The organism is Guptibacillus spartinae (assembly GCF_028610625.1).
GTDB lineage: Bacteria > Bacillota > Bacilli > Bacillales > Guptibacillaceae > Guptibacillus > Guptibacillus spartinae.
The window spans coordinates 57672-173014 of the sequence record NZ_JAQQWU010000008.1; the positions used below are offsets into that span (position 1 = coordinate 57672).

Here is a 115343-nt window from a genome sequence, read left to right on the forward strand (position 1 = left end):
AATGGGAATTGAAAGATATGTCGTCCAGTTAAAGACCAATAAGAGACTGGTAAAATTAGCTCTATTCCCTGGTTTTCGAGTAAACAGGAAATGAACTTCTGAGCTGATAAATCTCGTAAAGCTTCAGGTTTTTCTATTTCAGTAAAATGGCTAGTTTCGCGTAAATAACAATTTAGGAAGCTCTGCATCGTAGCTTGTTCTGCATAGTCTTTAGCAAATTTCACGTGTGGTCCCTCCATTTCCATCCTAGTGTTTGAATTTCTTCTACAATTTCATAAATGTGCTCGATTTTTGTTCTAGGATTAAGCATGGTGAATTTCAAATAGGTTCGGCCATCCACCGATGTTTTAGCAATGGCTGCTTTGCTCTCATATAGCATTTCTTGCTGTATTTTTCGATTAAGCTTGCACACATCTCCGGATGGATTCTGTGGTTCAAATCGAAAAATGACTGTGTTGAGTTCTGGGTTTTTGTTTTCAACTTTAATATTAGGTTGTTGAGATAAGTAATTCGCTGTTTCTTGGGCCAGATAAAAGGTAGCGTCAATCATTTCAGAAAAAAGACTGATTCCAACGTTTTTCAACGAGAGGAAAAGTTTAAAAGCATCAAATCTTCTGGACGTAACAATTGATTTGTTTACTAGGTTTGGAATTCCTTCCTCTTCATCCTCCATTGGATTTAAGTAATCAGCGTGATGATTCAGAAAACGAAAGGAATGGCTGTTTTTTACAAGGAAAGCGCCACATGAAATTGGTTGGTAGAAAAGCTTATGAAAATCAACTGTAATGGAGTCCGCTGCTGTAATTCCTTCTAGCTTCCAAATGTGAGATTCAGAGAGGATAAGTGCTCCACCATACGCCGCATCGACATGGAACCATAATTCTTCCTCCTGTGCGATAGTGGCTAATTCTACTAAAGGATCGATGCTCCCAAAATCAGTCGTGCCGCACGTTCCGACAAGTGCAAAAGGTAAAAGTTCTCTTTCCTTCAAATCTATCAATTGTTTTTTTAAGTGTATCGGTGACATTCGGTGGTTCTCATCAACTTTCACTTTTATTACAGCGCTCTCCCCTAGCCCTAGCTGGGCAGCTGATTTTTGCACGGTGAAATGTGCATCCTCAGAGCAAAGAATCCTTAATTTATGAAATTGAGGTGGTAACCCATCACGCTTGACATCACGTCCCCACTTGCGATGACAAAATTCATCCCTTGCTAACAAAAGTCCAGTATAATTTGATTGGGTTCCACCAGTGGTAAATGTGCCATCAGAATTAGAAGGATAGCCGAATTGCTGTGTCAGCCACTTGATCATTTCCTGTTCTACATAGGTGGCAGCGGTACTTTGATCCCATGAATCAAGAGATTGATTAAACGAACTAATCATAAGCTCTGCCGCAATTGCTGGTATGAGCGGTGGACAGTGCAAATGGGCGATGCTTTTTTCGTGAGAAACATGAAGGCTATTTTTGAGTATCGGTTCGGCTATTTCTTGCAAGATATTGGTGAAATTTTGAGTTTCATTAGGAAACTTAAAAAGTGTAGCAATTTCATCTTGAACCACCGTTGGTTGTTTCCCAATGTAGGGATGGGTTGCTTCCTGAAAGGTTCGACTAATCAATTCGATCATCTCAGACATTTGTTCTTGAAAAGAAGCTTGTCCATTTTCTCCATTAGAAAGAAAGAGTTGCTCCATCCAATCTGTTTTCATTTCTTTATACGTTAAATTCATTCCATAGACTCCACAGCAACTTTTACGGCTTCTTCAATGATTCTTAGAACATCTGTCACTTGCTCCTCCGTTATAATCAGCGGAGGTAAAAGTCTAATGACACTCCCGTTTCTCCCTCCAACTTCTAAAATCAAACCTCGATTAAAACATTCTCTCTGAATGCGACTGGCTAATGCAGGGTGAGATGGATAACTTCCTGAAGCAGATTGGCCTTGTGTGGGGTCTACTATTTCTACCCCAATCATTAACCCTCTCCCTCTAACGTCACCAATTTCACCGAATTGGTGTTGCATCTCTTTTAGTGCAACAATCATTTTTTTCCCCATTGCAGCTGCATGATTGTGAAGTTCATGCTCTTTAATAAATTTCAACAAAGCAGTCCCAGCAGCCATTGCCATTTGGTTTCCTCGAAAAGTACCAATGTGCGCACCTGGATTCCACTTATCAAGATCTTGATCATAAATCATAACGGAAAGAGGTAAACTTCCTCCAATTGCTTTTGAAAGCACAATAACATCCGGAACAATCCCTGCATGTTCAAATGCGAACATTTCACCCGTTCGACCGATTCCTGTTTGAATTTCATCAATAATGAGTGGGATGCCTCTCTCCTTCGTGATTCTTCTCATTTCTTGAAGCCATTCGATCGGTGCTGGAATTGATCCTCCTTCTCCCTGTACAACTTCAAGAATCATAGCAGCTGGATGTAGAATGCCACTTTCTGGATCATCGAGAAGATTTTCGATATAAGTACTTGAAACCCTATGCCCCTCTTCATCCTTCATTCCAAATGGACAGCGGTAGGCGTAAGGATATGGCATGAAGTGAGTATCAGGCATCAAGCCTTGAACATATTGTTTAGGAGCATGATTCCCGCTGATCGCCATCGTCCCATGTGTAGAACCATGATACCCACCCTGGAAAGTAAGAATGGTGCTTCTTCCAGTTGCTGTTTTTACTAATTTTAATGCAGCCTCAATGGCGTCCCCACCAGTAGGACCACAAAACTGAATTTTAGCCCGATCAGCAAATTGTTCTGGTAAGTTCGAATATATTTCATTCACAAACTCTTCTTTGACTGGCGTTGTAATGTCTAATGTATGTAAAGGTCGTTTATCGCGAAGAATTTTCTCGATTGCTTCTATCACAACTGGATGGTTATGACCCAGTGCAAGTGTTCCTGCACCTGCCAAACAGTCATAGTATCGCTTGCCGTCCATGTCTGTAACAAAAATACCCTCTGCTTCAGAAATGGCGATCGGTATCCTTCTTGGGTAAGATCTTGCATTCGATTCTCTTTTCTCTTGCTGTGCAAGTAGTGTCTGGTTATTGGCTAAATCTTTAACAGTCATATACAACCACCCTTTTTAATTGATAATCATTTTCAACGTGCTGCAACTAACATTATAAATGAGAATGATTATCATATTCAATAATACTTGAGAACTATTCTCAATAAATGGTTTTGTGGGTCATTTGAAGGTGTAATTATCCATTAAACGGAAAGAGGTACATGTTTTTTAATGATTTTATTTTCTCATTCCTTTTTCTTTCATTTGATATAAACATTCTTTGGTTTAGAAGAATACGATGAAGAAAGGTTAAGGAAGGTGAGTTAAATTGGAGGTGTATGGAGATCTAATCGTCCTTACAGGAGCATGGATTCAAGCGCTCGGAGCAGGTGTGGCTTCAATTGGGGATACTATCGTAGCGATAGAAGAAAAAGGAACAGTTGCAGAGGATGTAGGTGGAGATCTTTATGTTATTGGGAATGCAATTGAAGCAACAGGAAACGCCTTACAAGCTGTTGGAAGAGAAAGCTTGGCAGAAAATACATTGGAGCAGAGTTTAGGAGTTCTTGGTTCTTGGCTTCAAGCAGCTGGAAATCTTTCGAATGTCATAGGAGGGGCTCAAGCCCTTAGTTTAGACGAAGAAGAAGGGCTAACTATTGATATCATTGGGGACGTTATCCAAACAATTGGTGCCGGTTTTGAAGCACAGGGATCAAGTTTAAGCGATTCTCCCTATGCAGTAACTATCACAACAGGACAAACAATTCAAACGTATGCCCTTGCGATTGAGACAATCGGTCTTCTATATATTAAAAAGAAGCGAATAAGACTTGGTGAACAAATTTTAGCATTAGGCAGTTACGGTCAAACTGCTGGTTCATTATTAGAAGCTATTGCATACACGAAGGAATTTCAAATGAAGTATTTATCATAACCTGCATGTAAAATCAATGTTTTCCCTTCTTTAATAGAGCTATCATTATGAGAGTCTACTTTAATATTTTTGACATCAAGAAATTTATCATAGGAACTCCATCAATTACTATTGTTTGATCCTTAACAACATTAAATTGATGTCTTTCAAAAAAAGGACGAGCCGTTATGCTTGCTTCGGTTGAAAGTTTCATTATGTTATGTTCTTTTGCAGTTTTTTCAACTTTTGAAAGAAGTTCGGTCGCAATGCCTTGTCGCTGAAATTTGTGATGAATATACAAACGCTCAAGGTGCCCGGTTGCAGTTAAATCAATAAACCCCAGAATATCTCCTTCTCTTTCAGCTACGTATGTGAAATTTCGTTTGAATTCTTCTTTCCATATTGAAGTTCTCGTTAACGTTGGTTTTGAATTTGTCCATGCAGCTATTTGTATTAAAGAATAATCTTTACGATTAACATACTGAATGGTTTGTAAAAATAATTCGATGATTTGATTGAGATCATTATGATGATAGTTTCTAATTTTCATCGGGAACCTCCGGATTTATTTACCGTTTTATTTCCAACTAAAGAAGACGGAATTCCGTCTTCTTTAGTTAAACATATTTTCAACCATTATTGCCATTCCTTGTCCACCGCCAACACATAGTGTGGCGATGCCGAAACGCTCATTTTTTCTTTTCATTTCATACATTAATGAAGTTAAGATACGTGCGCCAGTAGCTCCAAGTGGATGCCCAAGAGCAATTGCTCCACCATTTACATTTACTTTATCCGCCTGGAGACCAAGTTCACGGATAACGGCGAGCGCTTGTGCAGCGAATGCTTCATTTAATTCAAACAAACCGATGTCTTTCAACTGCATTTCAGTTCGTTCTAGCAGTTTTTTAACAGCAGGAACAGGACCGATTCCCATAATTTCTGGTGAAACGCCTGAAGTGGACCAGTCAACGACACGAGCAAGAGGTTGTAGATTTAGTTCACGAGCTTTCTCTTCCCTCATAACAAGCATCGCTACAGCGCCATCGTTTCTTCCACATGAGTTTCCTGCAGTAACGGTTCCACCTTCCTTGAATACAGGCTTTAACATAGAAAGCTTTTCTACCGTTGTACCTGGCCGCGGATGTTCATCATGTTTTACCAGGTTGGTTTGGCGTCTAGACTTTGTTTCAACTGGAATGATCTCTTCATCAAATACCTTTTTCTCGATCGCTTCTGCCGCACGACGCTGACTCTCAGCAGCAAAAGCATCCTGATCTTCACGTGTAATCTGGTATTTTTCCGCAACGTTTTCTGCCGTAATACCCATACCTAATTGATTACCGTATATCTCATTTGGCTGTTGACCAGCTTCTAGATTAGAATCAACTAATGTGGTTTTATCGCCACCAAAACGACTGTTACGTAAGTAAATCGGAGCGTGACTTAAACTTTCTGTCCCACCAGCTACAAGGATTTCTGCCTGTCCGGACTGGATTTGTTGAACAGCTGAAGCGATTGCCTGCATACCAGAAGCGCAAAGTCGATTAATTGTAAAAGCGGGTGAGGTGGCAGGAATTCCTGCTCTTAAAGCTGCAACTCTTGCTACATTTGAAGATTCCGTCGTTTGACGTACTTCACCCAGGATCACTTCATCGATAAGTTCAGGCGTAATCCCTGCTCTAGCGATCGTTTCTTTAATGGCAATAGCGGCTAACTCACCGGAATTTAAGTTTTTTAGCACGCCACCGTAGCGTCCCACTGGTGTTCTAACTGCTTCAACAATGACGATATTTTCTTTCATTCCTTATCCTCCTTTAGCTATATTCTTTTCGGAGCTGACTCGCAATAATGTTTTTTTGTATCTCAGAAGTTCCTTCATAGATGCGTGTAATTCGTGCATCTCGGAAATATCGCTCAATTGGATAATCCGAAATGTAGCCAATTCCCCCATGCACCTGAAGTGCTTTGTCTGCCACTCTGTTGTAAACTTCTGATCCATACAATTTAAGCATAGCCGCTTCTTTAATGACTTTTTCACCCTGGTCGACCATCCACGCTACACGGTATGTAAATGATCGAAGAGCTTCAATTTCTACACCCATTTCTGCAACCATGTGCGCAACAGCCTGATGTTCAATAATTGGTACGCCAAACTGAATGCGTTCTTGTACATAATCCATGCTCAAATCCAGGAGCTTTTGAGAGGATCCTAGATTTCGTGCAGCGAGCCCAGCTCGTCCGTTTGCTAAAATTTTTAATGCATTGACATAACCTTTTCCTACCTCACCAAGTACGTTTTCCTCTGGTACTTCACAGTTATCAAAAATAAGCTCAGCGGAGTGAGAGCCTTTCAAGCCCATTTTTTCTTCAACTGCACCGACATGAAAGCCTTGAAAATCTTTTTCAACGATAAATGATGTAATCCCCTTTGCTCCTTTTGATGGATCAGTTGCTGCCATTACAGTAAAAACATCTGCTTCAGTGGCATTGGTAATGTAGTGCTTTGTTCCATTCAAAATATATTTATTTCCTTCTTTCACTGCTGTTGTTTTTAAGTTCGACGCGTTTGATCCCGCAGAAGGTTCGGTTAAAGCAAAAGCGCCAATTTTCTTTCCGCTTGCCATATCTGGTAGGTATTTTTGCTTTTGTTCTTCATTGCCGAGTTCAACAATCCCGACAGAACCAATCCCTGTGTGAGCACCTATCAGAGTAGTAAAACCATTGTGGGTTTTACCTAACTCTTCATAGAGGGCGCATTTTCCAACCATGCCTATCCCAAGACCGCCATATTCTTCAGGGATACTTAAGCCAAATAACCCCATTTCTTTTGAAAGCTCAATGATCCGTTCTGGAATACGATCTTCACGCTCAATGGTCATGGCAACCTTCTCGACCTCATTTTCAACAAAATTTCGGATGTTGGTTTTAAGAAACTGAATGTCCTGATCGAATTGAAAATCCATTGGTATCTCTCCCTTTTAATCGTATGTATAAAATCCTCTTCCACTTTTTCTGCCGAGTCTACCGGCTTTCACGTATTTTGTTAAAATTGGGCATGGGCGATATTTTTCTCCGAGCGTTTCGTACAAATATTCCATGTTTCTTAGTCTCGTATCGAGTCCAACAAGATCGGCGAGTTCAAGTGGGCCCATTGGATGATTTAGCCCCAGTTTCATTGCTTTATCGATGTCTTCCGGTGAACCAACACCTTCCATGACCATGTTCATCGCTTCATTGCCGATCAGACAATTCATTCGGCTAACTGCAAAGCCGGGAAATTCATTAATTCTAACGCATTCCTTATTAATCGCTTTACCAAATGCCATGGCCTTGCTAATGGTTTCTTCTGATGTTTCTAGACCACAAATCACTTCAATTAGTTTCATTTTTGGGACTGGATTAAAAAAGTGAAGGGCTAGACATTGATCAGGTCTCTTTGTTTGGGCAGCTATTTCAGTTGGGCTCATGGTGGATGTGTTGGTAGCCAGAATCGCATGGTCTGGTGTAAGGTCATCTAGCTGTTGAAAAATACTTGTTTTCAGTTCCATTATTTCTAGAACTGCTTCAATGACTAGATCACGGTCCCTTGCTGCTACAGGAAGTTCTGTTGTATATTCAATTTCTTTAAATCGTTTTCCAGCTAATTCTTTTGAAAGAAGCTCTTTACTGACGGATCGATCAAATTGGGTTTTTAGATAAGATTTGGACTTATCTAATGAAGCCTCGCTGACATCTTGGAGGATGACCGACATCCCTGCTGCTGCAGCAGAATAGGCGATTCCCCTTCCCATAGTTCCTGCACCGATCACTGCTATTTTTTGAATTGACAATTACAACGCCTCTTTTCTATAACGATGGAAATTATTTCTGTTTGATCACTTTAAACGTTCCACTACCTTTTGCAAGAAGCTTTCCATTCTCATCCATCACAATACCTTCACCCATTTTTATGCGTTTTCCTTCTCCATAGATGCAGGCTTTTGCAATGATTTTCCCACTGGTAATTGGTGCAATATAATTGATAGTTAAATTAATCGTAATAACAGGGTTACCGATCATAGAACGCATTTTTAAGCTAATGATATTATCAATCATCGTCGCATAGACACCGCCATGCAAGCTTCCGTGCGTGTTTAATAGTTTTGTTTCTACTGGTAGTTCAAGGATGACTTCATCTTCAGTAATGGATACTAATTCAAAACCTAATAAGTTAAAAAAAGGGCTTGTTTCAAAGTCATTTCTTACACTGCCATAGAGATTGCTTGTATTTGTCTCCATTTATTTACCTTGAAAAACTGGCTTTCTTTTTTCAAGAAAAGCTCTTGTTCCTTCATTTTTGTCTTCTGAAGCGAAAAGAATTGCTTGTGACAGCTTCTCAATGAGTAAGGCAGTTTTCATATCTGTATCTGCTCCCATATTCACGGCGAGCTTTGCCATCATGACGGCCATAGGACCTTTACTTATAATTTGGTTGGCAATTTCGACTGTTTTTTCTTTTAACTGCGAGCTTTCAGCCATTTCAGTAATTAAGCCAATCGCAACGGCTTCTTCACTTGAAATCAATTTGCCGGTCAAAATCATTTCTAATGCTTTCCCTCGACCGACGAGTCTCGTAAGTCGTTGAGTTCCACCTGCTCCTGGGATGATGGAGAGATTTAATTCAGGTAAGCCAAATTTTGCATGAGAAGCTGCAATCCTTATGTCACATGCCATCGCAAGCTCGCATCCTCCACCAAGTGCATAACCGTTTACCATCGCTATGGTTGGTTTCGGATAGCCTTCAATATAGTCATAGATTTCTTGCATGCTGCCCGATTGAAATGCATCATACATCGTTTTCTTTTCCAGTTGTGAAATATCCGCCCCAGCTGCAAAAGATTTCTCACCTTCTCCTGTGATGACGACACATTTCACCTCCTCCATTTTTTCAATTTTCTCAAGGGCATATTTTAATTCCATTAATGTTTCTTTGTTCAGTGCGTTTCTTACTTCTGGTCTCGAGATCGTTACATAGGCAAGTTGGTCTTCTTGAGTAAAAACGATATTTTCCATAGTGGATTGACTCCCATCCTTTAAGATTGATAGCTATAAAAACCTTTACCGGTCTTTCTTCCAAGCTCCCCTTTGCTTACTTTCTCTTCTACAATTCGTGCTGGCCGGTCTGCTTCATTTCCGGATTCTTCATAGCGCTGTTGTCGTACATAGTAGTTTACATCGATACCCGTAAGGTCCATGAGAACAAAAGGTCCAATCGGATGATTTAATGCTTTCGTGCACACGAGATCGATCTCTTCGTGCGTTGCGTAGCCATTCTCAAGTAAGAAAACCGCTTCGTCCACCAGTTTTCCTAGAATCCTGTTTGCGACAAAGCCTGAAATTTCTTTTTGCAGTAAAACTGGCGTTTTGTGTATAGATTCTACAAATTGATAAGCTGTATCTACAGTTAGATCAGACGTATGCGGTCCTTTTACAACTTCTACCAAATCCATAACGAGCGCAGGATTAAAGAAATGGATGTTGCATACAGCTTCAGGACGATCCGTTACATCAGCTATTTTTGAACTAACGATTGTTGAGCTATTTGTTGCAAGGATGCAATGCTTCGGGCAAATTTGATCGAGCTGAGCAAACAGTTCTCTTTTGACTCCTAGCTTTTCAATGATTGCCTCGATAACAAGGTCGACTTCTTTGAAGTCATTTAGAGAAGTACTAAAGTGAAGCAATTGAAAAGCTTCTTCCACTTGTGCTTCTGTCAATTTTCCTTTCTTAATCCTGCGATCCATATGGCCTTTAAGGGATTTTCTAGCTTTATCAAGACTACTTTCTTCGATATCGTGCAAAACAACAGGATACCCAGCAAGAGCGCAAACCATCGCAATCTGTGATCCCATTGTTCCTGAACCTATCACACCAACTCTATTAATACGTCCTATATTCATATACGTGACCTCCCTGTTTCGATCGATTCTTCTTTAAGTAGAAGCCGTTTAAGTAACTTTCCAACTGTATTCCTGGGCAATGAATCTCTTATCTCAATTTGCTTGGGTACTTTGTATCTTGTTAAATGCTCATAACAATAGGCGATGAGCTCGTCTTCAGAAATGGAAGAGTCTTCAACAACAACGAATGCTTTTACTCTTTCTCCACTGTGCTCATGAGGGACACCAATTACAGCGGCTTCTTTCACTGAAGCATGCTTATAAAGTACGCCTTCAATTTCCTGTGGATAGACATTAAAACCACCTGTAATAATCATTTCTTTTTTTCTACCTACAATATAAAAATATCCATCTTTATCCATCGTTGCAAGATCCCCAGTGAGTAACCATCCATTCTTTAAGCTCTCACTCGTTTCCTCTGGTTTGTTCCAATAACCTTTCATTACCTGAGGTCCTTTAATGGCGAGTTCACCAACACTTTTAGGTGGAAGTTCATTTCCGTCTTCATCAACAATTTGACAATCTGTTTCTGGGAAAGGGATTCCAATACTACCAATCTTTCTTTCTCCGAACGGTGGATTTCGATGTGTTGAAGGGGAGGTTTCTGACATGCCAAAACCCTCTCCGATGACTGCACCTGTTATTTCTTCAAAACGATTGATCACTTCGATGGGAAGGGGTGCGGACCCACTGGAACAAAATTTAAAGCAATGAAGTCCGAACTCATTTACATCTGGGTGATTAACAAAAGCGTTGTACATCGTTGGGACACCTGGGAAAAATGTAGGCTGCTCTTCCCTAATGATTCGTAACACTTCGTTGACTTCGAACTTTGGTACGATAATATTAGTTGCCCCAATATAGATACTTAAATTCATCCCGCTGGTCATGGCGTAAACATGATAAAGAGGGGTTGCTGTCAATGTGATTTCCTCACCCAGCTTCATCTCACTTCCATACATCAAATAACTCTGAATCACATTCGATACAAGGTTATAATGTGTTAACATCGCCCCTTTCATTTTTCCGGTTGTCCCACCTGTAAACTGGATGACAGCAATATCATCTTTCGCTTGGATTTCTATGGCTCCTTGATCAGGTGCGCTGTTTTCAATAAGTCGCTCAATGAAGTGAGTATTTGGTAATAGTACAGAAGGGTTTTCGTCTGCAAGAAATATCTGTTCAAACGTGTATGATTTCGTGACAATTTCAAGTTTGTCCATGTATTTGCTCTCTGTCACGAGGTAAGAGAGACCTACCTCGTGTGATATCTCTTCAATTTCCCTGGGCATATACATCGGATTCATCTGTACCACCGTAGCTCCTAACTTCTGAGCTGCATAATAGGCATAGACATACATAGGCTGATTCGATAACATTAAGCCGATTCGTTCCCCTTTTCTTATTCCCATCTCATACCAGGATGAGGCGAGGCGATCGACTGTGTCTTTCAATTCTCTATAAGAGATTCTTTGATCTTGAAAACGAAGCGCTACTTTGTCTCCGTATTTCTTTTCACTATCATGAAGCAATTGGTAGACTGAACACTCCGGTAGTGATGGGGAATTGTTCATGACTTCCGGGTAAAATCGGTACCATGGTCGATCGATCAGTTTATCCAATGCCATTCCCACCTTTGAAAATTTCTTTTACTATTTTTATTCAATGATCCCTTCTTCTTCATAATATTTCTTTGCTCCTGGATGAAGCGTAGCTGGGTCGATCCCATCCAAAGCCGTTTCCAACGTGAAGTTCTTTGCTCGTTGTGGAATTTGTTCCTCAAATGGCTCCTGATTTTCCCAGAATACTTTTGTTAGGTTATAGACATAATCTTCTGGTAGCTCTGATCGAACACTGAACATGGCTACCAATGTGTAGGTTGGAATCTCATCTTCCAGTCCCTTATACGTGCCTCCGGGAAGGCTATCATGAGAAATTCCCAATCCTTTGTCGCTGATTCCTTTAAGCTTTTCTTCATCGATTGGAATAACCTTTATTGGTTTTGTTACCTCGATCTCTTGGAGTGACGTTACTTGAGGGGCACCACCACCGACAAAGACATCTACAATACCATCCTTTAACATAGATGCTCCATCCGAATAATTACCATATGAAATCTTGCCGCCAGCTTCTTCTATCGAACCTTCGTCAATATCGTATTCTTCCATCATTCTCCAAAAAGCCACTGGTCCTCCCCCTCCTTTTGGACCAAGGAAGATGTGCTTATCGACAATATCTTCGACTTTATTAATGTCTTCATTATCGGCTAGAGTCGCGATGGTTTGATAAACCGGATAAAGTGAAGTAAGTCCTGCTACTTGATCTAACTTTTCATCGAAGCTTCCAGTTCCTTTGACTGCGTCCGCAAAATCAGAAGTATAGTGAATGCCAAACTGAATATCGCCAATTTGAAGTGATTTAAGGTTCGATGTACTGCCCCCTTCAATCTGCGAGACATTCAGTCCTGAAAACTGATCCATATAGAGTTCTGACAATGCAGTCGTAATTGGGTACCAACCCGAACCCATAGGTCCTGAACCAACCTTCAAGAACTTATCAGGTGCCTCAAGTCCTTCGCCATCACTGGACGCACTATTTCCACAACCTGTTATAACAATCATTGAAAGCGCTACCAATAAACTAATTAATGATCTGCGCATTAAAATCCTCCTTTTATCCACTTATTTCTTGTGGTGAGCTTTTACCGACACGCTGAGAACGTTGCCAGATGAAAGTGAACACGACAAGGATGAGTCCGATTAGGTCTCCGATTAAGCCAGGCATAACGAGTAAAATAGCACTGATAAATAAAATCGTTCTTTTCAATGCAGTGACTTGTCCAAACCAGTAACCTTCCACTGCACCTGCAAAAAGAATACAGCTAACGGCAGCAGATATCAGGGCAGTTATGATGGCAGAAAGATCACCACCTTGTAATAACAACTCGGGGTTGTATACAAACACAAATGGAACAAAAAATCCGCCAAGAGCAATACGAATCGCGTAAATCGCGGTTGATGATGGATTAGATCCAGCAATTCCTGCCGTCGTATAAGCGGTTATGGCAACAGGGGGAGTCAGTCCTGACATTACACCAAAATAAAACACAAACATGTGGGCAGCTACAACGTTAACATTCATCTCCACTAGCGCTGGTACGCCTAAGACAGCAAGAATGACGTATGCCGATACGGTTGGCATTCCCATACCAAGGATGATCGAAGCGATGGCTAACATGATGAGGAGCAAGAATAAATGTCCTCCTGCTGTATCAATCATAAATCTCGAGAACGTAAGACCAAGCCCAGTTAACGATACTGCACCAACAATAATACCGGCAGTTGCACAGGCGGATATTACGGCTAGTGCACTTCTAGCCCCACTTTCAAGTGAAGCGAGAATATCTAATACATTCATACGAGTCATCTTTCTAATCCAGCTTAAAAGAATCGTGGCGATGATACCGTAAAAACCTGCTTTCATTGGGCTAAATCCATCGATCATTAAATAAATGATCATCAGGATAGGAAGAAATAGATAGCCTTGCGTGAGTAGCACTCTTTTTGGATTAGGAAGCTGTTCTTTTGGGATGCCTTCCATGTGCAACCGTTTCGCATGGTAATAGACGATAAATCCTGCAATTAAGAAGTAGATCATTGCGGGAATTAATGCATATAAGGCGAGCGTAATATAAGGAATACCCGTAGTCTCAGCCATGATAAAAACAGATGCTCCCATAATGGGTGGCATAATTTGTCCACCTTGTGAAGCAACTGCTTCAACCGCTGCAGCGAATCGTTTACTATATCCGAGTTTTTTCATTAAAGGAATTGTAAATGAGCCTGTTACAGCTGCATTGGCAGCTCCATTTCCAGTAATGGTTGCAACCATTGCACTTGCCCCAACAGCTGATAATGCAGGTCCACCTGCACGATTACCAAGTGCACCAAAAGCAAAATTCGTGAAAAATTGCCCTCCTCCAGAACGCATCAAAAACGCTCCAAAAATCACAAATAGTATTAAGACGGTTGAACTAATATAGATGGGAGCACTGAAAATTCCAAGTGTGCCATTAAACATCTGATCGACCATTTTTCCATACCTTACTCCTGGGTGAGCTAGCGCACCGGGAAAATAGGGACCCAAAAAGATATAGCCCATGAAAAACAGCCCAATACAAGACATGAGAAAACCATTTGTTCTGCGTGTTGCTTCAAGAACCAATCCTATGAAAACACTACCGAGAATGATATCGGTCATGTTTGGGTTGCCTTGTCTACTTTGGATCGCATCACCTTGAAAAAGAATAAAACCAGTCTCTACTAAAGTTACGAATACGAATAGCAAATCAATAAGTCCAAATTTCTTACCTTTTCGAAATGGAAAGATAAGAAAGATTAACAGCAGTGCCCAGACAACATGTATGCTTCTCTGCTGCCAAGAGGACAGCGTTCCAAAACCAGCTGTATAAATGTGGAATATCGATAATCCAATTGCTATAACGGATGTTAGTAAAACGAGAATTCTGGATAGATTCCAATTTGCTTTTCTCGTTGACCATAGTTCCTCGATATAGGCTGGTTTATCTTTAATAGTCGTATCAATTTTCTGAACGGTGGTTTCAGAATAACTTTGACTCAAACAATCCAGCTCCTTCCTTTGCTGTATCCATCGTTCGAGTAGATCAATGGATTAATTCTCATCTAAAATATGTCTTGAAATAATCATGCGCTGAATTTCGCTTGTTCCTTCATAAATCTTTGTAATTCGTGCATCTCTGTAAAAGCGTTCCACTGGATAATCAGAAACATAGCCCATCCCACCATGGATCTGTACAGCTTTATCAGCAACTCTGTTGAACACTTCAGAAGCATAGAGTTTTGCCATCGAAGCTTCTTTGATTACTTTCTTTCCTTCATCAACTTTCTTAGCTGCCATGGTCGTTAGGGACCTAGCCGCTTCCGTTTCAGTTGCCATATCAGCAAGCATCCACTGAATCGCTTGATTGGAGGCAATTGGTTTTCCGAACTGAATACGTTCTTTAGCGTAGCTTGCAGACATCTCGATCAATTTTTCACAGGAACCCACCGCTCGGGCAGCTAGTCCAATTCGTCCCTCACCAAGAATTTTCAGTGCGGATATGTATCCCATTCCTACTTCACCAATCACATTTTCCTCAGGTACTTCACAATCTTCAAAAATAATTTGGCAAGTATAGGATCCTTTTAATCCCATCTTTTTATCGCGTTTCCCTACAATAAGTCCTGGGAAATTCTTTTCTACTAAAAATGCGGTAATGCCACCTTTCGCTCCTTTTGATTTATCAGTAGATGCAATAACTGTAAAGACATCTGCAACAGGGCCATTCGTAATAAAATGTTTCATACCATTAATGATCCATTTCCCCCCATTTTTTACTGCTGTGGTTGATAAATTCGTTGCATCTGATCCTGCACCTGGTTCAGATAGAGCAAAAGCAGCAATCTTGTTTCCTGCAGCCATATCAGGTAAGTACTTTTGTTTAAGAGATTCAGAAGCTAATTTCACTAGACCAGTACTACCAATTCCTGTATGTGCACTAATTAAAGAAACGTATCCATTGTGTGTCCTTCCCAGTTGCTCTAATACGACAGCTTTCCCTTCTGTATTTAATCCAATTCCTCCATATTCCTCTGGGATACTCATTCCAAAGAGACCAAGTTCTTTTGCTTTTTCAATCAAATGCTCTGGAATTGCATCCTCTTCTTCAATTTGCTGAGCATATGGTTCAATCTCATTCTCAACAAAGTTTCGAATCATCGTTTTCATCTGTTGTAGTTCACTCGTAATAGTTGCAGTCATAATCAGTTCCCCCTTACTTTGGTTACTTTTATTAGATTGCAAGTTTTATGCCACTTTAATAAAAGCCTAAAAAACAACTTATTTAGCCCATTACATTCGATCCAATAATAAAAACGCTTAGAAAAAATCAAAAAAAGTGATACAAAAATGAATTAATCATTCACTTTTGTATCACTTTTGATTATTTTTGGTAAAAACTATGTGCAATACAAACGATGAGTGCTATGACTATGATAATGCTCCTGGTTAATTTTCGATACTAAGCTTCGAAAGGAGTAATAAATCAAAATAGCTACCAATAAAAAAGCAACGGTTAAATAATATAATCATGCCTTGATTCAAAAATGAATCAGTTCTCAATATGAAGTGGATTTTTAGGGGGAGCTTCCTTCTCCAATGCTGCTAAATTTTGATAAAGTGATTGAATTACTGGTATTGAAACACCTAGCTTTGTCGCTTCTTTCAAAAAGTACCCGCATATCGCTTCAATCTCGAGTTGTTTTCCGTTTAGTCGATCTTGAAGCATGCTTGTATAATGAGTATCTGCTTTTCTTGCTCCTTTGAAAATTTGATGGATCAGCTCATTCTGAAATATGAACCCTTTATAGCTCGCTATTTGCATCCCTTCTACAAGAGCGCTCTCAGCTGTTTCACGCAGTTTTGGATGATCGACAATTTGTCCTACTGTGACACCTGCGTACGCAGAAAGTGGATTAAATGTTACATTCCATAATAGCTTCTTCCATTTAGCCCTCATTATATTTGATGACGTTTTTGATTGAATACCTGCTTCATTAAACAAATGAGTAAGTAACTTTGCTTCTTCTCTATTTCCAGAGTCTAATGATCCAATAGTTAATCTTGGTTTACCTGACGTCTCAATAATCCCTGGCTCAGTCATTCTGGCTGTTAAATATACTGCAGCTGTATATAAGCAAGATTGATTGAGATACTTCATTGCAATTTCTTCATTACTTACTCCGTTTTGCATAAGTAGAATGGGAGTATCAGGTGAGACACATTTGCGCAACTGTCTGGCCATAGTAATTGTATCGTTTGATTTGACACTTAGTATGATGAGATCAACGTCGTCAAATGTATCCGTTAAATGTGTAAACTCCTTATGAATTACCTTTTCTTCTCCAGAGTATCTAATTTTCAGTCCTCTTTCTTGCATCCTGAGTAAGTTCGTTCCTCTGGATAAAAATACAACCTCATGATTTGAAAGGGCTAGCTTACCACCAATAAATCCACCCACTGCTCCTGTTCCAGCAATACCTACTTTCACTATCTTAACCTCCTTTTCCTTTCTATCTGCAAGTTTAATGCCAAAGAAAAAACTCGCTGTAGGCGAGTAGTCAAGGAAAGTTGATTATGTTCCGATTTGGTATTTCTTTAGTTTGCGGACAATTGTAGGTTGGCTTGTATTTAAAATACGAGAAATTTCATATGTACTATTGTATTTTAAGTAAGCATCTTCCAATACGCTTCGTTCAGTATTTTCGACTGCTTCTTTAAGACTTTGAACCTGAGGAGTTGAACTTTTCTTTTTGTATTCAGCCGGAAGGTGGTCATGAGAAATTGCTCGCTCGGATGTAGTTAACACTATTCGTTCAATTAAATTAGCCATTTCTCTTACGTTCCCTTTCCAATTCAATTCATATAGAGAATTTTTAAGGTCACTTTTTAAGTACTTATCAAGGTTATACTTGATATTTGTTCGATTAAGAAAGAACTGGATTAGTGGCAGAATATCATCTCTTCTCTCTCTTAATGGTGGAATGGAGAACGGAATGACATTAAGACGATAAAATAAATCCTCTCTGAATTCATGATTTGTTACCATTTGGAGGAGGTTACGATTGGTTGCAGCTATGATCCGTACATTGACCTTTTTATGTTTTGTGGCGCCTACTCGCTGAATTGTATTATCTTGAATGACCTGAAGTAATTTCACTTGAGTTTTTAGTGGGAGTTCGCCTACTTCATCAAGGAACAAAACACCATCATCAGCCAATTCAAACATTCCAGGTTTACCATTGCGGTTAGCTCCTGTAAATGCACCGCCTTCATAACCGAAGAGCTCTGATTCAATAAGTTCTTGCGGTATAGCACCGCAATTTATTTTAATAAAATCACCGTTTGAAGCCCTCTTGCTTTTTGAATAAATAAATCGAGCAAGAACATCTTTTCCTACGCCCGTTTCCCCTAAGATAAGAACAGTTGCATCAAAATTTGCGATTCTAGAAGCAGTTTCATAAAGTTCTTTCATGGCTTCACTCTCAATAATAATTCCTGAGTTTGAATATCCTTTTAACTGTTCAAGTTCTTTTGCGTATTCTGCGTTCTTCTTTTGGACACTATTTAATTCAAAGATAAGTTTGTTTAATTCAGAAAGATCCCGTATGTTCGTGATTACCTTTTCAATGTCACCTTTTTTATTGTAGATTGGGCTACCGGTAATCAAGGTTTCTTTACCTTCAAAATTGTCCTGAACGACAGAAACTGTTTTGCGTTGTTTCAACACCTTTTTTGTTACTGAATCTCTAAGTATGCCTCGATTAACTAGTCGATCCACATTTTTACCAATATAATATTCTTTTGGAATACCAGTAAGTCGTTCAATCGCTGTATTGGTTTTTAAGGTAATCCCTTCGTTGTCAGTAATATAAATTCCATCATAAGAATTATCTATGATTGAATCCAATTCCCTGTTGAGATTTTCAAGTTCTGTTACCTGTTTTTCTAGATCAGAAAAATGACTGTTTTCAGTACCAATATAATAAACGTACGGGTGCTCCTGTTCTGTCAGGAATAACATTCGTTTGTCTTTAAACCGTGCTAGTGTATATGTTTCGTGTTCTTCTAAGTTGTCAAAAACCAATTCTATTGGTTCTCCTTCAGACTCTTTAATAATAGAGCGAAAAGAGTCATTCGTGCAAAAAATGATTCCTCTTTTTGAAATAAAAGCAGGAAAAGGCAGTTGAGAAATAATCGATGAATCCAAAGTGGTCACCTCAAAAATGATTAGATAATGGAGGACTGTTCTTTATCACTAGCAAAAATCTTACCAGGATTCATAATCCCATTCGGGTCAAGCGTTTGCTTCAATGCTAGCATGACATCTAGAGCAGCTCCGTGTTCTTTTAACTGATATTGCGCTTTTCCTGTTCCTACTCCATGCTCTCCCGTACACGTACCTCCTCGCTCGAGCGCATAGTGAACAAGGTGTTGATTTAGTTTTGTCGCTTTCTCAAGCTCAATCGGATCATTAGGATTGATCATAACGATAGCATGGTAGTTTCCATCCCCCACATGACCAAGCAGGGCGCCATCTAACCCATAAGTCTCGATCGCTTTTCTTGCGTCCGTTATCGCACCAGTAAGCTCTGAAATAGGAACACAGACGTCTGTCACCATCATTTTTTTGCCTGGAGATCCATGACTAAACGAGTATGCCAAGTTGTGGCGAGCTTCCCATAAAAGAGCGCGTTTCTTCGTATCATGTTCGAATATGAATTCCTCACACTCATTATCTTCCGCAATGCTTTTAGCAAAGGCTACATCTTGGTTCAGTCCAGCCTCATTCCCGTGAAACTCGATAAATAAAGTTGGCTTTTCAATGTAGTTCGTTTCATTTGTTTTGTTGACTTGTTGAACGGAACGAGCATCAACCAGTTCAATTCTTGCGACTGGTATCGCGGCATGAAGGATATTTGTAACGGTTGAAACCGCTTGTTCAATTGTTGGGAAAACAATCCTTCCTGCAAGAGTGGCTTCAGGGATCCCATAAACATTAAGTGTAAGCTCTGTAAAGGTTCCTAGCGTGCCTTCTGAACCAACAAAAAGGCCATTTAGATGATAGCCTGATGAAGACTTAGCCGTGTTGCTACCGGTATGTATGACTTTTCCATCAGCAAGGACAACTTCCATATCACGAACCTGATCTCTCATAACCCCGTAACGCACTGAAGTGGTTCCGCTTGCATTAGTAGATGCCATGCCGCCAAGTGTTGCGTCTGCACCAGGATCGACAGTGAAAAATAAGCCATGTTTTTTTAATTCTTTATTTAATTGGGAACGTGTAACGCCCGGTTGGACTCTAACAAGGAAATCCTCTGGTCTTACTTCAAGAACCTTATTCATTAACTGAAAATCAATTGAGATTCCGCCTTGATAAGGAATCACATGCCCTTCAAGGCTTGAACCTAGACCAAAGGGGATGATTGGTATTCGATTTTCATTTGCTGTCTTTAAGATTTTACTTACTTCTGCTGTCGTTTTTGGAAAAACGACCACGTCTGGGTCATGTGGCGTATGATAAGATTCGTCTTTACTGTGTTGCTCTAACACAGTAGCATTTACACTAATTTGATCATCGTCTAGGAAGGTACTAAGCAAAGATACAAGTTTCATGTTGCATTCCTCCGTTATTATGAAAAATTGACACTTTTCTGATAAATACATCATCACTTTACCACTTTTAACTAAAAATCGTCAATCAGCCTTAATGCCTCAAAAAAGCCTGGCTCTTGCCAGGCTTTTTTGAGCTTATTCTTTTGGTTGATCGACTTGATTATCAACAGGATCGTCTGCCTTTTCTTCTTCTACTTCTTCCAATTCTTCTTCATATGCACTCGCAACTTCACTTTCATACATGTCCTCTTGCTTTGCTACATTTGCTGTTTTCTCCTCTTCTTCTTCGGTGTCACCTTCTGAAGTAAAGGAATTGTGATGACCTCTAGAAACAAAACTCTCAAGCATGGCTTTTAAATCCATTCCAGTGGATTCTTTAAGGCTTGCCTGAAGTCCAGTCATTGTTTTTGTAACATTATCTGTAATCTGAGTGGTGCCCTTACCGCCACCCATATCGATGACTTTCATCTCGGAAATTTGAGACAATGGCTGAGCAATTTCATGTGCATATTTCGGTAACATGTCAACAAGCATTTCAATAATCGCAGCATCGCCATATTTCTCCATAGCTTGAGCCATTAGTTCTTTCGCTTCCGCTTCTGCCCGTCCACGTTCGCGAATGACTTCTGCTTCAGCTAACCCTTTTTGCTTTTCAATTTCGGCTTTAGTTTGTCCATCGATGCGATCGCGTTCCGCTTCCGCTTCTGCCTTAGCTCGAATATCATAGGCATTCGAATCAGCCTGCGTTTTTCTTCGCTTTTGTTCTTCAAGTTCTAATTCGACTTGACGCTGTCGTTCAATATATTGAACCTGCATCTCTTCTTCTTTTACTTTCTGATTAAGTCTCGCTTGCTCAAGGTTATATGACTGCTCAGAACGAGCTCTTCCTTGTTCAATTTCAGCTTTGTACTCTGCTTCCTTCACATCTTTGTCTTTTTGAGAACGGGCAATCTCAATCTGACGTCGTATTTCATCCTCTTCTGCTTCTTGATCCGTTTTTGCTTTGTGCATACGAGTCTCGCGTCTTGCATTTGCCTCAGCAATATCGGCGTCTTTTCTAGCTTCTGCAATTCGTGGACGTCCAAGAGCTTCTAAGTATCCGTTCTCTTCGTCATCATCCTTTAGTTCTTTTAGAGCAAAAGAAGTAATTTCAAATCCTAGATTTTTGAGGTCTTCTTCAGCAATATTTTTCACTTTTTTATTGACTGAATTAAAATCTTTGTAGATTTCATCGACAGTAAGCGATGATATGATGGCGCGAAGGTGTCCTTCCAGAACTTCTTTTAGTTCACGCTCTTTCTCTTTTTGTGGTTTGCCTAGAAATTTCTCTGCATAATTTGCCACAATTTCTAGCTTACTTCCTATGCTGATTTCTGCTACACTTGTTGCTCGAATTGGAACACCTTCTGATGTGTAGGCTTTTGGAGAGGCAATTTCTAATTGAAATGAGGTAAGATCGATCGGCGTACTTGTTTGAAACAATTTCAACCGAATACCGCCACCACGGACAATCTTCATACTACGACCATTGTCATCGACGAAAATACGGTTATCTTTTTCTGCGTCTCCTAGCTTTGGTCCTGTGATAATTAATGCCTGATTAGAGGAGGCGGTTTTATAGCGCCTTTTGAAAATGAAAAATCCGATTCCTCCTGCTACAAGTAGTAAAAACAAAATAATACCGGAAATAATTAATCCGATAAATTCCATCATTTGTTAATCATCCTTTCCCATTAGTGATAACTATGTAACTGCCTTCCTCTACTTCTACGATTTGGAATAAATTAAGTTTCAGAATTCATAGAATTCATTAAAAAAACGAACCTCTTGAGGTTCGTCTAAACAGGAGCGCAAATCTAATATCTTTTTAAAATGGCTGACCCCTTAACGACGGATTCGTTTTTTTGATTAACCGCAGCTACATCAAAATGATATCGGTCGTTTTGGATTGAAACGAGAGAAGCTTTAAGAGTAAGCACATCACCTAAAAAGACCATTCCTTTAAATGCAACAGAATAATCTTCGAGAAAGACCTCTTCATAATAAGGCGTAAACAATTTTGCTAAGTTACCCATTGTCCACATTCCGTGTGCAATGATCCCTGGTAGTCCTGCCTTTGAAGCTTCTTCATCAATCGTATGAATGGGATTGAAGTCTCCTGATGCACCTGCATATTTAATGAGATCTAACCTAGAAACCGGAGGAAGCGTTACCTCTATAGGTGTACCTACACTGAATTCTTTAACGATATTCAAGAACTCATCCCCTCTCTCACAGCTTCAGTAATAATGACGACTTGTTCTTCTGTAAAAATAAGTTTTCCTTCAGGCTCTTCTCCATACCGTTTTAATATAAGAAAGCCGAGTAAACCGCTTTTTCCATTTCGTTCGTAATAATCTTCAAGCGAAGTAGAGCACATGACAGTTTCCCCCACCAACAGCGGACGTTCATAGTGGAATGATTGCTTTCCGTGAATCAACCCAACATTTGGCAAATGAAAGCCTTGAATTTCACCATAATCAAACACCCGGGGATATGTAGGAGGCGCAATATTACATCCATACTTTGAGCGTTTTCCCACTGACTCATCAAGATAAATCGGTGATTCATCTCCAATCGCTTTTGAGAACGCTTTCAACGAACCGCGTTCCACGATATTCTTTACAGGAGTTGATCGTGTACCCATAAGTGATTCAAACATAAGCACCCTCCTAAGCGTATTGTCCTACTTTCACATGTCCCTTCAAGAGGTTACGAGCAATAATTAAGCGTTGAATTTCGTCTGTCCCATCATAAATCCTCCAAAGGCGAGCTTCACGGTACCACCGTTCGATTGGTAACTCTTTTGTATAGCCCATTCCTCCATGAATTTGCAGAACACGGTCAACAACACGATTGCCCATATTTGAGCCATATAGCTTAGCCATAGAAGCAAGCTGTCGATTGTCCTTTCCTTCATCGAGCGTATAAGCAGCGTTTAAAACGAGCCATTTAGCAGCTTCAATCTCAACAGCAGAATCTGCGATTTGCCATTGAATGGCCTGACGTTCTGCGATCGGTTTGCCAAACGTTTCTCTTTCATTGGCGTAGTCAATTGCCATTTTAAGCAAGCGTTCACTAGCACCGACAGCAGTTGCACCAACAATCCAACGAGCGAAACCAATCCATTCAAGACCGAGGTTATATCCGCCATCCACTTCACCTAATATATTTTCATGCGGTACCCGAACATTATCAAAAACTAAACCAGCCGGACCCCATTCCCCCATTGTGTGAATATATTCTGACTTCCAACCCATCTCGCGGTCTGCGATAAAGCACGTAACACCGTCTCTACCCGTTGCGGCATGCTTTTCCTTATCAGTAATGGCTATGACCATCACGAAATCAGCTTCATTTCCTCCCGTAATAAACGTTTTCTCCCCGTTAAGAATCCAATCATCCCCATCTCGAACCGCGGTCATCTTAATATTACGAGTATCTGATCCAGCGCCAGGCTCAGTCATGGCAAAACAGGATTTCTTCTCCCCGTTAATCGTTGGTAGTAGATACTTTTCTTTTTGTTCTTCATTTGCGTAATAAAGGATATTATCAGCTGATCCACCAAAGCGGAACGGTACAAAGGTTTTAGAAACTTCCATCATGACAATCGCAAGCATCATTTGGCCGAGATCTGCACCACCATATTCTTCTGGTGTATTAATTCCCCAAAAGCCGGCTTTTTTTGCTTTTTGCTGAAGCTCATCCATCTTTTCGGCAGAAATACCTGGTTTTCCTGCACGTTCATTGCGAAGCACATCATTTTCTAACGGAATTAATTGGTTCTCTACAAATTTCCGGATTGTTTTTTGCACCATCACTTGTTCGTCTGTTAATCGTAAATCCATGGGTAATCTCTCCTTGTAAATTTATTATAAAAAATCACACTTACTGACCGGTTAGTATCTTGTTTCGACAAATTGGTTTCACTTCCTTCTTCTTCCTGAAGAATTTAAGATTATTTCTTAAAAGGCGATGTTAATGAATGGTGTTAATTGTTGAATGCCCCAACCATGTAATCAACAATATTAGCTAACATAGCCTCATAAAAAAGAGAAAGAGCCACGAATGTGACCCTTTTTTCCTCTTCGTTATTTTCCAATAAACATTTGTGTCCAATAATGTCCATCTTGCGCAAGACCAACTCCGATATGAGTAAAACTGCTATTCATAATGTTTTTGCGATGACCTTCACTCTTCATCCATGCATCAACTACAGCTTCAGGAGTTTGTTGACCTTGAGCGATATTTTCACCAGCTGTATTAAAGTCAACTCCGAAATCCCTCATCATGTCAAATGGAGAACCGTAAGTTGGACTTGTATGAGAAAAATAATTTTTTTGCTGCATGTCGCGTGATTTTTCCTGAGCGACATCGCTTAAGGATGGCATCGCTTTTAATGGCGATAGACCTTGCTTTTTACGTTCAGCGTTCGTTAAATCAATCACCTGCTGAACTTCTTTCGTTATTTCACCTGATGGTTCTGAAGTAGGTGATTTTTCTTTGTTAGCATCTCCTTGTTTAGGAGCAGCGTTTTCATTCGGCTGAGCTTGACCAGTATTTTGATCTGGCCTCATTTTTTGTTGACGTTGTTGTTCTTCTTTTCCTCCAATGCCATATTGTTCAGGGAAACCTTCTGGTAAATATTCACGCGGATCTACCCCTGGAAGAACTTCGTTAAATTCAAATTGGCCGTCTTGAACCATTTCTCCATGAGGAAATTTTACACTTGGCGTCTCTGTACTATAGGAGTTAGGATCGATTGTTAATTGACCACTGTTAATACGCTGAATTCCCTCTGTAGGCGCGCTTGTTTTGTTTATATTTAACGCTTCTTCATCGTTATTATTTGCATTACATGCTCCGAGAAGCAGTAACCCTGGTAATAATAAAGGCATGATTTTTTTGTACATCTGTTGCCCTCCTTTAGTTAATTTTGTTACTATCTTAGTTTTTCTAAAGAAGGGAAAAGTATATGTGGTAAATAGCGAGAATCGAACAGATTGTTTACAGAAAAAATAACCCTCTCATGAGAGGGTTATTGGAATATCAGCCTGTATTTCTAAGTCCAGCGGCAATACCGTTTATGGTTAGCAGGATTTCCTTCAATAATTCTTCGTCCTCGCTCCCTTGTGATCGATACGTTGAGATTAGTTCAACTTGAAGCGAACTTAATGGATCAACATATGGGTTACGTAAGCGGATGGAATCTTTAATATTAGGGGTACCATCTAGAAGTTCTTCTTGACCTGTAATGGTTAAAATGACTTCTTTTGTACGATGGTATTCCTCGACAATCTTACCAAAAATTCGAGTTGCAAGCTGTTCATCATCAATCAGAGACATATATTTCTCCGCTGTTGCGAGATCTGCTTTCATTAAGCCCATTTGTAAGTTATCAATAAGTGAAGCGAAAAATGGCCAGTCTTGATACATTTCTTTTAGATTCTTTAATCCTTCTTCTGTGGTAGCAAGTTTCGTTAAACCAATTCCTGAAGCATACCATGCTGGCATAAGTTGACGACTTTGGGTCCATGCAAATACCCATGGAATTGCACGCAGATCATCGAAGTGATCTGTTCCTTTTCTGCTCATTGGCCGTGAACCAATGTTTAACGCGCCAAGTTCTGGTAGTGGTGTTCCTTGTTTAAAGTAAGCAAGGAATCCGTCATCTTCAAACACAAGTGACTGATAAGACTTAAGTGAAACTGATGACATTTCCTCCATCATTTTATGCCATTTTTCTTGACGCTGATCTTTTTCAATACCGGAAACCGCAGAAGTAAGTAACGTCGTAGTAGCTTGTTCTAAACTTCGATAGGCGATATCGTAAAGCAAATAGCGAGAAGAAAGCACTTCACCTTGCTCTGTAATCTTCACCCCGGCTGTATAGGTTTCTGGAGGTTGTGACAAAAGACTTCTGCGAAGTGGGCCACCACCTCGACCGAGTGCACCTCCACGTCCATGAAAGAATTTAAGACGAAGGTTACGGTCAGATGCTATGCTGCTAATTTCTTGTTGTGCCTGATAAAGCTTCCAGTTCGCTGTCAGTGTACCTCCATCCTTACTACCATCAGAGTACCCAAGCATAATTTCCTGACGATTGCCAACTTCGGCTAAGTGGTTTTTATAAACAGGAAGATCAAAAAGCTTCTTCATAATGGAAGGTCCAGCTTTAAGATCATCGATGGTTTCGAGAAGAGGCGCAATATTTAAATCGCTCTCGACACTTCCATCTGCATGTAGTCGGTAAATGTTCGCTTCTTTCGCAAGAACGAGTACCTCTAAAAGATCACTTGCCGAACGGGTCATACTGATCAAGTATACAGAAATTGATTTTGTGCCGAATTCTTGATGAGCTTTTTTTATCATTGTAAAAATATCAATGATTTTCCGTGTTTTTTCAGAGTAGTCCTCATAAGTCGATAAAACAGGACGTGGATCCTCTAAAATACTAGTAAGTAGCTGAACTTTTTCTTCTTCCTCAAGTGCTGCATAATCATTTGCCATATTGACGCGGCTTAAAATTTCTGCGATTGCTCCCTCGTGTTCACCACTATGGTTTCGAACATCTAACGTAGCGAGATGAAATCCGAAAAGGGATGCTTGTCGAATGAGTTTATTTAGTTCAGAAAAATGAGCACCTTCTGGAAAATGTTGACGTAAACTATTGCTAATAAGTTTTAAATCTGCGATAAATTGTTCCGTATTTTTGTATCCGTTCTCACGGTTCACTTGAGTTAGCTTTTCTAATACATATGCCAATTTAACACGATAAGCCTCGTGAGGAACGCCCCATTCTTTTACGTTTGGAAGTTGACGTTTATCTTCCTCAATGGACTCCATCAACTCACTACAGATAGAAATGCGGTTTGTGGATTGACTTAACTGTCTCATTAAATTTTTCACTGATTCTTTATATTTTGAAATGACCACTTCTCTCTGACGTTTGAGTGTACTCCAAGTAACCTCTGGAGTTACAAATGGATTTCCGTCACGGTCTCCGCCGATCCAAGAGCCAAATTTTAATATATTCGGCACTTCCCATTTGGCGTCAGGATAATGTTCTTGCAGACACTCTTCTAACTCCTGATGGATTTGAGGTAACACTTCAAATAAGGTTTCTTCAAAATAAAATAACCCCATGTTCACTTCATCCATAACGGAAGGCTTTTTATGGCGCAATTCATCTGTTTGCCAGAGGATGGTAATTTCATTAAGTAGATCCGCGCGTAGTGCTTTTTGTTCTCGCTTTGTTAATAGCGGATTATCTAATTGTTGTAATGATTTCGCAATACGTTTATGAATTTCTAGTACTGAGCGTCTGGTTGCCTCAGTTGGATGCGCGGTTAAAATCAGTTCAAGTGAGAGAGCGGACAATGTATCTTCAATCAGCTCACCTGGAACATTATTCTTCTTAAGTAAAGAAATTGCATGCGGAATTGAACCTGGCTGAGATTGCTCTTCTTCTAGCATTTGATAATCTCTCCGTCTTCTTATACGGTGATTTTGCTCCGCAATATTGACGAGATGAAAATAGAGAGCAAAAGCACGAATAACTTGTTTTCTCATTGGAGGCTGAAGCGTCTGAATGGTCTCTTTTAACTGTTGAGATGTTTCGAGGTCAGCTTCTGTTCTCAGAGATTTCGTTTTCTCACGAATTGATTCAACCATTTCAAGTAGTTCTTTGCCGCCATGCTGCACTAAAACGTCACCGAGAAGGCTTCCTAGCATGTTAATGTCACGCCTTAGGGCAACGTGGTGACTTTGTTGTGTTGAATGTGCCGTATCAATTGTCATGTCCGATCAACCTTTCTTCTAATAACTTAATACCAAATATTAAAAATATTTCAATAAACTTATTATAAACAAGAAATTTTATTCTTGTCATCTTTTATGACACCTGATTTCCATGTAAAAGTAAGCTACTTGTACTGAAAAGACAACAATGTAAACGCATTCAAATGTTTTTTTATTTTTTTGTATTTTCATGAAAAAATCCGCAAAACTATGCGGATTTCCATTTCCTATTGAGTTACTTATTCAGATTGAAAATTTGTGTTTAAAGCGCTCGATTTTTTTGTTTTCTCCAACCATTAAGATGACATCCCCTTTTTGGAAAGCGACTTCTGCATAGCGACTCAAAATAGGGGCTTCCTTCCGCAAGATTAGGGAGACATTCAGCTCATATTTTTTAGAAAAATCGAGTTCGAAAAGCGTTTTTCCGACCAGTTCTTCTGGGACCTCGACTTCAATTGCTGAGACGTTTTTGGTGATTTCGATATACTCAAGTACGTTTGGCATCATGATTTGTTTAGCTACTTTCATCCCTGCTTCTTCTTCAGGATAAATGACCTGATCTGCTCCTAAGTTAGATAAAATTTCCCCAATTTCACGACTAACAGCTTTTGTAATAATTTTTTTTGCCTTTCGATCACGCAGTCGGTTCGTAATTAAGATGGCTGAATAGGCGTCCGTACCAATTGCGACAAAAACGGCGTCATATTGCTCAACGTTTAAATCATCCATCACGCGGTTTTCACGTAAATCTCCCACAATGGAATGAGTCGTATAATCGTCAATATCTTCTAATGGGCCTTCATCTTTATCACATACGACAACATCACATTTTTGCTCATATAGCTCCCGGATGATGCCTTTTGCAAACCTTCCTGCACCGATTACTAAAAATTGCTTACGCATCGTTCCTCACTCCTTCTAGCCAACAGCCAGGTCTTCTTTGATGTAACGTGTTCTCGACTTTTCGATTTTAAATACAGCGTATATGAAGCTAAATACGCCAATCCGTCCAATAATCATAAGCATACATAATAATAGCTTTGATACCCCAGTCAGTTCTCCTGTGATACCCATCGATAATCCGGTATTTGTTAAAGCAGATATCACTTCAAAAGCCACAAAGAGGATATCCTGAGATTCAAAATAGGAAAGGACAATTGTTGAAAAAGCAAATAAAAAAATGAAACTTAAAAAGATTAAAAAGGATTTGTTAATGGAATCCTGAGAAATGGTTTTCTTAAAAAGTGTGGTATACTCTTCTGACTTTGCGACAGATACCATCTTAGCTAGAAGCACTGCAAAAGTAGTTAAGCGTAGTCCTCCCCCTGTACTTGAAGAAGATCCACCTATAAACATCAAAGTCATTAAAACAAGGACTGTGGTGATATTTAAGGTTGAAATATCGACAGTTGTTAGTCCTCCGTTTCGGGATGTGGCTGATAAAAAAACGACATTTACGAATTTTTCCCAAAGAGACAAATGGTTAAAGACGCCGCTATGTTCTAAAAAGAAATAGACACAAAGGCCAATGAGAAAAAGCGTACTATGAAGTCGGATATTCACTTTTGTAAATAAACTTTTCTTTTTACGAAAACCAAGTATGTATTCGACAATAGTGGGAAATCCTAGGCTGCCAAGGAAAATCATTGTAGCTGATGTCAAAAGCAATAACCAATTGTGCTGATAGGAAATTAAACTATCTCCAAACAAATCAAATCCTGCATTCGTAAAGCTTGCAACGCTATGAAAAACGGTCACAAAAACCGCTTCTTTAACTGAGCTGTATTGTTCACTAATGGCATTGAACATGAGACTAAAGCCAATTGCTTCGACTGTTAACGCAATCATTAATACTGACAAACTTAATGATCGAATGGTTTTTAGCTGCGATTGATTTTGGTCTTTAGAAATTAAAAGCATGCTAGACATCGTTAGCTTCTTTCCCATCATTAGAAAAAGGTAACTAACAAGAACCAGGATTCCAATACCACCTAGCTGCATTTCAATAATCAATAAGGCCTGACCTATCCGAGTAAAGTCTGTCGAAATATTCACTGAAGATAAACCGGTTACGCTGAGCGCACTTGTGGAAATAAAAAGCGAATCAACCGCTTGTAGTGTTCCGTAATGGGAAAAAGGCAGTAAATAAAGGAGCGCAAATAAGACGATGGCTCCTACATATGTAATGAAAATATATCGAAATGATTGAATCGTTGATTTGGTTTTTAACATAGCACCTCTCCACACGTTGATCTGTAGACTCATTCACTATATCATATACGCTTTTGTTTAGTATTCATAAAAAAACACTTAAGATCCCCCCTAAAAGGTTCGGATTAGAGGTGCGAAATCAAAGAAAGTGGTTATAATGACATACGTTTTGACCCTATAACTGGCTTAGATTATACAAAAAAGACTCGCTTATTTGAAGAGTCTTTTCCTTTACACTAGTGGTCATCTAACGCTCCGAAATAATGAAAGATATGATCTACAATGAAATACTCATAGAAATTGTTCTGTTCTTAAAGCCTAGATTTTCATATATCTTAATTGCATGATTTCCAGCAAAAACGCTTAAACGAATTTCGGAGTATCCTTCTTGTTTCAATTGTTCACTTCCAATTCTAATCAATTGTTTTGATATACCTTTACCTCTGTATTCCTCTATCACAAATAATTCATAAATAAATCCTAGTGTCCGATCTGAAAACGGGTCTTTACTTCCTCCTAAAAGAATCCAACCTGTTATGACATTATTTTCAGTTGATATTAAATAATAACAGCCCTTCTTTAAAAGAGATTTTACTAGCTGTTTCGCTTTTTCAATCGTTGGTTCAGTTTCACCTAAAGTTCCCTCAAATATAGCCCTTGGAGAAAGTGCTATTATCTTTTCAATTTCTACGTCATTTGGTTTTCTTATGTCCACTTATCTACTCAACCCTTCCAATATAGGACGTTTTTTTCAAATTCATTGCTCAACATACCGATTATTTCAAAAAAAAACCAATAAATCTATCCTTTTTTCAACAGAAAAAGCCTACCTTACTACAGATTGGCCCCGATTTTAACGAAACAATGCATTCTATTTAATATTCTTGAGTTGCCCCCTTAAACGAAAGACTTGACTTCAAAATATCTTTCACTAACATACCTGTTATTTAATCTTTTCTCTTAACAGTTCTATATTAAAATTCACTAGGAATCGCGAGTTGACAATAGTCTAATTAGACTATATGATAATGAGGTTTAATTAGACTATTCGGTAAAGGAATGAATTTATATGATAAAATCTTTTTTAATGTTAGGGCAATCAAATATGGCAGGTCGAGGGTTCTTGCATGATGTAGACGCTATCTATAATGAAAAAATAAAAATGCTTCGCAACGGTCAGTGGCAAATGATGACAGAGCCGATTAATTATGACCGCCCTATTTCTGGTGTAAGTCTCGCAGCATCTTTTGCAGAGGCATGGTCGAAAGCCAACCCGGATGAAGAAATTGGTTTGATCCCTTGTGCAGAAGGTGGCAGCTCCTTGAATGATTGGCATCCACAAGGTACTCTTTTTCAGCATGCTTTGTCTGAAGCTCGATTTGCTCTTGAAACTAGTGAAATATGTGGCATACTTTGGCATCAAGGCGAAAGTGATAGCAATAATTCTCTACATAAAACGTATTATGAAAAGTTATCTCTTATCATTGAAACTTTACGTAAAGAATTAAAGCTTCAAAATGTCCCATTAATCATTGGGGAGCTTGGTGAGTATCTAGGAAAAACAGGTCTCGGAAAGTACTCATCAGAGTTTCAAGAAATCAACGGACAATTACGTCGATTCGCTCATGAGAAGCATAATTGTTATTTTGTATCCGCAGAAGGTCTAACTGCCAATCCGGATGGTATTCATTTGAACGCCGTTTCCCAACGAATATTCGGTTATCGCTACTATGAAGCATTTTCCAAAGAGTGTCATATCTTAGAGTCTCTTTCGGACGAAAATCAATCACTTAAAAAAAACCATAACTATTCGAAAGCTGAACAAATTTATATTCACAGTATGAATTTGGCTCTTGGTAAAATGACCTACGTTGAATTTGAAAAACAAATGACGAAGGTGATGCAACCATGATTCCTTTATTAATCCTTGGCTTACTTATACAAAACCCTGGCGCTCATGGCTACGAACTATTAAGTTTAATGGAAAAACGACATTATAAATATATTGTTAACTTTACTAAGGGATCATTTTATTACAATTTACAACAACTTGAAGAAAAAGGTTTGATTGAACAAACACACCGAATAAGACCAAACAGCGGTCGTGACATTCACACCTTTAAAATCACGTCATTAGGAATAGACGAATTCGAACTATTAATGACCAAATATGGAACTAAATCCGAATATGTAAAATTACCATTCTATGGGGCATTACTCTTTGCTAATGAATTCGATAAAAGTAAATTATTAGAACTAATCCAATCCCAAATTGATCAAACTGAAGCCAGACTTGCTCTTCTTGATGAATACCTAGCTACCACCAAAGAATTACCTGATAAAATTGATTATTTTCGTCGCATGAACGAAAATTCTCGTTCACACCATTTAGTGAACTTAAAATGGTTTAAAGAATTGAAGGCAGACCTAGCAGAAGCTACTGGATAAAACTAAAATCACCTATCACTAAGTAATAGTGATAGGTGATTTATATTGTAGTGCTTCTTTTTTATTTTTCCCATTTTAGCCAATAGTGTTTTAATTATATCAGAGGGTTCATAAAAAAATGATGAATCCCGGATGAGAGGCAGTGATTTAAGTAATGCGTTACAATCCTATATGAGAAGCCCTGGCATTAAAGCAAAATGTCCTGTGAAATGACACAAGACATTTGATGACATTCATCGGTTATGCACCCCAAAGCGGAATTCTCTAAGATCACCCTAAGGGGTTCTTACTTTTTTCGATTGGCGTAATCTAGTAGGCCAAGTGCTGACACCTGTAAATCCATCTTGATATATGGATAAACGGGATGATCAAGAGGTACTCCTTGTTTAGATAAAATGCCCTGAACATTACTTAAAAGCGTTTTGAAAAGATGGTCTGAACGTTCATCATTCTTATGGTGTTTTCCGATCACTTCTTCAGTTATTCTTGAGAATTCAGATAGCCAACCTTTCAGCTGTCGAATGACTTCGGGCGGATGGTTAGACATACCATAGTGACCAAAGTATATGTAACTAGGTTTAAATGACATAATTTTCTCAGCAGATGCCAGCATGTCATCTGGATCAAACTGATTTGGTGAGGTTGAGGGTAAATAGAGTTCAATATCGAGTTGTGGGTAATAAACCCCTACTGTATCCCCAACAAACATGCCGTTCGTTTTGGAATCATGTATGGAAAAATGATGCTTGGCATGTCCTGGTGTGTCGATAAATGTTAACGTGCGCTTCTTTCCAATCTTCAGTTCATCGTAATCGTTCATAATAACTAAGCGGTCTTTTGGTATCGGTAGAATCGGGTCAAACAGCTCATTAAACCGTTCGCCATAAACAGCTTTAGCTCCCTGGATTAAGCGAGTTGGATTTTCTAAATGCCGTGCTCCCTTTGAATGAACGAGAATACGAGCATTTGGACATTTCTTTAGCAGCAATCCTGCCCCTCCCGCATGATCAAGATGAATGTGCGTCACAATAATATGACGCACGTCATTTAGGTCGATCTGTAATTTTTCTAACCCGTTAAGTAAGTGTGGAACCGAAGGACTTGCACTTGTTTCAATAATGGTTAGTTCTTCTTCATGCAAGACATAGCAACCTGTCCGCTGTGTGAGAGACAGGTCATAAAGATCGATAAGAGATAAATCTTCTTCAATACGTACAGGATATTGCTTCATCGTTCAATCCCTCCATTAAAAGTAGCAATTACATCCTTAATGACTTCTTGATGATTAATGCATATCCTCTCAAAAATGCTTGTTGGAGCTAAAGAAAACGTTGCTTGTGTTAATCAAGATGACTTGTAGAGTGATAAAGTTCATTTACCCAATTGTCTCCATTTCTTCTTAAAACCGTTAAAGATGTGTTCACAATATGCTTTTCGTGATTTAGTTCAGGTAGCGTGCTTTTAAAGAAATGGCGAAGAAACGATCCATGACTAACGATAAGAATGTTTTGATCAGGATAGTGATCGTGTAAGTCATTTAATGCTTCATGTGCTCTTTCCACAACAAGTTCTTCTTTTTCAATACCAAGATCTAACTCGCGCCAGTTCTCTCCCCATTTTTCAATGCGCTCTTGCTCCGTAGTGCCTTCAATTTGCCCTCCGCCAGCTTCTCTCAGTCTTGGATCTGTTATCACATCAATTTGCAGAAAACGGCCAATAATTTCCGCTGTTTCTTTTGCTCGCGACAAATCACTTGAAACGATCCTATCCCACTCTTCATTTAAGAGTGATTCTCCAAGCTTAGCTGCATCCCGACGACCTTGTTCATCAAGGTGAATATCCGAGCTTCCTTGAGCCCGCTTTTCTTTATTCCAAGATGTACTCCCGTGGCGAATAAAACCGATCCTCATGTCTTTTCCCTCTTTCTTTAACTAATCTGAGTGTATCGTCTGTTTGATAAGGCGCGTAATATCTTTCACTCTATTTTCTCCGCAATCAACTCGATCAAGTAAGCTACATAGCGCTACTAGATCAGCAAGCTTCGCGAGCTTTTTCCATTGCTCTGGTAGGTCAATTCCTTGATTCTTTAACCCCTCATATAAACCCTGTTCAAATGAAGCGATCTGTTTGAATTCGTACCGAAGCAAGTTCCCGATGTCAAAATAAATACTTCCTGATAATGCAAATTCCCAATCTAGTATGGCATTGACTTCTGTTTTTGTCATTAAAATGTTCAATCCATTAAAATCACCGTGAACAAGTCTGGCTCCACTCTGATCTTCTACAAGTAATGGCGCATTTTCCTTTGTAAATTCAATGATTTTTCCAGGCATATGTTCCGGTAACCATTTAGAAGCATGGTGGTTGAAAAACGATTCGATTGTCGTGATAAATGACTGAGGAGTTAATTGGAATTCTTCCCTGACATTAAGATTCGGGTCAAGAAAACCATATGTAGTAAAACGTTTTTCACGAATATAGGCAAGCTGCTCACCTATTGATTTCCCCATTTCTTCTATCTCGCGTGCTGAAGAATTCGTCAGTTGATCTCGTAGTAACGCACCTTCTTTCCATTCTAAAATCCCAATGCTATAACCATTCCATTTCGTCGAGTGCAGAAATTGGGAACTTCGCACATGAGTAGGTAATCTGTGATGAATTTCTTTTTCTCGGAATAAACTCTCAGAATTTCTTGCTACTCGTATGACGACTGGCTTTTCATTTGCAATGTTGACTTTCAAATTCGTGTGACTTAAGCCCCCCGAAAGGTAACTCGTTGATGTAACGCTCCAATTCGCATCGTAGCTTTTCACAATTGAAGCAATGGCTTCATCTGGAAGATGAATGATCGGATGATGTCTTTCCCAATTCGTTTTCATTCTATCCCTCCCCCATCTATCATACCAACTCCTATTGAAAAAAGCTCTTTCTCATTGGAGAAAGAGCTTTCGAATTAATTCCAGTTAATTGGCAATGGCAAAACTTCTTGTATTTGCTTTTCATATGTGGAGACTTGCTCTTCTGTCATCCAAATTCGTACAGAACCATGATCCGCACTGCTTCGAATTAAACGTCCAATTCCCTGACGTAAACGTAGTAGCATATATGGAAGATCCACTTCGTTTACTGGATTTTCTGAGTGACTTCGCTTTGCCTGAAACACCGGGTCGTTTGGTGGAAATGGCAAGGATGAAATAAGCACCTGCGTAAGCGATTCACCAGGTACATCAAGTCCTTCCCACAGATGATACGAGCATAGAACGGTAGACTGCTCTCGCTGGAAAGCTTTTACTGTTTCACTGATTTCACGATCGCCTTCATAAATGATTGTAAAATCCCAGCTTTCTTGATCGGCCCACTTGCGGAATCGATTCATTTCTTCAAGAGATGAAAAGAGCAATAACGAGTGGCCTTTGTTCTGATTGAGCGCACGGCCCATTTCTTCCCATTTTTCTTTTTCAGACTGAGAAACCGTTCCATTCATTTTCATTTGTGTCTCGTAATCAAATGGAGAATTCACAGAAAATGAGGCGTATTTTTGAATACCAAGGCTGCTAGCAGTATAAGAGAAATCCCCTGCCTGAGATAACGTTGCAGACGAAAAAACAAAAGGAATTTTTTGTGAAAACACTTCTTTTCTTAAAATGTCTTCTACAAGTCTTGGCATAATCACAAGCGAAGTTTGTGTCTCTGTTTCCTCTAGCCAGTGAATCCCTTCTCCATCCTGTAGTAACGTTCTTAATCCATAAGCAAAAAATTCAAGGTATTCTTCCATGATCTTGACATGATAATCTTCCATTACATATAGCTCAGAATCAAAAACAAGCTGTTCTAATAGCGCATCTACCTTTTCAGCAATGGCTTTTGCGATTTCAATCATTGTTTCTGTTCGTGGTACATCCTTACGAACGGAACCTTCTACGGCTATTGCTGAGTCACTGAGATGAGCAAACCAGTTATCATGAAGCTCAAGAATCTCTTCGACAAGGGTGAGAGATTCCTCTCGTACGTCCTGGTCCATGTATCCTGTTAGAATACTTGAGAGAGTCTCAGAGTGAAAGCGATATGTTAGTCCTTTTTGTGCTGAAAATTCAAGTAGGTGTCCTTCATCAAAAACAACTGTACTTGCTTCAGGAAGCAATGGAAGTTGCCCTTCACGTTTACGCGATTCTTTCGTCCAAATATGTTCCATGTAAAAATCATGAGAACAAATGATTAAATCACTTGCATGACGATAATATTCACGATTTAACGTTTGCCCACATCGATGGCGCCAATCACAAGTGGAACACTGTTGCAGTGGATCCCATGCGATTTTTTCCCACTTATCATTTGGTACCCATGGGTATTCTTTACGATCGCCATATCGATGGAATGATTTCATTGACGCAGCAGGCTCATAGACGAACTCTGGAATTTCATCGTGTACGCTCAAGATGTCTTCATCATCTGTTCGATGTGAAAGGTAATCAAGTTTTTTTACACAAACATATTGCTCTCTTGCTTTAGCAAGGCGCACATCTACAGTTAATCCCAGGGCTTTCTCGAGCTTTTCAATGTCTCCGCCTTCTTTGACGAGCTGCTCAATAAGCGTTTCATCCGCACACGAAATAATGGCTGGTTTTCTTGTATAACGTGCATAGCAAATTGCGTAAAGCAAATAAACAAATGTTTTGCCTGTTCCTACGCCTGCTTCGGCAAAAACAACGCTCTTATTCTTAAAGGCTTGTTCAATTTGAAAAGCCATGAAGATCTGTTCATCTCGAAGCTCGTATCCATGTTCAGGTAGAATGTCGTAAAATACATCCCCAACATAGTCTCCGAGCTTTTCGTAAAAAGAATCTTCCTTTGTAATTTCAAAAGGTAGTGATTGAGTCATGTACGGTCTCCTCTTCTAGCATGATCCGTCCTTTTATTTTCTTATCTATTGGTACTGTGCAAATGCTGACAGTTCGTAACGTGTTTTATAAAAACAAAAGAAACCAAACTCTATCATAACAGATTTATTGGTATTAGTGAAAAAACATCTACTCTTTCTGTATGGCTTTACTTAAAAGTTGAAAAGAAGTTAGTCTTTCCTCTCGATTAGGCGTGATTGTTGTAATCATGAGTTCATCTGGTTCAAATTCTTTTTCAAGATTTAGTAACTTCTGCTTTACCGTCTCAAATGTTCCGCTAATGAATTTTGTATCGGATTTAGTAGGAAGAGAAATGTGTTTTGCCTCTTCAACGGATAAGAGCGTTTGATTCCCTTTCGTTCTTGCTTCATTCATAACGTTGGTCCAATGAGCAAGTTCATCTGCTCGTTCTTTGGTTTCACTACAAATAACCGAAACGGCTAATATCGTATAAGGCTTTTCGCCAACAAAATGGGTTCGATACGTGTTGAAAATTTCCTTTCCATCCTGATCACTCATAAAATAACCAAAAGCATAGGATAAATTATATTCCGCAGCAAGTAATGCGCTTTTCTTTCCTGTTCCTAGTAACCACGGCTCAGGCCTGTGGTTCGGAATTGGTTTTGCTTGAACGTTATGAAACAAATGGTCTTTCGGAAAATCATGATGAAGAAAGTGAAGTAACTCTTCTACTTTTTCTGGCATCTTTCGAACTTCTTCAAGAAATCGTGGCGATAGAGCCGTTGTTGCTTCGGCAGACCCACCTGGTGCTCTTCCTAGACCTAGATCAATACGATTTGGAAATAGCGTGGCGAGCGTATGAAAAATTTCCACAACTTTATAAGGTTGATAGTGCGGAAGAAGAATGGCTCCAGCACCAAGGCGAATTTGCTTTGTATGTGCGCCAATATAACTTAAGAGCACTTCAGGTGAAGGACAAGCTACATTTGCTAAATCATGATGTTCTGTGACCCAGTATCGGGTATAGCCAAGACGATCTGCGAGAACAGCTAATTCTGTTGAGGATTGTAGAGCATCCCCTTCCGTTTCTCCATAAAAAATGGGTGATTGGTCAAGTATACTAAGTTTCATTGTGCACCTCTTTTAATACAATCTCTTCCTATCATATCGAAAGAAGCGTCTCATTTATACTCGAAAGCCCTGACAAAGAAAAACGCCCATTATAGGCGTTTTAGATAAGCAGGTTAAAAAGGTCCTGATCTTTATTAATTTCAATGTATGAAAACCCTTTTCGATTTAAACGCTCAATCAAAGGTTCATAATCCTCTTTATGTTTAAGTTCAATACCTGCTAAGACCGGTCCTCGATCTCGGTTGTTCTTTTTTGTGTATTCGAAGCGGGTAATATCGTCTGTTGGTCCCAATACATCCGCCATAAACTCTTTTAAGGCGCCTGCACGTTGGGGGAAATGCACAATAAAATAGTGTTTCAAACCTTCATAAATCAAGGAGCGCTCCTGAATTTCCTGCATTCGATTAATATCATTATTTCCCCCGCTAATGACACAGACAACGTTTTTTCCTTTAATTTGATCTTTATAGAAATCGAGTGAAGCAATCGATAAAGCTCCTGCAGGTTCCGCTACAATCGCATTCTGATTGTATAGTTCCAAAATGGTTGTGCAAATTTTCCCTTCTGGCACAAGAACAACATCATCAAGAAGATGCTTGCAAATGTCCAGGGTCAACTTGCCAACTTGCTTCACAGCAGCACCGTCGACGAATTTATCAATAAAGTCAAGTGGTACGACGCTGTCGTGTTCAATCGAACGCTTCATTCCCGCAGCGCCCTCAGGTTCAATTCCAATGATTTTCGTAGCGGGACTAATGCTTTTAATATACGATCCGACACCAGAAGCAAGTCCTCCCCCACCAATGCCGAGCATCACATAATCCACTTCATCTATGTCATTCATAATTTCTAGGCCAACAGTTCCTTGACCTGCAATCGTTCGATAATCATCAAATGGATGAATAAAGGTTTTGTCTTGCTTGTTACAAAACTCTTTCGCGGTATGGAAGGAATCATCAAATGTATCTCCTGTTAAAATCACTTCAACGTAGGAGCCTCCAAACAGTTCAACTTGTGAAATCTTTTGCCTTGGCGTGGTAGCGGGCATAAAGATGTGCCCCTGAATACCAAGCGTCTTACAAGAGAAAGCGACACCTTGCGCATGGTTTCCTGCACTTGCGCATACGATCCCGTTTTCCTTTTCTTCCATTGTTAAACTTTGAATCAGGTTATAGGCCCCTCTAATTTTAAAAGAACGGACATTTTGCAAATCTTCCCTTTTCAAATAAACGTTGCAGTTATAGCGATCGGAGAGTATTTCATTTCGTTGTAACGGTGTATGAACAACGACTTCTTTTAAAACTTGGTTTGCGATAATGATGTCTTCCACCTGGACTTTGCTGATTGTTTTACTCATTCTCGCACTCCTTCAGATTAAATTGAATTGTTTAACTTTTTAAAAATCATTTTAACACAATTTAATGCTGTTGTACGTTATTGTTCTAAAAGAATTGAATTTCTTTTGCAATAAAAAGCATGCTACAATTTTAATAGGTACTCAATCATCGAGGAGGATTTATAAATGAAAAAGTGGGCTTTTGTTTCAGATTTTGATGGAACGATTTCAAAGAAGGATTTCTACTGGCTTGTCATTGACACTTATTATCCTGAAGGTAAAGAATTGTATAAGAAGTGGAAAGCAGGAGAAATGCAAGATATTGATTTCCTTAGCCAGGTTTTCCAATCGATTGACCAACATGAAGAGCAAATTATTCAAGATATTCTCACGTTACCCATTGATGAGCACGTTCCCTCTTTCATTCAAAAGGTTCAAGAAAGCGGTGGGGATTTCTATATACTAAGTGCCGGCACCGATTATTACATTCATCACATTCTTGAGCAATATGGCATTCAAGACGTACCGGTATTCTCAAATAAAGGATATTATGAAGATAAAAATGTCCATTTGTCGATTGATGAAAATCATAAACACTATTCAAGACGTTACGGCATTGATAAATCGAAAGTAATTGCAGAACTAAAGGAAACCTATGATGTTGTTTATTTTGCTGGAGATAGCGAGCCAGATTCGCATCCTGCGAAAGTTGCCGATCTAACTTTTGCTAAAGATGCCCTTCAAGATTTGTTAAAGGAAAAGAATGTGCCGTATGTTGCCGTTGATTCGTTTTTGCAGATTGAAGATTTTTTGCGTGAGAAAGGAACACTTTAAGCATGCATGCATTAACGAATATTCCAATTCCTTCTATTTTGGAGATTCGTTTAGGTATCCGTCATCAGCTTGATGCTATTCTTCACAAGCACGGGTTTCAGCATGCCCTGTTTTTGTTTGATGAGTTTACCTACGATGCTTATGCCGAGTCCTTTCAGAAATCGATGACACACGTGATGATAAACGTTCAAAAAATGGAACCCGGTCAAACCATTCAGGACCTCATTACATTTGCTTTTACGCTTGATTCCTATGATGTTGTCGTTGCTATGGGGGGCGGTATGATTATTGACTACGGGAAGTATATTGCCTTTTCTAGAAAACTCCCCTTTATCAGCATGCCGACATCTGCTTCGAATGATGGCTTTGCTAGCAGCAATTGTTCACTTATCGTGAATCAAAAAAAGACAACCGTTCCTGCACAGGTGCCTTTTGGCATTATTGCGGATCTTGAAGTGATTCAACTGGCTCCGTCGCATTTCTTACTTGCAGGTGTAGGAGATTTAATGAGTAACATTACAGCTCTTTATGATTGGGAATTTGAAGAAAGGCATGGAAAAAGTCATGTAAACGCCTTCGCAGCAATGCTAAGTAAAAAAGCGGTCAACAGCTTTATTCGAACGCCAATGACTGATCTTCAAAATCCCATTTTCATCAAGGAGCTCGTAAGCTCGTTGACAATGGGCGGAGTGGCTACAGTGATTAGCGGAAATAGCGCCCCGATAAGTGGTTCAGAGCATTTAATATCACATGCTCTTGATAAACAATTGGCGAAACCTTATATGCACGGGATTCAAGTGGGTCTCGCTACGTACATCATGGCAAACGTTCAAAACCACCGAGCATTACGAATGAAGAAAGTGTTTGAACGAACGGGTTTCTTCCATTATGTAAAAGAAGTAAGGATTCCAAAATCTGCTCTGGCAGAGGCGATATTCTTAGCTCCCTCAGTAAAACCAAATCGTTACACTTACCTTCATGATCCTACCTTCCAACAAAAAGCGCTCTCTTTCTTAGAGGTTGATAACGTGTTACAAGAAATATTAATATAAAAAAATGCCCATAAGAGGGCATTTTTTATATTTGTTTACATAATGATATTATGTAATACTAGAGCGCTGTTCGAATATCCCAAAGTTCAGGAAAAAAGCGATGATCCAATACTTTCTTCAAATACCCAACGCCAGACGAGCCGCCGGTCCCCTGTTTAAACCCGATAATCCTTTCAACCGTTTTCATGTGGCGGAAACGCCATTGTTGTAACCAATCCTCAATATCAACAAGCTTCTCGGCAAGTTCATATAGGTCCCAATGCGTGTCAACATCTCGATAAACAGTCAACCAAGCTTGCATAACTGAATCATTCTTTTCGTATGTTTCGGTTACATCGCGATCAAGAACGTCACTATCGATAGGTAATCCCGCTCTCGATAGAGCCTTAATCGCTACATCATAAATGCCTGGTTCCTGATAAGCGACTTTAAGGTGTTCATGAAGCTCTTTATCTTTCTCATAAATCTTGAGTACGTGAGGTGTTTTATAGCCTAATGCAAACTCAATCATACGGTATTGATAAGATTGGAAACCGGATGCCTGACCTAGAGAATCACGGAACTGCATATATTCTGAAGGAGTTAACGTTGAGAGAACGTCCCAGGCCTGAATGATTTGGGTCTGTGTTTTCGAAACACGCGCAAGCATTTTAAAAGCAGTCGACAATTCATCATTTTCGATAGCTTCAATGGCGCCCTTTAGTTCATGTAAGATTAATTTCATCCATAATTCGCTTACCTGGTGAATGATGATAAAAAGCATTTCATCATGATGGTCTGATAACCTATTCTGCCCCGCAAGTATTTTATCAAGGCTTAAGTATTCTCCGTACGTCATATTGTTTTTAAAATCAGTATGTATGGATGCTTCAGTTGGGTCTCGTCGCTCTTTTTTTTCCAATGTGAAAACCTCCTCTTTAAATTGTAAGCGGAACCAAAACACTATACTTATACAAGTTTCTTCATTAATATAGTGACTCTCAACATTCAGGTGTTATGAAGGAGTTTGGTTCCCCTCTTCTTAAAAAAGTATAACATGTTCAAATTTGGATGTTCCTACAAACTAAAATTAAACAGTGATTCATCCATCTGTTCTTGCTCAATTCCAATATATCTTAAAGTAATCGATGGTGCTGAATGACCGAAGATCTTTTGAAGCATTGCTACATCTTTCGTCTGTTTATAGTAAAAGTAACCAAACGTCTTTCGCATTGTATGCGTCCCGATTTCTGAAAGCCCCGCTTCTGCGGCTGCCTGATTTAGAATCTTGTAAGCCTGCCCTCGTTGAATAGGTAGATCTGTTTTGTTTGAAGGAAACAAAAAATCTCTTTCCTCCATATCAAACGTATACGACTCGATTAGCTCCTTAAGGGCATAGTTAATCGGAAACCGTTTTGATTTTCCGGTCTTTTTTTCTTTTATGATGATATGCGTTTGGTTTCGAACGTCACCAACACGTAAAGGTAGTAAGTCACTAATGCGTAATCCAGTATTAATTCCCATATTAAACAAAAACCAATCTCTGGAATTTCGCTTTCGCAGGTTTTGTTTTACTAATTTTATCTTCTGAGGATCTCGAATCGGCTGAACCGTGTTCATGAAGGCAACCTTCTTTCTGCATTCAATATGTATCATTAATGATAAATTTTTCGTTGATATGTATCATTATACCTTTCTGGTCTCCCTTAGAAAAGAGAAAACCCCCTAAAAATAAGCTTTCATTCATTTTCATAATGATACACAATATATGTTTTGTATCATTGTGTAAAAATAGAAGCACTTACTTTTATTTTAATGCATATCGTGTCATTCGTTCGAAACGAACCTGAAGAGGAAAATGTAATTGTTTTTTTTGCACTATTGTTAGGAATGATCTGGTGTCTGGTTATGAAACTGACTTAAGTGATAAGGCGATTGTTTCTATTCCAGGAAAAAAATAGTTTGTGTAAATTATCAGAGAAAGATGCAACATCAAATTTTCTGCTGCATTTTGTTATTTCGGGTATAGTTTCTTATTGTCCAATCTGCTTAGTGACTTTAAAAATCTTGAAGAATTTACTGACTTCTTCAAAATAAGAATGGTCACATCACCACCATTTCCACTAATAAATTTGAAATCTAAAAACAATGGAGAACAAGGTCCTCTCTTTCATACATAGTATTTGAAGATAAAGAGTTAAAGGCACTTGAAAGATATGATGTCCTCCGTGAAGATGATCCATATGAAGATTAAGGCATTCGCTCATGGTAGACCAGCGTACTTCTTAATTAACGAAAAAAGTGTGCTTATTTATCTACTAAGGTAGACAAGTACTATGAGTAGACTCACGGTTGAAGAGTTACGTAAAATTGTTAAAAATTCCGATAGGATTTAATCGTGTTACTGAAAAGCAGGACTATTTGGGCTCTTTTTCTCTTGACTTCGTTTGTTTTAATGAGTATTTCTTAAACATTAAATTTAAATTTTTAATATTAATACGGTAATTGAAATTTATTTTTCGAATGTATTCATCCGATTATTGAATTATCTCTCCCTTATATTTAATTTGATCTCATCATTTGAATCATGAGTAATCATTATGAAAAACCACAAGCATCGCTCTGCCTGTGGTTACAAATTAACATACCTCTTTTTCATCACGTTTCTTTGGATTAAATTCATTAGCTTATCAGTAACAAAAATCCCGTTACAGTCTACATCCAACGCTTCATGAAAGCATTTGTTACGAATGCCTCTTTCCTGGCGTATTCTCTAATAACATCTTTTATTTCATCTGGTTGGTACTGAAAGTTTCGATTGTTCGCTAAATCTGGATAACCCGATCCTCTTAATAAATAGTCTGAAGAAGCCACTCGATACCACCGCTCAGGATCGAAAACTTCATCGTTAATCGTAATCATCTCAATTTTATGATGATGATGTTTGATTTTTGCACCAGATACATGAAGTCTTCCTACATACTTCCCACGAAATCCGGGTCCTTTTCCATCAGCCATACAAACCGAGCTATTTAATGAACTCTCAAGAGCTGCATAGAGGTTCTTCCCTTGAACTTCAAAGTACGTAGGATTTAATGGCGAAGGACAAATTTCAATTAACTTTTTATTAGAAACATAGTCAACGACACCTCCGTTTGCAATTCCACTATTAATTAGTCCAAGATCGCAATCAAAACGGTCCTTCAACCCATCTGCGATTAAATTAGTCATCGGGTTCTCTTCAAGTACGTCATGCCACAAAGGTTCGCTAACACTATACAACGGTTTACTGAGGTTCACGATCGCTTCCTCTCTACTTACTTCCAGTATATTTTGTATTTTGTCATCCTCAATGGCTTTGGATGTTGATATGGTGGAAGAAGCTAATAGTTTGATCCCTTCATTTGATACGTCAACGTCTATAATTCCAATATGTTCACCGTACATACCGGCTGAATTAAGGATCGTATGATTCACTATTTTTGCTTCCTCATAAAGGACGTGGTCATGTGCGGACAAAATCAAGTCAATTTCATCAATGGCTTCAGCTAATTCGATATCTGCTTGTGTCCCAACATGGTTTAATACAATACAAATATCATAGTTTCCATGCTGCTTCTTGATTTCTGCTCTGATCGTTTCGACATAACCTAGAATTTGAAATCCCATCAACTCATTGAACTCTTGTAAATCTGGTGAAGCACCCGTAATTAAAATGCGAAGATCATTTTTAATAATAATCTTACTACTGCATACCCCTTTGAACGATTCACCGTTAGCTTTAAGAAGGTTGCAACTAATAAACGGTACAGTGCTATGACCCGCCATATGCTCTAATGTCTCATTTCCATTAAAAAGTTCATTGTTCCCTATCGTAATGGCGTCGTACCCGGTCGATTCCAACATTTTGACTGCACCAATTCCCCGTGTTCCTTGAAGCTCGATACTTTTAAAATCAGCAAAGTCACCCCCATCTAAAACGAGTGTGTTTTCATCTGCATAATCCCTAATAAGTGATGTTGCTTTAGCAAAATTATTAAAATGGCTATGAATATCATTCGTATGTATGATCGAAAGCTTCATGATTGTCCCCCAATAAGTTCTTTAGTGACATAATTAGTGCCATTCTACTACTTCGAAACTGACATACAAATTCCTTCTTTTCCTTCCTTATCTTAAAATAAAGTTTTCCTTTTAAAGAAGGAAATGGATGGAAAGTAAAGAAGATTCAACTAACTACACTTTAAAAGGAGAGTACAAATGGCGAATATCGGCAATGAAATTCAATTTGGTATTTACAAACAGATGCTTTCACCTGATCCAGATCGGTTACCAACAAGGTATGAAGATTGGGAAACACGCGCACGCGAAATTTTAGAAGATGGACCTTATGATTATGTAGCCGGGGGATCTGGAGCTGAAGAAACGAAAAATGCGAACCGTGAAGCATTTAAACGCTGGAACATCGTGCCTCGTGTGTTTCGCCATGTGGAAGACCGAAATTTAAAAGTAGGTTTGTACGGTCAGATGCTTCCTGCTCCATTGTTCGTTGCTCCAATCGGTGTGCAATCCATTATTCATCAAGAAGGTGAACTGGCTTCAGCGAAAGCCGCTGCCTCAATGGGGATTCCTTACATTGCTAGTTCTGCATCAAGTCATTCAATGGAAGAAATTGCTGAAGTAATGGGAGACGCACCTAAGTGGTTCCAACTTTACTGGAGTCGAGATCCAGAAATCGCTAAAAGTTTTGTTCAACGAGCGGAACTTGCTGGATACTCAGCAATCGTCGTAACGCTTGACACTCCGATGATGGCATGGCGTGAGTTGGATCTACAAAATGTGTACTTGCCTTTTCTGATAGGTGAAGGAATTGGTAACTATTTAACAGATCCTGCTTTTCGTGCTGGTCTTCACGTACCTCCTGAAGAAGATGCAATGGGAGCAATCATGCATTGGACACACGTATTTGGAAATGCCGGACTAACGTGGGAGGATTTAGGAGAGCTAAGGAAATATACGTCTTTGCCGATTATATTAAAAGGTATTCTTCATCCCGATGATGCGAAACTAGCCCTAAAATATGGAGCTGATGGCATTATTGTTTCAAACCATGGTGGGCGTCAAGTGGACGGCTCGATCTCAGCACTCGATGCTCTGCCGGCCATTGTAGAAGCTGTGGAAAATCAAGTCCCTGTTTTGATGGATAGTGGGATTAGACGAGGTGCTGATGTATTTAAAGCCCTTGCCCTTGGAGCTAAAGCCGTCCTCGTAGGACGACCATGTATGTACGGACTAGCTGTAAGTGGTGAGGTAGGTGTGAAGCAAGTGCTCTCTAACCTTCTTGCTGACTTTGATTTAACAATGGCTTTATCTGGGTGTCGAGACATCAATGAAATTAACAAAGCTATGATCATTCCAAGCAGTAGATAATCAAAAAATGAGCGGGAATCCCCGCTCATTTTTTGATGATTTCTATTGTACAGCTTCATGAGTCCTATGAACCGCCGCACTTCTTTTTAAATAAATAACGTAAATGACCATCGAAATGAGAACGGATATCCCAGCAGTTAAATAAATATCCGCATAGCCAAATGTAGAGGCGATTAACCCGAAAAACATTGCTCCTAGGCCGACACCTAAATCAAAAAATGAGAAAAAGGTAGCATTCGCCATCCCTTTTCGATGAAGGGGTGCTTCATTTACTGCCCAAGCTTGAAGAGCGGGTTGAACGGAGCCGAATCCAATACCAAACAATACAGCTGCAAGAATGAGCATAAATTGATTCGCTAATAACGTGAGATCAATCATTGCCGCTAAGATTAAAAAAGCACCTGGAAGAAAAATAGCTTTATGTCCCTTCCGATCATAGATTCTACCCGCAAAAGCCCGCACAAGCATAAGTGATACCGCAAACACAACAAAGTACCATTCAATACCGTCAATACCTAACTGCTCAGCGTATAATGGTAGAAAGGTAGCGATTCCTCCAAAGACCATTGTAACAAAGAATAGTAGTATCGAAGGCATTAAGGCAGTCTTCTCAAAGATGTCCCATTTCTTTTTCTCTATCGGTGTTTTGTTCGCAGGCTTATAGCGGATAATTGAAGCAATGATGAATGAAAGTAAACCGGCTGAAGCTGCAATCAGAAACATGCTTTTAAAACCAGAAAGAGCGATGAGGAATAAACCAAGAGCAGGGCCAAATGCCATTGCTAAATTTCCTGCAAGGCCAAAATACCCCATTCCTTCACCTCTTCGCTTTTGTGGGATTAAATCTGTTGCAATCGTCCCTACCGCTGTGGTCGACATCCCCCATCCAAGTCCCTGGACTACACGCATGAGGAACAAAAGAACAAGACTGCCAGTAAACGCATAAGAGCCAACCGATATAACAAAAACCATTAATCCAATTAAGAAGATGATTCTCCTTCCAAGTGATTCAAGAACATGACCGCTCCAAGGTCGAATGAGTAAAGCAGATAGAGTAAAAATACCGACAACAAAACCGATTAATTGATCGCTCCCACCAAGTTTATTTACAAACAAAGGTAGCGTAGGCAGTGTCATCTGAAACCCCGCAAAAATAAAAAAGTTTGCCATGCATATAAAAATAAAGTCGCGCGTCCAGATCTTCTCTTTCCGAAGATCCTCTTGTTTGACCATAGCTATTCCTTCTTTCTATCATATAAGTTCTCTCTTATCTTACAACATGCCTCCACATTTTAAGAGTTTCCTGCTCAGACAAGAAAAGCGTAAACGAGCGTTCAGAACCGAATGGATTGGAACGCTTGAAAAAAGCAGTGCCCTTATACAGGAGACACTGCTTTTTGAGTTTACCCAGCTTATTTATGTGCAGGTTCGTAAAACTCTAGCCATTCGCCGTCTGGACCTGCGAAAAAAAGATACTTTGCTCCATTTGGTAATCGGTTGATACCTTCATCAATAAACGTTACACCTAGATCATGCAGACGTGTGCGTTCTTCTTCAATATTTTCAACTGTAAAGGCAATATGGTGAACTTTCCCTTCAGTTGGTAAATTTGAATTATATCCTTCGATTAACTCTACTAAAATCTCTCCATTAAAACCAAGAAAAGCGAGTTTTTTATTACCATCCGAATGATCAAATTCATCAAGTAATTCAAGTCCAATCATTCCTTGATAAAACCCTTTTGATGCTTCAATATTTCGCACTTGTACCCCAACATGTTCAAGTTTTTGTATTCCCATACGTCACCTGCTTTCGTTCAATTCATTATTCACTGTAACTTTAACACAGTAACGCAATTGAAGAAAACCAAAAGTATTCCTTCCTAAGCCTCTGATGGGAGAATTTGATTTAGAAGCTCACCAGTAATGAGTGCTGATTCCAACCTAACTGAAACCGCTGGTGGAAGAACATCTTTCATACCTTCAAATGGCACACCAAGATAGAATACTTTTCGATCAATGGCAACAAACGGAAACGGCACATCATATTCCACATGAATCGCCAACGGAATATCTTGAAGGATCTTTGGGGAAAGGATGGTGGTTTTGCCTGATGCAGATTTCAACGTTTGTATCCATTTTTTTGATAACGATGTACCGTTTGGAATCGAAATGATAATTTCATTTGCTTGTTGAATATCTTTAAATACACTATCTGTATTTAAAGCATGACTCCATTTCAACTGAGGATGTTGGTGTGTAACCCACTTTCCTATTTGAGTAGGTCCAATTCGTTCACTTTTCTGCACCTGGTGCTCCACTAATTGCCTGAGCGTTTTTGAATGAGACATCCGCTTTTTGAAATAGTCTACGTTGCTAACATGGATGAATTTCCCTTTCGTACGGGTCATGGCTACATTGATTAAACGTTCGCTATTATTTCCTGTCAGAAGCATTCCAGGACGGAATTCTGGATCACTATCTACAGTATCAAACACCATCATATCGCGTTCGCTTCCTTGAAATCGATGAACAGTTGCTGAAAGAATATCTGCTTGTACAGTCGGTGACAAGAGAACTTCTTTCAGTAACCCCATGAGTTTCGATTGGGCACGATAAGGTGTGACATACCCAATCGAAGTCATTCCTGATTGCAATGATTCATAAATGGCTTGAAAAGACAAAAAGAGTTGCCACAAGTTCATCCGAGATTTAGAAGATTGCCCGGTAAAACAATATGCGCCAGTATGACTTGTATCAATCAGAACGGAAGCCATTCCTTTAAAAGGAAGTTTTTCGACAATGCCTTTCCTTAACTGAGCAGTAGTGGGATGGTCCTTAACAAGAGAATGATAAATCGTTTTGTTTGTAAAAGCGGAAATAACAGGATGCATGCGCCTCTGCTCATTTAATAAAAACAGTTGCGGATGAAGGTTACCTGATTGAACCGTTTCAATAATACCAGCCCGATGAAAAACATCTTCTTTCAACCATTTTGAAACGAGTGGGTGCCTGGCTGACGCAATAGGGGGAAGCTGTTTAAAATCACCACATATCACAACCCTTTTGCCAAGCGAAGCAGCAAATGCCGCTTGGGGTACATACGCCATACTTGCCTCATCAATAATGACCACATCCACTCGTTTTCGATAGATGGTCTCATCAATCGCTGCTTTTGTTAAAGTAGTTCCAATAATAGAGGCGTTTTTAACGAATTCTGTTTCTTTACGCCGAATCTTTTCAAGAACATTCCCTAATTTAGACTCTACCTTTAGCAACTGATTTGAATCACGTTTGCTAAAGGAATGTGATAAGTCCTCTTTTAAATTCTTCCGTTCCTCTATTAGACTAGCTTTCTCTTCAGCAAGATTTGGGTGTTGCGCCATAAGTAACTGATCTGTATAAAGTGGTAAAATAGAAGGAACGTCACGCTGCAGACCATAGCGCATGATTTTACCTTCTTCAAACTTCTCCCTTTTTTCTGCAAAAAGAGCGATTTCACGCATTAAAACATCGACAGCTTGGTTACTATGCGATAATATTAGAACACTTTTTCCTTTAAAAAAGTGGTTTGCGGCTGCTCTTGCTAGATTGTGCGTTTTACCAGTACCTGGTGGCCCCCATACATAGGTTACAGGATTGTATTTAGACCTAAGAATCAACTCGTGAAGATGACTCTTAATTTTTTCTTCAGGATGTTTAAGCGTTTTGGGTGGATTCATTAATTTGCTAACACGCGCTAACCTTCTTTTACTTTTTTTTATTTCCTCAAGGCGTTCGTGTAGCTCATCAAGCAATTCCCATGGATCATGGTAAAGATCCGCTTCTCTTATTTCATCGCCAAAATCACCTTCAAGGCCGAGAATGACATTTTTCCCCTCAGAAGATAACATTCTTCCTTCGCGTTTTATATGTTTCATTTCAATGCGTATTTTTGATCCAGATGGAATCTGAATAGGCGAACGTGCATCAAAATAGTAGCGAAAATCCTCGCCGGATAATAATCGACCGTTAACAATTCGTATTGGTCTACTTCCAAACTTTTTTAAATGGGCTATTTCCGCACGAAGTGCTAATTGCCATTCTTCTATCATTTCTTTCATTATCGATCGCTTCCTTTTAACTCTTCATACTTTACAATTTCTATACTATATCATGCTCACCAATAACTCTCTACTTAACCCTTATGCTTTATGGTGAGAATGAACGTGATTAAGAAAGACTTCAAGAACTTTCGTTTGAAAAGGAGAGCGCATTAATATAGAAAAAGTTCGTGTATATTTAAAGTTAGGCAATTTAAGAATTTTTAAGGTTCCAAGTTTTAATTCTTTTCGAATCGTCCATTTTGAAAGGATGCCTATACCAATTCCTGCTTCGACGGACTCTTTAATGAGTTGCGTACTGCCAAATGCCATTTTTTGAGAAGGGTCAATCGATAGGAGTTCCCACATCTTTTCGGTCGCTTCTCTCGTTCCAGACCCTTCCTCTCGTACGATCCACATTTCGTCTTCTAGAGTGCTTCCATGATCTATATTTTTATGTGAAGGAGCTGCTACAATAACCATTTCATCCTGTGTGAAACTATCTACTTTCATGTCTCGTGCTGGATAATCTCCTTCTATAATGCCAACATCTAGCTGATGAGAATAAACAAGATCTCCAATTTCTCTGGAATTTCCAATGGTGACAGCTGGTGTGATGAGAGGATACTTTTCTCGTATTGAAGCAATAACATGCGGCAAAACATATTCCCCATAAGTGTAACTCGCACCGATTGTCAGTTTACCACTTGCTCGGTTTGACAAGTCATCCAATAAATAGTTCATTTTTGAATATAAGTTTAATAACTCAATTGCATGATGATATACGATTTCACCAGCTTTGTTCATTTCTACCGATCGGTTGTTTCTTTCTAATAACTTAGTACCAAGACTCTCTTCTAAGTTTTTAATATATTGACTAACGGCAGGCTGTGTCATGTGCAATTCATCAGCTGCTCTGGAGAAATTTCGCTTATCGACGACTGTAACAAATACTTTTAACTGCTGGTCCAATTCCTCACCCCTAACTATAAGCTATTACTTATTATAACCATTCAATATAATTATTTCACTTATAATACTTTGTGAAGTAAACTATAGAAGGAGAAACGGAGGAAAGAGTATGAGCAACACGTTAAGACATCAGCAAACGCTACCGAAACCCATACGCTGGATTCTCGGCATTGCTTTTACGTTTTTTATTGCATTATTAGGTTACTTTTTGGCGATGCTTCCAGGGTTTAAGCTTACTGGGCAACTTGCCTCGGCGATTTTAATTGCGATCGCTTATCGACAAGTGGTCGGCTATCCTGAGTGGCTTAGAAAAGGCATCACCTTTTCATCAAAAAAACTACTTCGGTTTGCGATCATTCTATATGGAATGAAATTAAATGTTAGTATGATTCTTCAAGACGGATTACCTATTTTATTACTAGGAGCAATTGTTGTTGCATTTGCTATCCTGTCATCTGTTTGGCTTTCTAAAGTGATGAATGCTAATAAGGCTATTACACTTCTTTTAGGTGCGGGTACAGGGATTTGCGGAGCTGCTGCAATTGCAGCTGTTGCACCAATTGTTGAAGCGAAAGAAGAAGATACTGCAATCGGGGTTGGCATCATTGCTTTATTTGGAACAATTTTTTCCATTGGGTATACCATTCTTCGCCCAATCCTTCCATTAACCTCAAGCGAATATGGCGTATGGTCTGGAATTTCACTACATGAAGTCGCTCACGTTGCTCTAGCAGCAGCACCGGGAGGAGAAACAGCGTTAGCAATGGGATTACTCGCCAAGCTCGGAAGGGTTTTTCTCCTTGTCCCGGTATGTTTTTTATTTATGTATCTGATGAAACGCAAAAACAAAGGGTCTCAACAAACAGTTCCCTTTCCATGGTTTTTAGTTGGCTTTGTGATCATGAGTCTAGTAGGAACATTCCTACTAGGTCCTATTATCCCCTTCTCAGATTCAGCGATGAATGTCGTGACAGAGATGACAACTTGGTGCTTAACCGCTGCTATGGTGGGACTCGGGTTAAGCGTTAGTTTAAAAGACTTGAAAAATAAAGCCTTAAAACCAATGGCGATTATCACAATCGTATCGATCACGCTATCACTTGGCACTTTCTTTGTCGTTAAGTGGTTTTACTAGGCTTCAGAATGGTCATCTTCTTTGGATGACCATTTTTTTCGTAAATAATCGACGTATCGAAAAGCGGTTCTCACGATTAAAGCGTGAAGAAGAATACCTACAATCGTAAGAAGAATAATCACCATTTTACCTATGAAGGAAGTCGGTTCTACGGAAAATCTCCCAACAAAGATAATTGAACCCAATGACCAAATCGCGGCATCCTGGAAAGAATCAACTACAGGCTCGTAGAAGTAAAATGGGAAAGTTGAAACAATGACGAACACAAAACTTGTTAAAAACCAAGTTTGAGGAGACATTCCCATTGCCTTACCGAGTATGGGATTACTAAACCGTTTTGCAATTGTTTTAATTCTCCATAATCGATAAAGTCTAGCAAGCTTTGCTCCTTGAAAAATGGAGTCAAGAGGGATTAAAGCAATTAAATCAAAAGGATGACTTTTGATGTATTCCCATCGACTTTTCGATAAATAAAGAAAAACGATGTAATCAATAAAGAAGACAATCCATGTGCCAATTAGGATCTCCTGTTGAAAGGGAGACTCATACCAGATTGTTGAAACGGATAAGATCACACAAACAAATAAAAGATACTGATAGAGTCGTTTAAGCATGAAATCCCCCTTCTATAAACTAATCCTTCCATCCCCGGTATCGCGCCGTTCGCACTTCTTTTATGTAAGGTTCTAGATCTGGCATCTGCTTTTGTTTCGCCAATTGAACCGCCATTTCATTATCATAAGGTACACGAATGACCGTGATTGAATAACTCTCTTTTTTTTCTGAGTGTAAATGACCTTCTAATATAACGTAAGAAGCGTCAGGTCTTTCAAGTGAATTTCCCACACTTCCGGTATTAAAGAGCGTTTTCTCACGCAAGTATTGCACAAAGCTCCAGTGAATATCTCCGTAGCCTACAATATCTGGCTGATTTTCTGTATTAAGAAACCCACCAGTTTCCTTTGTGTTTTGAAACATTGCCAGTCTCTTTTCTAAAGGATCACTCTGATAGACTCGTACATGAACACTTTCAGGTGATGCATGAAGAAGTCGAACTCGTTGACCACTTAAATAGAAGTCGTGTTGAAATGGAAGGCTTCGTAAGTATGCTAATCGCTCCTCCCCTAAAACGGCTTGATGCCACTTCATAGTTTGCCATTCAGAATGGGTAGCCATATTTTCATCCCAGTTTCCTCTAACCACAATATTACAATGTTCTCTTATAAGATCAACCACCAACTCAGAATCTGGTCCTTTCCCAACGAGATCTCCTAAACAATAAATTTCTGTGACCTGTTTGTCCTCACTATCTTTCAATACGGCCTTTAATGCAGGCATATTCCCATGTATATCTGAAATGATCGCAATTCGCTCCATGTTTTGCCTCCATCCCTTAATATTCATACCTATTATACCAGTCATAGGATCAATCAACGAGAAATTCATTACATGATAGTATTTCAAGAGTTCTGTAATACTCCATAAAAAAAGGCCGCAGTCGCAGCCATCTTACAACGCATTCTCCGATAAAACGAGTATGATGTCATCTTCCACTTTCTCGATTTCTTCTTCATCAAGAAAGTGATTGATCATAATCGAAAATATAAGAGGCTCTTCCTTTTTAATATAGCCAGATAAAGAGGTTACGCCTATAAGAGATCCAGTTTTTGCGAATACAATGTTTTCTGCTGTCGTCCCACCGAATCGGTCCCTTAACGTTCCCCCTACCAATCGTTCTGGTGAACCCGCTACTGGTAATGAATTCAAAAAGGTTAGAAACCAACTTTTGTTTTGTAATTTAAATAAAAGATTCGTAATTTCGTCTGGTTGAATGAGGTTCATTTGCGAGATACCCGAACCGTCTCGCAAACACATGTTATCAGGATTTAATCCTTCCTCTTTCAAAAACATTTTAACCACTTCTAATCCAGCGTCAAAGCTACCTTCTCCTTTGCGTACCCTCCCCATCTCTTTTATAAAAATTTCTCCATGACCGTTATTACTCAGTTTCATGAACGGGATGAGTAATTCTGATAAAGGCATAGACGGCCTGGTAAGAAGCGTACTCACATCCTCAGGTGCTGACGCAATCTTCTTATGACCAGATATAGAGATTCCATAACGTTCTAGCGCTTCATAAAATACCTCAATAGCATAAGAAGCAGGGTTCCAGACGGCAATCCACTTGGTTTCGGGAGCAGCATTTTGAGAGACAGTGCCTGTTAAAACGATAGTGTTTGAGCCATGATTTCGTTTGATGCCTAGTTCCCCTTCTTCTTTGGAGGAAACGACCGTTGCTAGATTAATAACGTCTACGTAATGAGTTTTAGGAGACACACTAAATTCAGGTGAATCGCCGATTTCTCCTTCTGAAGAAATAGTCAACATGATGGTACCCGCATCATAATCGGTATTCGGGGAAATGGTAAGCGCTGAAATTTGTGCACCATAATATTCATGTTCATCACTCCATACCATATCCTCCGAAAGATGCTGATCATCAAACCATGATTCATCACCCACTAAGTTTCCCTGAATCCTTTTCATTCCAAGTGATTGAAGCTTTAAGGCGAAATCTTCTAAATCCTTAGCCAATAGAGTGGGATCACCCTTTCCTCTTAAATAAAGATTCCCGATTAAATCACCGGAGTTTAATTTTCCATCAGTACAAACTTCAGTTGTAAACCTGTAATCAGGTCCAAGCGTATTGAGAGCAGCTCCTGCAGTAATGAGCTTCATGTTTGAAGCAGGGGTTAAACGTGTATTTCCAAAATGATTGAAAAGCATCTCCCCACTTTTTGCACATCGCACGCTAACACCTGCAATGGCTCCTTGGAGCCGTTTATCATGTAATACGTTATGTAAAGACAGTTGATTTAAAATAGCACAAACATCCTCCCCAATTAAAATAGAGCCGAAGCGATAATTTCATTCGCACGGCTCTGATCTAGAATGCTTCAGTTACTATACGTTCATCAAAAGAAATCATTTATTTCCTTTCAACTCCTGTTCTTTTTGATTATTAGTTGTATAGGCGCCTTCTTCTTTTAATGTTTGTTCCTTACGCTCCATTTCCCATGGATAAGTTAACAATAAGCTTCCACTTAAAGAAACAGTTCGACGTTCTCTCACTTTCCTCCCCTCCTTTCGTTTCTTAATGATCTATTTCGCTATTCGGATAAAGAATTCCTTTTTTTACGACTTTTTTAATTCCATTTGCCTAGAATGCTGGAATATGATCGGTTTTTTTGATAAAAACACGTCTAAACAAGGCCGATTTTACTGCATTTCCCCTAAAAAAAGAACCTTCCATTAGGAAGATTCGTGCTGATTAAGGGCATTTCCAGCAAGCATTGAAATAACCGCGTCATCCATTGGCGGGTTGTGTAAACCAGCCCTTACATCTCGATAATGTCGCTGCATAGGATTGTCTTTAAAAAGCGCTCTTGCTCCTACGATTCGCATTGCTAAATCCACAACTTTGGCTGCACTATTTGTGGCCACATGCTTTACAGCAGCGAGTTCAGGACCCATAAAAGACCTCTTTTCAGGCTCTGATACCCAACGGTTAGCAACAGAGTACATCATTTCTCTCGCTCGCATCAATTCTAATTCCATCTCCCCGATTTTCCGCTGTACTTCAGGCACCTCTTTAATGGGACCCGGAAGGCTATTTGGAGAATACGTAGAAGCAAAAGAAACTGCTTCATGACGAGCAGCAATTGCAATGCCTAGATAACATGCAGGAATATGAAGAAGCCAGGCTTTAGGTAACTCATTTTTTGGGTTTTCCGGTCCTTCAATTAGAGCATCTTCCTGTAATACAACATGGCGAAGAACAAGATCATCACTTCTCGTTCCTCTCATTGACATCGTATCCCATTTTTCTTCAATTTCTACCCCTTGCGCTTTCATATCCACTAGAAAAAAACCTTTTTCTCCAGTATCGCCAATTTGTGAAGAAACGAGTGCATATTGAAGGCCAGGCGCCATTGAAGTAAAGGATTTGCGGCCATTCAGAATCCAGTTTCCATCTTTATGAATCGCTTTCGTCTGAGGCATACCTCCACGTGTCGGACTTCCCGTTGCAGGCTCTGATGCTGCACGATTAAATAAAGCATTTTCTTTTATAATGAGGTTACTTAATCGTTCGAAAACGTCATCTGACCATGTTTGTTCGTCTCTCATTTCTAGCATCAGACCAAGATGCCAGCCAATCGAGAGTGCTGTAGCTGCATCTCCTGTAGCAATTCGCTCTTGAAGCATGACGAATTCATATAAATCAATCGCTTCACCACCAAATTTTTCTGGTACGGTTAAAGCCACATAACCAGATTTCTTTAATTCCTCAAAATTCTCAAAAGGAAACCGTCCTTCTTTATCAATTTTTTCAGCCCTCTTAGAAAACGAATCAGAGAGCGTATTCGTCATCTCTAATAATTGCTTCTGTCGATCATTTTTTACATAAGAGTGGTACAAGTGATTCATCATAAGGATCCAGCCTTTCCGATTAATCTATACTTTCTATCCTACACTACAAGAGGAATTAATCTCCAGTAATCTGATCGGAAAAAGCATATCTCCTTATTTCTGAGGAAAGAAAACGGAACCTAACTCACTTGTAGTTGCTTCTAATTCTGTTCTAATAATCATTGAGGTTTTTAAACCTAAGGGACGGTTGACAATGGCTACCTTATCCATTTATACAAGATATCTTTATAATGAAATTCTGGTGAGATCACTAGTGTCATTTCTTTCGCATCTTTGTCAACAGGATAAATCAGCGCAATCCGAAATGAACTATTGCTTTTCATTATGAATTTGTTCCAGCCATCTTGTTCAAGAATGATAAAATCCTCTGGCTCTAATTGAGAACCATTTACTTTTAGTTTTGAATAATAAGGTTTGAAGTCAAGACCAGACTCTTGGTTGTTTTTCGCGTATAGTTCAAATGCAATGTATTCTTTTGATGGATCTAATTCTTTTAAATCTGCTTCTGCAGGAATTTCTTCCAACACCTGAACTTCTAATCGAAAAAATTCATTCCCATCCATATCTTCCTCTACATAAGGCTCACCTGGTTCATAATATTCTTGGCCATCATCATTTTGTACAGTAGGTTCTACAGCATCCACAGCTTCTATTCTCGTCTGATCTTCTCGAATCATGGTAAACCAGACACCTGAGAAAAACATTCCGATTAATAATAGTAATGTAACCCCCAAAAGCCATCTTCCCATTACTCTCTCTCCCTTCATTTTGTAGACGAAGCAAGTAAGAAATGGTTGCATACAAAAAGCCGGCATACTGCCGGCTTTAAATTAAAAATCAAAGTTATCAGGGTCAGGACCCATGCGTTCATTCTCGTTTAATTCGTCAAGGGCTCTGATGTTATCTGGTGTTAACTCAAAATCAAAAACGTCAAAGTTCTGTTTGATGCGCTCAGGATTAGAAGATTTAGGGATCGTGACAACTTCATGTTCAAGATCCCAGCGAATAATCACTTGCGCTGTTGACTTACCATGCTGTTCTGCAATTTCTTTTACTACTTCATGATCCAACAGTTTCCCCTGAGCAAGCGGTGACCATGCCTCCATTTGAATGGAGTGCTGTTTGCAATACGTACGAAGCTCTTTTTGATTTAGAAGTGGATGGAATTCTACCTGGTTTACCATTGGTTTAATTTCAGCATCTTTCATTAAATCTTCAAGATGATGTGGATGGAAATTACTAACTCCAATAGCACGAACGCGACCATCGTTGTATAGCTTCTCCATCGCTTTCCACGTTTCTTTATATTTGCCTTCTACAGGCCAATGAATTAAGTAAAGATCTAACATATCTACTCCAAGCTTCGAAACTGTATCATCGAATGCTTTAAGGGTCGAATCATAACCCTGATCGTCATTCCAAACTTTTGAGGTAATAAAAAGTTCTTCACGGGGTGTGCTGTTTTCTTTAATAGCTGCCCCGACGCCCTCTTCATTTTTGTAAGCCGCTGCAGTATCAATCGCTTTATATCCTGCATCAATTGCAGCATTTACTGCTGTTTTAACTTCGTCATTGTTTTCCATTTTCCAAACACCAAGACCTAGCGTTGGCATTTCAACGCCGTTATGCAATGTTGTTTTTGTCCACTGTTTAGTCATTTGTAATCTCCTCCAATTGTCTTATGCTCACAAACAGACTTTTCCCATTCTGTTCATAATCTAATCATAATTTTACAGTTTGGACTCTTCGATGTCAGGAGAACTGGTGCATAATCTACATTAAAGTTTTTTATTTCGAGGCTTTCTAATACTTAAAATGAGTCGATCAATAAGGGCATACAAGATATTATCTACTTTCAAACCTCCTATGATTAAATAAACAAAGGCACTTAACAAAAAAGTGACATTATCATCATCTCAGGAAAAAATATAAACTTGCTTACTTTCACCTTTTTCAAAGACTTTCCTTAATAATGAATGGATCTTTTTAATAGGATTGAATATGCTGAGTTATTATCATAGCAGCAACTTTTGCAGGAAAAACCTTTTTGCCAATTTTTTCTTGCATAGTGTATTGACGGAACCTTTATAAATCAATAAAAAAACCATCCAAAAGGATGGCTAGAATTTAGTGGGTTTCTGTTTTAATCTGGATTTTTTATCCGAGTGTGCGATAGGAGAAGTTTGTACTTTTTCTCTTTCAGCTTTCGCATCCTGTTCGAATGCTTGCATGCCTTTGCCAAACAAAAGACTCATGATTTTCCCTCCTTATGTGTAACGTTAGTCCACCATTTCCGATTTTATTTCTTCTAAAACTTCATTTTTGAAATTTCTTCAAAATATTATTGTTGTGAAAGGACGTTTGCCGTTTCACTACAATGAGATTGAACAGCTGTTAGTCCATCAAGTGATTGCTGTATTCTATCCCTATTTTCTCCCTTTTCAACAGTAGATAAAGCTTGTTGTAAACAACGACTGGCTTCTTCTAGAGCCTGACAGCTCTCCTGAACATATCCTCTGGCATTTTTATCCATGTTCTACCACTCCTTTTTGTCTTTAAATTTAGTTTCTGATAAATTCAGAATTTCATACAAAAAAACCAGCTATTTCAGCTGGTTTTACTTCTAACGATTTTCAACTTGATTTTTAAGGTCTTCCAATTCTTCAACCAATTTCATAACCATCTCATCGCTGCGTTTTAACTCTTGATTTAATAGCGTAATGGTGTCTTCTTCCCAAGTAAATGGATCACCATTTTCAGGAGTAATCGAAAGGTTTTCATAACGATCTCCCGTTTCAATTCCTGGTTCAAATGCGATCATGACTTCACAGGCAGGATCACCAAGGGCGATTCTTTGCCGAAGATTCACTTCTCCATACTTAAATTGCCTTGCTGCAATTCCTCCAAACACACTCGATGTCATGGCGCAAAGATGAGGAGCATTCACTACTTCCGCTCCAAATGGACAACGATTCGCCTTCACAATCACATAAGAAGGTGTGACTTCAGATATAAAAAAATTTCCACCGATCGAATTTTTGATATCAACAATCACCCTCGCATAATCATCTGGTGTCCATTCAACTTCATTGCGATAATGAGATTCGAGCCACTCTCCCGTTTTTATTCCAAGCTGTTTAATATATTCATTTGCTGCAGACCCAATCGCTCTATGATGAATATTCGCATATTGAGTAAGCAGCTTCGCAAGAAACGTGTTGGCTGTTAGTGGATGATTTTGTTTCATGAGACAATCACACTCATCACCAGACCCTTTCTATTTTCTTCTATCTTAGAATAATTTGATAACTTTGAAAAGCTTCATTGCTCTTCTACTTCAAATTGTTGAAAAATATTCCCTTCAAGGACAGGATAAATCTCCTTTCCTAACAGTTCATTAATAATGATTTTATTGCGATTAACCGCCAGCCCTAAGTTGGTTGAACCTACGCCGTGCGTGTGTTGCATGCCACTATGGACAAAAATCGTTGAATCTGATTCCTTCGTTAAACGGAGACGGTAATCCTTTGTTACTTGATATCGCCCCTTATCATCCCACTCAATCAGATCATTTAAATCTTCAAGACACTTTGGTATTAACGGGCGGTACCCCGTTCCAGCGACAACTACTTCACTTTCGATTAGGAATTTTTTATCCTTCTGCCACTGACGACATTCTAACTCATAACCAGTACCATCTTCTTTTTCTTTCATTCCGTTGATTTCAGTTAATGGCATTAATGTTACATCCATTTTTTCCCCGCCTACAGACTGTTCATATAGAAGATTATAAATATCTGTAATTGTATGTGGGCTGATTCCTTTATATAAAAGTTGCTGGCCACTGAAAATCTCATCTTTTTGAGCCTGAGGAAGATCATAGAAATAATCGATATATTCAGGGGAAAAATGTTCTAGACTTAACCTGGTTTCCTCCATTGGGAAAAATCCTTGGGAGCGAGTTATCCATTTTAGTGAATAACCATTTTCTTTTCGAGCTTTCAATAATTCCCGGAAAATTTCTGCAGAGCTTTGTCCTGAACCTATAACCGTAATACTTTTTGCATCATGACAGCGCTCAGTATGATCTAGAAATGTCGATGAATGAAAAACATCCTCTTCTTTCATACCCTTAAGTGATGGAGGTAAAGACGGAACTGTTCCAACACCCAAAATGATATTTTTAGCTAAGTACGTATTTACTTCTCGTGTTTCCAGTTCTTCTACAATCACTTCATAATGAGCTACTGGATCTCCAATCGGAACGATGCTCGTCACCTTCGTACCAAATCGGCAGCTTTCTAGCTGGTTTGCAGCCCATTGGCAGTAATGATTGTATTCATTACGAGGCATTTCAAGTCTCTGTAAGAAATAAAAAGGATATAAGCGATTATGATGTTTTAAATAGTTTAAATAGCTATATTTATTTGTTGGATCCGCCATCGTGACTAGATCCGCCATGAAAGGCACCTGTAACCTAGTTCCTTCGATTAACATACCTGGATGCCAGTCAAACTCATGTTTTTGATCAAAAAACAAAGTATCCACTTCATTTATTGGGTCCAATAATGCTGCAAGTCCTAAATTAAATGGTCCAATTCCTACCCCGATTAAGTCGTAAATATTCTCTTTCATCCAACCCTATCCTTTCTGCTCTTCATCTTCTCTCTATCCTAAGTATATCAGAAATTAACTTTTCAGGTTTTTCAGTTAAAAAAAAAGACAGCCACGCTGTCTTTAAGTATGCTGAGACCGTCTATATTGATATTGCTTCCACTGAAATCGAACAAAGCAACCTACACAGAAACCTAGTATCGCAACAAATGACGCTAATGCTACTAAGACTGAAGCCGTGATCGCTAACCACTGCATCGAGAACCAATGAGAGATTAAGGATATGGTAAGAAGGGATACCGCAATTTTTTGATTGAAATTTTGTTGATCCATATCTTCAGGAATATAAAGATGCAGAGGTTTTCTCAGAAATAACTTACCAGTTTTCATAACCGGATTAAATTTAAGAATCAAACCCATTAAGCCTGCAACAAGCGGTACAGCAAGAAAAATCCAATGTGAAAAGAAAACATAAGCTGTGGCAAATAGAAAAATAAACGATTGGTTTAATCGTACAAGTGGTCTTGGTATGGATGAAGGCAATTTAAATCCAACCTTTCATATAGGAATATGTCTAAATCCTAGCATACCGTTTTTTTTATCGCTTGTATAGAGATTGGCTCATAAGAAAAACCCACTAAAAGTGGGCTTAATCATCTGATTGAAGGGGTGCAAGATGTTCCATCTCTACATTTTCAATGAATGGATCAACTAAAGAAGTGAATTTTTTGAATCGATCGGATGACATAAAGCCTTCAGTATGCGAGGCAAGCGTCTCCCATTCAATGAGTATGATGTATTTACGGTCCGTTTCAATTGATTTTAACAAGCGATAATTCATGTATCCTTCTGTTTCCGCAATGAAGAGCACAGCTTCTTTAAATGTTGCCTCAAATTCCGATTCAAGCCCTGCATGAATGGTGAAGTAAGCTTTTTCAATAACCATGTCTACCCCCAGTTGTGTTTAATAAGGTTTTGGCTGATAAAAATAGTTCGGTGTTACAATTTTGTTTTTGTAAGGTTTATGGAAGATATGGGTAGTCGCTGGAGACATCGGTGGTATTAACCACGTCCAATTTCCAGTAACCTCTCTTTCTGCCTTCTCTTCGTTTTGCTCGAATTTTTTAAATTGTTTTGCAGCCGTATGATGATCGACAATGCTGACGCCTGACTGCTGATAGGAATACAGCACTGCTCGATTTAGTTCTACTAATGCTCGGTCTTTCCATAATGTTGCATTTGAACTTGTATCAAGATTCATCACCTTTGCTACATCCGGCAATAAATTGTATCGGTCCGTGTCCGCCAGATTTCTTGCACCAATTTCAGTACCCATATACCAACCATTAAATGGTGCAGCATGATAGTGAATGCCTCCAATTTCTAATCTCATATCTGAAATAATGGGTACACCATACCAACGAACATTTAATGGAGTGAAGTTGTATTCAGGATGCTGGATGTCAACTTCGCGTACTTCTTCACTCGGGATTTCTACGACATTTGGCTTAGCACCTTCAATTGAGAAAACAAGCGGGAGTACATCATGTCCCGTTCCATCTCCTTGCCAGCCAAGTTTCATCACTTCCTTAGTAAACATGACTGAATCAGGATCACCAACGATCCCTTTATCCGTTTCATAGCCTGCATAGCGTATGAGCTGATGATTCCATATCCGAACAATGCCAGGTTGAAAAATCGTAATAGTTGGTTTAATCTTCCCTCCGTTAGTAGCCATGCGGATATGATGGATGAGTGCACGTGTTACTTCATCAGGAGTCTTAGCAAAACGGGCATCCAAAACTGTCATCGTGTTCCAAAAAAGTCGTCCTATGCATTTATTGCTGTTTCTCCAGGCCATCTTAGCCCCATGAGATAGTTCTTCATATGTATGCGTATAGGAACCTGTTTCAATAATTTCATGCTCTATTTCTTTTTTTCGGTCCTTTAAACGTGATGGCTCAACATCTAATTCGGCATAGGCTTGATCTATAAAATCAAAAGCTTTTTGAATGAATTGCTCGATTTCCATTGTCTCAACCTCCAATAGCCTGAGACGGTTTCATAACCTAATCTTCAGCTGGTGATAAATAAATCCTTTTCTTATGATCCAACTGTCATTATAGCACAATCCCTATCGTTAGAAAGAATCCTCCTCGTCAATTATCAATGCGGAATGGTTTACAGATGGAAAAATGTCGTGTAGGATATACAAATCAATTCATACTAAAAACATCGGAATGAGGTGCTTTATCATGATGGAACAGCCAGTTCACTCTTCAAAAACGAATTTACAATTACCTTTCTTAAAGGCACCACAAAAACCCGTTCTAACAGGGGGATTTTTAGTCATTGGTGTTCTCGCATTCATTTTATGGCTAGATCAAGGTGTTCAACAAATGATTTTATTTGGTTTAGGTCTATTACTAGGCTACTGTCTATTACATGCAAGATTTGGGTTCACTTCTGCTTTTAGACAATTATTAAGTGTAGGTAACGGAACAGCAATCCAGTCACATATGCTTATGTTAGCAGTAGCAAGCACCCTGTTTGCACCGATCCTTTCGAACGGTTTCGGATTATTTGGAACGACTCCGACTGGATATGTCTTTCCGGTTGGCACAAGCGTTGTCGTAGGATCTTTTTTGTTCGGGATAGGGATGCAACTTGGTGGAGGCTGCGCTTCAGGTACCCTCTATACGGTCGGGTGGGGGAAAACTGAGATGTTGTTAACACTTTTCGGTTTTATTATCGGATCCGTTATTGGGGCCTGGCACTTTGACTTTTGGGTAAATAAAATGCCATCTTTTCAAGCTGTTTCCCTCGCTGAAGATACTGGACTCGGTTATTTTGGTGCTTGGATCGTACAGCTTTTATTGTTTGCACTCATTTTCTTTGCAGTTAAGTTCATTGCCAAAAAACGACAACCTCCGAAAATGAAACCTCTACCAACCACATCTGGCTGGAAACGAATTTTTCGAGGTTCATGGCCAATTTGGACGGCGGCTATAGCATTAGGTGTCTTAAATGCACTTACGTTAATTTCGCGCGGTAATCCCTGGGGAATTACATCTGCGTTCGCGTTATGGGGATCAAAAATCGCTTTGTTTCTTGGCATTGATGTCACACAATGGGGATATTGGTCAGGCCCTAAAGGAGAAGCACTTCAACAATCGATTTTAAATGATTCAACGAGTGTCATGAACTTTGGTGTGATTCTCGGTGCTTTTGTCGCAGCTGGCGCAGGAGGCGCATTTGTAATGAGAAGAGTTCCTCTTAAATTAGCGGCTGCTTCTATTATCGGTGGTTTATTAATGGGCTATGGAGCGAGATTAGCATTTGGTTGTAATATCGGGGCCTATTTCGGTGGCATAGCATCATTTAGTTTACATGGATGGGTTTGGATGATTGTAGCACTAGCAGGTTCCTATCTTGCTCTCTATTTACGACCTCTCTTTGGATTAAAAAATCCAAATAAAAATGATCAATTTTGTTAAGCGATAGTAGGAACGTTGGACTTTACCCATTTGCCCTTTTTTAAGCAACAATTATTTTAAAAAGCCAGATCAACGATGATCTGGCTTTTTTTCTATTCATTTTACCTCTTCAAAATACTCTTTATAAAATCCACCGATTTTACCACTATTGTCTACAACGAATAAAAACTCTTCCGTTTCATTTTTCACTTCATAAGTTTTTCCTTCTGTTAAAACGCGGTTCACCATATACTTCTTCGCATCAGTATGTATACATTTCACTTTTTTTATCGTGGCTGACTCTTTCCATGTTTGATGAATCATTTTATTCACTCCTTTCAACTATCTTTCTATTTTACATGACAGTAGCGATAAGATAAAGGATGTCGCTACTCTCTCATCTTTCTTTTAAAAATAAGGTTCGCCTTTTTTCATCTTAATCAAAGATATCATACTCAATTGAAAAGAACCTGAATCCAAAGGATCCAGGTTCCATCTTTCTATCCTTCAAGAAGAAGCTGTTCAGGATCTTCTAGAAGTTCTTTAATTTTTGCTAAAAAGCTAACCGCTTCTCCACCATCAACAATACGATGATCATAAGATAGCGCAATGTACATCATAGGACGATTTTCCATTCGTTCTTGATCAATTGCAACAGGACGCCACTGAATTTTGTGCATACCTAGAATACCAACTTGAGGTGCATTTAGAATCGGCGTTGATAGCATTGATCCAAAAATCCCTCCGTTTGTAATGGTAAATGACCCACCTTGTAGTTCATCAAGCTTCAGCTTATTGTCGCGTGCTTTCTTTGCAAGATTACCAATTTCTTGTTCAATACCTGCAAATGATAACTTGTCCGCATCACGTACAACTGGAACGACAAGACCCTCTTCCGCTCCAACAGCGATACCGATGTCATAGAACTTCTTCAAGACGATATCTGTATCCTGGATTTCAGCATTTAGACGAGGATATTTCTTAAGTGCGCCTACAACCGCTTTTGTGAAGAAAGACATAAAGCCAAGTTTCACATCGTTATCTTCAAGGAATTTATCTTTACGACGCTTACGCAATTCCATGATTGCCGTCATGTCTACTTCATTAAATGTTGTTAACATCGCTGCTGTATGTTGAACTTCAACAAGACGCTTAGCGATCGTTTGACGACGGCGAGACATTTTAACACGTTCAACTGGTTTGCTGTCATTCGGTTCAGGAGACTGCTTTTGTTGCTTTGGTGCGTCTTGTTTCTTTTCTTTAGGCGCTTCTTTTTGGCTTGCTTTGTCTGCATGTGCTTTCACATCATCAGGGCGAACACGACCTAATGGATCACGCGTTTCAACCTTATTCAAATCAACGCCTAGTTCACGAGCAAGTTTTCTTGCAGAAGGTGAAGCTACAGTGCGTCCATTCTCAGACTTTTCTTCTGATGATTCCGTTGCGTGAACCTTAGACTCCTGATCTGATTTTGCTTCTTCAGCTGATTGTTTTTCTTCTTTTTTCGCTTCAGTTTTTTCAGATGTGTCCTCTTTTGAAGACTTAGAAGAACTACCTTCTCCATTGCCAAGATAAGCAATAATTTCTCCAACTTCTACATTATCGCCCGGCTCTTTCAATAGCTCTTCAATGACACCGTCATTTTCTGCGCTCACTTCAATGTTTACTTTATCTGTTTCAAGCTCAACAAGGTTGTCACCTTTTTCAACTTTGTCGCCTACTTTGATTAACCATTGAGAAATGGTACCTTCTGTAATGGATTCTGCTAGTTCTGGTACTTTAACTTCAATCACGACGATTACCTCCTTGATGGGAAACAGTTTTGGATGGTTCTAGAACTTCTTGAATAATTCTTTCTTGATCTTTTTTATGAACATTAGGTTCGCCACCTGCAGGACTAGAACGATCTGGACGTCCCACATAGCTTACAGTAACGCCTTCTGGAGCCGTCTCTCTAAGACGTGGAGAAATGTAATTCCAAGAACCCATATTCTTTGGCTCTTCCTGCAACCAGATAATTTCTTTAACGTTTGAATAACGATCAAAGATGTTCTTCACTTCTTCATCTGGAAATGGATAAAGTTGCTCTACTCTAAGAACGTGAAGCCAATCATATTTCTCATCAGAAGACTCAATTTCAGTTGCAAGATCTACTGCTACTTTACCAGTACATAATACAATACGTTCGACTTTATCTTTCTTTTCACCAAGACCCGCTTGCTCAACGACACTTAAAAATTGGCCCTGACTAAATTCGAAACCAGGAGATGATGTGCGTTGATTACGGAGAAGGCTCTTCGGCGTCATGATGACGAGCGGACGCACTTCTTGCTTTTCTAAAATGGCAGCTTGTCTTCGAAGAATATGGAAGTACTGGGCTGCACTCGTTAAATTAGCTACTGTCCAGTTATTTTCAGCTGCTAGTGTAAGGAATCGTTCAACTCGACCACTTGAATGTTCAGGGCCCTGACCTTCATAGCCATGAGGTAGGAGGAGCACCATTCCTGATTTTTGTCCCCATTTCGCTCTACCTGCTGAAACAAACTGATCAAAGATGACTTGTGCCGCATTCGCGAAATCGCCATATTGCGCTTCCCAAATAACGAGTGTTTCTGGAGCAAAAACGTTATAACCGTATTCAAATCCAACGACTGATGCTTCAGAAAGCGGACTGTTATGGATAGCAAATGATGATTTTGCCTCTGGTAATTCATGTAGCGGACAGAAAGTCTCTCCTGTTTCTTTGTCATGAAGAACGAGATGACGCTGAGCAAAAGTTCCGCGCTGAGAGTCCTGCCCTGTAATCCGAATTGGTGTGCCGTCGCCAAGAATGGAAGCAAACGCCAGTGTTTCACCTAGAGCCCAATCTACTTTACCGCCTTCTTCTAACATATCAAGTCGACGTTTCAGAATACGTTCAAGCTTAGGATAGACATTGAACCCATCAGGACGTGTTAAAAGTTGATTGTTAATATCTTTCAGGGTTTCTAATGAAACAGCCGTGTCAATCGAAGGAAGACCTTTTACGATTTCTTTTGGCGGTTGAAGCTCCTGTACTTCTCCATCACCTTCTCCACCTTTGGCGATTTTGTCGTATTCGCTTTGAAGCTCAGAAAGTACTTCATCATCCAATTTTTCTCCATGACCATCTTCAATAACGTTTTGGTCCGTTAAATACTTTGCGTAGCTTGCTCGAACGGTCGGATGATTTTTGATTTTTTCATATAAATGAGGCTGAGTCACAGCTGGATCATCCATTTCGTTATGTCCAAAACGACGATAACCAATTAAATCAATGAGAAAGTCTTTATTAAATTTCATGCGATACTCATAGGCAAGATGCATAGCAGCAAGACAAGCTTCCGGATCATCCGCATTGACATGTACGATCGGAATTTCGTAGCCTTTTGCGAGATCGCTTGCATACTTTGTTGATCTTGAATCCGTACTTTCAGTTGTAAAACCTAGCTGGTTATTTGCGATGATATGAATGGTACCGCCTGTATGGTATCCTTTCAACTGACTTAAGTTTAGTGTTTCCGCTACTACACCTTCGCCAGGGAATGCGGCATCTCCATGTATTAATATGGCAAATGATTTTGTGAAATCTTGTTTCGGTTCACCTTTTTCACCACGAGTTTCTTGAGCAGCGCGTGCATAGCCCTCCACAACGGGATCAACAAACTCAAGGTGACTTGGGTTATTGGCAAGTGTAATCGTTGCACTCGCTGTTTCCGAATCCTCGATTTGTCTGTCTGCACCCATGTGATACTTTACATCACCTGTCCAACCATAGTTAATACCCATCGATCCTTCAGATGGTACAAGTTCTTTGTTAGGCGCATGGTGGAACTCAGAAAAAATCTTTTCATAAGGTTTATTTAAAACGTGTGTAAGAACATTTAATCGACCACGGTGAGCCATGCCAATCATCACGTTCTTAGCACCATCGCTTGCCCCGCATTTAATAACGTCATCAAGCATTGGTACCATCGCGTCAACGCCTTCGATTGAGAAGCGCTTTTGACCTACAAATGTTTTGTGAAGGAATTTTTCAAACCCTTCTACTTCTGTTAATCTCCTAAGTAAAGCTTTACGATCATCATTCGTAAGCGTGCGGCTTACCGAATCATTCTCCACCATTTCATCTAACCATTTACGCTCATCTTCAGCATGAACATGACTAAACTCATAAGACATGGATTTTGTATATAGATCTTGAAGTTTTTGAATCGCTTGTAATCCATTGCTAACTTCTTTAGGTGCTTTCTCCCAAATAACTTGAGCAGGAATCGCTTTCAAGTCTTCATCAGAAAGCCCGTAAGTTTGAGGTGTCATAAAATCTTGATCCGATTTCTCATTTGTTAGCGGATTAATTGCTGCTGCTAAATGTCCATATGTACGAATATTGTCGGCTAACTTAACAGCAGAAATAACCTTTTTGAGATTAGCGGGCTGACCTGTAGACTCAATGACTTCCTGTGAAGAAGGCGGAGGTCCCCACTGATCAAATTTCTGGCGCATTTCCGGATCAACTGACTCAGGATCCTCTTGGTATTTCTCGTATAATTCAATGGCATAGCCAAGGTTTGGTCCATAAAATTCTTGCCATGGATGTTCCATTCTGGACTGTTTGGTATTCAAAGCATGCTACCTCCCTGCTGGGTTTAATCTTAATTCATGCAAGTTATGATTCGCATCTAAATTAAGATTAGTTTCTTACTAGTTCTTTACACTCTTTTCACTTTTTGAAACATTCTTTTAAAAAAACGCTTTCATTGATATTTTAGCATAGTATTAGATTGCCCACAAAACTTTCAAGCAAATTTCCGAAAAAAATTTCAATAACATCAACTTTCCCTGAAAAATTTTTCGAATATTAACACAGTGCAATACTAAATTACCACAAAGTGTTAGCATAGTGAATAGGGAATATGGATTTTCTAACAGAGAATATGAAATCTAATTTTTCCGAATTAAAAAGACAACCAAATTTGGTTGTCTTCGTTGGATGTAAACTTTAGATACTCATCATTAAGGGGTTAGAATTAACTTGCCTTTTGTTTGACGTCCTTGCAGCATACGATGCACGTCTGCTGCTTTCTCTAATTCAAAAACGCCACCAATTGTCAATTTCAGTTCTCCACTCTGCATGTAGTTTAGAAGTTCTTCTAGACTCTTCTGATAGAGCGAGGGCTTGCGCATCATTTGTGGAAGAAAAAAGCCAATGACCGATTGGTTTTTCTCCATTAGAGACGATGGATAAAACCGGCTTTGCTCCCCACTCGCTACCCCATAAATCACAAGTCTGCCGAATGGAGCGAGACACTTCAATGATTTCTTAAAAATGTCTCCTCCTGCCATTTCAAGAATAACGTCTACCCCTTTACCTTCTGTAGCATCTAAAACTTCTTGTTCCCAGCCATCTTTCGTATAATCTACCGTAAGATCTGCACCCATTTCAGAAGCGAGCTTTCTTTTCTCTTGACTGCTCGCTGTGCCAATAATCGTTTTAGCCCCCCATAATCTAGCGAGTTGTACAGCAATCGTTCCTACTCCGCCTGCAGCAGCATGGATCAGTACGGTTTCTCCATTTTCAAATCTGCCCATTGTTTTAAGTGTGTGGTAAGCACTCAATCCTTGTAATGGGAGAGCTACAGCATACTGTGGATCTACACCTTCTGGAATGGCAATTAATCCTCTTTCATCAGCTAACGTATACTCTGCATAGCCTGTCGCATTTTTCGTTCCTAATAATGTGACAACAGACGAACCTGGTTTTACAGAAGTTACTTTTTCTCCAACTGCTTTGACAACACCAGCAACTTCAGAACCTGGTACATATGGTAGTGGTGTATCCACAACATATTGACCTTCTCTTCTTGCAGTATCTGCATAATTAACTCCAATTGCCTGAATTTCAATAAGCACTTCATGTCCTTTGGGCTCAGGTACATCCAAATCAATTAGTTTTAATACTTCCGGACCACCAAACTCTGTTAATTGGATCGCTTTCATTTTCATCCTCCTCTATAAACTAACCAGTCGGTATGTAACACCTTTACTATAAACAAATTAGTAAGACTATTCAATCTTTTTGGGGATTTTCTCTTTCTTATCCATAAAAAAAGTGCGCGTGGAGCGCACTTTATAATTGAGCCAAGCCTTCTACAACCGTTTGTACAAGTAAATCGATATCTTTTTCTTCAATCGTTAAAGGAGGTGCCATTGTAAGTACATTGTTATAACCTGCTACTGTATCACCATTCTTCCCAATGATGACTCCTTGCGATTTACAGTAGCTGATTACCTTATTCAGCTCACTTATCGCAAGCGGTTTCTTGGTTCTTTTATCTTCCACAAGTTCGAGTCCAATCAGCAACCCTTTTCCGCGGATATCCCCCACATTGGAATGAGACGATAATCGGTCTGTTAATTGAAGCTTCAGCTTTTCTCCTAATTCTTTCGAGCGATCAAACAGCTTTTCTTGCTCCATGATTTCTAAATTTTTTAATGCAAGAGCACACGAGGCTGGGTTCCCTCCAAATGTATTAATATGTCGAAAGTGATCATATGACTCTTTACCTTTAAAGGCTTCATAGATTTCTTCTTTCACTGCAGTAGCTGATAATGGAAGATACCCACTCGTTAACCCCTTCGCCATTGTAATGATATCAGGCTTAACATCATAGTTCATGAATCCAAATGCTTTTCCTGTTCTACCAAAGCCACAAATGACTTCATCACAGATTAGTAAAGCACCGTGCTTATCACACACATCCTTTACGGATTTCATGTAATCTTGTTGAGGCATGATGATTCCTCCACCAGTGATTATGGGCTCCATTATCATGGCTGCTACCGTTTGACTTAGTTCCCAAGTCATCAAGTCGTCAACCGCTTTGACCGACGATAGCACTCCTTTACCGACGTCTATATCACGATACGTATCTGGTGGCTGGACATGTAAAAAACCCTGGCCAAGCGGTTCATACTTATATTTCCTCTGTGCCTGGCCAGTCGCGGCTAGTGACCCCATCGTGTTTCCGTGATATGCCCGATAGCGCGATACTATTTTATATCTGCTTCCTTCTCCTTTTTGCTCATGATATTGCCTGGCGATCTTAAAAGCGGTTTCATTTGCTTCTGACCCACTATTGGAGAAAAAGATCACATATCCACCACCAAGCATTTCATTTAACTTCTCTGCTAATTTAATTGCCGGTCCATGTGTCTGTGTTAAGGGATAATAGGACAGTTCTTTCAGTTGATCGAAGGCTGCCTGAGCAAGTTCTTCTCGCCCATATCCGATATTTACACACCACAGTCCTGCCATGGCATCGAGATATTGATTACCTTCATAATCGGATACCCATGCACCTTTTGCTTTCTCTATCACCATTGTCGATTTTGGATCATATGGTCGCATCGCATGCCAGACGTATTTCTCATCTTTTCCTGCGAGATTCTCGTGAGCAGTTTGCATACTCTTCACTCCCTTCTAGTAGTCAAAGCGAGTTGTGATCATTTTTCTTCTTGTATAAAAGTTCACACCATCTTTTCCATTTGCATGCAGATCACCATAAAAAGAATCTTTCCATCCTGAAAAAGGGAAAAATGCCATAGGAGCTGGTACGCCAACGTTCACACCTAGCATCCCTGCATCGGCTTCTTCACGGAATTGTCTAATCGCCCCGGCGTCTTTCGTATAAATCGTCGCCCCGTTGCCATATCGTGACTTCTTTAGAATTTCTAAGGCAGAATCGATCGAATCCGCGTGTAGTAAGCTTAAAACGGGAGCAAAGATTTCTTCCTTTGCAATGGTCATTTCAGGTGTTACTCCATCAAATATCGTTGGTCCAAGAAAATTCCCTTCTTTATGAGCGCCCATCTCATTTCGGCCGTCACGAATCAAGGCTGCCCCCTCTTCTAAACCTTTATCGATATAACCTAGCACTTTTTCTCGATGTGATTTTCGAATAACGGGTGTTAAGAGCACCTCATCATCTAAGCCATTTCCCATTTTCAAGCTATCAGCTTTTTCTTTGAGTGCAGATATGAACGACTCACTTTCTCCTACGACTACTACCGCACTACAAGCCATACAGCGTTGTCCTGCACTACCAAATGTTGAGCTAATGACCTGCTGTACCGCTACCTCGATATCAGCATCTGGCATGACAATATGATGATTTTTAGCCCCAGAAAGAGCCTGCACTCTCTTACCACGAGAAGCTGCCTCTTCATAAACGTATTTAGCGACTGGCTGTGATCCGACAAATGAGATTGCTTTCACATCTGGATGCTCGAGTAGACCATTTACCACATCGTGTGCTCCGTGAACAATATTAAATACTCCTTTTGGTAGACCTGCTTCAGTTAATAATTCAGCCATACGATTAGCAAGAATCGGAGTCCGTTCAGAAGGTTTCAAGACAAATGTATTTCCACAGGCAATTGCGAGAGGAAACATCCAATGAGGAACCATCATTGGAAAATTAAAAGGTGTAATGCCTCCTACAACTCCAACAGGATAACGGAACATTTCTGAATCGATATTTTCGGCAATTGTTGAAAGGTTGTCTCCCATCATCAAAGAAGGAGCTCCTGTTGCAAACTCCACGCACTCGATACCTCGAAGGACTTCCCCATGAGCTTCTTTAAAACTTTTCCCATTTTCTTTTACAACAAGTTCAGCTAGCTCATCATGATGTTTGACTAGAAGAGAGTGATATTTAAACAAGATTCGCGCTCTTTTTGGAACTGGGACTTTGCTCCAAGTTTGAAAAGCAGCAAATGCAGCACTAACTGCTAGATCCACATCTTCTTTTGATGATAATGGCACGTTAGCGAGATTTTCATTTGTAGCAGGGTTTGGAACTTCCAGCGTTTCTTTACTTGTGGCGTTTACCCATTCTCCGTTTACAAAGTTTTTTAATACAGTGGTGTCTTTTTTTACAACGGTCATTACATGCCCTCCTTTAATTCGTTCCTATCCTCATTGTAGGGATGCAATGGCTTTCCTTCATTAGACAAAACGTAACATGGATATGTTTTCGATTGTACACGTTGCACATTTTTAGTTCTGGTGTTTCAAATAATTGTATGCATGCAGGGCAAATTCGATCGCTAATCGTTTCGGAGAACCCATAAAATCATAACCCAACAACTCCTCAAGTTTTTCTAAGCGATGATAGAGTGTTTGTCTTACTACATAGAGTTGTTCAGCTGTCTCCTTTTTCGAACCATTACAGCTTATATAAACATTCAAGGTGTTTAAGAGATTACTATTATTCTTTTCATCATATTCAATGACTGGATTTAAATAATCATACATGAATTCTTTGAGCTCTTTGCCTTTTGCCAGATGTAAGATCATACGATAAATATGAAAATCAGTGTAATAGGTAACCAAGGAAGTTTCTAATGGTACCTTGTCATTCATCGTGTTTGTTTCAAGCGAAGAATCATAGCTTTTATGCATGTCTTTTAACAAGCGTACATGTTTCCCTACACCGATTTTTTCAACTTCTGGAACTGTTTCTTTTTGTAAAATGTCACTTTGAAGAAAGCGATTAAAACTTTCCCGCAAACGTTCTTCCACATTTTCCTCGGCGCGACGGTTTAAAATGATAATGATCAGCTTATTCCGAGTTGTTAAAGATAATACAAAAAAACCTTCTTTCTCAAAAACGGACCGCATGAGTAGCATGAAATACGTTAGTTGAGAAGAGGTGTATGTGTCTTGATGTTTTTTGAATTTACATGTGCATACATGAAGACCGCGCGGAATCAATGTTTCATCTACTTCAACTAGATAGGATAAAATTTGTTCTTCCGTGTGCTTCCCCTCAAGCCATTCATATAACCACTCTGTTTCAAGGGCACGCTTCTTTTCTTCTATGTATAGTTCCCGTAAAAGATATTGAGCGATTGCCGTCGCACTTCGATCAAGTAGTAACATGTCATAATCTGAGACTGACGCATGTTGCGCTGGAACTAGAATAAGGTTTGCAAAATGATAATCCATCGCACGAACAGGTTGAAGAACAAGTCCTTTTCCATTTGGTTGCATTTTTAGAAAATGTAAAAAAGTCTCCCGTTTTTCTGATGTTACTCCAGGTACGAATATCGCTTCTGATTCCTTAGGATTATAAATGACTTGCATACCTGTTTTACTGGATAATAAGGATAAGATTTTCGTTAAACAACCAGGTACAAGGAGGAGATGATTAAGCTCTTGTGAAAATTGCTCGAGGTCTGAAATCATTTGATAATGATGAGCGATTAAAAGGGAATGAAGGTCTTGTGTGATGTCTACAAAGCGAACTTCCTTTTTAAAAACAATAATGGGAAAATCGTGCTGATCAGCGAGGGCAATAATTTCTGACGGAATATGATCCATATATGTACCAATCTCAATACAAAGTCCAGCAGCCTGACTCTGTATCAATTGTTTGACGATCGAATGAAATACGTTGACGTTGTCTTTCCATACAAAACCAGTCGATAGAATTAATTCTTCACCATGTAATAGCTGTTTCACACTCGTCACTTCCATTACATGTACCCATTTGATACGCCTACCTAATCCCGCTTTTCCAGCTATGACAGTAGCATGATGAAAATGCTCTCGTTCTAATACTTCATGGACTGTTAAACTGGTCATTCGCAGCATTCAATCACGTCCTCTTCTGAAGATTATATGATTTATCTAACCATGAAGTTACTTAGATGTGGGTGAATACGGAAGATTATCTTTCAGCTATCATTAATGATAGCGCTTACATTATTTGAAACTAACTTTACTACATCACTTAAATCATTTCTACTAATAGTCTATATTATGACAGAATAAGTCATAATAATAGATTATATTTATGACTATAGTACGGTATATGAAATTTAATTAATGAAATAAAAAACACCGGGCACTTATTGCCCGGTTTCTACTTCCCATTCATATTCGTCTAATAGCTCCATTAAATAATAGTACTGTTTCTTACTCCGAAAATCACTTTCTTTCCAATTGGATCGAATCCAGGTCGTTAGTTCTGCAGCAGAATTAAATATTTCACCACTCGTATCCGCTTTCCTTATCATATAACGGCCATTTTCTTCGTCAATTGTTACTTCACACGGATAAGCGCTATCTTTTGAATACAAGTTATACTCCATCTCTTCCCTCCTCCTTAAGTAACGGATTGGATCTGCTTTAATAGAAGAGCTGAGAAATATTTTCTCCCATTTGCTGTCTGAATATGAAGCGTTTCGTTCGAAATTTCATCTGTTTTAACATCTTTTAAATTAAACTCGATAAACGCCCCACTTAAATTCTCCGTAATGCCATTAATGCGATAGCCGCGACCAATAAAGTAGTCGATTTTTTCTCGTTCAATCAAATATTGCTGATGCTCTCTCATGATTTTATCTCCTTTCGTCAAGTGCACTCCCTACTTCTTGAACTGCCTGTAATTCATTACCGCTTTCGATGACCCAATCACGTCCAACCGTAATGCCGAGGTATTTTTCATCACTTGGATCATCCATTTCCGCCTGCCTGTATTTTTGGAACCACCAGTACTTAGCTAAAATATAATAAGTACCTGCACCTACGAGAAAACCGACTAAAAATGAGTAGTTCGAAAGGAAATAGGCGGCTAATCCACCGATAATCCAGGCGATAAAACCTGCCAAATTCACACCATTCATATAGCGATATTGACCATTTTGCTCATATAAGTCTGGCACATTCACTCTTCTTTTTCTCAGAAGATAATAATCAGCAAAGAGAATACCAACAATGGCGGATAGGATACCACCTACGATCAATAGAATGGGAATTAAGATATTAAATAAGCTCCACGGCTGTACGACTGATCCAACAATTCCTGCAATAAATACTCCCGCCCAAAAAGGAACTTTTGGTCCTCCTACATTTGAGAAAATGGTTGCAGCTGGCACTAAATTTGCGGACACATTTGTGGACCACTGTGCAAGAACAATCATTAATAGAAGCACCCCCAAAATCAAACCGGTAGCCGCCTCTTGTAGCGCTACGACTGGATCGTAGTTTGATACTGCAATGTACGATACGCCACCGATTACCACCATAAAAGTTTGTGTAATTGGTAAAGCGATCATACTCCCTACCAGCGTTCCTTTATTTCGCTTCATCCAACTGCGTTCAAACCTAGGTGCTTTAATGAATCGTGATATCGAAGGAATATCAGCTGAAATCGTTGCCCAGAATCCCATGTTACTAAAAATAACAATAAGAAAAGCGGTAACAGCAGCTCCTCCTGTAACAGGACTTTCAATCCAGGCCCACACTTCTCGTCCCTGTGCAACTGCCTGATCTGAAAGAGATGCATACATCCAAACTGAAATAATGATAATAACTGGTGCAGCAAGATCTGCGAATCGTTCTACTGCTTTAATACCAAGTGCTGTATTCACCAGTTGGACTGTAGCAAAAATAAGGAAACAAACGAACCAGTTATCAAAACCAAACAAAACGTTTAAAATCGCATTCATTGCCGTTGCACCAAAGTAAGTGTTGATTCCAAACCAAAATGACGCTGCAAGTCCTCTAACAACAGAAGGAATATGAGTGCCAATGGTTCCAAACGGTGCTCTCATATAGACGGGAAAGGATAACCCGTGTTCAATCCCAATATCCCCAATAACGGTAATAAACAATCCAATACCAATGGTTCCAATAATCGTTGCAACGACTACCCATGATAGTGATAAGGATTGAACTCCAGCTCCACCGATCGCAAACGCTGCAAGTACGACAGCCATCCCTACCCACATCATCGCAAACCCACCGGTTCCGATTTTTTTATCTTTATGAGCAATTGGCAATAGATCCGGCGATTTTAAATAGCTTTCCTCTTTTTTCATTCAGCTATCTCCTTTTTCAGTCTCTTACTGGATCATCATCGGTTTGTCTGCCAAATTTGTGGTCTTGCCATACTTTGCTCGTTTCAAATATTGTCCTGAACCTGGCGTTCCTACAAACTGTTTGTTTTTAATAACAAAATCTCCTCGTACAAGAACAGTTTCAGGTTCACCAGTCACTTCCATTCCTTCAAACGCATTGTAGTCCACTGCCATATGGTGGGTATCGGCAGAAATTTTTCGTTTTGTTTCTGGATTAAAGATAACTAAATCCGCATCTGCTCCAATCGAAATGGTGCCTTTCTTTGGAAATAACCCAAATAGCTTAGCTGATTTTGTAGAAGTAATATCGACAAACTGATTTAATGAGATTCTACCTTTACGAACTCCCTCTGAAAATAGAATGCTAAACCGATCTTCAATCATAGGACCGCCATTTGGAATTTTCGTGAAATCATCTCGTCCAAGGTCTTTTTGTCCACTAAAATCAAATGAGCACTGATCCGAACCAATGGTTTCTAGCTGTCCCGTCCTTAGGGCATTCCAGAGTGCCTCTTGATTCCACTTTTCGCGGAGTGGTGGACTCCATACATACTTTGCTCCTTCAAAATTCGGTTTTTCTAAATAGGATTGATCGAGCACAAGGTACTGTGGGCACGTTTCCCCATGGATGTCATACCCTTTCTTTCTTGCTTCTGCAATTTTATCTGCCGCTTCTTTACAGCTAACATGAACAACATATAATTGAGATGAAGCAAGACCTGTTAATTGGGCAGCACGCCCAGTCGCCTCTCCTTCTACTTCAGGTGGTCTTGTAAGAGCGTGGTAAATTGGCTCAGTCTGTCCTTTTGCTAACGCTTCCTTCGTTAAATATTCGATGACATCTCCATTTTCGGCATGAACCATCACAAGCGCTCCATGTTCTTTCGCAGCTAATAGCGTACGATAAAGGGTTTCATCATCTGCTTGAAAAACGTTTTTATATGCCATAAATACTTTAAAGGATGTGATTCCTTCTTGGTTGATCACATCAGGTAATTGATCCAAAACCTTATCATTAATTTCACTAATCATTAAATGAAAGCTATAGTCAATTACGGATTTATCTTTTGATTTGTCATGCCACGTTTTAATCGCTTCAGAAAGTGGTTTTCCTTTTTCGGTAAGACAAAAATCGATAATTGAGGTTGTTCCACCAAACGCCGCCGCGATCGTTCCTGTTTCAAAATCATCTTTTGTGACGGTACCGCCAAATGGCATTTCAAGATGAGTATGAGGGTCAATCCCCCCGGGAAAAACATAGCGATCGGTTGCATCAACAACTTCCGCACCCTCCACTTCAATGCTTTTACCAATAGAAGAGATAACACCATCTGAGATCAATAAGTCCGCCTGGTACGTTTCACTTGCCGTTACAATCGTTCCATTTCGTATAATTTTTTTCATATAAAATCCTCCTACTTATTTGGTTACTTTACGATCTTTAAGCGAACCGATGAGAGATTGACGTTCGTTCCATGTCATTGGTGGCAAGTCACTTTTGAGCTCTACCATATCAATCGCTCCATCAACTGGGCAGACGATTGAACATAAGTTACATCCAACACAATCTTCTTCCCTTACTTGAAGAATGGCATGACCGTTTGGATCATTTAACATATCGATACATTGGTGAGAAGTATCTTCACACGCAATGTGGCATTTATTACAATTGATACAAACCTCATTATTAATGCGCGCGACAACTTTGTAGTTAAGGTCGAGGTTCCCCCAATCTGAAAAAGTAGGGACAGATTTTCCTATAATGTCTTGAACAGAAAGGATGCCTCTTTCATCAAGGTAAGTAGACAAACCGTCAATAAGATCTTCGACAATGCGAAAACCATGGTGCATCGCCGCAGTACAAATCTGGACATTGCTTGCGCCCATCAACATAAATTCAATCGCATTTTGCCAATTGGATACGCCACCCATACCAGATATCGGGACATTAATACGGTTATTTCTTGCACATTCACTAACCATGTTTAATGCAATGGGCTTTACGGCAGGTCCACAATAGCCACCGTGGGCTCCTTTTCCTCCTACATGGGGAACTGGAAGCCAAGTATCGATATCTACTCCTGCAAGACTATTAATCGTATTAATCATGCTGACTGCATCGGCTCCACCTCTAACAGCAGCCTCAGCAGTAGCAGTAATATCCGTAATATTAGGTGTTAACTTTACAATGACTGGTGTATCAGCCGCTTCTTTTGCCCAATACGTTTGTTTTTCTACAAGTTCAGGCACTTGTCCAGATGCAGACCCCATTCCTCGTTCAGCCATTCCATGAGGACAACCAAAGTTAAGTTCAAGACCATCTACACCTGCTGCCTCCGTCTTTTTAACGATTTCATGCCATGCTTCTTGATTAGGTTCAACCATCAACGAAGCGACAACCGCATGATTTGGAAATTTTTTCTTCGTTTCATAAATTTCCTTCAAATTCACTTCCAGCGGTCGGTCTGTAATGAGCTCAATATTATTAAACCCAGCTACGCGCTGCCCATTAAAGTGAACGGCTGCATATCTTGAAGAAACATTAAGAATTGGATCTCCCAACGTTTTCCAAACAGCCCCACCCCATCCTGCTTCAAACGCACGCTGCACTTGATAGCCTGAGTTCGTAGGTGGTGCAGATGCGAGCCAAAATGGGTTCGGTGAAGTAATACCCGCAAGATTCGTTCTAAGATCTGCCATCGCTATTCCCCTTTCTCCCGTTACGCTGAGTACGTTTCTTTTAAGCTTTCATGCATATGATAAGCAGCCGTTTTCCCCTGTTGGGCCGCGGAAACAACCATGGCTTCCCCCTGACCTTTTCCAAAGATCACATCGCCACATGCATAGATTTTTGGATTGGATGTTTCCATCGTAGCTGGGTTAATTAAAATAACCCCGTCGTTGTGCGCAAGACCAAGATCTTCAATAAAAGAAAGATGACGCTTTTGGCCAATCGCCTTTACGATTGCATCGCATTCGATTAAAAATTCAGAATTCGGGATAGGTTCTGTTCTCCTTCTTCCATCTTCAGCCGCTTCTGAAAGCTTCATTTTGACACATTTCATTCCTTTTACTTGCCCGGCTTCATTTGTGACGATTTCGACCGGCTGTGTTAACCAGCGAAACTCAACCCCATCTTGTTTAGCAAACTCGTATTCAAAATCATAGGCGGTCATTTCTTGTTCGGATCGACGGTAAAGAATCTTTACGTTTTCTGCCCCCAGTCGAATGGAGCAAGTCGCTCCATCGATTGCTGTATTACCTGCACCAATTACAACCACTTTCTTATCTTTTAAGTGAGTTGGAAATGGAGCGTCTTTTGTCGTCTTCACAAGTTCAATCGCATCATATACGCCTTCCGCTTGCTCTCCTGGAATTTGAAGATCAGGGACGTTTGCCATTCCAATTGCTAAAATGACGCGATCATTCGTTGAAAGAAGTTCATGAAATGGAATATCTTTCCCAATCTTTACACCTGTTTTAATCGTAACGCCTAGTTTTTCAATTTGTTCAACTTCCCATAAAGAAATGGCCTTTGGTAAGCGGAATGAAACAATCCCATACGTATCGAGACCCCCAGCTTGCTTTTCAGCTTCATAAACCGTCACGCTATACCCAAGCAGAGCAAGCTCGCGAGCGGCAGATAATCCCGCTGGACCTCCCCCAACGATTGCGACGCTCTTACCATTCGATTGACCTTCTTTAAATAGGACTTGATCATTTTTTATTGCCCAATCAGTAGCATACCTTTGAAGGTTTCCGATTAAAATGGGTTTCGTCGAATGATTAAGTACGCAAGCACCTTCACATAGTTCTTCTGTTGGACAAACTCTTGCACAGCTTGCACCTACTGGATTGGCTGTCATAATTGTTTTAGCGGAACCTTTCATATTCCCTGACGCTATTTTCTTGATAAAAGTAGGAATATCGATGCCAGTTGGACACGCTTGGATGCACGGAGCATCGTAACAATAAAGACACCTTTGCGATTCCTGAAAGGCTTCCTGATTCGTGAGCGGAGGTGTGACTTCAGTAAATCGTTTCTGAAGCTCTCTTTGAATCATTGGTTCGCTTGTACTCATATGGGTCCCCCCTATAATTAAAATGAACTCTGTACTGCAAGAACTTTAAATGAAAAAGCAGGTGGCCAAGTCACACCTGCTCCCTAAGGCAATAACGACGTCATTTCTCCGTAAGTTTCTGGACGGCGATCCCGATAGAATTGCCATGTATCTCGAACTTCACGAATCATCTTTTTATTTACTTCACCGATAATGACTTCATCTTTATCACGCGAGCCCATCGCAACAAAGTTGCCCCGTGGATCTACCAAATAAGACTGGCCATAAAATTCCCCCATATTCCATGGCGCTTCCGTCCCGACACGATTAATCGCTCCTAAATAGTAACCATTCGCAACCGCATGAGCCGGCTGCTCAAGCTTCCATAAATATTCAGAAAGTCCAGCTACTGTAGCGGAAGGGTTAAATACGATCTCTGCTCCGTTTAACCCAAGTAAGCGCGCTCCTTCAGGAAAGTGACGATCATAACAAATGTATACGCCAATTTTTCCGAAAGCCGTATCAAACACAGGATATCCAAGGTTTCCTGGCTTAAAATAATACTTTTCCCAGAAGCCGTGTCCGTTGTCCCCAACCGCTACGTGCGGAATATGTTGTTTTCGGTATTTTCCAAGATAGGAACCGTCAGCATCAAGGACAGCTGCTGTGTTGTAATAGGTTGATATCCCTTCACGTTCATAAATAGGTAATACGATTACGATTCCATGCTCACGAGCAAGTGCTTGAAACCTTACCGTCGTCGGTCCCTCCGGAATTTCTTCTGCAGCATCGTACCACTTCGTATTCTGCTCTGCACAAAAATACGGTCCATAGAAAATCTCTTGTAAACAGACAATTTGAGCTCCCTTTTCACTTGCTTCTCTTACAAGCTGAATATGTTTTTCAATCGCTTTTTGCTTATGCAGCTCAACCGGTTCGTTGCCATTCACTTCATTTTTTGCCTGAATCAACCCAATTTTAACTGAATCTGACATATGTATACCCTCCTATTCAAGTAATTAACTGAATTTTCTTTCTAATAAGAGTGTAGAAGATTCATTTCCTTGATACACTATACAAAGTGTAAAATGAAATGCACTAAAAACTAGCATACTGTCGCAAGTAGAAATGTTGGATAGATGAGAAAATAAAAAACAGCTTAAGCAAAGTGCGTCTAACATGCACTTATGACTTAAGCTGTTTCTTGTTAAAAACTCTGTCAGATTCTAGTTATTCTCTTGATTCTTTATATACTGTTGGACAACTTTGTAAACATACTCCTGATTCGCTTCAGCGGTATTTGGGTTGTATTCTCCTCCGTTTACTTTATTATTTGAAAGAATACGAATCCCAAGGAAAGGTACGTCGTAGGCTTGAGCAATTTGTGCTCCTGCAGCGCCTTCCATTTCTTCAACGGAAGTACCATACTTCTCATGAAACCAATTAATACGATCAATTTCATTATTCCACACGTCGGCAGAACCGATCGTTCCTTCCACAACTTTTCCTTTTTGATAGTCATCTTTTACAGCGTTTGCTGCAGAAAGTAAGTCTGGGTCTCCTTCAAAGTAGCGTATATTTTCTGCATCAGGATCCTCTCCTGCGCTACCTTCAGAAGCCATTAAATCCATTGGCTTCCATTCGGTTGGCTTTATACCTTCATCTTTATTCAAGTTAACCGTTTTTAGAGATCCGGTGTTCGTCGTTCTTTTACCTAAAACGATATCAAATACATCTAATTCTGGGTCATGGCCACCCGAAGTCCCCTGGTTGATAATCGCAAGTGGATTGTACTTCTCGATTGCTACGGCTGTTGCAGCAGCCGTATTTTCCATACCTTTTCCTGTCTTTGCAACGATCACTGGATAATCATCTACCGTTCCTTTATAAAAAACAAATGAGCCTGAAGTTTCTTCCGTCACATTTTCTAATCTTTCCGCAAATTTTTCTGCTTCAATTGGCATTGGTCCCTGAACAAGAATGGGCCGCTCCGTTGTCTCTTGCTCTGCAGAAGATTCTGATTCGGTGTTACATGCCGACAAAACACCTAACAAAAGTATAGTGATCATAGATGTTGCTACGTATTTCTTAAACAGTGATTTCCTCATGTCTGCTCTCTCCCTAGTATGTAAGTTCGGATCCTTTTTTAAAATAAACACGTAATCGTGATAGACTATTCTCTCTTATCTTTTGCTGTTATTCTCCCTTCTAGATTACAATTCTCGTATTAAACGAAATAAAAAAGGCCTGGATTCTGTAGAAAATATTCTACCCTCCAAACCTACGAAAGTTCAAGTATACAAAGAGCCCATCCCATTATTTCAAGATTAAAATAAAAACAGAATAAAGACAGATATCAGCATACTTCAACTCGTAGTCCAGTACTTTAAAGGGAACCGGGTAGAAACACTCAGACCATATTTCTGAGAATATACGAGTAAGAATTCAATTAAGTTAGTACTTATCTACCATAACAAACACATAAACGATGTTCAACCAAAAACTGAATAATAATTTAAAAAATCACATGATTGTTCGTGTTTTAATAAATTCTCCTAAAAAGTTTGGTTTACTCTTCGAAAGTCTTTATTAAATACCTCTACCTTTGCCACTCTCCATCACTACTTACCGTTCCATCTAAAAAATCGAGAGGCTAGTAGGATCGAGACTATTGAAATTCCTAGTAAAATTCCTACTTCAAATCCGTAAGAGGAAATAGGAGCTTCATTCCATGTTCCACGAAGCAAGTTAATCACATAATAGAGTGGAAGTAGTTTCGCAACCAACTGAAGTGCTTCTGGCATAAAGGCAATTGGAAAAGTGGCTCCGGATAAAAAGAGCATAACGTTTAAGAAGAGGGAACTGATAGCTGCAGCTGCCTGGGTATTTTTAGCAAGCGATGTTAGGAATAGAGCAAAAGGAAAGAAAGCTAGAATACTAATAACTAATGCCAACAGTGTGCTTCCGATGTATTCGGGTAAGGAGAGGCTATACATCCACATTCCAAAGACCATCAGTAACACTGCCGAAAAAAAGAAAATTACAGTCCCCTGCACAGTATGCGCTGCGAGAATTTTCCAAGGCTGAAGAGGGGTTGATTGATACCTCCGCAAAACGCCTGTTTCACGGTATCCAGCAAGAACCGTTCCTAACGTAAAAAATGAAGTCGTCACAATGTTCACTCCAATCCAAGAAGGGACAAATTGCTCAGCAAAAGTAAGGCCGTTCATTTCACTTCCAACGAACATGGAACCAAAAAGCCAGATCATGACAACTGGAAAAAGAAAGGTCCAAAACACGCTTAAACGATCTCGAAAGAACATTTTCGTTTCTAGAATCGCTAATTGCACGACAGCGTTCATTGAACGACCTCCTCTTCGAGATAATGTACAAATAAGTCGTCTAAAGTACCTTTCTCGAAATTGAAGTTCGAAAGAGAAATTTCTCGTTCATGACAGATGCGAAAAATATGATAAGCTGTTTCTTGCTGATTTTTACAAAAAACGTGAAATAGCCCATGATTTTCTTCGACTCTTATCACACCAGGTATTGGTTCTATATCCTCACATTTTAACTGATGACTTTCGAAAGTGATATTTTTTGAAACGTTCCCTCTTAATAGCTGCTGTGGCGTATTAAGCGCTTTTAATTCCCCATGGTAAATCATAGCAACACGGTCGCATAATTTTTCGGCTTCTTCCATGTAATGGGTAGTGATCACAATTGTACAGCCTTGTTTTCTCAGTCGTTCAATCAACGACCACATTTCCCTACGTGCATGAGGATCCAGCCCCATACTTGGCTCATCAAGAAATAAGATTTCAGGCTGATGAATCGTAGCGAGTGCTAGGGTGACTCGTTGCTTCCAACCTCCTGATAGATCTTCAAAATGTACATTTAACTTCTCTTGCAAACCGAGTAATTCAATCAAATGATCTTTTTGACTTGGTCCATCATAAAATGAAGCAAATAATTGAAGCGCTTCCTTTACTTTCATTTTCTTTTGAATTGAAGTAGATTGAAATTGCACGCCAATGCGCTTATTCAATGCTCGCAACTGTTTCGTGGGAACATAGCCTAATACATCAATCGTACCGCTGTTAGGTTTTAATACACCTTCAAGCATTTCAAGCGTCGTTGTTTTGCCTGCACCATTAGGACCAATTATCCCGAAGATTTCACCCTTTTTTACAGCGAAAGATAAATCCTTCACTGCGAACACAGAACCATACTTTTTAGATACACCCTTTACGATAATGACATGCTCCATAAAATCCCCCTCTCAAGTGATACCTGATTGCGATATGTAAGATATATGAGTGATCAATGCCTTTCTTGCTAGAAGAATTTTTATCTCCTTTTTCTCCCTATTTATTTTTCCATTATATAACAACAAAATGGAAAGGTAAGCAATTCCACCTTTTTTCTATCTACAAAAATCGCTTTCTTTGTTCCTTTGTCGGAATCATACAGCTTTCTTTTTTTCCAAACCATTTATAGCGTCGTTTTGCAATCTCGTCATAAATTTTGTTTCGTAATGAAAGTGGTAGGAAACGAAGAATAAGGAGAAGTCTAAAAAAACCACCAAGTTTTTGAATAATATATAAGGCTGCTTCAGATTTTACAAGAGCTTTCCCTTCTCTAATCACAATCACACTATCTGGCACTTCTGTTATTCCTGCTTCTTTAAGGAGATCCTTTGCCATTTCTGATTGAAGAGAAGCAAAAGAAAATACGGCTTTCTTATCGTATTTAAACATAAACTTCACTAATCCATTGCATAAATTGCAAATCCCATCAAATAAAATAATATTTGTATGCACGTCTTCTCGACTTTTCATGTATAAACACCTCATTCTATATGTTCACCATTTCACATATTTAGTGTAGCATAACTTTCTAATTGATGAGGCAGAATGTGCTATAATTTCCGTGTTCAGTATTCTACATAGCAAGGATGTTGCACCATGTATCCAACATATTCACTCAAGGAAAAAATCAAACTATTAATTGTGATTTTGTACCCGATCTTAATTACGCAAGTTGGTCTTTATTCGATGAACTTTGTAGACACGATCATGAGCGGAAGAGCTGGAGCGAATGATCTTGCCGGGGTTGCGATTGGCTCAAGTCTTTGGGTACCTATCTTCACAGGCTTAAGCGGTATTTTACTTGCCATAACGCCAATCGTATCGCATTATATTGGAGCCAAACAGGAAGAACGTGTTTCTTTTTCAGTCCTGCAGGGCATTTACCTTTCCATTGCTTTATCACTTAGTATTTTAGTAGTTGGAAGTTTTATTTTAGATCCAATTTTAAATACGATGGATCTTCAGAATAACGTAGCTCAAATTGCAAAAGAGTATTTAATCGGACTTTCATTTGGGATTGTCCCACTATTTATTTACTCGGTGCTTAGAAGTTTCTTTGATGCACTTGGACAGACAAGGACCACGATGCTTGTTACGCTTACATCGCTTCCAATCAATGTGTTTTTCAATTACGTTCTCATTTTCGGTAAATGGGGATTCCCTAAATTAGGTGGTGTTGGTGCCGGTTATGCATCAGCGATCACTTACTGGTTTATTCTTCTAATTGCATTACTGGTCGTGATTAAAGTAAGACCGTTCAGAGCATACGGTATTTTCAAACGTTTTTATCCTGTCTCATTTTCAACTTGGAAAGAACAGTTAAAAATTGGCGTGCCGATTGGTTTTTCCATCTTTTTTGAAGTTAGTATCTTCGCCGCTGTTACGCTATTAATGAGCACGTATTCAACCGAAACGATCGCCGCTCATCAGGCAGCGATCAACTTCGCTTCTCTTCTCTATATGATTCCACTCAGTATTTCTATGGCGTTAACGATCGCCATCGGATTTGAAGTTGGCGCAAGAAGATTACAAGATGCGAAGCACTACAGTTACATGGGAATTGCTTTTGCAGTTGGTATGGCTTTGTTTTCAGCTCTTTGTTTGTTTCTATTCAACGATGCAGTCGCAAGCTGGTATACGAGTAATGAGGACGTTTTCGATTTGATTAAGGTATTCTTAATTTACGCGATCTTTTTCCAGCTTTCAGATGCAGTTGCTGCCCCAATTCAGGGAGCACTCCGAGGATATAAGGATGTGAATGTGACATTCGTTATGAGCTTAATTTCTTATTGGGTAATCGGTCTTCCTTCAGGTTTTATACTAGCGAAATACACTGCGTTTGGTCCATATGGGTACTGGGTCGGCCTTAGTACTGGACTATTTGTTGCCGCCATTACGTTATTTTTACGACTACGATATGTGCAACAATCAACACGAACGGTATACGACGAATAAAAGCGGATCCCAGTAGGATCCGCTTTTTAGTCTATTAATTATACATTGCCTGAGCTTTTGCTTGTAGTTCTGTGTTTTCGAGGTACTCATCATAAGTTGCTTCTTTATCGATGATTCCTTTAGGTGTTACTTCAATAACTCTGTTTGCGATCGTTTGAATGAACTGGTGGTCATGAGAAGTAAAGATCATTGCCCCTTTAAAGTTCATGAGACCATTGTTAAGTGCAGTAATTGATTCAAGATCCAGGTGGTTCGTTGGATCGTCGAGAACAAGTACGTTCGCACCGCTAAGCATCATTTTAGAAAGCATACAGCGCACTTTTTCTCCACCAGAAAGAACGCTTGCTTTCTTCAATACTTCTTCACCAGAGAAGAGCATTCTTCCTAGGAAACCGCGAAGGAAGCTCTCACTCTGATCTTCTGGAGAGTATTGACGAAGCCAGTTAACAAGGTTTGTGTCCACGCCTTCAAAGTATTCCGAGTTATCTTTCGGGAAATAAGCTTGAGAAGTCGTAACACCCCACTTGAACGTACCGCTGTCCGCTTCCATTTCACCCATCAAGATTTTAATGAGCGCCGTATTCGCAATTTCATTACGACCTACGAGTGCTACTTTATCATCTTTATTCAGCATAAAGCTCACGTTATCAAGAACCTTTACGCCATCAATCGTTTTCGTTAATCCTTCGACGTGAAGCACATCGTTTCCGATTTCACGATTTGGTGTGAATGCTACATAAGGATACTTTCTTGAAGATGGTTTAATATCATCAAGGGTAATCTTATCAAGAAGTTTTTTACGAGAAGTCGCTTGTTTGGATTTTGAAGCGTTCGCGCTAAAACGCTGAATAAACGCTTGAAGTTCTTTTACTTTCTCTTCCTTCTTTTTGTTCGCATCTTCTTTCATTGTGCGAGCAAGCTGGCTTGATTCATACCAGAAATCGTAGTTACCAACATACACTTGAATTTTACCGTAATCAAGGTCAGCCATGTGCGTACATACTTTGTTTAAAAAGTGACGGTCATGGGATACGACAATAACGGTGTTTTCAAAATTAATAAGAAATTCTTCTAGCCATTGAATCGCACTAAGATCCAGGTTGTTCGTAGGCTCATCCAGAAGAAGAATATCCGGCGAACCAAATAGCGCCTGTGCAAGAAGAACTTTTACTTTTTCAGAACCAGTAAGATCTGCGAGCTTCTTGTAATGAAGGTCTTCAGAAATCCCAAGACCTTTCAACAATACCGCTGCATCAGACTCAGCTTCCCACCCGTTAAGATCAGCAAATTCACCTTCAAGCTCAGCAGCTTTCATACCATCTTCATCAGAGAAATCCTCTTTCATGTAGATCGCATTCTTCTCCTGCATCACTTCATAAAGTCGAGCGTGCCCCATAATAACCGTGTTAAGCACTTCATACTCTTCGTATTCAAAATGGTTCTGCTTAAGAACGGCTAGACGCTCACCAGGTCCCATATGAACATCGCCTGTTTGCGGTTCAATTTCACCTGATAAAATCTTAAGAAACGTTGACTTACCAGCACCATTCGCACCAATTAGTCCATAGCAGTTCCCCGGAGTAAATTTAATATTAACATCTTCAAAAAGCTTACGATCACCATATCGTAAGCCGACATCTGTAACTGTAATCATTTAGGTCGTATTCCTCCATCTATCATATTATAGTGCAAATTATATCACGTTCTGTTCGGAATAGATATGAACGCTTCAGATCTTATTCATCAAACGGGTAGATCCAGAAGGATTCTTGCTTAATGAACGACATCATTTCGGAGTTAGGATCCATTGAGCCGTCTTCAAGTCTTGCCACCATTGCCTCTGTTTGGGAGCGGTGAGCTTCGATCGTTTTGATCTTTGTTTCAAGAACATCCGTTACATCAAATACTTTATCTGGCTTGCCAAGTACAGCCTCACGATCCGGGGTAATTGGCAATGCGTAAACCGTTGGACGGTCTTGTTTAGGCATACGTTTTAACGTCTCTATGACGGCAGCCGAACAAGCATCATGATCAGGATGAATACCGTATTCCGGGTAAAATGTAATGATTAGTGAGGGCTTTAATTCATCAACAAGCTTTCCAATTGTTGAGACGAGCAGTTCAGGATCTTCAAACTCAAGCGTTTTATCTCTAAACCCTAGCATGCGAAGATCCTTGACCCCCATTGCATTGCAAGCATCTTGCAACTCCTTCTTACGTACTTCTGGAAGTGTTTCTCTTGTTGCAAAAAATGGATTACCCATATTGCGTCCCATTTCTCCTAGTGTTGCACATGCGTAAGTAACAGGCACACCTTGATTGACAAATTTCGTGATCAACCCTGCAGTTCCGAAAGCTTCATCATCCGGGTGCGGGAAAATGACGAGGACTTGTTTCTCCATAATCGTTTCCTCCTTAATCGAATGGTGTATAGCTTAGTTGAACGGCAACAGCTAAACGACCACTTGTATCATGGCCTGCCATTAACAGCCGACCATCATCCAACTGATAATCCGTTAATCCTTCAGCATACATCCAGCCTTCATTTAATTTAAACCCAACGCGAAACGGTCCACTACCTGCCATTTTAACGTTGGTGAATTTGATCGAACCATTTCTTATGTATGCTCCGACTGCAAGCTTGTCTTTATCTTGTGCCGCATAGGCTCCACTCGTTGTTTCTAGATGAAAATACAACTCTTTGTTTTCAAATGTTTCAAGAATTTCTTGTACTTTTTCGATTTGAATAGGCTTCATTCTTATGCCCCCTTCTTTCTTATGCCTACATGCTAGAACTAGTATAGCTCATCTATCTCGCCCGGTAAAATGATTGACGTTAACTTTTGAACGACTTTCATTAGACACAGACTGTTTTTTTCCGTTATAGTTAACTTTTGAATAGATGTGAATTCGAAACTCGGAGGTATGACAGATGCAATTATATGAAACGTTTGATATTCCAGATAAAATACAGGATCGCATTGAAGACCGACGCGATGCTAATCCAAATTCCAATCACTACCTTATTGGTTCAGAAGGATATACAGCTCCAGATATGTCAATTGTTAAAGATGCGGTGACAGCGTTGATTCTCGGGAAAAATGTTTTACTAAAAGGCCCTACAGGAGCTGGTAAAACAAAACTGGCCGAATTAATTAGCTACTTCTTTAACCAACCCATGTACTCAATTAACTGCTCCGTTGACCTTGATGCAGAAGCGCTTCTAGGGTACAAAACGCTTAGTTATGACGAACAAAACAATGCGCACATTACATTCATTCCTGGGCCAGTCGAAAATGCAATGAAAAACGGCGAGCTATTATATATCGATGAAATCAATACAGCGAAAGCAGAAACCCTTCCTATTCTAAATGGCGTCCTTGACTATCGTCGCATGGTTCTAAACCCTTTCACGGGTGAAACGGTTCGCGCAAAAGAAAACTTTGGTGTTATTGCTGCAATTAATGAAGGATATATTGGCACAGCACCTTTAAATGAAGCCTTAAAAAACCGCTTCATCGTCATAGAAGTTCCGTACTTGCAAGGAGAAGCTTTAAAAGAAATGTTAAGTGAACAATCACTTCTAGATGACTCAAATCTGCTTGATCAGTTCGTGACGCTATCTGCAGACCTTCAATCCAAAGTAAGAGATGGTCAAATTTCAGAAGAAGCCGCCTCTCCTCGTTCACTTCTAGATGCTTGTGACCTAACAACGTTTATGGAAGCGAGACGTGCGATTAAACGTGCGATTACGGATAAACTTGAAGATGAACGTGAAAAAGCAGCTGTGGAAAACATTGCGGAAACGATTTTTGGACGTTATCAGGAGAAAGCGTAAATGAAGTTTTTAAACTTTGCTGAGAATCAGACGGATCCTTTTCTTCATTTAAGTTTATCTGATCTCGCTGAAACATTAAGTGACATGGAGAGTGAAGTCCAGTTTGCTTTCCACTCATATTATAGACCTTCTGAGCAGTTGATTACGGTCAGCCATTATTGGAATGACATTTTTGACGGCACACAATTTGATGGAATGAAAAGCGATGTTTACTTACGAGCGCTTGGCAATGTTCACTATACGAATTTTAATGAAGTAGAACATTACCTCTCTTCTATAAAAAAACAATCACATCCTCTTTTCCGTAAACAGCTGTTTGCGTTATTAGAAGATATAAGACTTGAGAAGATTTGCAAGTCGATTCGTCCTGGAATGAGTGCTTGTTTTGATACAAGAAGAACACTATTTCAAAAACGTTTCCGGGCGCGTCTCGAAGTTCATAATCGCCAGCATCAGCTGCTAGATGCTTTGTTTTGTGCGATCAACCTTCAAGCGATCGGTAAACCAGTTGCTCTTGGAAATGATCTAGCAGAATATAAGCCCTATCTACGGCATTTAATTATGGAGATTTCTAAAGCAAGTTCAACGAAAGAAGTCGCCACTCTTACAAGCGCATTTTGCCAGGAGCTTAATCAGGAGCATTTTGATATGAGTACCGAATATTTAACAATGTATGGGACATCAGCCAACCCCTCCCCTGTTGTTGAAGACGAAGAAGCTCGTCAGTTAAAAAGTGACGATACAATGGAAACGTCCGATAAAGAAGACAAAGAAACGTATGATGAGGAAATGAATACGTGGCATGAAGAGCAGGAGCAAGAAGGCTCCAATTTTCTTCAATTTGACCTAGAAGAAGGCGCTAAATCAGATCTGATAGGGGAAGGCGAACGAAAAGAAGAATCCGGTGACCAGGCCTTTGTCAGTGTGCAAGGTGCTTCGAAGCAATCAGAAGGAAGCCAATTTGATGAAGAGGCCATCCTTGAAAGCCGTGATACAAAAGCTGTCGCTTCTTCACAAGATCCTCTAGGTGAAGCGAACCGAAACGTAAAAGAAGTCATTCGTCACGCTGAAAAACCGACTTCTGAAGAGCGATCAAATTATCGAACTGCGAAAGCAGAAATTCAATATGCTGAAAAATCACTTCGCTCTGCGATCCAAAAAACGATTGAGCAAAAACAAATTGCACCAAGAAGTGATCTCCACTTTGGTCGTTTGAATCGAAAGCTACTCAGGTTAGTGACTGACGAAAATCCACGCCTCTTTTATAAAAAGAATGCCCCAAGTACCGAGCTGGATGTAACGTTCTCTCTACTCGTCGATTGCTCTGCCTCAATGTACGATAAGATGGAAGAAACAAGACTAGGTATTACACTCTTTCACGAGACATTAAGAGGACTCAATATTAAGCATTCGATTACCGGTTTCTATGAGGATGCATTTGATGCCGATGATGAGGAACAGCCGAATACCCTTTTTCAAATCGTAGATTACAATCGATCCATTCAGCCAAACGAAGGCGCTAAAATAATGCAGCTAGAGCCTGAAGAAGACAATCGGGATGGTTATGCCATTCGAAAAGCTGCTCAAGAATTGGCAGACCGTAATGAGAAACATAAAATCCTTCTAGTCTTTACAGATGGAGAGCCTTCCGCATACGACTATAGTGAAAATGGCATCATCGACACACATGAGGCCGTTATTCAAACAAGAAAAAAAGGGTTTGAAGTGATCGGGGTCTTTTTATCAAACGGAGAACCACAGGAAAAAGAAAAAAATACGATGCGAAATATCTATGGCACACAAAGCCTTGTCATTCCTTCTGCAAATGAAATTCCTGCTTATTTAACACCACTACTGAAGCGATTATTGCTTCGGTTTGTATAGCATATTGAAACGGTTACCACCTTGCCTGGTGGTAACCGTTTTTTTAATAAAGCTGATTACTTTTCTTGATTGGAGCCAGAATCTGTACCACTAAAAATTATGTTACTCGAAGTTTTTTGGTATGTTTAGTTAATCGGATTTTGAGGCATTTAAATAAAAGACTTATCTGTAAGAAATAGATGAAGTCTTACAAAAGGAGGACATGAGAATGAATGTAACGTTTATCGGTATGGGTGTTATGGGAAGCGCTATGGCTGCAAACTTACTTCACAATGAGGTTGACTTAACGATATGGAATCGCACGAAAGATAAAGTAGAATCTCTTATTAACCAGGGAGCTTTCTATAAAGAATCGCCTCACGATGCGGTGAAAGAGGCAGATATCGTTTTTACCATGTTGACCGGTCCAGAAGCAGTAGAGGAAGTCGCATTAAGTGAAAATGGTTTTCTTCAATCGATGAAGCATAACGCTTTATGGATTGATTCAAGTAAAGTGAATCCATCGTTTTCTAAGAAAGCCAACCAACTTGCTCACAATGTTGAAGTAAGATTTGTTGATGCCCCGGTAGCAGGCTCAAAAGGACCTGCAGAAACAGGAGAACTTGTTTTTCTAGCAGGTGGTGAAAAACCTGATATCGATCAAGTTGAACATCTTCTGCAATATATGGGCAAGAAAACAATTCACGTGGGTCCAGTAAGTCAAGGTACATCTTTTAAAATGGTTGTAAATACGATGCTTGCTTCTAATATGGCAGCCTTTGCTGAAAGTATGATTCTCGGGGAACAACTTGGCTTATCCAAAGATTTTTTATTAGATACGTTACCCGGGATGCCAGTTTCTGCTCCTTTTCTTCAAATGAAAGCGGAGAAGTTAAAAAATCAAAATCACGAAGAAGAATTTGCTCTAAAAAACATGCAAAAAGATCTTCACCTCGCCACCCTATCTGCCTATGAGGAAAACGCGGCTTTAAAAATAACCAATTTGATGAAAGAAGTTTATGCTGAGGCTAAGGTTAATGGTTATGGTGATTTGGATTTCTCTTCAATCTATTCTTTTTACAAACATCTTCACCGTAAGGAAGAGTGAAGTATAGTTAGTGCTTCTAGCACATTCGTTCCTTATATGCCGAATTGAAACTTAAAAAGCAAACGATAAATACACATAAACACACTTAAAATCGGATTATAAAAAGAGCTTGGAAATAGCCATTTTGCTCCAAGCTCTTTTGCATGACTATGCATAAATGCTTATGGTTACTGGAGAAGCGTAATGGAAAGGCATCACTTTAATTTACTGTTTTAGTAAAATTATTTCCTATGATCATTAACACGATATGTTTTTTATTTTGTTACATGCAAATGACGATAAATTTCAGTTAATTCTTCAAGCGTCATTCTAACTAATCCGCTCGTAGAGGGCGCAACAAAGTCACGAACCCCCTCCACCTGATCAATCGGTTGATATCCCCAATCAGCTTTTTTTACACCGGAAAACTTTTGATAGACTCCTTTACCAACATAACAGTTTACTAGGGGCTGATACATTCTGATTTTTTCAAGGAGCCGCTTCCGTCCAATCGCATAATCTTCGGAAGTTAAGTCAGCCGCTCCTCTAGTAGGACGATCCACGATATTTGTAAGACCGTACCCATATTCTAATAGCTTGTGGTCTTCGTCTGGTGAGAGCTGTCGATCCGTCAGTCCCGCTTCTTTTAAAATGGCGTAAAATCGATTCGTCGGATTCGCATAATGATGCCCTTCTGCCTCAGATTGTAGACCAGGGTTAAAACCAATAAACAGGATCTTTAAATGGTATGCAAGATGGTCTGGTAACATTTGTATCACTCCTTACATTCAAGAATCCCATAGTGAAACTTTGATGTTTTACGTATTTGTTGATGAAAACCAAACTGTGCAAAACGTCTACTTTGCCATGAATCTTTTAAAATGACTCGTTTTCGAGCCACCCGTTTTGCTTCTTTCACCATAATTTCTGATAGTCCATCATAAACAGCCACCTGTTTGATACCACGTACACCGTCAGAAGCTAAGATGGAACCTTCAAACATCGGGTCAAAATACACGACGTCAACCGCATTGTTCTTTAAATGAGGTAAAACCTCTTCGTATCTTTTAGGAATAATAGAAATACGCCTCATCGCTGCATCGATCTTCTCATCACTACTTTGCCATTTTTTTAATCCTTCTTGCAAGAGTATGACGTGCTCCGATCCCTCAATTGCTTGAACTCGCCCTTTATTACCCACTACTAAACTTGCAACAGTGCTGTCAGATCCAAGTCCTGCTGTACAATCAAGCAAACTCATTCCTTCGAAAAGTCCACTCGCCTTTATAAACGCATCATCTTGCCCATTTAGAATGGCTTTACAGCGAAACATCGCTGAATTTGGATGAAAGAATATAGGCGTTTCTGCATTATCTTTATAAAGAAATAAACGTTCGTAGCCAACCACCACAACGGTTTGATGATAGAGGTTAATGATCTGTTGAATGGATCGTTTTTCCCTTGATATGTATGCACCACTATATAATTGGCTTAACTGAATCGCTTCATTTATGAGAGCTTCTGTTGGTCTACCTGCAGTTGTAAAAATCATTCTTCTTGACTCCTTCTATTTCCTTCCTGACTAAGTATACCATGTAGTTCTAAAAGATTTGAGCAGCTTTGGGTTTAGAAATTATAGCAATAAATTGAGCAAAAGGAAGAATGACTTCTCATCATAGCTACGATACCCTTTAATTTAAATCATTAAATAAGATTTGTTTATGATCAGATACGGTGAGTGAAAATTCAATTTCTAAACAATTCATGATGTAACTGTTATACTAAGAACACTATTAAATAAGAGGTGGAACAATGCAAAAAATGTGGCATATGTATAAAGATTCTTCATTCATACTAAAAATGACGCTTGGCTTTATCCTTGGTATCGCAGCGGGAATTCTTTTCGGATCAGATATTGATTTCATAAAACCGCTTGGCACCATTCTGATTAACTTGCTTAACCTCGTGGCCATTCCAGTTATTTTTCTAACAGTTGTGCTCGCAATCAATCAAATGAATCCAAAATACCTTGGTAAATTAGGGGGTAAATTGCTAGTCTATTACGGACTAACAACAGCAGCAGCTGTCTTAATAGGTGTTACCATCGCTTTATGGATTAGTCCTGGGTCTGGCCTAACGCTTCCAGATACGAAAGTTGAAAAGCCTGACACTCCTGGGTTTTCTGATGTTCTCTTAAATATCGTTCCAAATAACCTTTTCGAAACCTTTTCTTCAGGACAACTCATGGGTATTCTCTTTCTAGCTGTCATCATTGGATTAACAATGGGGAAAATGCGCTATTCAGAGAAAAGTGACCTGCGCGAATCTGGCGAGAGACTTCATAAGCTATTTTCTGCTGCAAATGACTTATTCTTTTTGTTACTGAAAGGCATATTGCTATATGCACCGATTGGTATATTTGCCATTAGTGCAACATCCTTTGGAAATCAAGGCTGGCAAACTTTTCAATCTTTACTCGCTTTTACAGGGGTCTTTTACTTAGGTGTTCTATTGCTCTGGGCATTGATTTATACTTCTTTTTTAAAGTACGCGAAATTAAGTATTAAAAACTTCTTTTCTCAAACGAAAGATGCGTACTTCACAGCGTTTTTCACCTCGAGTAGTATCGCTTCGCTTCCAATCGCGATTGACTCTGCTAAAAAAGCCGGCATCTCAGAAAGAGTCGTAAACTTTTCTTTACCAATTGGGGCCGTCTTCAATTCAGATGGTGGGGCATTAAGGATGGGTGTTTCCATCGTTTTTGCTGCAAACGTCACCGGGTTAAACTTCTCCGTTATGGACTATGTGACCATTGTTGCTATTGGTACACTTCTCTCCATTGGAACGGCAGGAATACCTGCTGCAGGCTTAGTGACATTATCAGCTGTGTTAACGATGTTTAACCTTCCATTAGAGATTGTCGCATTAATCGCGGGAGTTGATGTCATCATTGGTATGGCTGGGACAGCTTCGAATGTACTTGGTGATATTATCGGGGCAGCTGTCATTGATCGTGATCAAAAGAAAACAAACCAATCAGCTACTTAACTGAAAAGGCGGTCCTGTTAACGCAATAACAGGACCGTCTTTCTGTCATTTATACAACTAGCTATCAGTTATACTTGATTCAAAGATAGGAACCCAACACGAACATCTGTATGAAAAGCGAGCATCACTTTCTAGAAAGTGATGCTCGCTTGCGTGATAAAACAATTTAATTTATTTTGCTGTCCTAAAAGTTCTTCTTATACCACTCAGCTGCTTTTTCTGCTTCTGATTGAGTTAATTGATGTCCTGCCTTTTCCCAATGAACTGTTACCTCTGCCCCTGCTTGTGAGAATAAATCATGTAGCTCCTTTGTTTCTTCAGGCGAACAAATTGGATCATTTTCCCCCGCACCTATAAAAATCGGTTTTCCAGTCAGGTTTGGTAACTTCAGATTGCGCAAAGGAACCATCGGGTGATGAAGAATAGCACCTCTAAGGGAGTTAGCTTCATGGAAAAGTAAACTTCCAGCAATATTCGCACCATTTGAGTACCCAACCGCTATAACATTATGACGGTCAAACTCATACTTTTCGGATGAATCATCAATAAACGCCTTTAATTCGTGCGTTCTTTTAATTAAATCTTCTTCATCAAAGACACCTTCAGCTAATCGTTTAAAAAATCGAGGCATACCATTTTCTGATACATTCCCTCTAACACTTAAAATTGAGTTTTCTGGTGCGATTAATTCTGCAAGTGGAAGAAGATCATTCTCCGTGCCTCCTGTGCCATGTAATAATAATAAAACAGGAAGATCATTCTTACCTTGCTTAAAAATATGCTTCATTATTTGTCACCTTCTAGAACTCTTGCATTTGCAGGTTCAAGGACACGTTCAATCTGAGAACGCTTTTCTTCAAGCCATGGAGGTAAAAGTAGCTTTTTACCCATTTCATCAGGATCTTCATCCTTTGCAAATCCAGGAGGGTCTGTCGCAATCTCAAACAGTATCCCGCCCTCTTCTCTGAAATAGATCGCATTGAAATATTGACGGTCGACAACAGGTGTTGGACCATACTCTTTTTCTTCCAATAAATTTCTCCATTCTTCATGGTCATTGAAATCATTCGCACGAAAAGCGATATGGTGAACCGTACCTGATCCCATACTTCCAGAAGATAGGGGTGTCTTCTTCACATCTATCGTATTTCCGATAGAATCGCTTGATTTAAAACGTACAAAATCTTCTTCCTCCGCTACGCGCATAAAACCAAGCACTTCCTCTAATACCGTCATGGTTGATTCTGGTTTGCCAGATAGTAATGTTGCGCCTGCAAAGCCTTTAATGGCATGTTTTGTACTAACTCCACCAAAACTCCACGTGTTAGGTTCACCTTCTTCTCTTTCGACTAATTCTAAATGCAAGCCATGAGGATCATCGAAGGTAAGAACTTTCTCACCAAAACGCATCATTTCACCATTCTCTACACTAAATTTATCAAGTCGTTTCTTCCAGAATGATAAGCTGCCCGTTGGAACGACAAAGCTTGTTACCCCTACCTGCCCGGAGCCGATGACTCCGTTATGTGCATTCGACCAGGGGAAGAATGTCATAATGGTTCCCGGTGCCCCTTCTTCGTTTCCAAAATAAAGGTGATAAGTTCCTGGATCGTCAAAGTTTACTGTCTTTTTCACAAGACGTAGTCCAAGAACCCCACTATAAAAGTCAACATTTTCCTGTGGATTTCCAACGATAGCAGTAATATGATGTATGCCTGTTGTATGCTTCATAAGTGACAAGTCTCCTTTTCTTTGTTACATCCATTTAGAAGGTTCCCGCATTAGACTTATCTTAATCATCTAATTTAGATAACCTAAAATATATTTAATTCGAGATATTTTAATTAAGTGTATTAAAATCCTGAATTTCTGTCAAATACTTTGTTTATTTGCGTATAGGACAACCTCATAAAGTGACATTCTATTTTTAAAGGAGTGATGTGATGCTTAGCGTATTTGAGGCCCTGTCGTTAATGGTCAGCTTTTCCGCTCTTGTGCTCGCCATCATCCACACGAAAGATCGTTCTTCGTAACAAAGCGAAAAGCACTCCGCTGTTGGAGTGCTTTTCGCTTTTATCTTTAAGGCATGACTGTTTTGTTCATTAGGTAACGATCTGTCTCACGAGCTACTCCTCGCCCTTCATTAATTGCCCATACGATCAGGCTCTGTCCTCTTCGAACATCACCTGCTGCAAACACTCCGTCTACATTTGTACGATAATCTTCAAATTCTGCCTTTGCTCGTTTACGGTTGTCTTGCTCGACTTCAAAATGTTCAAGTACACCTTCCTCAGGTCCAGTAAAGCCAATTGCGATTAAGACGAGTTCTACTGGCCAAACTTGTTCTGTTCCAGGAAGCTCTTTCATGAACACATTCCCTCTTTTATCAACATGCTTTTCAATCGTCACCGTATGAAGTTCTTTTACTTGCCCATTTTCATCGCCAACGAATTTTTTCGTCATGATGGAATATTGGCGAGGGTCTTCCCCATACTCTGCTTGTGCCTCTTCATAGGCATAATCAAGTGTAAAAACCTTTGGAAATTCAGGCCAAGGGTTATCAATCATTCGATCTGCTGTAAGCTGCGGATGTTTACCAAATTGATGGACACTTTTGCATCCGTGTCGAAGTGCTGTAGCAACACAGTCCGCCCCTGTATCTCCACCACCAATTACAATGACATTTTTTCCTTCTGCCGAAACATACTTCTTATCTTGAAGCTCGGAATCAAGCAAACTTTTTGTATTCTGCTTTAAGTAATTCATTGCATAATGAATTCCTCCAAGCTTGCGTCCTTCAATTGGAAGGTCACGGTGCTTTTGAGCTCCCGTACAAAGAATCACTGCATCATGGTCATCACGAAGCTCCGCTTGCGTCACATCTTTACCAATTTCAGTGTTTGTAACAAACGTTACTCCCTCATCAGCAAGTAGTTTCACACGGCGTTCAACTAACTCTTTATCTAGCTTCATGTTAGGAATGCCATACATTAATAAGCCACCAATTCGATCGTCACGCTCAAAAACGGTGACTGAATGTCCTGCTTTATTTAGCTGATCAGCGGCTGCCAATCCTGCTGGACCTGATCCTACAATAGCAATCTTCTTCCCAGTGCGATTTTTAGGAGGCTGAGGTGTCATCCATCCTTCAGCAAACCCGCGATCAATAATTTCTTTTTCAATACTTTTAATGGCAACCGCATCATCAGGAATTGCTGCTACGCAGGCACCTTCGCATGGAGCTGGACATACCCTGCCAGTGAATTCAGGGAAATTATTTGTTTTAAGTAGGCGATCTAGCGCATCTTTCCATTTACCTTGATAAACAAGATGGTTCCACTCTGGAATCAGGTTATAGAGTGGACAACCTGATGCACTCCCATTTAATTCGATACCTGAGTGGCAGAAGGGCGTGCCGCAATCCATGCAGCGTGCCCCCTGTGTTTTCAGGCTTTCTTCAGATTGAGGAAGTTGATATTCTCCCCAATCTTTTAACCTTGTTGATAGATCTCTTTCGCGTGCTTTTTCTCTAGGATAGTCTAAAAATCCTGTTGGCTTACCCAATCGAATACCTCCCCTTATACCGGTTCCAGATCACTTTGACGTGGCTTTACTTGACCGTTCTTCGCCTGTTGAAACACTTCGTATGCTGCGTCATCGTCTTTATAGCCTTGTTCTTTAAGTTCTTCTAATGATTCTGTGATTCGTTTATATTCTTTTGGAATGATCTTCACGATTTTCCGAACAACTTCATTCCAGTTTTGAATAAAGCGAATGGCTTTTGGACTATCAGTGAAGTAAGCATGTTGTTGAATCATATGCTTTACTTCCAGAATCTCTTCATAGTTGCTCAACGATTCAATATGGACCATTTCAGCATTCACATTTCGCTTAAATGTTTCTTGATCATCTGATAGAACGTAGGCAATTCCTCCAGACATACCGGCTGCAAAGTTCTTTCCAGTCTCGCCAAGGACAACGACACGGCCACCGGTCATGTATTCACAACCATTGTCGCCAATTCCTTCTACAACCGCTTTTGCGCCACTGTTTCTTACGGCAAAACGTTCTCCTGCAAGTCCACTAATGTATGCTTCACCTGAAGTTGCTCCATAAAAAGCAACGTTGCCTACAATTGTATTTTCGTCTCTAGCAAACCCTGCTTTAGCGGAAGGGTGAATAATGAGCTTCCCGCCTGATAATCCTTTTCCAACATAGTCGTTCGCATCGCCTTCTAAATGCATGGTCACCCCGTTTGGTACGAATGCTCCGAAACTTTGACCAGCTGAGCCTTTAAAATGCAAGCGAATCATGTCTTCTGGTAGTCCATCAGCACCATACCGCTTTGTAATCTCATGTCCTAATAGTGCACCAGCAACGCGGTTTGTGTTGCGAATAACGTAAGAGCCTTCAAAAGGTTTTTGCTCTTCAAGCGCTCCAAGTGCTGCAGGGATAATTGACGTATTATCTAGTGCAGCATCTAGTTTATGATCTTGCTTTCGCTGGTTGAATCTACCGACTTCATCAGATACATGCGGCTGATAAAGAAGCGGCTTAAGATCAAGATATCTTGCTTTCCAATGATCTTTTGTACGACGACTTACTTTCAGTACATCGGTCCGACCAATCATTTCTTCAATTGTTCTAAAGCCAAGTTCAGCCATAATTTCTCGCACTTCTTGTGCAATAAACTGCATATAATTAACCACATGATCTGGGTTACCCATAAATTTCTTACGAAGTTCAGGATTTTGAGTTGCCACACCAACTGGACATGTGTCCAAATGACAAGCTCTCATTAAAATACATCCAAGAACAACAAGTGGTGCAGTTGAAAAACCGAATTCTTCAGCACCAAGAATCGCCGCCATTACAACATCACGACCGGTCATCATTTTTCCATCCGCTTCAAGAACAACGCGGTCACGAAGGTCATTCAATACGAGCGTTTGATGCGTTTCAGCTAAGCCTAGTTCCCATGGAAGACCAGCGTGCTTAATACTCGTTCTTGGCGATGCTCCTGTTCCGCCCTCGTATCCACTAATGAGAATAACATCTGCCAGCCCTTTCGCTACTCCTGCCGCAATCGTTCCAACGCCTGCTTTTGAAACCAGCTTTACATTGATTCGTGCTGATGGATTTGCATTTTTCAAATCATGGATAAGTTGGGCAAGATCCTCAATCGAATAAATATCATGATGAGGTGGTGGTGAAATCAACCCTACTCCTGGCGTCGATCCACGAACTTCGGCAATCCAAGGATATACTTTCTTACCAGGTAGCTGACCACCCTCACCAGGCTTAGCGCCTTGTGCCATTTTAATTTGTATTTCATCTGCATTGCTCAAGTAATAGCTTGATACACCAAAGCGACCTGAGGCTACCTGTTTAATCGCACTTCGACGAAGATCTCCATTTTCATCTGGCGTAAAGCGAGAAGGATCTTCTCCACCTTCACCACTATTGCTTCTTCCTCCAATGCGGTTCATTGCGATCGCGAGCGCTTCGTGAGCCTCACCACTTAGAGCGCCGTAACTCATTGCACCTGTCTTAAACCGACGTGTAATGGATTCAATACTTTCAACCTCGTCAATTGAAATTGCTTCTTTTGAACCAAAATCAATCGCCTGTCTAAGATAAGTTAAATTCTCCTCAAGCGCCATTCCAGAGAATTTTTTATATAGTTCATAGTTATTACTTCTAGCAGCGTGTTGTAGCGTATGAATTGTTTTTGGATTGAAAGAGTGATGCTCTCCTCCATTCCGCCACTGAAGTTCACTTCCCGTTTCAAGCGTTAAATCACTATATTCGGAATCATGATAAGCAAAATGATGTCTCATTAATGTTTCTGTTGCAATAATATCGATTGGTATACCGTCAATTTGTGAAGCGGTACCAGCAAAATAACGATCGATCACTTCATTGCTAACACCTATTGCTTCAAAAATTTGAGCTCCACGGTAGCTTTGGATCGTCGAAATACCCATTTTTGACATCACTTTAACGATACCAGTTGTGGCCGCCTCAATGTAATTTTCAATCGCCTCATCAAAGGTAAATCCTTCAATAGTGCCGTCCATAATCATCTGGTCAATTGAATGGTAAGCGGCATAAGGATAAATCGCGTCAGCGCCATATCCAGTGAGCATAGCAAACTGATGAACATCTCTAGCCTCACCTGTTTCAACGATTAAACTTACTTTCGTTCGCGTTTCTCTTTTAATTAAATGATGATGAAGTCCACTTAACGCAAGTAATGATGGAATCGCTGCTTTTTCACGGTTAACCCCTGAATCTGAAAGAACAAGAATGCTTTTCCCGTTTTTAATGGCACGATCGGCTTTTCGGAATAAGGCAAGTAATGCATGCTCCATTTCCGTTTCCCCACGAGCAGCATCAAACAGCAAACTTAAGGTTTCAGGTTGAAAATCCTCTTCATTTAATGCTTTAATCGCTTCAAAACGACTATCGGTAAGAATCGGTGTTTCAAGTCGAATTCTTCTAGCACTTCCTGGATCCGTTTCAAGCAAGTTGCCCTCTGGTCCAAGCAGCGTCATTGTTGAAGTAACCGATTCTTCACGAATGGAATCGATCGGTGGATTCGTAACTTGAGCAAACAGTTGCTTAAAGTAGTTAAACAATAGCTGCGGCCGCTCAGAAAGAACAGCAAGCGGGACATCGTTGCCCATTGAGCCGATTGGATCTTTCTTTTCAGTTACCATTGGAGCAATATTCTTCGTTAACTCTTCATATGTGTAACCGAATGCTCTTTGGGTTTTAATGAGCTCTTTCTCATTAATTTCTCTTGTTTTACTTGCTTCAGGCGACAAGCTCATAAGATTTTCATCTAACCATTTGCGGTACGGTTTGTCTGTTGCGATTTGTGTTTTAATCTCTTCATCATATACAAGTCGCTTTTCTTCAAGATCTAAAAGAAGCATTTTGCCAGGGCTTAAACGACCTTTTTCGGCTATTTCCTCTTCATCGATTTCAATGACACCAACTTCGGATGAAAGAATAAACGTATTATCGTTTGTGATCACGTAGCGTGCAGGACGCAGTCCATTTCGGTCTAGCATCGCCCCAATTTGGCGACCGTTCGTAAATGCGATTGCAGTTGGTCCATCCCATGGTTCCATTAACGTACTATGATACTCGTAGAAAGCTTTTTTAGGATCAAGCATTGTTGCATCACGATCCCACGGTTCAGGAATCATCATCATAGCCGCATGTGGTAGTGATCGGCCAGAAAGATTCAAAAATTCGAGACAGTTATCTAGTGATGAAGAGTCACTTCCATTTGGTCGTACGATTGGAGCAATATCTTTCATATCATCACCAAAAACCTCTGATTGAAGAGCGCCTTCTCTTGCTCTCATCCAGTTTACATTTCCTCGTAGGGTATTAATTTCCCCATTATGAATAAGGTAACGGTTTGGATGCGCCCGATCCCAACTCGGGAAAGTATTTGTACTAAAGCGTGAATGCACCATCGAAAAAGCAGATTTAAAAGTTGGATCTTTTAAATCCAAATAAAATTGATCAAGTTGTTCTGGTGTGAGCATTCCTTTATATACAATTGTATCTTTTGAGAAACTTGCGGCGTAGTACTTCGTTTTCGATAGCTGAGAATCTTGAGAAACTTGTTTTTCGGCTTTTTTACGAATGACGTATAATTTACGTTCAAATTCTTCAGCAGAAATATCGCTTTTCTTAATAAAGACCTGTCGAATGACAGGCTGAGCAATACATGCAGCTTCTCCAATTGTTGTTTCATCTACAGGAACGGTTCTCCAGCCAATAAACTCTTGACCAGCTTCCTTGATTGCTTTTTCAACAATTTGCTTTGCGCGCTGTCTCAGCTGATTATCAACCGGTAGGAACATCATTCCTACACCGTAATCTCCTTTATTTGGAAGGTTAAACCCGGAATTCTTTCGGAAAAATTCGTGTGGAATCTGTAGCATAATGCCCGCACCGTCACCCGTGTCAGGATCGCTCCCCTGCCCTCCGCGGTGATCTAGCTGGCGTAGCATATAGACTCCCTTTTCAATAATGTCATGCGCAGGTACATTATTTATATTGGCGATTAGTCCGATGCCACAAGCGTCATGCTCATGAATTGGATCATATAATCCCTGTTTCTCTGGAAAGTTTGTTCTATCCATATTCCCACTCCTCGCTCTTATCCCAATTCATTATGGTTTCTCGCTTTAACGCCATAACGTCGAAATTGTTTAAATATTCTACACTTATTGTACATTGCTTTAACCAATGCTTCCAATATATAATTTAGATATAATTAATCTAATAATGATATGAATCAAAAGGGAGATTTCTTTTTTATGGAACTTAGGCAGCTATATTATTTTATGGAAGTAGCAAAACGAGAGCATGTAACAGCAGCAGCTACATCTCTTCATGTTGCACAATCAGCTGTTAGTCGACAAATCGCGAATCTTGAATCAGAGCTTGGCGTACAATTGTTTATTCGCGAAGGAAGAAATGTCAAGTTAACTCAGGTTGGCCAAATATTTATGGATCACGCTGAAACGGCTATTTCAGAAATTGAACGGGCAAGACAAGCCGTCTATGAATTTCTAAATCCGGATACGGGGACGATTCGGATTGGATTTCCGAACAGTTTAGCAGCAAAAACGTTACCTACGGTTATTTCTGCATTTCGGAAAGAGCATCCAAGCGTTGGTTTTCAATTAAGGCAAGGATCTGTGCAAGACTTAACGGATGCTGTTAGCAAAGGGGAAATTGATATTGCATTTGTGTCTCCAGTACCGAAAGATCGGACAGATGTTGAAGGACACATCTTTTTTACAGAAAAACTCCTTGCTCTTCTCCCGATCTCGCACGAATTAGCGGATTACCCCATGCTTAGACTTGGGCAATTAAAAAATGACCCATTTGTATTATTTCGCTCAGGATACGCGCTGCATCATCTTGTTACATCAGCATGTCAGCAGGTTGGTTTTAAACCTCGTATTGCATTCGAAGGGGAAGATATTGATACGATTAAGGGTCTGGTCGCAGCAGGATTAGGAGTAAGTCTTTTACCTGAAATTACACTTTCAGAACAGTTGCCTGGTGAGACAGTGAAAATCGAGTTATCAGAACCAAATGTCACAAGAACGGTTGGTGTCATCATTCCACAAGGAAGAGAACTAGCTCCTTCTGAAAGAAAGTTTTTTGAATTTCTTACCCACTTTTACGAGGTTCTTAACAGATTTGGTCAATAAAAAAACCAGAATCGAGCAGATAGTTCTCGATTCTGGTTTTTTTGGTGACTATTTTAATGATCGAACTGAATCCCGACCTAGTTCGATCGATGAACTTCAGATTCTTTAGCAGGCATTTTCAAGAAGACTCCAAGTATAAGGCCGATTAAGAAAATAACGGAGGCTGCAAGGTACATGTGTTGATACCCCGATAAAATCATATCCCTAATCGCATCAGTCATTTTACTTCCACTGAAAGTTGTCGCACCTGCAGTAGCAATAAAACCCGCAAGAATAACCGGGCCAAGTGATGTGCCCACCGAACGAAACAAACTAACAAGTGATAGAGCAGCACCAGCTTCTCGATCAGGCGTTAACTCAAGAATAATGTAATTTAGCGGCGTCCCCATCGTGAAGCCAATTCCTATACCAGATAAAATCATGCCAAGGGATAACGTAATCCACCCATCTGCTAGATAAACAAAGAAAAGAGAACCAAGAAGACTTAACGAAAATCCTAGGAGGACAACTTGCTTGGCTCCCCATTTATCGAGAAGCACCCCACCAATAGGTGCAGCAAAACCAGAGGCTACCGCTAATATTGTCATAACATAACCACCTTGACCTCTAGATAAAGATAAGATAATTTCCGAGAATGAAGGAACAAAAATCATACTAATGATACCAATACCAGTAACTGTTGAGATCAACAGCGCTAACACAATGTTGCGATCTTTAAAGTAACTTAATTTAATGATAGGATCTTTCGAAGATTTTTCGACTCGAATAAGTGGATAGATGAAAGCAATACTAATTAGCAATAGTGGCCAGACTGTCAATGACTGAATGGATTGAATAAATTCATTCGTATCTAGATTCGTTAGTCCCAGCAAAAGACTTACAATAACGAGTGATAGTAGTGCCGCTCCACCCCAATCAAGCGAAGGCTTACTCCCCTCCATTCGATCATCGGGAAGTTTTAAACCCATGGCAAGAATGATGAGCGCAATTGGAATATTGATAAAGAAAATCCATCTCCAACTAAACTGAGCAACGAAAAACCCCCCTACATTCGGTCCGAGTATGGTAGCTATTCCAAACATAGCTCCAACAAACCCCAGTGCCATGCCACGTTTCTCTTTCGGAAAACTGCTTCCTATGACGGCATTTGCGATGGGAATGATTCCACCACCACCGAGAGCTTGTATGGCACGACCGACTAATAGAAAAGGAAGAGATTGACTAAATCCAGCGATAACGGAACCGATCGCAAATAATGTAATGCCCGTTAGAAAAATTCGCTTTCTCCCAAATAGATCAGCAAGCTTTCCTACGATCGGCATACTTACAGCATAGACAAGCGTATAGATCGTTACTACCCATACTGTCCATTTCAAATCAATACCAAGATCTTCTATCAGCGTCGTCAAAGCAGGAGATACGATACCGGAGTCAAGAGCACCTAAAAAAACACCTAGCAAAAATGTGATTAAAATAAACCGAAGTTTTTTATCCATCAAAACATCCCCTTTGTGTTCATATGTGTATTATCACATATGAACACAAAGGGGATCAACTGATTGGATATTATTAATGATTAGGCCAAAGCTTTTCAAATAAGTCTTCATAATTCGTGACATAAATATCTGCTCCTGGAGAAGCATTCTGAAATAGGCATGTTTTCATTCCAACTTCTTTTGCTGGAAGAATATCCAGGAGACGATCTCCTACTGCAAGATCAAGAGAATAGTGATCATTTAAATGGTGGTACGAAGCTGGATCGGGCTTTCGTGGAAAACCATCGTCACCTGCTACAAGATCAGCAAAATAATGTTCCATATCAAAATGTTTCAATATTTCGATAACTTCAGCGCGTGGTTTGTGAGTCATAATCACATTTAGATCTGCTTTTTCAAGAATGGTTTTTAATCCCGGGAAAGGAGGTTTGTCATTAGGTGATAGGGCATTGTCTTTTTCGCGAAAAATTTTGATTTGTTCCTCTGATAATTGAAACACCTCTGTTGCATGGCGAAAAGAAACTTTCAATTCCTTCAATATCTCTTCTTCTGTTACTTCAGAAGAAACCAACTCCTTCATTACTCTTGTAAATGCTGGGTATGTATCAAATAATGTTCCATCGAAATCCCATAGAATTCTCACCTTGCGTTCACTCTCCTTATTAGTAAAGAAAAGCCGCTCGCACATGAGCGGCTTTCATCATTTAGAATTGTGTTTTTTCTTCAAGAAAGCTTTTCAATTCTGAAATTGGCATTCTTTTCTGTTCCATTGTATCACGGTCACGGATCGTAACTTGCTGATCTTCCACAGAGTCAAAATCAAATGTAATCGCGTATGGCGTACCGATTTCATCATGACGACGGTAACGTTTACCGATTGAACCAGCTTCGTCATAATCAACCATGAAATATTTAGATAGTTCTGCGTGTACAGCGCGCGCTTCCTCGGAAAGTTTTTTAGAAAGTGGGAAGACAGCTGCCTTAAATGGCGCAATCGCTGGATGGAAGTGCATTACGCTTCTTGAAGACCCATCTTCAAGCTCTTGTTCTTCATATGCTTCAATTAAGAAAGCAAGCGTTACGCGGTCTGCACCGAGTGAAGGTTCGATACAATAGGGTACATATTTTTCACCCGTTTGCTGATCATGATAAGTAAAATCTTCATTCGAGTGTTCCATGTGTTGCTTAAGGTCATAATCTGTTCTTGAAGCAACACCCCACAGCTCGCCCCAACCAAACGGGAATTTGTACTCAATATCCGTTGTTGCATTACTATAATGGGAAAGCTCATCTTCTGCATGCTCACGTAACCGAATGCTGTCTCCACTTACCCCAAGATTAAGCAACCAATTTTTGCAGTACTCTTTCCAATAGTCATGCCACTCAAGTTCATCACCAGGTTTACAGAAAAATTCAAGCTCCATTTGTTCAAATTCACGAGTACGGAACGTAAAGTTACCTGGTGTAATTTCGTTTCGGAAGCTTTTTCCGATTTGTGCAATTCCGAAAGGTACCTTTTTACGCATTGAACGTTGCACATTTTTAAAGTTAACGAAAATGCCTTGCGCTGTTTCGGGACGAAGATAAATTTCACTTGTGCTTGATTTCGTTACGCCCTGGTGTGTTTTGAACATCAGATCAAATTGACGAATTTCCGTGAAATCTTCACTTCCACATTCAGGACAAGTAATGTTGTTGTTTTTAATAAGTCGTTCCATTTCTTCAAAAGAAAGACCGTCAGCAATCATTTCGTCTTCTTCTGTGGATAGTGCATCTTCAATTAATTTGTCTGCGCGATGGCGTGTTTTACAGCTTTTGCAATCAATTAAAGGATCATTAAAGTTTCCTAGATGGCCTGAAGCCTCCCATGTTTTTGGATTCATCAAAATTGCTGCATCTAAACCGCTATTATAGGGAGATTCTTGTACAAACTTCTTCCACCATGCTCCTTTAATATTGTTTTTTAATTCTACACCAAGTGGACCATAGTCCCACGTATTTGCGAGTCCTCCATAAATATCAGACCCTGGAAAAATAAATCCTCTGTGCTTTGATACAGATACGATCTGATCCATTGAAATTGTCATGTTTTTCTCTCCTTTTTTCAATCAATATAAAAAGCTCCCGCTCCATGGACAATAACTGTCCAGGGACGAGAGCTTATGCACCCGCGGTTCCACCCTAGTTGATGCATGCTATGCATCCACTTTCAGAACGTTTAACTCCAGACTGCCGTTTCATCAGACCTTATTCGGGCTCGCACCATCCCCGAATCGCTTAACTAAGGATTATCTGATTACTATTTGTCTTTCATAGTTAGTATGGTTATGTATGAGATTGATATGTCATATGATACAAAAAAAGTTCTCCTAAAGTCAAGGATTAACCCAGAAAAAGAACGACCCGTCGGCCGTTCATCCTTTATGTACATTCGTAGATGTCGGTTCTTTTTCTTGTCTCAAGAATGACCTTACCTCTTCTTTCTGTAGTCCAATTTTCTGGGCAGCCCTCATAAGAATAACCCATTCATGATCCAGTACTTTCTTAGGCTTAATCTCTGTCATGGCCATTCTTTTCTCCTCCTTAGCGGGTATTCCAGGAGGACCAGCCGTCATAGTTGGTAAACCAACAGTAGACCTGTGTCTTTGCGTCCCATCCTTTAGAATGGTTTGCCCTTATCTGGAGAATTAAAAAATGACTTGCACCGACCATTATCCTAGAAATTATACAAGTTTTCAAAAATTCTACAAATATTTTAGTGAAGTTTGCCAGTATATGCTACTAATATATCAGTTACGACACTTAAATTCAAAATATTTTTAAAATAATGTCATTTCAACAACATCTTTCTATTTATTACTAAATCAATAAAATGAGCATGTGTCGTTTGAAAAATTTTAAATTTGATAAAGGAGGAATACGATGAGTAGAAACCAGATTGGAACTCCATGGAGCGGTACTCATGTCATACTCCTTCAATGTTCTCCATTTTCAAACAAAACAATCGCCTTGCACACAAGTCTTCATGCACCATTGGAACCTTTTCACCCTTCATGTAGCGAAACGCTTTCGATTTATCTCAGTATTGGTTACTCCATAGCCTATGTTCATTCATTAATTGATGGCACAGTTCAATATGTCCTAACCAAATAAAAGAAGATTGCCTGTGCAATCTTCTTTCTTTATTAAAATTGACTTAAATACTCTTTTACCTGATCTGGGTTTTTAGTATTGGCACTATGCAAGTGACCAATCTTTTTTCCATCTTGATAGACAAGCAAACTCGGAATTCCCATCACATCATTTTCCTCTGTAATTTCAGGAAACTGTTCTATATCAATTTGAGCCCAGGCTTTATCTTGGTGATTATTTATAATATCATCGATAAAAAAGTCAAGTCGTTTGCAATCTGGACACCAATTTGCTTCGTATTTTAGGATGGATACTTTTTCATCATTAATAAAGGACTGATAAGATTCAGCCGTTTCGATTTTTTTCACAATTATCGCTCCTTCTATCTTTCTATTCAGAGACCATTATATCGAAATAATCTTTTCATGTCTGTAAGGAAAATAACGTCATTTTGATCACAAGCCTTATCAGCTAAAGAAGTCAAAGCTTGTCATATTCAATATTTCAATACTTGAGGCTAGGACTCCTTATTATTCCCCGTCCTCTGCAAGTCGAATCCCAGTAAACTGCCAGCGTTTCTCAGGACCAAAGAAATTACGATACGTTGGACGGATATGAGATTGCGAAGTGACACATGACCCTCCACGTAAAATCATTTGGCTGCTCATAAATTTAGCATTATATTCCCCTAATGCTCCGTCAAGAGGTTTGTTACCCGGGTAAGGCATATAAGGACTTTTCGTCCATTCCCACACATCTCCATATGCTTTTTTAATTTGACCTTCTTCTTCTTTCATTGTTGCAACCGGATGATAGTTGCCATCTTCAACAAAATTACCAGCAATCGGCTGATCCCTCACTGCAACTTCCCATTCAGCTTCTGAAGGTAGACGCTTTCCTACAAAGCTTGCATATGCTTCAGCTTCGTAATAGCTAATATGTGTAACGGGCTCTTCTTTATTAATCGGGACTAGTCCGTGAAGGGTAAACGCATACCACTCACCATCTTTTTTGACCCAATGCAAAGGCGCTGTCCAATTTTCTTTCCTTACAGTTGCCCAACCGTCAGACAACCAGTAGATCGCCTGTTCATACCCTCCAGCATTGATAAATTCCATGTATTCTCCATTCGTCACCGTTCTCGTCGCTAACTTAAATGGTTCAAGCCATACCTTATGTACTGGACGTTCATTATCAAAGGAAAAGCCATCCGCTTCATTCATACCCGTTTCAATAAGTCCACCTTCGAATGTCACCCACTCTAGTGGTGTCGCTTTTGCTGTAGAGTTGCCTTCAAGAGAGCGGTATACAGGGTATAAAGGATTTACGGAAAAGTTATATTTAATATCTGTCATTAAAAGCTCTTGATGCTGTTGCTCGTGATTCAATCCGATTTCTACTAACTCAGCAACTGACTGAAGTTTACTTTCGTCAATTTCTTGTATAAGAGCAATCATTTCTTTATCGATATCAGAGCGATACCTTCTAACTTTATCGATACTTGGTCTGCTTAGCAAACCTCGTGCATGGCGCGGGAAATAGCTTCCGACACTTTCATAATAAGAGTTGAATAAGTATTCGAATTCTTCGTGAAACGACTTGTATCCTTCTTGGTACTCTTTCAAAATAAAGGTTTCAAAAAACCACGTTGTGTGGGCCATATGCCATTTGGGAGGACTTACATCTGGAATCGATTGAATTGTAAAATCCTCCGTTTCCAGCGGTTCCACTAAAGTGTTGGTCATTTCTCTTGTTGCCTCAAAAGAATGAAGCAATTGTTCTCGTAGATCAGTTAAATGAATCGATTGTTGTGTCATAAGTTCCTCCCCAAAATCTGAATAATGTTTGAACATGAAATTTTACCCTCACATTAAATAAATTAAACATTTAAAGACATTTTCCTTTTTCTGAGCGCTCCCTGGTTACATAAATAAAACCACACCGATTTTGAATGTATGCATAACTAGCTATACCTACATGGAAAACGGCGAATAAGTAACAGTCGCGTGAGATATCGGAAACACAAGAAAAGACGCTACGTTTAGATAGCGTCTTTTCTTGCCACTCGATCTAATTTGCTGTTTTCCCATCCGAATCCTTCTGATTATCCTTTTTACCTTCTAATTTATCCCACTTAATCGGTCTATTGAGATTTAATTTTTTTTTCAAATTCAATAAACAGTTGAAATGACCAACATACCATTTATCGAACTTTACCATATGAATGGTTTCCCAGTCTCTCATCTCCTTCGTACATCCATCACAATGTATT

Annotated in this window: 102 protein-coding genes and 2 riboswitches (1 of these 104 only partly in view); of the genes, 16 read left to right on the forward strand and 86 right to left on the reverse strand. The window is 39.6% G+C overall.

The window, feature by feature from the left end; genetic code table 11:
• The 3 genes in view from PQ511_RS14580 to PQ511_RS14590 are tightly spaced (at most 32 nt apart) and all read right to left on the reverse strand, a layout consistent with a single transcriptional unit that may run on beyond the window.
• Window positions 1-188 carry the beginning of an IucA/IucC family protein gene (locus PQ511_RS14580; protein ID WP_273852745.1) on the reverse strand. The gene continues 1546 nt to the left of window position 1, outside the view, so the window shows 188 of its 1734 coding nt (coding positions 1-188); the start codon lies at window positions 186-188; the stop codon falls past the left edge of the window.
• Window positions 189-220: 32 nt separating this feature from the next.
• Window positions 221-1729, reverse strand: a complete 1509-nt coding sequence (locus PQ511_RS14585) for a pyridoxal phosphate-dependent decarboxylase family protein (RefSeq protein WP_273852628.1) — start codon at window positions 1727-1729, stop codon at window positions 221-223.
• A complete protein-coding gene (locus tag PQ511_RS14590) occupies window positions 1726-3081 on the reverse strand; it encodes an aspartate aminotransferase family protein (RefSeq protein ID WP_273852629.1) in 1356 nt (451 codons plus the stop codon). Before PQ511_RS14590 ends, PQ511_RS14585 begins: the two co-directional genes overlap by 4 nt.
• A 274-nt stretch (window positions 3082-3355) precedes the next feature.
• Between PQ511_RS14590 and PQ511_RS14595 the strand changes: the two genes are divergently transcribed.
• The gene (locus tag PQ511_RS14595) at window positions 3356-3955 is read left to right on the forward strand and encodes a DUF6944 family repetitive protein (protein WP_420541717.1); all 600 of its coding nucleotides are present in this window, start codon (window positions 3356-3358) and stop codon (window positions 3953-3955) included.
• Between the two features lie 55 nt (window positions 3956-4010).
• Here the strand turns inward: PQ511_RS14595 and PQ511_RS14600 are convergent, their stop codons facing one another.
• From PQ511_RS14600 to PQ511_RS14710, 23 genes are all read right to left on the reverse strand, one after another.
• On the reverse strand, window positions 4011-4484 hold the full coding sequence (locus PQ511_RS14600; RefSeq protein WP_273852631.1) for a GNAT family N-acetyltransferase: 474 nt from the start codon (window positions 4482-4484) through the stop codon (window positions 4011-4013).
• Window positions 4485-4547: 63 nt separating this feature from the next.
• Window positions 4548-5738: a thiolase family protein gene (locus tag PQ511_RS14605; RefSeq protein ID WP_273852632.1), complete on the reverse strand. Its 1191-nt coding sequence runs from the start codon at window positions 5736-5738 to the stop codon at window positions 4548-4550.
• A gap of 13 nt (window positions 5739-5751) precedes the next feature.
• On the reverse strand, window positions 5752-6900 hold the full coding sequence (locus PQ511_RS14610; RefSeq protein ID WP_273852633.1) for an acyl-CoA dehydrogenase family protein: 1149 nt from the start codon (window positions 6898-6900) through the stop codon (window positions 5752-5754).
• 15 nt (window positions 6901-6915) lie between these two features.
• Window positions 6916-7761 carry a 3-hydroxyacyl-CoA dehydrogenase family protein gene (locus tag PQ511_RS14615; protein ID WP_273852746.1) on the reverse strand — a complete coding sequence of 282 codons (846 nt, stop codon included), beginning with the start codon at window positions 7759-7761 and terminating at the stop codon, window positions 6916-6918.
• A 37-nt stretch (window positions 7762-7798) separates the two neighbouring features.
• A complete protein-coding gene (locus PQ511_RS14620) occupies window positions 7799-8215 on the reverse strand; it encodes a PaaI family thioesterase (RefSeq protein ID WP_273852634.1) in 417 nt (138 codons plus the stop codon).
• On the reverse strand, window positions 8216-8989 hold the full coding sequence (locus tag PQ511_RS14625) for an enoyl-CoA hydratase/isomerase family protein (protein WP_273852635.1): 774 nt from the start codon (window positions 8987-8989) through the stop codon (window positions 8216-8218).
• Window positions 8990-9009: 20 nt separating this feature from the next.
• Complete coding sequence (locus PQ511_RS14630; RefSeq protein ID WP_273852636.1) at window positions 9010-9876, reverse strand: 3-hydroxyacyl-CoA dehydrogenase family protein; 867 nt, start codon at window positions 9874-9876, stop codon at window positions 9010-9012.
• On the reverse strand, window positions 9873-11498 hold the full coding sequence (locus PQ511_RS14635; RefSeq protein ID WP_273852637.1) for a long-chain-fatty-acid--CoA ligase: 1626 nt from the start codon (window positions 11496-11498) through the stop codon (window positions 9873-9875). Before PQ511_RS14635 ends, PQ511_RS14630 begins: the two co-directional genes overlap by 4 nt.
• A gap of 36 nt (window positions 11499-11534) precedes the next feature.
• Window positions 11535-12536, reverse strand: coding sequence for a TAXI family TRAP transporter solute-binding subunit (locus PQ511_RS14640; protein WP_273852638.1), 1002 nt, complete (start codon window positions 12534-12536; stop codon window positions 11535-11537).
• 13 nt (window positions 12537-12549) lie between these two features.
• Complete coding sequence (locus PQ511_RS14645) at window positions 12550-14517, reverse strand: TRAP transporter permease (protein ID WP_273852639.1); 1968 nt, start codon at window positions 14515-14517, stop codon at window positions 12550-12552.
• A 51-nt stretch (window positions 14518-14568) separates the two neighbouring features.
• On the reverse strand, window positions 14569-15717 hold the full coding sequence (locus PQ511_RS14650) for an acyl-CoA dehydrogenase family protein (protein ID WP_273852640.1): 1149 nt from the start codon (window positions 15715-15717) through the stop codon (window positions 14569-14571).
• A 349-nt stretch (window positions 15718-16066) separates the two neighbouring features.
• On the reverse strand, window positions 16067-17005 hold the full coding sequence (locus PQ511_RS14655; protein ID WP_273852641.1) for a ketopantoate reductase family protein: 939 nt from the start codon (window positions 17003-17005) through the stop codon (window positions 16067-16069).
• 84 nt (window positions 17006-17089) lie between these two features.
• The gene (locus PQ511_RS14660) at window positions 17090-18724 is read right to left on the reverse strand and encodes a sigma-54 interaction domain-containing protein (protein WP_273852642.1); all 1635 of its coding nucleotides are present in this window, start codon (window positions 18722-18724) and stop codon (window positions 17090-17092) included.
• Window positions 18725-18744: 20 nt separating this feature from the next.
• Window positions 18745-20133, reverse strand: a complete 1389-nt coding sequence (locus tag PQ511_RS14665; RefSeq protein WP_273852643.1) for an FAD-binding oxidoreductase — start codon at window positions 20131-20133, stop codon at window positions 18745-18747.
• Window positions 20134-20268: 135 nt separating this feature from the next.
• Window positions 20269-21846 (reverse strand): flotillin family protein, encoded by a 1578-nt coding sequence (locus tag PQ511_RS14670; protein ID WP_273852644.1) that lies wholly within the window; start codon window positions 21844-21846, stop codon window positions 20269-20271.
• A 143-nt stretch (window positions 21847-21989) separates the two neighbouring features.
• On the reverse strand, window positions 21990-22388 hold the full coding sequence (locus PQ511_RS14675; protein WP_273852645.1) for a MaoC/PaaZ C-terminal domain-containing protein: 399 nt from the start codon (window positions 22386-22388) through the stop codon (window positions 21990-21992).
• Window positions 22385-22834, reverse strand: a complete 450-nt coding sequence (locus PQ511_RS14680; RefSeq protein ID WP_273852646.1) for a MaoC family dehydratase N-terminal domain-containing protein — start codon at window positions 22832-22834, stop codon at window positions 22385-22387. Before PQ511_RS14680 ends, PQ511_RS14675 begins: the two co-directional genes overlap by 4 nt.
• Window positions 22835-22844: 10 nt before the next feature.
• Complete coding sequence (locus PQ511_RS14685; protein WP_273852647.1) at window positions 22845-24020, reverse strand: acyl-CoA dehydrogenase family protein; 1176 nt, start codon at window positions 24018-24020, stop codon at window positions 22845-22847.
• Window positions 24021-24263: 243 nt separating this feature from the next.
• Window positions 24264-25085 (reverse strand): CAP domain-containing protein, encoded by an 822-nt coding sequence (locus PQ511_RS14690; protein ID WP_273852648.1) that lies wholly within the window; start codon window positions 25083-25085, stop codon window positions 24264-24266.
• 136 nt (window positions 25086-25221) lie between these two features.
• The gene (ppc, locus tag PQ511_RS14695) at window positions 25222-27972 is read right to left on the reverse strand and encodes a phosphoenolpyruvate carboxylase (protein ID WP_273852649.1); all 2751 of its coding nucleotides are present in this window, start codon (window positions 27970-27972) and stop codon (window positions 25222-25224) included.
• A gap of 243 nt (window positions 27973-28215) precedes the next feature.
• Entirely contained in the window at window positions 28216-28875 is a 660-nt protein-coding gene (locus PQ511_RS14700; RefSeq protein WP_273852650.1) for a potassium channel family protein, read from the reverse strand.
• A gap of 15 nt (window positions 28876-28890) precedes the next feature.
• Window positions 28891-30204 carry a TrkH family potassium uptake protein gene (locus tag PQ511_RS14705; RefSeq protein ID WP_273852651.1) on the reverse strand — a complete coding sequence of 438 codons (1314 nt, stop codon included), beginning with the start codon at window positions 30202-30204 and terminating at the stop codon, window positions 28891-28893.
• A gap of 256 nt (window positions 30205-30460) precedes the next feature.
• Window positions 30461-30898 (reverse strand): GNAT family N-acetyltransferase, encoded by a 438-nt coding sequence (locus PQ511_RS14710; RefSeq protein WP_273852652.1) that lies wholly within the window; start codon window positions 30896-30898, stop codon window positions 30461-30463.
• 354 nt (window positions 30899-31252) lie between these two features.
• On the opposite strand from PQ511_RS14710, the gene PQ511_RS14715 reads away from it, so the two are divergent.
• Both PQ511_RS14715 and PQ511_RS14720 read left to right on the forward strand, forming a co-directional pair.
• Window positions 31253-32095 carry a sialate O-acetylesterase gene (locus PQ511_RS14715; RefSeq protein ID WP_273852653.1) on the forward strand — a complete coding sequence of 281 codons (843 nt, stop codon included), beginning with the start codon at window positions 31253-31255 and terminating at the stop codon, window positions 32093-32095.
• Window positions 32092-32631 carry a PadR family transcriptional regulator gene (locus tag PQ511_RS14720; RefSeq protein WP_273852654.1) on the forward strand — a complete coding sequence of 180 codons (540 nt, stop codon included), beginning with the start codon at window positions 32092-32094 and terminating at the stop codon, window positions 32629-32631. Before PQ511_RS14715 ends, PQ511_RS14720 begins: the two co-directional genes overlap by 4 nt.
• 286 nt (window positions 32632-32917) lie before the next feature.
• On the opposite strand, the gene PQ511_RS14725 is transcribed toward PQ511_RS14720, so the two are convergent.
• The 6 genes from PQ511_RS14725 to ilvA form a co-directional block, all read right to left on the reverse strand.
• A complete protein-coding gene (locus tag PQ511_RS14725; protein ID WP_273852655.1) occupies window positions 32918-33862 on the reverse strand; it encodes an MBL fold metallo-hydrolase in 945 nt (314 codons plus the stop codon).
• A 109-nt stretch (window positions 33863-33971) separates the two neighbouring features.
• Complete coding sequence (locus tag PQ511_RS14730) at window positions 33972-34541, reverse strand: histidine phosphatase family protein (RefSeq protein ID WP_273852656.1); 570 nt, start codon at window positions 34539-34541, stop codon at window positions 33972-33974.
• Between the two features lie 21 nt (window positions 34542-34562).
• Entirely contained in the window at window positions 34563-35510 is a 948-nt protein-coding gene (locus tag PQ511_RS14735) for an aminoglycoside phosphotransferase family protein (protein WP_273852657.1), read from the reverse strand.
• Between the two features lie 74 nt (window positions 35511-35584).
• On the reverse strand, window positions 35585-37510 hold the full coding sequence (locus tag PQ511_RS14740) for an ATP-dependent DNA helicase (protein ID WP_273852658.1): 1926 nt from the start codon (window positions 37508-37510) through the stop codon (window positions 35585-35587).
• A 148-nt stretch (window positions 37511-37658) separates the two neighbouring features.
• Window positions 37659-38621, reverse strand: coding sequence for an LLM class flavin-dependent oxidoreductase (locus tag PQ511_RS14745; RefSeq protein ID WP_273852659.1), 963 nt, complete (start codon window positions 38619-38621; stop codon window positions 37659-37661).
• Window positions 38622-38721: 100 nt separating this feature from the next.
• Window positions 38722-39978 (reverse strand): threonine ammonia-lyase IlvA, encoded by a 1257-nt coding sequence (ilvA, locus tag PQ511_RS14750; RefSeq protein ID WP_273852660.1) that lies wholly within the window; start codon window positions 39976-39978, stop codon window positions 38722-38724.
• A 165-nt stretch (window positions 39979-40143) separates the two neighbouring features.
• Between ilvA and PQ511_RS14755 the strand changes: the two genes are divergently transcribed.
• On the forward strand, window positions 40144-40791 hold the full coding sequence (locus PQ511_RS14755) for an MtnX-like HAD-IB family phosphatase (protein ID WP_273852661.1): 648 nt from the start codon (window positions 40144-40146) through the stop codon (window positions 40789-40791).
• 2 nt (window positions 40792-40793) lie between these two features.
• Complete coding sequence (locus PQ511_RS14760; protein ID WP_273852662.1) at window positions 40794-41843, forward strand: iron-containing alcohol dehydrogenase family protein; 1050 nt, start codon at window positions 40794-40796, stop codon at window positions 41841-41843.
• A 58-nt stretch (window positions 41844-41901) separates the two neighbouring features.
• Here PQ511_RS14760 and kynA read toward each other — a convergent pair whose 3' ends face one another.
• From kynA to PQ511_RS14775, 3 genes are all read right to left on the reverse strand, one after another.
• Complete coding sequence (gene kynA / locus PQ511_RS14765) at window positions 41902-42744, reverse strand: tryptophan 2,3-dioxygenase (RefSeq protein WP_273852663.1); 843 nt, start codon at window positions 42742-42744, stop codon at window positions 41902-41904.
• Window positions 42745-42899: 155 nt separating this feature from the next.
• Window positions 42900-43442 carry a site-specific integrase gene (locus PQ511_RS14770; protein WP_098443696.1) on the reverse strand — a complete coding sequence of 181 codons (543 nt, stop codon included), beginning with the start codon at window positions 43440-43442 and terminating at the stop codon, window positions 42900-42902.
• A gap of 1095 nt (window positions 43443-44537) precedes the next feature.
• A complete protein-coding gene (locus tag PQ511_RS14775; protein WP_273852664.1) occupies window positions 44538-45905 on the reverse strand; it encodes a bifunctional metallophosphatase/5'-nucleotidase in 1368 nt (455 codons plus the stop codon).
• Between the two features lie 177 nt (window positions 45906-46082).
• On the opposite strand from PQ511_RS14775, the gene PQ511_RS14780 reads away from it, so the two are divergent.
• Window positions 46083-47252 (forward strand): lactate 2-monooxygenase, encoded by a 1170-nt coding sequence (locus PQ511_RS14780; protein WP_273852665.1) that lies wholly within the window; start codon window positions 46083-46085, stop codon window positions 47250-47252.
• Window positions 47253-47294: 42 nt separating this feature from the next.
• Here PQ511_RS14780 and PQ511_RS14785 read toward each other — a convergent pair whose 3' ends face one another.
• The 4 genes from PQ511_RS14785 to PQ511_RS14800 all read right to left on the reverse strand — a co-directional run bounded on the left by PQ511_RS14785 (window position 47295) and on the right by PQ511_RS14800 (window position 52305).
• Window positions 47295-48485 (reverse strand): MFS transporter, encoded by a 1191-nt coding sequence (locus tag PQ511_RS14785; RefSeq protein ID WP_273852666.1) that lies wholly within the window; start codon window positions 48483-48485, stop codon window positions 47295-47297.
• Between the two features lie 179 nt (window positions 48486-48664).
• Window positions 48665-49051, reverse strand: a complete 387-nt coding sequence (locus tag PQ511_RS14790; protein WP_273852667.1) for a VOC family protein — start codon at window positions 49049-49051, stop codon at window positions 48665-48667.
• A gap of 83 nt (window positions 49052-49134) precedes the next feature.
• Window positions 49135-51354, reverse strand: coding sequence for a DEAD/DEAH box helicase (locus PQ511_RS14795; protein ID WP_273852668.1), 2220 nt, complete (start codon window positions 51352-51354; stop codon window positions 49135-49137).
• Between the two features lie 81 nt (window positions 51355-51435).
• Window positions 51436-52305, reverse strand: a complete 870-nt coding sequence (locus PQ511_RS14800) for a LysR family transcriptional regulator (RefSeq protein WP_273852669.1) — start codon at window positions 52303-52305, stop codon at window positions 51436-51438.
• 109 nt (window positions 52306-52414) lie between these two features.
• Here PQ511_RS14800 and PQ511_RS14805 point away from each other — a divergent pair, with 109 nt between their 5' ends.
• Complete coding sequence (locus PQ511_RS14805) at window positions 52415-53440, forward strand: YeiH family protein (RefSeq protein ID WP_273852670.1); 1026 nt, start codon at window positions 52415-52417, stop codon at window positions 53438-53440.
• Here the strand turns inward: PQ511_RS14805 and PQ511_RS14810 are convergent.
• The 14 genes from PQ511_RS14810 to PQ511_RS14875 form a co-directional block, all read right to left on the reverse strand.
• Window positions 53437-54054, reverse strand: a complete 618-nt coding sequence (locus PQ511_RS14810) for a hypothetical protein (protein WP_273852671.1) — start codon at window positions 54052-54054, stop codon at window positions 53437-53439. The two genes, PQ511_RS14805 and PQ511_RS14810, sit on opposite strands and share 4 nt — an antisense overlap.
• A 19-nt stretch (window positions 54055-54073) precedes the next feature.
• The gene (locus tag PQ511_RS14815) at window positions 54074-54817 is read right to left on the reverse strand and encodes a metallophosphoesterase family protein (RefSeq protein ID WP_273852672.1); all 744 of its coding nucleotides are present in this window, start codon (window positions 54815-54817) and stop codon (window positions 54074-54076) included.
• A 132-nt stretch (window positions 54818-54949) separates the two neighbouring features.
• Entirely contained in the window at window positions 54950-56350 is a 1401-nt protein-coding gene (gene dacB, locus PQ511_RS14820; RefSeq protein ID WP_337957774.1) for a D-alanyl-D-alanine carboxypeptidase/D-alanyl-D-alanine endopeptidase, read from the reverse strand.
• Between the two features lie 75 nt (window positions 56351-56425).
• Window positions 56426-56572: a hypothetical protein gene (locus PQ511_RS14825; RefSeq protein WP_273852673.1), complete on the reverse strand. Its 147-nt coding sequence runs from the start codon at window positions 56570-56572 to the stop codon at window positions 56426-56428.
• A 180-nt stretch (window positions 56573-56752) separates the two neighbouring features.
• Window positions 56753-57931 carry an acyl-CoA dehydrogenase family protein gene (locus PQ511_RS14830; protein ID WP_420541713.1) on the reverse strand — a complete coding sequence of 393 codons (1179 nt, stop codon included), beginning with the start codon at window positions 57929-57931 and terminating at the stop codon, window positions 56753-56755.
• 197 nt (window positions 57932-58128) lie between these two features.
• A complete protein-coding gene (locus tag PQ511_RS14835; RefSeq protein WP_273852674.1) occupies window positions 58129-58680 on the reverse strand; it encodes a hypothetical protein in 552 nt (183 codons plus the stop codon).
• A gap of 81 nt (window positions 58681-58761) precedes the next feature.
• Window positions 58762-59589, reverse strand: coding sequence for an aldo/keto reductase (locus PQ511_RS14840; protein ID WP_273852675.1), 828 nt, complete (start codon window positions 59587-59589; stop codon window positions 58762-58764).
• Window positions 59590-60051: 462 nt separating this feature from the next.
• Complete coding sequence (locus tag PQ511_RS14845; protein ID WP_273852676.1) at window positions 60052-60186, reverse strand: hypothetical protein; 135 nt, start codon at window positions 60184-60186, stop codon at window positions 60052-60054.
• Between the two features lie 86 nt (window positions 60187-60272).
• The gene (locus PQ511_RS14850) at window positions 60273-60464 is read right to left on the reverse strand and encodes a hypothetical protein (RefSeq protein ID WP_273852677.1); all 192 of its coding nucleotides are present in this window, start codon (window positions 60462-60464) and stop codon (window positions 60273-60275) included.
• 90 nt (window positions 60465-60554) lie between these two features.
• Window positions 60555-61178, reverse strand: a complete 624-nt coding sequence (locus PQ511_RS14855) for a methanogen output domain 1-containing protein (protein ID WP_273852679.1) — start codon at window positions 61176-61178, stop codon at window positions 60555-60557.
• Between the two features lie 74 nt (window positions 61179-61252).
• The gene (locus PQ511_RS14860) at window positions 61253-62566 is read right to left on the reverse strand and encodes a lysine N(6)-hydroxylase/L-ornithine N(5)-oxygenase family protein (protein WP_273852680.1); all 1314 of its coding nucleotides are present in this window, start codon (window positions 62564-62566) and stop codon (window positions 61253-61255) included.
• Between the two features lie 102 nt (window positions 62567-62668).
• On the reverse strand, window positions 62669-63088 hold the full coding sequence (locus PQ511_RS14865; RefSeq protein ID WP_273852681.1) for a DUF4395 domain-containing protein: 420 nt from the start codon (window positions 63086-63088) through the stop codon (window positions 62669-62671).
• A 106-nt stretch (window positions 63089-63194) separates the two neighbouring features.
• Window positions 63195-63491 (reverse strand): antibiotic biosynthesis monooxygenase family protein, encoded by a 297-nt coding sequence (locus tag PQ511_RS14870; RefSeq protein ID WP_273852682.1) that lies wholly within the window; start codon window positions 63489-63491, stop codon window positions 63195-63197.
• 18 nt (window positions 63492-63509) lie between these two features.
• A complete protein-coding gene (locus tag PQ511_RS14875) occupies window positions 63510-64577 on the reverse strand; it encodes a nitric oxide synthase oxygenase (protein WP_273852683.1) in 1068 nt (355 codons plus the stop codon).
• 226 nt (window positions 64578-64803) lie between these two features.
• On the opposite strand from PQ511_RS14875, the gene PQ511_RS14880 reads away from it, so the two are divergent.
• Complete coding sequence (locus PQ511_RS14880; RefSeq protein WP_273852749.1) at window positions 64804-66042, forward strand: YeeE/YedE family protein; 1239 nt, start codon at window positions 64804-64806, stop codon at window positions 66040-66042.
• 96 nt (window positions 66043-66138) lie between these two features.
• On the opposite strand, the gene PQ511_RS14885 is transcribed toward PQ511_RS14880, so the two are convergent.
• From PQ511_RS14885 to PQ511_RS14970, 18 genes are all read right to left on the reverse strand, one after another.
• A complete protein-coding gene (locus PQ511_RS14885; RefSeq protein WP_273852684.1) occupies window positions 66139-66345 on the reverse strand; it encodes a DUF6501 family protein in 207 nt (68 codons plus the stop codon).
• Between the two features lie 176 nt (window positions 66346-66521).
• Window positions 66522-67814, reverse strand: a complete 1293-nt coding sequence (gene odhB, locus PQ511_RS14890) for a 2-oxoglutarate dehydrogenase complex dihydrolipoyllysine-residue succinyltransferase (protein ID WP_273852685.1) — start codon at window positions 67812-67814, stop codon at window positions 66522-66524.
• Window positions 67807-70665, reverse strand: a complete 2859-nt coding sequence (locus tag PQ511_RS14895) for a 2-oxoglutarate dehydrogenase E1 component (RefSeq protein ID WP_420541714.1) — start codon at window positions 70663-70665, stop codon at window positions 67807-67809. Before PQ511_RS14895 ends, odhB begins: the two co-directional genes overlap by 8 nt.
• Before the next feature lie 390 nt (window positions 70666-71055).
• The gene (locus tag PQ511_RS14900; RefSeq protein WP_273852686.1) at window positions 71056-72039 is read right to left on the reverse strand and encodes a quinone oxidoreductase family protein; all 984 of its coding nucleotides are present in this window, start codon (window positions 72037-72039) and stop codon (window positions 71056-71058) included.
• Window positions 72040-72169: 130 nt separating this feature from the next.
• Window positions 72170-73507 (reverse strand): aspartate aminotransferase family protein, encoded by a 1338-nt coding sequence (locus PQ511_RS14905; RefSeq protein WP_273852687.1) that lies wholly within the window; start codon window positions 73505-73507, stop codon window positions 72170-72172.
• A 15-nt stretch (window positions 73508-73522) separates the two neighbouring features.
• Window positions 73523-74989, reverse strand: a complete 1467-nt coding sequence (locus PQ511_RS14910; protein WP_273852688.1) for a CoA-acylating methylmalonate-semialdehyde dehydrogenase — start codon at window positions 74987-74989, stop codon at window positions 73523-73525.
• A 111-nt stretch (window positions 74990-75100) separates the two neighbouring features.
• Window positions 75101-76699: a PucR family transcriptional regulator gene (locus PQ511_RS14915; protein ID WP_273852689.1), complete on the reverse strand. Its 1599-nt coding sequence runs from the start codon at window positions 76697-76699 to the stop codon at window positions 75101-75103.
• Between the two features lie 257 nt (window positions 76700-76956).
• Complete coding sequence (locus PQ511_RS14920) at window positions 76957-77199, reverse strand: hypothetical protein (RefSeq protein ID WP_226657950.1); 243 nt, start codon at window positions 77197-77199, stop codon at window positions 76957-76959.
• 14 nt (window positions 77200-77213) lie between these two features.
• On the reverse strand, window positions 77214-77444 hold the full coding sequence (locus tag PQ511_RS14925) for a hypothetical protein (protein ID WP_273852690.1): 231 nt from the start codon (window positions 77442-77444) through the stop codon (window positions 77214-77216).
• 4 nt (window positions 77445-77448) lie between these two features.
• Window positions 77449-78930, reverse strand: a complete 1482-nt coding sequence (locus PQ511_RS14930; RefSeq protein WP_273852691.1) for an NCS1 family transporter — start codon at window positions 78928-78930, stop codon at window positions 77449-77451.
• Between the two features lie 24 nt (window positions 78931-78954).
• Entirely contained in the window at window positions 78955-80373 is a 1419-nt protein-coding gene (gene hydA / locus PQ511_RS14935) for a dihydropyrimidinase (RefSeq protein WP_273852692.1), read from the reverse strand.
• Window positions 80374-80388: 15 nt separating this feature from the next.
• Window positions 80389-81669, reverse strand: coding sequence for an NAD-dependent dihydropyrimidine dehydrogenase subunit PreA (gene preA, locus PQ511_RS14940; protein ID WP_273852693.1), 1281 nt, complete (start codon window positions 81667-81669; stop codon window positions 80389-80391).
• A 20-nt stretch (window positions 81670-81689) separates the two neighbouring features.
• Window positions 81690-83051, reverse strand: coding sequence for an NAD(P)-dependent oxidoreductase (locus tag PQ511_RS14945; RefSeq protein ID WP_273852694.1), 1362 nt, complete (start codon window positions 83049-83051; stop codon window positions 81690-81692).
• A gap of 83 nt (window positions 83052-83134) precedes the next feature.
• Window positions 83135-84025: a nitrilase-related carbon-nitrogen hydrolase gene (locus tag PQ511_RS14950; RefSeq protein WP_273852695.1), complete on the reverse strand. Its 891-nt coding sequence runs from the start codon at window positions 84023-84025 to the stop codon at window positions 83135-83137.
• 231 nt (window positions 84026-84256) lie between these two features.
• A complete protein-coding gene (locus PQ511_RS14955) occupies window positions 84257-85138 on the reverse strand; it encodes a 5'-methylthioadenosine/S-adenosylhomocysteine nucleosidase (RefSeq protein WP_273852696.1) in 882 nt (293 codons plus the stop codon).
• Between the two features lie 246 nt (window positions 85139-85384).
• A riboswitch (purine riboswitch) is annotated at window positions 85385-85487 on the reverse strand.
• A gap of 164 nt (window positions 85488-85651) precedes the next feature.
• Window positions 85652-86392 carry an ABC transporter permease gene (locus tag PQ511_RS14960; RefSeq protein WP_273852697.1) on the reverse strand — a complete coding sequence of 247 codons (741 nt, stop codon included), beginning with the start codon at window positions 86390-86392 and terminating at the stop codon, window positions 85652-85654.
• Entirely contained in the window at window positions 86389-87300 is a 912-nt protein-coding gene (locus tag PQ511_RS14965; protein ID WP_273852698.1) for an ABC transporter ATP-binding protein, read from the reverse strand. Before PQ511_RS14965 ends, PQ511_RS14960 begins: the two co-directional genes overlap by 4 nt.
• Before the next feature lie 160 nt (window positions 87301-87460).
• Entirely contained in the window at window positions 87461-87871 is a 411-nt protein-coding gene (locus PQ511_RS14970; RefSeq protein WP_273852699.1) for a thiol-disulfide oxidoreductase DCC family protein, read from the reverse strand.
• 126 nt (window positions 87872-87997) lie between these two features.
• Between PQ511_RS14970 and PQ511_RS14975 the strand changes: the two genes are divergently transcribed.
• Window positions 87998-89356, forward strand: coding sequence for an MATE family efflux transporter (locus tag PQ511_RS14975; RefSeq protein WP_273852701.1), 1359 nt, complete (start codon window positions 87998-88000; stop codon window positions 89354-89356).
• 34 nt (window positions 89357-89390) lie between these two features.
• On the opposite strand, the gene PQ511_RS14980 is transcribed toward PQ511_RS14975, so the two are convergent.
• The 3 genes from PQ511_RS14980 to PQ511_RS14990 all read right to left on the reverse strand — a co-directional run bounded on the left by PQ511_RS14980 (window position 89391) and on the right by PQ511_RS14990 (window position 92113).
• Window positions 89391-91010: an ABC-F family ATP-binding cassette domain-containing protein gene (locus PQ511_RS14980; protein WP_273852703.1), complete on the reverse strand. Its 1620-nt coding sequence runs from the start codon at window positions 91008-91010 to the stop codon at window positions 89391-89393.
• Between the two features lie 82 nt (window positions 91011-91092).
• Window positions 91093-91758: a bacillithiol biosynthesis deacetylase BshB2 gene (gene bshB2, locus PQ511_RS14985; protein ID WP_224599895.1), complete on the reverse strand. Its 666-nt coding sequence runs from the start codon at window positions 91756-91758 to the stop codon at window positions 91093-91095.
• Between the two features lie 13 nt (window positions 91759-91771).
• A complete protein-coding gene (locus PQ511_RS14990; protein WP_224599896.1) occupies window positions 91772-92113 on the reverse strand; it encodes a YojF family protein in 342 nt (113 codons plus the stop codon).
• Window positions 92114-92288: 175 nt separating this feature from the next.
• Here PQ511_RS14990 and PQ511_RS14995 point away from each other — a divergent pair, with 175 nt between their 5' ends.
• From PQ511_RS14995 to PQ511_RS15005, 3 genes are all read left to right on the forward strand, one after another.
• A complete protein-coding gene (locus PQ511_RS14995) occupies window positions 92289-93194 on the forward strand; it encodes an ATP-binding protein (RefSeq protein WP_273852706.1) in 906 nt (301 codons plus the stop codon).
• Entirely contained in the window at window positions 93195-95078 is a 1884-nt protein-coding gene (locus tag PQ511_RS15000; RefSeq protein ID WP_273852707.1) for a vWA domain-containing protein, read from the forward strand. It begins immediately after the preceding gene.
• 208 nt (window positions 95079-95286) lie between these two features.
• Window positions 95287-96165, forward strand: coding sequence for an NAD(P)-dependent oxidoreductase (locus PQ511_RS15005; protein ID WP_273852709.1), 879 nt, complete (start codon window positions 95287-95289; stop codon window positions 96163-96165).
• A gap of 254 nt (window positions 96166-96419) precedes the next feature.
• Here the strand turns inward: PQ511_RS15005 and mug are convergent, their stop codons facing one another.
• Both mug and PQ511_RS15015 read right to left on the reverse strand, forming a co-directional pair.
• The gene (gene mug / locus PQ511_RS15010) at window positions 96420-96914 is read right to left on the reverse strand and encodes a G/U mismatch-specific DNA glycosylase (RefSeq protein ID WP_420541715.1); all 495 of its coding nucleotides are present in this window, start codon (window positions 96912-96914) and stop codon (window positions 96420-96422) included.
• Between the two features lie 5 nt (window positions 96915-96919).
• Window positions 96920-97696 (reverse strand): class I SAM-dependent methyltransferase, encoded by a 777-nt coding sequence (locus tag PQ511_RS15015; protein ID WP_273852711.1) that lies wholly within the window; start codon window positions 97694-97696, stop codon window positions 96920-96922.
• A gap of 260 nt (window positions 97697-97956) precedes the next feature.
• On the opposite strand from PQ511_RS15015, the gene PQ511_RS15020 reads away from it, so the two are divergent.
• Window positions 97957-99192 carry a dicarboxylate/amino acid:cation symporter gene (locus tag PQ511_RS15020; RefSeq protein ID WP_273852713.1) on the forward strand — a complete coding sequence of 412 codons (1236 nt, stop codon included), beginning with the start codon at window positions 97957-97959 and terminating at the stop codon, window positions 99190-99192.
• A 184-nt stretch (window positions 99193-99376) separates the two neighbouring features.
• Here PQ511_RS15020 and PQ511_RS15025 read toward each other — a convergent pair whose 3' ends face one another.
• Window positions 99377-99979 (reverse strand): alpha/beta hydrolase, encoded by a 603-nt coding sequence (locus PQ511_RS15025; protein WP_273852714.1) that lies wholly within the window; start codon window positions 99977-99979, stop codon window positions 99377-99379.
• Window positions 99979-100923, reverse strand: coding sequence for a ring-cleaving dioxygenase (locus tag PQ511_RS15030; protein ID WP_273852715.1), 945 nt, complete (start codon window positions 100921-100923; stop codon window positions 99979-99981). The genes PQ511_RS15025 and PQ511_RS15030 overlap by 1 nt, the downstream gene beginning before the upstream one ends.
• Before the next feature lie 212 nt (window positions 100924-101135).
• Here PQ511_RS15030 and PQ511_RS15035 point away from each other — a divergent pair, with 212 nt between their 5' ends.
• Complete coding sequence (locus PQ511_RS15035; RefSeq protein WP_224880206.1) at window positions 101136-101225, forward strand: putative holin-like toxin; 90 nt, start codon at window positions 101136-101138, stop codon at window positions 101223-101225.
• Between the two features lie 46 nt (window positions 101226-101271).
• Here PQ511_RS15035 and PQ511_RS15040 read toward each other — a convergent pair whose 3' ends face one another.
• The gene (locus PQ511_RS15040) at window positions 101272-102756 is read right to left on the reverse strand and encodes a glutamate synthase subunit beta (protein ID WP_273852716.1); all 1485 of its coding nucleotides are present in this window, start codon (window positions 102754-102756) and stop codon (window positions 101272-101274) included.
• A gap of 14 nt (window positions 102757-102770) precedes the next feature.
• A complete protein-coding gene (gltB, locus tag PQ511_RS15045) occupies window positions 102771-107360 on the reverse strand; it encodes a glutamate synthase large subunit (RefSeq protein ID WP_273852717.1) in 4590 nt (1529 codons plus the stop codon).
• Between the two features lie 177 nt (window positions 107361-107537).
• On the opposite strand from gltB, the gene gltC reads away from it, so the two are divergent.
• On the forward strand, window positions 107538-108443 hold the full coding sequence (gene gltC, locus PQ511_RS15050; RefSeq protein WP_273852718.1) for a glutamate biosynthesis transcriptional regulator GltC: 906 nt from the start codon (window positions 107538-107540) through the stop codon (window positions 108441-108443).
• Between the two features lie 77 nt (window positions 108444-108520).
• Here the strand turns inward: gltC and PQ511_RS15055 are convergent, their stop codons facing one another.
• The 4 genes from PQ511_RS15055 to PQ511_RS15070 all read right to left on the reverse strand — a co-directional run bounded on the left by PQ511_RS15055 (window position 108521) and on the right by PQ511_RS15070 (window position 112509).
• The gene (locus PQ511_RS15055; protein WP_273852719.1) at window positions 108521-109939 is read right to left on the reverse strand and encodes an MFS transporter; all 1419 of its coding nucleotides are present in this window, start codon (window positions 109937-109939) and stop codon (window positions 108521-108523) included.
• 73 nt (window positions 109940-110012) lie between these two features.
• Window positions 110013-110582: an HAD-IA family hydrolase gene (locus PQ511_RS15060; RefSeq protein ID WP_273852721.1), complete on the reverse strand. Its 570-nt coding sequence runs from the start codon at window positions 110580-110582 to the stop codon at window positions 110013-110015.
• Window positions 110583-110643: 61 nt separating this feature from the next.
• A complete protein-coding gene (locus PQ511_RS15065; protein WP_273852722.1) occupies window positions 110644-112026 on the reverse strand; it encodes a glycine--tRNA ligase in 1383 nt (460 codons plus the stop codon).
• 327 nt (window positions 112027-112353) lie between these two features.
• Window positions 112354-112509 (reverse strand): anti-repressor SinI family protein, encoded by a 156-nt coding sequence (locus PQ511_RS15070; RefSeq protein ID WP_273852723.1) that lies wholly within the window; start codon window positions 112507-112509, stop codon window positions 112354-112356.
• A gap of 25 nt (window positions 112510-112534) precedes the next feature.
• Window positions 112535-112623, reverse strand: a riboswitch (cyclic di-GMP riboswitch).
• Window positions 112624-112861: 238 nt separating this feature from the next.
• On the opposite strand from PQ511_RS15070, the gene PQ511_RS15075 reads away from it, so the two are divergent.
• Window positions 112862-113092, forward strand: a complete 231-nt coding sequence (locus PQ511_RS15075; protein WP_273852724.1) for a hypothetical protein — start codon at window positions 112862-112864, stop codon at window positions 113090-113092.
• 32 nt (window positions 113093-113124) lie between these two features.
• Here the strand turns inward: PQ511_RS15075 and PQ511_RS15080 are convergent, their stop codons facing one another.
• The gene (locus tag PQ511_RS15080; RefSeq protein WP_273852726.1) at window positions 113125-113439 is read right to left on the reverse strand and encodes a thioredoxin family protein; all 315 of its coding nucleotides are present in this window, start codon (window positions 113437-113439) and stop codon (window positions 113125-113127) included.
• A 162-nt stretch (window positions 113440-113601) separates the two neighbouring features.
• The gene (gene egtB, locus PQ511_RS15085; protein ID WP_273852727.1) at window positions 113602-114888 is read right to left on the reverse strand and encodes an ergothioneine biosynthesis protein EgtB; all 1287 of its coding nucleotides are present in this window, start codon (window positions 114886-114888) and stop codon (window positions 113602-113604) included.
• Between the last annotated feature and the right edge of the window lie 455 nt (window positions 114889-115343).

What these genes read in the sequence shown, in the direction of transcription:
- ilvA (WP_273852660.1), bottom strand. Translation starts at nt 39,978, where the DNA reads ATGAGTAAAACAATCAGCAAAGTCCAGGTGGAAGACATCATTATCGCA.
- PQ511_RS14840 (WP_273852675.1), bottom strand. Translation starts at nt 59,589, where the DNA reads ATGACTAAACAGTGGACAAAAACAACATTGCATAACGGCGTTGAAATG.
- PQ511_RS14590 (WP_273852629.1), bottom strand. Translation starts at nt 3,081, where the DNA reads ATGACTGTTAAAGATTTAGCCAATAACCAGACACTACTTGCACAGCAA.
- PQ511_RS15035 (WP_224880206.1), top strand. Translation starts at nt 101,136, where the DNA reads ATGCTTAGCGTATTTGAGGCCCTGTCGTTAATGGTCAGCTTTTCCGCT.
- PQ511_RS14725 (WP_273852655.1), bottom strand. Translation starts at nt 33,862, where the DNA reads ATGAAGCAATATCCTGTACGTATTGAAGAAGATTTATCTCTTATCGAT.
- PQ511_RS14630 (WP_273852636.1), bottom strand. Translation starts at nt 9,876, where the DNA reads ATGAATATAGGACGTATTAATAGAGTTGGTGTGATAGGTTCAGGAACA.
- PQ511_RS14930 (WP_273852691.1), bottom strand. Translation starts at nt 78,930, where the DNA reads ATGAAAAAAGAGGAAAGCTATTTAAAATCGCCGGATCTATTGCCAATT.
- PQ511_RS14810 (WP_273852671.1), bottom strand. Translation starts at nt 54,054, where the DNA reads ATGCTTAAACGACTCTATCAGTATCTTTTATTTGTTTGTGTGATCTTA.
- PQ511_RS14585 (WP_273852628.1), bottom strand. Translation starts at nt 1,729, where the DNA reads ATGAATTTAACGTATAAAGAAATGAAAACAGATTGGATGGAGCAACTC.
- PQ511_RS14995 (WP_273852706.1), top strand. Translation starts at nt 92,289, where the DNA reads ATGCAATTATATGAAACGTTTGATATTCCAGATAAAATACAGGATCGC.
- PQ511_RS14990 (WP_224599896.1), bottom strand. Translation starts at nt 92,113, where the DNA reads ATGAAGCCTATTCAAATCGAAAAAGTACAAGAAATTCTTGAAACATTT.
- PQ511_RS14760 (WP_273852662.1), top strand. Translation starts at nt 40,794, where the DNA reads ATGCATGCATTAACGAATATTCCAATTCCTTCTATTTTGGAGATTCGT.
- PQ511_RS14975 (WP_273852701.1), top strand. Translation starts at nt 87,998, where the DNA reads ATGTATCCAACATATTCACTCAAGGAAAAAATCAAACTATTAATTGTG.
- egtB (WP_273852727.1), bottom strand. Translation starts at nt 114,888, where the DNA reads ATGACACAACAATCGATTCATTTAACTGATCTACGAGAACAATTGCTT.
- ppc (WP_273852649.1), bottom strand. Translation starts at nt 27,972, where the DNA reads ATGACAATTGATACGGCACATTCAACACAACAAAGTCACCACGTTGCC.
- PQ511_RS14965 (WP_273852698.1), bottom strand. Translation starts at nt 87,300, where the DNA reads ATGGAGCATGTCATTATCGTAAAGGGTGTATCTAAAAAGTATGGTTCT.
- PQ511_RS14970 (WP_273852699.1), bottom strand. Translation starts at nt 87,871, where the DNA reads ATGAAAAGTCGAGAAGACGTGCATACAAATATTATTTTATTTGATGGG.
- PQ511_RS14905 (WP_273852687.1), bottom strand. Translation starts at nt 73,507, where the DNA reads ATGCAAACTGCTCACGAGAATCTCGCAGGAAAAGATGAGAAATACGTC.
- PQ511_RS14870 (WP_273852682.1), bottom strand. Translation starts at nt 63,491, where the DNA reads ATGGTTATTGAAAAAGCTTACTTCACCATTCATGCAGGGCTTGAATCG.
- PQ511_RS14775 (WP_273852664.1), bottom strand. Translation starts at nt 45,905, where the DNA reads ATGAAGCTTTCGATCATACATACGAATGATATTCATAGCCATTTTAAT.
- mug (WP_420541715.1), bottom strand. Translation starts at nt 96,914, where the DNA reads ATGTTACCAGACCATCTTGCATACCATTTAAAGATCCTGTTTATTGGT.
- PQ511_RS14915 (WP_273852689.1), bottom strand. Translation starts at nt 76,699, where the DNA reads ATGCTGCGAATGACCAGTTTAACAGTCCATGAAGTATTAGAACGAGAG.
- PQ511_RS14945 (WP_273852694.1), bottom strand. Translation starts at nt 83,051, where the DNA reads ATGAGTACAAGCGAACCAATGATTCAAAGAGAGCTTCAGAAACGATTT.
- PQ511_RS14785 (WP_273852666.1), bottom strand. Translation starts at nt 48,485, where the DNA reads ATGGTCAAACAAGAGGATCTTCGGAAAGAGAAGATCTGGACGCGCGAC.
- PQ511_RS14680 (WP_273852646.1), bottom strand. Translation starts at nt 22,834, where the DNA reads ATGTTTGAATCACTTATGGGTACACGATCAACTCCTGTAAAGAATATC.
- PQ511_RS14705 (WP_273852651.1), bottom strand. Translation starts at nt 30,204, where the DNA reads ATGTTAAAAACCAAATCAACGATTCAATCATTTCGATATATTTTCATT.
- PQ511_RS14835 (WP_273852674.1), bottom strand. Translation starts at nt 58,680, where the DNA reads ATGGGAAGATGGCTTTTGGGGGTTACATTACTATTATTAATCGGAATG.
- PQ511_RS14745 (WP_273852659.1), bottom strand. Translation starts at nt 38,621, where the DNA reads ATGAAACTTAGTATACTTGACCAATCACCCATTTTTTATGGAGAAACG.
- PQ511_RS14980 (WP_273852703.1), bottom strand. Translation starts at nt 91,010, where the DNA reads ATGATTACAGTTACAGATGTCGGCTTACGATATGGTGATCGTAAGCTT.
- PQ511_RS14795 (WP_273852668.1), bottom strand. Translation starts at nt 51,354, where the DNA reads ATGAAAGAAATGATAGAAGAATGGCAATTAGCACTTCGTGCGGAAATA.
- PQ511_RS14720 (WP_273852654.1), top strand. Translation starts at nt 32,092, where the DNA reads ATGATTCCTTTATTAATCCTTGGCTTACTTATACAAAACCCTGGCGCT.
- PQ511_RS15055 (WP_273852719.1), bottom strand. Translation starts at nt 109,939, where the DNA reads ATGGATAAAAAACTTCGGTTTATTTTAATCACATTTTTGCTAGGTGTT.
- PQ511_RS14665 (WP_273852643.1), bottom strand. Translation starts at nt 20,133, where the DNA reads ATGAAACTTGTATCTTTGCTTAGTACCTTCCTAGACGATGATCAAATT.
- PQ511_RS14855 (WP_273852679.1), bottom strand. Translation starts at nt 61,178, where the DNA reads ATGAAACAAAATCATCCACTAACAGCCAACACGTTTCTTGCGAAGCTG.
- PQ511_RS14860 (WP_273852680.1), bottom strand. Translation starts at nt 62,566, where the DNA reads ATGAAAGAGAATATTTACGACTTAATCGGGGTAGGAATTGGACCATTT.
- PQ511_RS14625 (WP_273852635.1), bottom strand. Translation starts at nt 8,989, where the DNA reads ATGGAAAATATCGTTTTTACTCAAGAAGACCAACTTGCCTATGTAACG.
- PQ511_RS14900 (WP_273852686.1), bottom strand. Translation starts at nt 72,039, where the DNA reads ATGAAAGCGATCCAATTAACAGAGTTTGGTGGTCCGGAAGTATTAAAA.
- PQ511_RS14815 (WP_273852672.1), bottom strand. Translation starts at nt 54,817, where the DNA reads ATGGAGCGAATTGCGATCATTTCAGATATACATGGGAATATGCCTGCA.
- PQ511_RS14700 (WP_273852650.1), bottom strand. Translation starts at nt 28,875, where the DNA reads ATGCGTAAGCAATTTTTAGTAATCGGTGCAGGAAGGTTTGCAAAAGGC.
- PQ511_RS14670 (WP_273852644.1), bottom strand. Translation starts at nt 21,846, where the DNA reads ATGATGGAATTTATCGGATTAATTATTTCCGGTATTATTTTGTTTTTA.
- PQ511_RS14770 (WP_098443696.1), bottom strand. Translation starts at nt 43,442, where the DNA reads ATGAACACGGTTCAGCCGATTCGAGATCCTCAGAAGATAAAATTAGTA.
- PQ511_RS15070 (WP_273852723.1), bottom strand. Translation starts at nt 112,509, where the DNA reads ATGGCCATGACAGAGATTAAGCCTAAGAAAGTACTGGATCATGAATGG.
- PQ511_RS14875 (WP_273852683.1), bottom strand. Translation starts at nt 64,577, where the DNA reads ATGGAAATCGAGCAATTCATTCAAAAAGCTTTTGATTTTATAGATCAA.
- PQ511_RS15025 (WP_273852714.1), bottom strand. Translation starts at nt 99,979, where the DNA reads ATGAAGCATATTTTTAAGCAAGGTAAGAATGATCTTCCTGTTTTATTA.
- PQ511_RS14715 (WP_273852653.1), top strand. Translation starts at nt 31,253, where the DNA reads ATGATAAAATCTTTTTTAATGTTAGGGCAATCAAATATGGCAGGTCGA.
- PQ511_RS14620 (WP_273852634.1), bottom strand. Translation starts at nt 8,215, where the DNA reads ATGGAGACAAATACAAGCAATCTCTATGGCAGTGTAAGAAATGACTTT.
- PQ511_RS14910 (WP_273852688.1), bottom strand. Translation starts at nt 74,989, where the DNA reads ATGACCGTTGTAAAAAAAGACACCACTGTATTAAAAAACTTTGTAAAC.
- PQ511_RS15015 (WP_273852711.1), bottom strand. Translation starts at nt 97,696, where the DNA reads ATGATTTTTACAACTGCAGGTAGACCAACAGAAGCTCTCATAAATGAA.
- PQ511_RS14755 (WP_273852661.1), top strand. Translation starts at nt 40,144, where the DNA reads ATGAAAAAGTGGGCTTTTGTTTCAGATTTTGATGGAACGATTTCAAAG.
- PQ511_RS14950 (WP_273852695.1), bottom strand. Translation starts at nt 84,025, where the DNA reads ATGTCAGATTCAGTTAAAATTGGGTTGATTCAGGCAAAAAATGAAGTG.
- gltB (WP_273852717.1), bottom strand. Translation starts at nt 107,360, where the DNA reads ATGGATAGAACAAACTTTCCAGAGAAACAGGGATTATATGATCCAATT.
- PQ511_RS14690 (WP_273852648.1), bottom strand. Translation starts at nt 25,085, where the DNA reads ATGTACAAAAAAATCATGCCTTTATTATTACCAGGGTTACTGCTTCTC.
- PQ511_RS14740 (WP_273852658.1), bottom strand. Translation starts at nt 37,510, where the DNA reads ATGACTCAATCACTACCTTTTGAAATTACAAAGGAAGATTCTTTTTAC.
- PQ511_RS15020 (WP_273852713.1), top strand. Translation starts at nt 97,957, where the DNA reads ATGCAAAAAATGTGGCATATGTATAAAGATTCTTCATTCATACTAAAA.
- PQ511_RS14640 (WP_273852638.1), bottom strand. Translation starts at nt 12,536, where the DNA reads ATGCGCAGATCATTAATTAGTTTATTGGTAGCGCTTTCAATGATTGTT.
- PQ511_RS14850 (WP_273852677.1), bottom strand. Translation starts at nt 60,464, where the DNA reads ATGGATAAAAATGCCAGAGGATATGTTCAGGAGAGCTGTCAGGCTCTA.
- PQ511_RS14610 (WP_273852633.1), bottom strand. Translation starts at nt 6,900, where the DNA reads ATGGATTTTCAATTCGATCAGGACATTCAGTTTCTTAAAACCAACATC.
- PQ511_RS14730 (WP_273852656.1), bottom strand. Translation starts at nt 34,541, where the DNA reads ATGAGGATCGGTTTTATTCGCCACGGGAGTACATCTTGGAATAAAGAA.
- PQ511_RS14650 (WP_273852640.1), bottom strand. Translation starts at nt 15,717, where the DNA reads ATGACTGCAACTATTACGAGTGAACTACAACAGATGAAAACGATGATT.
- PQ511_RS14790 (WP_273852667.1), bottom strand. Translation starts at nt 49,051, where the DNA reads ATGGGAATACAAAAACTTGAACATGTTGGGGTACAAGTGCGAAATATT.
- PQ511_RS14955 (WP_273852696.1), bottom strand. Translation starts at nt 85,138, where the DNA reads ATGAGGAAATCACTGTTTAAGAAATACGTAGCAACATCTATGATCACT.
- gltC (WP_273852718.1), top strand. Translation starts at nt 107,538, where the DNA reads ATGGAACTTAGGCAGCTATATTATTTTATGGAAGTAGCAAAACGAGAG.
- PQ511_RS15065 (WP_273852722.1), bottom strand. Translation starts at nt 112,026, where the DNA reads ATGACAATTTCAATGGATCAGATCGTATCTGTATCAAAGCACAGAGGA.
- PQ511_RS14880 (WP_273852749.1), top strand. Translation starts at nt 64,804, where the DNA reads ATGGAACAGCCAGTTCACTCTTCAAAAACGAATTTACAATTACCTTTC.
- PQ511_RS14830 (WP_420541713.1), bottom strand. Translation starts at nt 57,931, where the DNA reads ATGATGAATCACTTGTACCACTCTTATGTAAAAAATGATCGACAGAAG.
- hydA (WP_273852692.1), bottom strand. Translation starts at nt 80,373, where the DNA reads ATGAAAAAAATTATACGAAATGGAACGATTGTAACGGCAAGTGAAACG.
- bshB2 (WP_224599895.1), bottom strand. Translation starts at nt 91,758, where the DNA reads ATGGAGAAACAAGTCCTCGTCATTTTCCCGCACCCGGATGATGAAGCT.
- PQ511_RS14605 (WP_273852632.1), bottom strand. Translation starts at nt 5,738, where the DNA reads ATGAAAGAAAATATCGTCATTGTTGAAGCAGTTAGAACACCAGTGGGA.
- PQ511_RS14845 (WP_273852676.1), bottom strand. Translation starts at nt 60,186, where the DNA reads ATGAGTCTTTTGTTTGGCAAAGGCATGCAAGCATTCGAACAGGATGCG.
- PQ511_RS14960 (WP_273852697.1), bottom strand. Translation starts at nt 86,392, where the DNA reads ATGAACGCTGTCGTGCAATTAGCGATTCTAGAAACGAAAATGTTCTTT.
- PQ511_RS15000 (WP_273852707.1), top strand. Translation starts at nt 93,195, where the DNA reads ATGAAGTTTTTAAACTTTGCTGAGAATCAGACGGATCCTTTTCTTCAT.
- PQ511_RS14925 (WP_273852690.1), bottom strand. Translation starts at nt 77,444, where the DNA reads ATGAGAGAGCATCAGCAATATTTGATTGAACGAGAAAAAATCGACTAC.
- PQ511_RS14920 (WP_226657950.1), bottom strand. Translation starts at nt 77,199, where the DNA reads ATGGAGTATAACTTGTATTCAAAAGATAGCGCTTATCCGTGTGAAGTA.
- PQ511_RS15030 (WP_273852715.1), bottom strand. Translation starts at nt 100,923, where the DNA reads ATGAAGCATACAACAGGCATACATCATATTACTGCTATCGTTGGAAAT.
- PQ511_RS14780 (WP_273852665.1), top strand. Translation starts at nt 46,083, where the DNA reads ATGGCGAATATCGGCAATGAAATTCAATTTGGTATTTACAAACAGATG.
- PQ511_RS14805 (WP_273852670.1), top strand. Translation starts at nt 52,415, where the DNA reads ATGAGCAACACGTTAAGACATCAGCAAACGCTACCGAAACCCATACGC.
- PQ511_RS15005 (WP_273852709.1), top strand. Translation starts at nt 95,287, where the DNA reads ATGAATGTAACGTTTATCGGTATGGGTGTTATGGGAAGCGCTATGGCT.
- PQ511_RS14685 (WP_273852647.1), bottom strand. Translation starts at nt 24,020, where the DNA reads ATGGATTTACGATTAACAGACGAACAAGTGATGGTGCAAAAAACAATC.
- PQ511_RS14600 (WP_273852631.1), bottom strand. Translation starts at nt 4,484, where the DNA reads ATGAAAATTAGAAACTATCATCATAATGATCTCAATCAAATCATCGAA.
- PQ511_RS14735 (WP_273852657.1), bottom strand. Translation starts at nt 35,510, where the DNA reads ATGAAAACGAATTGGGAAAGACATCATCCGATCATTCATCTTCCAGAT.
- preA (WP_273852693.1), bottom strand. Translation starts at nt 81,669, where the DNA reads ATGGCAGATCTTAGAACGAATCTTGCGGGTATTACTTCACCGAACCCA.
- PQ511_RS15075 (WP_273852724.1), top strand. Translation starts at nt 112,862, where the DNA reads ATGAGTAGAAACCAGATTGGAACTCCATGGAGCGGTACTCATGTCATA.
- PQ511_RS14885 (WP_273852684.1), bottom strand. Translation starts at nt 66,345, where the DNA reads ATGATTCATCAAACATGGAAAGAGTCAGCCACGATAAAAAAAGTGAAA.